The following is a 114,973-nucleotide window of genomic DNA, read 5'->3' as shown; positions in this document are numbered from 1 at the left end:
AAGGAAATCGACGATGTCCAGATCGACTTCAAGAAGCTGGCCGACCCATATGGCCTGCTCAATCCGGGCAAAACGCGCGGCTGGACTGCCGACATGGCTTTGAATGATTAAGTAAGGGGAACCAATATGAAAAAGACACTGGTTGCAGCGTTGGCTGCACTTTCCATGGGCCTTTCCGCACAAATGGCTTATGCGCTCGACAAAGTGACGCTCGGCACCAACTGGCTGGCGCAAGCCGGTCACGGGGGGTTTTATCAGGCTGTGGCCGACGGCACCTATGAGAAGCACGGCCTCGACGTGCAAATTGAAATGGGCGGACCGCAGGTCAACAATCGGCCGATGCTTGCTGCGGGCCGTCTCGACTTCCTGCTGACAGGCAACCTGCTTCTATCGTTCAATAATGTCGCCAACGGCGTGCCGACGACGGTAGTTGCCGCCTTCTACCAGAAGGATCCGCAGGCGTTGATGGCGCATGAAGGGGCATACAAGGACTTCAAGGATCTGGCCAATGCCGAAACGATCCTGATCTCGAAAGATGGTCAGTTCTCGTTCTGGCCATGGCTCGTCAAGGACTTTGGTTTCAAGGACGAACAGTTACGTCCCTATGGCTATAGCCTTGCCCAGTTCCTCAACGACAAGAAAGTCGTGCAACAGGCCTATGCGACCGCCGAACCGATCTACGCTGAAAAGGAAGGCGCGAAGGTTACGACCTATCTTCTCGCAGACTACGGCTACAGCACTTACGGCAACACGATCGAAACCCGTCAGGATCTCATAGAAAAGAACCCTGATCTTGTACAACGCTTCGTCAGCGCTTCTATCGAAGGCTGGACAAACTTCCTCTATGGCGACCGTAGCAAAGCATATGAACTTATTCTGAAAGACAATCCGGACATGAGCAAGGAAACGCTGGATGCGGAACTGGAGCGCATCAAGAGCCTTCAGCTCATCGACAGTGGCGACACGCTTGAAAAGGGCATTGGCGCAATCTCAATGGATCGGGTCAAGGCGTTCTACGAACTCGCCCGCAAGGCAGGAATTGTCAGCGAGGAGGAGCTCGACATGAGCAAGGTCGCGACCAATGCCTTCGTAAACAAGGGCGTGGGGCTCGACATCAAGAAGAAGTTGGGCCAATAAACCCCTCCTCAATCGCGGCAGGTATGGATGAGCAACGGCGACGAGAATGGCTACACCGAACTGACCGGACGGGACAAGGTTCTCGGACGTAGGCGGCGCATTCTTGGCGCAATACGAGCTGCTGCGATTGACGAGTTTGCCGAGAAAGGTCTTGCGGGGGCGTCCACGCAGGGCATTGCGCATCGCGCCGGCCTCACCAAACCTCAACTGCACTACTATATTTCGAGCAAGGAAGAGCTTTACGAGGATATAATTGTTTATATCCTCGAAGACTGGGAAGACATATTCCTCGGAGCCAGCACCGAGGATGATCCCGCAAAGGTGATCCGTCAATATATCCGCGCCAAGCTCGAATACAGCCAGAAAAATCCGAAGGCTTCACGCCTTTTCACCACTGAAATTGCCAATGGCGCACCATATCTGAGCCGCCATTGGAAGAAACATGTATCTGCGACCCATAATGCGGTGAAGCTTATCCAGTCATGGGTGGACGACGGTCGCATCAAGCCGGTCGATCCGCTACTGTTTCAGATGCATATATGGGCCGTTACCCAGCACTACGCCGACTTTGAAGCGCAGGTCCGCAACATGATGGAACTCGGCGAGGACGAACCGCTTGACCTTGAACGGATCGAGAAGGAAGTCTCGGCACTATTCTTGCGAGCTTGCGGACTGGAATAAAGCGCGTACCGAAAACCTTTCAGCGTAGCCCTTCAAGTTCCGCAATGCGGGCGGCGCTGCCTTTTTCTAGCATTCTCGTCATTTCGCGAATGACCGTTTCCGCCAACACAAAGAGCGCTGCTGACGAATCCCAAGCTGATGGTACGGCTGTCCGCCCCGCTAGAACATGCCGGGCCACCCGCGCAATCGGCGAAAGCCACTGGTCGGTAATTAGGATCACCTCAACCCCTCGGGCCCGTGCCTTCTCAGTCAGTTTCAAGAGACTATCCTGATAACGGCGAATATCGAAAACCACGAGAACATCACGCTTTCCCATATCGAGAAGACGGTCACGCCACACGCTCTCTTGCCCGCCCAGATGAAAAACATGCGGGCGAATGACAGTCATATGCGCGGCCATGTACTGTGCGATGGGGTCGGTGAAGCGTCCACCAATCAGATAGATATTTCCTTTCGCATCACTTAGAGTGGACACGGCCTGCCGCAACTGCTTTGCACCCAAATGCCGGAAACTCTCGCGTATATTCTCCAGTGTATGTTCCACCGCCGGATAGGCGGTATCTTGCCCGGTTCCCGGCTGTTTGTTGCGATGGTGCGGTGACTGTAATTGAGCCGCCAGTTCATCCTGCAAGCGGGCTTGAAAATCAGGATAGCTCTGGAACCCGAGCCGGTTAACAAAGCGCAGTATTGTCGGGGAACTGACGCCAGCCAAGCCGGAAAACTCCGCGACGGTTTTCAGGCCCAGCATCGGATAGTTGGCGATCAGCGTCTGTGCGGCACTTCGCTCGCCCGCTGGCATCGTATCGATCCGCTCATTGATCAGTTCTGCAACGCTTGCATGCACCGGCACGACACTTTCTGTTTCCGCAGGCCCTTTTTGAGTTTGGGCGAAATTGTGTTTGACAAATAATCATAGGATGTATCAAATAATTCGCAATAGCGCATAATTGGAAAAAACGTAACATAAGTTACAGCGCGGGGAACCAACGGAATGACGGACGAGCGAGAATATCGCACGGTTTCGTGTGAGCCTGTTTCTGTCTTCAACAAGGATGGGGGGAGTCCCTATCTGTTTGTCTGTGAACATGCATCCAATTTCATTCCCGAGACGTTTGAAGGACTCGGGCTGAATGCCGATGCCTTGCGAGCCCATATTGCCTGGGACCCCGGTGCAGTGGAAGTCGCAAGACATCTCGCCACGTCTCTCGACGCGCCCCTTGTCGAAAGCCAGCTTTCACGACTGTTGATCGATTGCAATCGTCCGCTCGACGCTCACGACCTCATTCCGGAAATCAGCGAGACAACCGTGGTCCCCGGAAACCAAGCTCTCAACCCAATGGAACGTCTGGCGCGTATCGATCTTTCGCATCGTCCGTTCCATACGGCTGTCGAAAACGTAATCGCAGATCGTGCGCGACGCGGACTGCCCTCGTGGGTGGTGACGATCCATTCCTTTACCCCCGTCTACCGCGACATCTGGCGCCCTTGGCAGATCGGGATCATCCACGATGAAGATGAGCGGATTGGTGCACCGCTAATCGCCGCGCTGCGGAAAGATCCCAACCTCAACGTCGGCGTCAACGAACCTTATTCACCTGCCGACCGCGTCTACTACACGCTGGAGCGACACGCCCGCCCGCGCAATGCGCCCTGTGCGATGATCGAACTTCGCAATAATGAGATTACCGATGCTCGGACCCAAACTGAATGGGCCGAAAAGCTCGCCACGATATTGAAGGAGATTGCGACAGCAATTGGTTCTCACAACTCTGAACAGAAAGCCTGAAGGAGCCGGAAATGCCGAAGCTGATCAGACTGTTCGTTAAATCTGTTGATGCAGTGAATTACCATGTCGGGCGCTTTGCGATGTACCTCATCTTCGTGCTCGGCGCCTGCCTTCTTTATTCGACTCTTTCACGTGTTATCTTCGGCGTGCCGGTCAACTGGGTCCTGGAAATGTCCCAGTTTCTGCTCTCAGCCTATTATCTGCTGGGCGGTGCCTATGCCATGCAGCAAGGTGCCCATGTGCGAATGGACCTCTTCTTCGACCGTCTTTCACCGCGCCGGAAAATGATCACCGACATGATCACAATCCTGTTCATCATCTTCTATCTCGGTGTGATGGTCGCCGGCGGCATATCCTCGACCAACTACGCTATCGTTTACAATCAGAAGAACTATACCTCTTGGGCGCCACTTCTCTGGCCGATCAAGCTCATCATGACGGTTGGGATATTTCTGCTGCTCCTCCAATGCGTCTCCAATTTCTTCAAGGACTGGGCCTCCCTGCGTGGAAAGCCGATCAGTACCATCGCGGGTCCTGCCATTGAGGAGGGGCATCACATATGAGCTCAGAATTCATAACGCTCTTCATGTTTGCCACCATGATGGTGCTACTCATGACCGGGCAGCGTGTATTCGGCGTGATCGGCTTTGTCGGCTCGCTCGCCGCACTCCTGCTCTGGGGCAAAGGCTCGTTCGAGCTGCCTTACAATGCCACCTTTGCAGTGTTGAACTGGTATCCGCTTATCACAGTACCGTTCTTTGTCTTCATGGGTTACATGCTCTCGGAATCGGGCATCGCCAGCAATCTCTATCGCATGTTTCACGTGTGGTTTGGCGGGATTCGCGGCGGTTTGGCGCTGGGTACGATTGGCTTGATGGTCATCATTTCCTGCATGAATGGTCTAAGCGTCGCAGGCATGGCAATCGGCGCTACCGTCGCACTGCCCGAATTGCTGAAACGCGGTTACAGCAAGGTCATGGTGACAGGCGTTATTCAGGCTGGCAGCTCGCTCGGCATCCTCATTCCGCCCAGCGTCGTGCTCGTCCTCTACGCGATGATTGCACGGCAACCAGTTTTGCAGCTCTGGCTCGCCGGCATAGGCCCCGGCCTGCTCATGGCCGCACTCTTTGCAATCTACATCTATATACGCTGCCGCATCCGGCCTGAGCTCGGACCGGCTTTACCACAGGAAGAGTTGGACAGGATCACATGGCGCGACCGTTTCGTCGCACTACGCGCCGGCATTCTTCCGCTGGTGGTCTTCGGCGCAATGATGGGCCTGTTCCTCACGGGCGTAACCAGCCTCATCGAAAGCTCAGCCGTCGGCGCCCTACTCGCGACACTTGCCGCACTGTTCACCGGACGTCTCAACAAAACTGTCTGGGAAACCACAACACGGAACAGTCTCACCGTTACCTGCATGTTCCTTTGGATCATTCTGGCAGCGCTCTGCTTTTCGTCGGTCTATGACGGCCTCGGCGCGGTGAAAGCCATTGAAAACGTGTTACTGAACACCTTCGATCTATCGCCATGGACAATCCTGATACTGATGCTGTTCTCGTTCATCATATTGGGCATGTTCCTTGATGACACGGCAATGCTGGTCATCGTGGCGCCGCTCTACATACCATTGGTCAAGAGCCTCGGTTTCAATGCCATCTGGTTTGGCGTGCTCTACACAATCACTTGCCAGATCGCATACATCACGCCGCCGTTCGGGTACAATTTGTTCATGATGCGGGCCTTGGCTCCGAAAGAAGTAACGCTGATAGACATCTATCATTCAATCATTCCGTTCCTGTTTCTGATGGTGTTGACCATCATTATCCTCATGATCTTTCCACAGATCGCGATGTGGTTGCCCAACTGGTATACCGGGCGATGACGATAGTTACGGGAGAATACGCAGAAGCCGGTGACAAGAAGCCCGAAGGGCCAGACCGGAACAAATAAAGGGTGAACTCAAACAAGAGTGGGAGAATGGGCATGAGTGAGAATAGCAAGCTTAACAAACGCGATTTTCTCAAAAAAGCCGGGCTTACAACCGTTGGCGCACTGGGCGCAAGCACACTTGCGACGCCTTACGTCAGGGCGCAGAGCCCGATCAAGTGGCGGCTCCAAACCTATGCGGGCCCTGCACTTGCAGAGCATGTCATCAAACCGTCTATCGACGCTTTCAACAAAGCTGCCAATGGCGACATGGTGATCGAACTCTATACTTCCGACCAGCTCGTGCCACAGGGCGAGCTTTTCCGCGCGGTTCAGTCCGGCACAATCGACGCCGCGCAAAGCGACGACGACTCCATGGCTTCGCCAGTCGACGTAGCCGTCTTTGGGGCTTATTTCCCCTTCGCTTCACGCTACAGCCTTGATGTCCCGGCCCTGTTCAACTGGTATGGGCTCAATGAGATCTGGGAAGAAGCGTATAAGGAAATTCCGGGCGTTACTTGGCTGAGCGCCGGTTCCTGGGACCCTTGCAATTTCGTGACCACCAAACCGATCCGCAGTGTCGCTGACCTGCAGGGACTTCGCGTCTTCACCTTCCCGACTGGCGGGCGTTTCCTGACCAAATTCGGCGTCGTGCCGGTCACGCTGCCATGGGAGGATATTGAAGTTGCAATCCAGACCGGCGAGCTCGATGGCGTTGCATGGTGCGGTGCTACCGAAGCCTATACGGTCGGCTGGGCGGACATCAACAAGTACTATCTGACCAACAACATCAACGGTGCTTGGGCAGGGTCCTATTTCGCAAATACCGAAAAATGGGAAGCCGTGCCGGATCACTTGAAGACCCTGTTCAAGCTGGCGATGGATTCATCGCATTACTACCGCCAGCACTGGTACTGGTGGGGTGAAGCTCACTATCGCACCAACGGCGGGAAGTTGGAACTGACGACTATTCCGGAAGCGGAATGGAAGCAGATTGAGGACGCCGCCGAACAGTTCTGGGATGAGATTGCCGCCAAGAGCGCCCGAAACGCGAAGGTGGTGGAAATACTCAAGAAATACCAGAAGACCATGCGCGATGCAGGCGCACCGTACCGTTACACCTGACGAACGAAGGCGCCGTGCATTCGCGCGGCGCCTCTCATTTCATTCCGAGGGAGCACAGCAAATTAAATGGCCGGACAACTGACATTCGACGCATTGAAAAGGGCAGTAGCGGAGGACGAAATCGACACGGTTCTCGCATGTTTTGTCGACATGCAAGGTCGCCTGATCGGCAAGCGCTTCTACGGACCGTTCTTCGTGGAATCTGGTTACGACGAGACCCACGGCTGCAACTATCTTCTTGCCGACGATATCGATATGGAGCCCGTGCCGGGCTACGAAGCTGCCGGATGGGACAAGGGGTATGGTGATTTTGTCATCAAGCCGGACCTTTCGACCTTGCGTGTCGCCACATGGCTGGAAAAGACCGCCATCGTGCTTTGCGACGTGCTCGACCACCACCACCATCAGGATCTGGCGCATTCCCCGCGTGCTATTCTTAAGAAGCAGCTTGCGCGCCTGCACGAGCGCGGCTATCGCGCGTACTTTGCGTCCGAGCTTGAATTCTATCTGTTCGACGAGACTTACAAGACGGCCCGTGCCAAGCACTGGCAGGGTATGGAAACGGCCTCACCTTACGTGCAGGACTATGTCATCCACCTGACCACCAAGGAGGAGCCAGTTCTACGCGCAATGCGCAACCAGCTTGCAGCAGCCGGCATCCCGGTCGAAAACTCCAAGGGCGAATGGGGTCCGGGGCAGGAAGAGCTGAATGTGCGTTACGCCGAGGCGCTTGAAATGGCAGACCGCCATGTCATCATGAAGAACGCAATGAAGGAAATTGCCGAGGCACACGGCAAATGCATCACCTTCATGGCCAAATATGATTACAGCAAGGCTGGAAGCTCAAGCCACGTGCACAATTCCATCTGGAGCGCCGACGGTAAGGAGCCGCTCTTCTTCGATCCGAAAGCGCCCTATACCATGACGCCCCTCATGCGTTCATGGGTGGCCGGACAGCTCAAATACGCCACTGACTACACCTATTTCCTGGCACCCTATATCAATTCCTACAAGCGCTTTCAGGCCGGCACGTTTGCTCCGACAAAGATCATGTGGAGCCAGGATAATCGCACAGCCGGATTTCGACTTTGCGGGGAAGGCACGAAAGGTATTCGCATCGAATGCCGCATCGGAGGCGCCGACCTTAATCCATATCTGGCTTTTGCAGCGCTGATCGCATCGGGTCTGCGGGGAATAGATGAACAGTTGGAACTTGATGAACCGTTCGTCGGCGATGCCTATAGTGCGGTGAAGCTCAAGGAGATCCCCTATACGTTGCGCGAGGCAGCACAGGCGCTCAAAAACTCCGCGTTCCTCAAAGAGGCTTTCGGGGAAGCTGTCGTCAACCACTACGTCCACACCGCCCATTGGGAACAGATCGAATATGACCGGCGTGTAACCGACTGGGAACTGCATCGCGGGTTCGAGCGCTATTGACCCGCGTGACCGATCCCGAAATGAATAACGCAATGCCAGACTTCAGAGGAAATCGCAGATGAGCGGCACGGCCAAAATCATCTCTCCGATAGACGGCTCGGTTTATGCCGAGCGTCCTTTTTTAAGCGAAGCTGCAGTCGCCTCAGCGGTGGCTGCCGCACGCGATGCGCAATCAGGCTGGGCTCAGTTGAACATCACCGAGCGCGCACGCTATTGCCAAGCCGCATTGGATGCTCTTGCCGGGATGCAGGAAGAGATTGTCCCTGAACTCGCATGGCAGATGGGACGTCCAACGCGCTACGGCGGCGAAAATGGTGGTGTTCAGGAACGCGGTCAATATATGATCGACATCGCCGAAGAAGCGCTGAAACCCTATGTGCCAGCGCAAAAAGATGGCTTCCGCCGGTATGTGAAGCACTTACCGCTTGGCGTTGTTCTGGTGATTGCGCCGTGGAACTATCCATATCTCACGGCTGTCAACACGATCATCCCGGCCCTCATGGCCGGAAACTCTGTAATCCTCAAACATGCAACACAGACGCTTCTGGCAGGCGAACGCTTTGCAAAAGCGTTTGAGATGGCCGGGCTGCCCAAGGGGGTCTTCCAGAACATCGTCCTGGATCATGCATCGACAGAGAAGCTGCTTGCGTCCGGCGCGATCGATCATGTGAATTTCACCGGCTCGGTTGGCGGCGGTCGCGCCATCGAAAAGGCTGCCGCAGGCACCTTCATGACTCTAGGGTTGGAGCTGGGTGGCAAAGACCCGGCCTATGTTTTGCCGGATGTCAATCTGGATCATGCCGTCGCCAATCTGGTCGATGGTGCCTTCTTCAACTCCGGCCAGTGCTGCTGCGGCATTGAGCGTATCTATGTCCACGAATCTGTTTATGACCGCTTCGTCGACGGGTTCATCGACCTGACGAAGCAGTATGTGGTCGGCAATCCGCTGGATAGTTCAACGACGCTCGGACCAATGGCGCAGGCGCGCTTTGCCGATCTCATCCGCGAACAGAAGGCGGAAGCCTTGCGCAAAGGCGCGAAGGCTCACGTCAATATGAGCGTCGAGAACGATCACGCAGGTTCTCCCTACATTGCGCCGGAAGTGCTCACCAATGTCGACCACCAAATGAGCGTCATGCGTGAAGAGAGCTTCGGCCCCATCGTTGGTATCATGAAAGTGCGCAACGATGAGGAAGCCCTCGCCCTGATGAACGACAGTATCTACGGCCTGACGGCTTCGCTCTGGACGGCAGATACGGACCACGCGTCTGATCTCGGGGACCGCATCGAAACGGGCACCGTTTTCATGAATCGCTGCGATTATCTCGATCCCGCACTTGTCTGGACAGGCGTAAAAGACACGGGCAAAGGCGCTGCCCTTTCACCCATCGGCTACGGCAATCTCACGCGCCCGAAATCGTTCCATCTGCGCGAGAAAATCTGATCTGAATTCAGTTTCTGGAAAGCAATCGACATGACTACTTTGACAGCCAAATGGAATTTCCCCACCACAGTGCTTTTTGGCCCAGGCCGTATCAAGGAATTGCCTGCCGTCCTCAAGGCCGCAGGCATTCAGAACCCACTCTTTGTAACCGATCCCGGCTTGGCGAAACTTCCGGTCGTGGCGTCCACCCTCGCTATTCTCGATGAAACCGACCTGAAACATGGGGTTTTCTCCGACGTCAAACCCAACCCAGTCGAAAGCAATCTCTATGCGGGCGTTGAAGTCTTCAAAAGCGGCAAGCATGATGGCGTCATTGCCTTTGGCGGTGGTTCGGCACTGGATCTTGGCAAACTGATAGCCTTTCAGGCGGGGCAGACGCGACCGGTCTGGGATTTTGAAGACATTGGCGATTGGTGGACTCGCGCTGACAGCAAAGCGATTGCGCCAATCATTGCCGTACCCACTACTGCCGGCACCGGATCGGAGGTTGGTCGCGCGGGCGTTTTAACCAACGAAGCAACCCACACCAAGAAAGTCATCTTTCACCCGAAGATGCTGCCGGTAACTGTCATTGCCGATCCTGAGCTTTCTACCGGAATGCCCCCCTTCATCACCGTAGGTACAGGCATGGATGCGCTGGCACACTGCCTTGAGGCCTATTGTGCTCCGGGGTTTCATCCGATGGCTGATGGCATCGCGGTGGAAGGTATCCGTCTGGTTTTTGAGAATCTGCCAAAGGCTTATGCCGATGGCAAGAATATTGAAGCGCGTGCAAACATGATGGCCGCCGCCGCCATGGGGGCAACGGCTTTTCAGAAAGGTCTTGGCGCAATCCATTCACTCTCGCACCCTATCGGCGCCCTCTATGATACCCATCATGGCATGACGAATGCAGTTTTCATGCCTTATGTCCTGCTTCAGAACCGATCGGCTATCGAAAAGCGCATCGAAAGGCTGGCTGACTATCTCGGCATCAAGGGCGGCTTTGATGGATTTCTGGCTGCTGTTATGAAGCTGCGGAGTGATCTAGGTGTCCCCAATACGCTGCCGGAATTTATCAAAGGCCTCGAAATGGACGACGCCCGGAAGGACCTCATCGCCGAAATGGCTATCGTTGATCCGACGGCTGGCGGCAACCCGATTGAACTGACAAAAGAACGCGCGTTGAAGTTGCTAAACGCCGCACTCGAAGGTAAGGTCTGAAACTCTGAATTCGGCCCTGTCAAAGGCAAATAATAAGCATCGCACCACCTATGGCGGGGGGCGATGCATTAGGGAGCAGGTTCTTGGGGAGGAGCCTGCTCCCTTTCCTTTTGCGCATCGTCTCCACCAAAACTCGGTGTAGACAGTCTTAATGCCCGGAGATGCGTGGGAACAAATCGATATTTCAAGCGTTTGTTTTGACCATCTAAAATGGAGAGTCGCACGTGAATATCTTCAAACAGACTTGGGTCGGAGCGTTCGCCGTAATCTTTGGAGCAACGTCCATCACTCCGACAATGGCTGCACCGATGAATCTGGAACGCCCTGTCGTCAACCAGAATGTCGAGCAAGTGCGTGACCATCGCCGCCCGCCTCGTCACTATCATGGCAATAGGCACAATCGGCCAGGACATTGGAACGGACATCGCGGCTACCGGCATTATCGTCACGGCTATCGCCGCCACAGTGATGGATGGTGGTATCCACTCGCAGCGTTCGGTGCAGGTGCGATAATTGGTGGAGCTATAAGCCAGCCTCGTCCTGTCTATCGGGCTCCGAGAATGTCGAATGCACATGTCCAGTGGTGCTATAATCGCTACCGGTCCTATCGGTCCTCAGACAACACATTCCAGCCATACAATGGGCCCCGCAAACAGTGCTATTCACCCTACTACCGCTAAAAGTCGCAAGAGCGCCCTTACAAGGGCGCTTTTTGTAACCGAAAGTTCCACGAACAGAATTTGACGAAGTTTGAGGTCACCGCAGCACGCAAACGCTAGACGCTTTCCCCAAAGAGGAATAAGGAAGCCCGCGTCATATCAATGTCGCGGGCAAAATTTTTTCTTTCCTGGTCTTATGCGGCATGAAAACAGCATTCAGAACGGGTTCTTGGAAGAAATGTGCTCAGACTTTCTCCATAACTGGTTCGGTCCGAAGCCGAAGAAGGTTTATTGACTGCCGCATTGCGCGAGCAGAAGCCACATCAAGGCATAACATCGAGTTTGAAAATGTCGCATACTACCGCCGCAAGCTCCGCATCTCCGAACGCACAACGATTGGCTATGACGGCCCTGATCGTCGGCGGTATCGCTATCGGCAGTTCGCCGATTTTTGTCCGGCTCTCGGAGGTAGGTCCGCTGGCAACTGGATTCTGGCGTCTAGCGCTTGCAGTTCTTCCGCTTCTACTCATGGATAGCCACGAACGACGCAACGAAACGGATGCGGGGCCCCTCACACTATCCGACTGTCTGCGCCTCGCGCTGCCGGGCCTGTTCATCGCTTTCGACCTCGGCGCATGGCACTTGTCGCTGCACATGACATCCGTTGCCAATGCAACGCTGCTTGCCAACATGGCACCAATTTTCGTGACACTGGGTGCCTGGTTGCTTTTCAAATCGCGTGTGAGCACCTCCTTCATGGTCGGCCTTGCCGTCGCTATCATCGGTGTCGTTGTGCTGAAGGGGGGACCAGGCGCGCTGCTCCATTCCCAATCTTCCGGCGATGCGATGGCGCTTCTGGCGGCAGTCTTTTATGCCGGTTACATTCTTTCGGTCGGGCGCTTGCGTAGCCGCTTTTCCACCATGCGCATCATGCTTTGGAGCAGCGCTATTGCCGCTGTCTTTTCACTGCCGATCGCATATTTCATCGAAGGTCAGATACTGCCTGCCACGGTCTATGGCTGGCTTATTCTCGCAGGCCTCGCATGGATAACCCATGCCGCAGGCCAAAGCATGATCGCTTATGCCCTCGCCTATCTTCCGGCATCGTTCTCGTCACTCACTCTGCTTCTGCAACCGGTCGTCGCGGCATTTCTAGCCTGGACTATCCTGTCGGAACCTATCGGCCTATTGCAGGCGCTTGGCGGCATCATCGTGATATCAGGGATTTTGATTGCACGGCGGGCATAAGGCGTGAAAAGCCCCGGTTTCCCGGGGCCTTTTTTAGCTTTTGATTACTCAGCCAGCCATTCCTTGATGCGGTCTGGATGGTCCGCGATATATTTATCGACGGCTTTCTCATAGGATGTTTCCTGCGCATCAAACATCGCAGCTTCAAGCTCGCTGATGGGAATGCTCATCTTGGTCAGCAGCGAAGCAACCTTCGGATTGTCTTCCTTGAAACCCTTGCGTGCAATGGCATCAATGTGTTCCGCACCGCCCAGAGCGCCTTTAGGATCGGCAATGTACCGCAGCTTGTATTTGCCGAACATCCAGTGCGGACTCCACGAGGTTGCCACGAACCAGCCGTCGGAACGGGTGGCGCGGTCTACTGTTGTCAGCATCGCTGCTTCGCTCGAAATATTGAGCTTGTAGTCTAGCCCGTATTCCTTGATTGCTTCCTGCGACAGACGTGTGAGGCCAGCGCCCGGATCGATGCCTTGAATTTCGCCCTTGAGCTTTTCGCGGACTTCCGGCTTTTTCAGATCTTCAATAGAACTGATCTCGCTTTCCGGGATGTAAGCAGGAACAATCCAGCCGAGTTTCGCACCTTCATAGAGCGGGCCGAGGTCTTCGACCTTGTCCTTTACGCGAGCATAGTAGTCTGCGTGCGTTTCCGGCAACCAGGCCATCATCATGGCATCGATATCACCACGGCTTACACCCTGATAAAGCGGGGCCACATCCGTCTGAACCAGCTCCACCTTCTGACCGAGATTGTCTTCGATCAGCTTCTTGGCAAGTTTGGTGACGAATTCGGCATCCGACCAAGGTGCCCAGCCGATTTTCACCGGCTTGCCGTCCTGCGCAAATGCTGCGCCCATGGTCATCGTTCCCGCCACAACTGCCGCCAGACCGAATTTGGTTAGTTTGCCTAACATAGCTTCTCCTTTTCGATTGGTATCAGTTCCCGTTGTTATTCTTGATTATTTTTGCTCGCTTCACGCTTCCTGCTTACGAAAGGAAGAGGCGGATTGGGTATCCGCCGCCTTTCTTAAAGACGCGAGCCTTTTGAAAAACCCGGCTCCTCCCTTGCCGAAGCTCTGGGTGATTCGGTCGAGAATGACCGCCAGAATGACCACTGCAAGGCCACCTTCAAAACCGAGCCCCACATTGAGGCGCTGGATACCGGTCAAAACCGTATTGCCAAGGCCGCCCGCACCGATCATTGACGCGATGACCACCATTGACAGCGACAGCATGATCGTCTGGTTGATACCGGCCATGATCGAGGGCATTGCGTTTGGAAGCTGCACCTTGAACAAGAGCTGTCGCGACGTACACCCGAAGGCGAGCCCTGCTTCCACAAACTCCGCGTGAACCTGACGAATACCGAGGTTGGTCAGACGCACGACAGGAGGCATGGCGAAAATCACCGTCGCAATCGTTCCAGGTACGGCGCCGAGGCCAAAAAACATCGCTGCCGGAATGAGATAGACAAACGCAGGCATCGTCTGCATAAGATCGAGCACCGGGCGCACGATCGAAGCCACCGTGTCGCTACGTGCCATGGCGATGCCGAGCGGAATGCCGATCACAACAGCAATAACCGTTGACGCAAGCACCAGGGAAAGACTTTCCATCGTACCGGTCCACAAACCCATGTGGATGATGAGGCCCAGTGCAAGAGCCGTAAATATCGCGAACTTCCACCCTACGCGCCAAAGTGCCAGCAAGGTAAGAATTGCGACCCCACCTATCGGCGACACCGCGAGAAGAGCGTTTTGAATACCGTCAGTTACAAAACCGATGACTGCTGCGATCGTATCGAGCGCTGGCGTAAAGTGGTCGAGGATGTAATTGACCACAACATCCGCCCATCCACCGACACTGAAATTCAAATCCATGTTCTACCGTCCATTTCCGTAGTTCTTCTGGATTGGACCAATTCTGCCTTCGTCAGGCAAAAGGCCGTTGGCGCACAGGTCTCAGCCTGCGCGTCCAAGCGTTTCAAGCAAGGCCGATTTACTGATAGCACCGACATAACGGTTCTGGCGGTCTGTCACCGGAACTGGCCAAGGACTTTCCGCCACCTGCGTCAGCAACCCAGATAGCGGCGCTTCGGCCTCGATTGCAGAGACACTATCCAGTCTCTCGCCATCCTGCACGACAACCCCCTTTGCGAGGGCATCACGACTGACCATGCCGCGGTAGGTGCGGTCAGCGTCGATCAACACGCCAAACGTTTTTCCGCTGGCATCGAAACGTTCAAGCGCTGTTGCCAACTGTTCAGGCTCAAAGGTGATTAGTTCGTCCTCACGCGCCACATCAGCAGCTTTGAACACGCGGGAAACATCGACATTACGGAAGAAGGAACGGACGTAATCGTTGGCCGGTGCGGACACGATTTCATTTGGCGTCCCCACCTGCACAACCTTACCGTGCTGCATGATGCAGATGCGGTCACCGATGCGCATAGCTTCATCCAGATCATGACTGACGAAAATGATCGTCCGGCTGTGTTCTGCCTGCAGCCGCTTGAGTTCGTCCTGCATCTCGGTGCGGATAAGCGGATCGAGGGCAGAAAAAGCTTCGTCCATCAGAAGAATGGTCGGCTCACTTGCCAAAGCGCGCGCCAGACCAACACGCTGTTTCATTCCGCCCGAAAGCTGGTCCGGCATGCTGTGAGCATAGGGCTCGAGTCCAACGGCTGCGAGAGCCTTCAGGGCCTTCTCGTGACGTTCCGCCTCACTCATTCCGGCCACTTCAAGACCGAAGGACGCATTATTCAGGACTGAACGATTGGGCAGAAGTGCGAAAGATTGGAAAACCATGCTCATGTCGCGACGACGAAGATCGATCAGCTCACGCTTCGTCATTTTGACGATATCGCGGCCATCCACTTCAATGGAACCGGCCGTCGGTTCGATCAGGCGATTGAGCAGACGCAGTAGCGTAGATTTACCCGAGCCAGAGAGGCCCATAATTACGAATACTTCACCTTCGTAGATATCGAAGGTCGCATCATCGACGCCAATCGTTGCGCCAAGTTCACTGTGAATCTGGGTTTTTGACTTACCTGCGCGCAATTCTTGCATTGCACGCTCCGGGTCATCGCCGAAGACTTTAAAAACGCCTTTCAAGCTTATCTTAGTCTCAGCCGGCGACTTCATACTTTCTTCCTTGTATAAAATACCATGCATTAAGTTTAACCCCGCTGTGCTGGCGGACTTAATCTCCTTTTTACAATGACAGAACTTCATTCCATCGCAAAGTGCCCACACGCGATCTGCGTTCCGCTAACGGTCCGCATGGAATGATTATTGATAATTTTCCTGATTCTATATAGGTCATTTCCCGACATGTCCACCCACAGCCGTGATTTCATCGAAACGTTTTGTCCGACAACCGTCCCCTTGAATGATTTTTTGAAGGGTTGTGTGACAAATTCAGGGGGCCGCTCAATAGCGTCAAAAGCAGGATGCAATCGACCAGCCTGACGAAGATAGTAATCCCGCTCCAGTCATTTATCAGAATAGTCTGCGACAAATACGCAATCAGCTGCGACATTGCCCAAACTATTATAGTTCGGGATTTAAATGAGTATAATTACAGAAAAATTGTATGATTATACTGTGTCTGGAGACTATATAGTTTATACATAATCACAGTGCGAATTATTCGACCCGCACCGGGATGGAGCAGTTTCAAAAAGCCCTGATTTTTCAACGATAAGCCATATATCCGACAAAGCCGTTGATCTTCCAGCGGGCCCCGTTACGGCGGCAGAAATAGAGTGTTTGCCAGTTTAGACGATCGACTGTTCCGTCCTTCCTAGCTATCGTTCCATCGAATTTTTTCCGCGCAACAGCGACGTCACCGTTAATATCGATTACACTCAGGTTGGTCGCGCGAAAGATGCCGTCTGCCAGAGATTCCGCGTATTCAACCGCCGCGCTTTCCGCCGCCTGCCGCAGCCATTCGTCGCGATAGCTTGCGAGTGTAGGAAATCCGGCATCCCATTTATCGGGATCGCGATCATTATGCGCATGAATGCCAAGGAACCGTGCTTCATCAAAATCATCGGCCACCAAGGACCAGTCCTGCGATACAAAAGCTTCTATATCGCGCCGCACAAGCATTTCCCAAATCTGCTCGCGATCCTTATCGCCAGCGAACGGATTGACCGCAGCCTTCATGTTATCCTCCGACTATCTTAACTTTCCACGTGCAGCGACCGGCAGGATAACGACGACGTTCTCGCCCGACACAAGATGGACCTCCTCAAAGAGATTGGAGACAACGCAGACATGGTCAGGAATAATCCGCACCCGCTCGCCAACCTTCAGGCTGGCGACGTCGCCAGTCAGCTTGCCGTGCTCCTCACTCAGACCGACTACACGAGCATCGGGACGGCCCATTATTTCGCCAAAATCGCTCAGACCCAGCGTGTCGCTGGACAGTGCCTTGGACCCGGCATCGATTATCGCACGTTCGGAGGTGGGATGGCTGACGACGGTTGAAAGCACGGTAAAGGCACAGTCGTCTGTAGTCGCAGCCCCCTTGTTGACCTGATAACGATCGAAATAGATATAGGTACCGGGACGATATTCGGTGATGACACTGTTACCGGGTTTGTGCCACATGTCAGGCGTGCCGCCGCTCGAAATCGTCTCGCAAGGAAGACCGTTTGCTTCCAGTAGTTCCCGTGCCAAATAAAGCCATTGCTCAGCTTCATCGGGTTTCCCCGCCGCGGGATAGGTCATCAGACCGCCGAAACACAGTCCCGTAGTTTGACCGATAATCTGCGCCAACTCCAATGCTTCGGCTGGCGTCTGCACGCCACAGCGCCCCATGCCTGTGTCGCATTCGACGAGCACTTTCAGCGGGTGCCTTTCATCGGTGAAACGCGCCGCCAATCCGGCGAGGCAAGTTGAATTATCAACAGTCACCGATAGAGTGATGCGTTGATGCAGCGCATGCAACCGGTCGAGCTTCTCCTGGCCTAAAATATTGTAGGGCAGAAAAATGTCCGTCAGTCCGGCATCGGCCATGACCTCCGCCTCGCCGAGCTTCTGGCAAGTGATACCGACTGCTCCCGCTTCCACCTGCATTTTTGCGAACAGCGGGAGTTTATGCGTTTTGATATGCGGTCGCAGCTTAACACCGATTGCATCTGCATGGGCTTGAGCCTTGGCGATGTTTGCTTTCACACGATCAACGTCGATGATGATAGCTGGCGTATCCACCTCGTGGACTGTTTTCGGTCTGGTCATGAGTCAGTCTCCCAGCGGCAAACGCGGATCGTCTATGGTGAGTGTATTAAGGCTATGTTTGATACGACGCAGACTTTCCAAAACCTTCGGTCCACGCGCTTCAGCCGTAGCCGTGGCAATCATATCGAGGATGGCGAGCAGCGCGAAACGTGATGATGTCGGCTTGTAAATATTACCGTCTTCACTGGCCTGGTAAGGAATGAGCAGATCTGTCGCCTTCGCGAGATCGGAGCCAGCAGGTGTGATCGCCACCGTCTGTGCACCATATTGCCGCGCAACCAGCAGGGCCTCCACCACCGAACGCGCGAATCCAGAGACCGAAAAAGCAATCACCGTCGTGTCATGTGTAGTGACGGCCGCATACATACGCTGCAACTGCCCATCCACTTGCGCGCAGACCGGAATACCTAGCCGGAACAAACGGTTCTGCATTTCTGTTGCCAGCATGGACGAGATACCGCCGGACCCGAGACATAGCACAGGGCCACCGGCGGCAAGCCTTTCGGCCACTTTCAGCAATACGCCCATATCAAGTCCGTCGCTGGCCCGCTGGATGGCAGTGATCGCTGCATCTGTCACCGCCGTGGCTATGCGGCTTTCACGCACATCCCGTGCAGGAACTTCCGCCGTCAGATACTGGCCACCAATGGCCAGTGCCTGCGCCAGAAAGAACTTGAAATCGCGCACGCCATCGCAGCCCAGCGCCCGACAAAAACGTGTCACCGTGGGCTCGCTGACTCCGGCCCTGGCCGCAATTTCCGAGATTGCCGCCTTGGATGCGTAATCGGGATCAGCCAAAACGAGTGCAGCCAGCCGCCGGTCGGATTTCGACCCGTCCTGTGCAACGACATGCAGCCGCGTGATGATATCAGCAACCTTGCTCATCGGACGTTCAAAGCGGGAGACCGCTATCCTTGTCGAAAAGATGAATGTATTCGCTCTTTGCAGTTACGGGCACTTGCTCGCCCGGCGCAAGATGCATGCGCTCGCGAAACACAGCTCGTATGGGCTGCCCAGCAATCCGGCCATAAATATGCGTTTCGGGACCTGTCGGCTCGATCACCTCGATGATGAGCTTCAGCCCCTTCCCTTCCGGTGCGACCATAAAATTCTCCGGTCGAATTCCAGCTTCCGCCTGTCGAGTATCGAATGATCCCCCAGAAACGGTGATTTGTTCCCCCTCTCCGGTACGGAATATACCACCCGAAACCGTTCCTGGAATGAAGCTCATGGAGGGAGAACCGATAAAGCTCGCGACAAACTTGTTGGCCGGACGATCATAAAGATCCAAGGGCGCACCGACCTGTTGAATCTTACCCTGATTCATAACCACGATCCGGTCAGCCATTGTCATGGCCTCGATCTGATCGTGGGTGACGTAAATCACCGTCGATTTCAGGCGCTGATGCAACGCCTTAATCTCGGTGCGCATCTGCACACGCAATTGCGCGTCCAGATTTGAAAGCGGTTCATCAAAAAGAAACACCGATGGCTCGCGAACAATGGCCCGTCCCATGGCGACACGCTGACGCTGCCCACCCGAAAGCTGACGCGGATAGCGGTCAAGATAGGAATGGAGGTTGAGGATGGAAGCCGCCCTGTCCACCTTCGCCGCGGTTTCTCCCGACTTCTCGCCGCGAATTCGCGGACCAAATCCAATATTTTCACGCGCCGTCATATGCGGAAACAGCGCATAGGATTGAAACACCATCGCGATATTGCGCTTTTGCGGTGGCAAGTCGTTAGCCCGTTGTCCACCGATCAAAAGATCGCCGCTGGAAATAGGTTCAAGCCCCGCCACCATCCGCAGAAGCGTGGATTTTCCGCAGCCCGAAGGACCGACCAGAACGAGAAATTCCCCGCTTTGAATATCAAGGTCCACACGGTCGAGGACCGTCAGTTGTCCGAAGGTCTTGCTGATCCCGCGCAGTGAAACCTCTTTCATCGATCAGCCTCCTCCGAGAATATCTTCGATGAATGGTCGGCAGCCGGCAGTCAGCCCGGCATCTACCGGAAGGATCGCGCCGGTAATCCCTGATGCGCGGTCAGAAGCCAGGAATGCTACGGCTTCAGCTACCTCGTGGGTATCGACGATACGTCCAAGCGGATAGAAGCGCTGCAAGCGCTCCAGCACGCCCGCATCTTGCGCGATACGATGATCCCATGCAGGCGTTCGTATCGATCCGGGACAGACGACATTCGCGCGCACTCCCTTCCTGCCGAACTCCACTGCTATACCACGTGCAAAGGCGTTGATCCCGGCCTTTGCGGCCGCATAGGCCGGATTGCCGAAATGCGAGAGACCGTTGACCGAGGAAACGAAGACGAAGATGCCACTGCCGCGCTTTGCCATGGCTTGTGCCACAACATTGGAAAATCTGGCAACCGCAGTCAGGTTGAGATCAATCTCAGCGTCGATATTGCTTTGATCCAACCCACCGAAGGTCTCGGCACGTGTCCAGCCAGCATTGTTGATGACGATATCGGGCAGTCCCGATTCCGCTATGATCCGCTTTGCAGCCAGCTCCAACCCCTCACGATCGAGCAGATCGAAGGCATGCTGCGCATGAAAGTCGTCGCCTGTCATTGCCTCCAGTGTCTTATCGCAACCAATCACGCGGGCACCGCGTTCAGAGAAGAGCCTGGCGAGCGCCCTACCCACCCCGCCACCGGCTCCGGTGACCAGCACCGACTTTCCGGCAAATTCGCCTGCTTGCTCCACACTAATCCCCTTCTATGCAGCAGCTTTCTGCATGTGTTTCTTCTTATCAACCTAGAAGGCAAAATGTAAGTTTGCAACAAAACTTTTCGCTTGAAGCTAACAATAAAGCCGATAATGTAGGAAAATAACAAAATATACAGTCATCGCCACAATGCGGTGCAAAACAAGGGAACGGAAAGATGTCTATCAACAAATGGAAGGCCGGTCTTTTGGCCGGATTGAGCATTCTGGCGCTGTCGTCGGTTGCGAATGCGGGCGAAGTGCGCATGACCGTGGCAGAGTACAGCTCCAAGACCGCCCCTTATTTCGAAGAGGTCAAAAAAGCGTTTGAAGCTGCAAACCCTGGTATCACGCTCAATTTCGAAGTTGTGCCATGGGATGTGCTTCTGCAGAAACTGACGACCGACATTTCAGCGGGCACCAATGCAGACCTTTCGATCATCGGCACACGCTGGCTGATCGATTTCGTGCAGCAGGACATCGCTGAACCGCTCGACGGTTACATGAATGACGAGTTCAAGGGTCGCTTCATCGAGACTTTCCTGTCACCGTCAGTCCTTGAGGGCAAGACCTACGGCCTGCCGATCGCAGCCTCCGCCCGTGCCATGTACTACAATAAGGACTTGCTGGCCAAGGCAGGTGTCGAAAACCCGCCCGCAACGTGGGACGAACTGAAAGCCGCGGCCACCAAGATCAAGGCGCTGGGCGGAGAGAATTACGGTTTTGGTCTCCAGGGCAAGGAAATCGAGACAGACGTCTATTACTATTACGGTATGTGGTCCTACGGGACAGAAATCCTCAACAAGGATGGCACCTCGGGCCTTAGCACTTCCGGCGCACTTGAAGCTGCGAAGCTTTATAAGTCGCTGATCGATGATGGCCTGACCCAGCCAGGCGTTACTTCCTATGCACGCGAGGACGTGCAAAACCTGTTCAAGCAGGGCAAGGTTGGCATGATGATTACCGCTCCTTTCCTGTCCAACCAGATCAAGGAAGAAGCGCCCGATCTCAAATATGGCGTTGCAGCCATTCCTGCCGGGCCGACAGGTGCACGAGGTACTTATGGCGTGACTGATTCCGTCATCATGTTCCAGAATTCCAAAAACAAGGAAGAAGCCTGGAAGGTACTCAACTTCCTGTTCCAGACCGAGTGGCGGGCCAAATTCACACAGGGCGAAGGTTTCCTTCCGGTCAACAAGGAAGAAGCAAAGATGGATTATTACGTCAATAATGCCGATCTTGCCGCGTTTACAGCACTTCTGCCGGATGCCCGCTTTGCGCCGATCATTCCGGGCTGGGAAGAAATTGCCGATATCACGTCGAACGCCATGCAGAGCATTTATCTCGGCAAAGGCGAACCCGATGCCATACTAAAAGAAGCTGCCGCGAAGGCGGACGCGATCCTGAAGAAGTGACGCTCCCAGCCTGCCCGGCAGCGTCTCTCGCTCTGCCGGGCTTTTTTCTTTTCCGGGACATTGATAGCCGATGCAAAGCCGCACTCTGCCCTATCTCCTGATCCTACCGAGCCTGCTCCTGGCTGCGGTGGTAATCTTCTGGCCCGTGGTGCATCTCGTTGAAATTGCCAGCCATGACGTGAACCGCTTCGGGCAGCTTAGCGATTTCAATAATGGCGCAAACTTCACTGCGCTTTTCGCAACGCCCGATTTTCTCAACTCACTCTGGCGCACCGCGATCTGGACCGTAGCGGTTGTGGGCGGTGCGCTGATCGTCTCCATTCCGGTCGCTATCATTCTCAACATGGATTTCTACGGCCGCTCTGTAGCGCGCGTCATCGTCATGCTGCCATGGGCAGTTTCTCTTACCATGACAGCCATCGTCTGGCGTTGGGCACTCAACGGCGAAAGCGGAATGCTCAATTCCGCCCTGCGCAATCTCGGCATCATCGACAGCAATATTCAATGGCTGGCCAGTGCGGCTACCGCCTTTCCGATGCAAATACTGGTCGGCATTCTCGTCACCGTGCCCTTCACGACCACGATCTTTCTCGGCGGACTGTCATCCATCCCGGAAGATCTCTACGAAGCATCGTCCCTCGAAGGCGCCAGTCTGTGGCAGCAGTTTCGAGAGATCACCTTTCCGCTGCTCAAACCATTCGTGAATATCGCTATCGTGCTCAATACGATCTATGTCTTCAATTCATTCCCAATCATCTGGGTCATGACACAGGGCGGACCGGCAAACTCCACCGATATTCTCGTGACGCATCTCTACAAGCTCGCTTTCCGCCTCGGAAAGCTGGGGGAGGCCTCCGCCGTATCACTTATCATGCTGGCGATACTCCTGGTCTTCACAGCGATCTATATCCGCCTTGCGATGCGAGGAGAACGTACATGACAGGTTCAAAGCTGAAACGCACGCTCATCGCCTGGGCGGTTCTATCGCCCCTCATCGTGCTGACACTGTTTCCCTTTGCGGTAATGTTTTTCACCGCCGTCAAGCCGCCACAGGAAGTCCTGTCTCCCACATGGTGGCCCAGCAGCTTCCGCTGGCAGAACTTTTCGGAAATGTGGGGTCAAACCAAGTTCGGGCAGGCACTTCTGAACTCGCTTTATGTTTCGGTCATTGCTTCCGTTGGCGCAATCATTGTCTCTATTCCTGCCGCCTATGCGATGTCGCGCTTTCGCTTTGATGGCCATGGCGCATTCCGACAATTCCTGCTTATTTCGCAGATGATCTCGCCCATTGTTCTGGTACTGGGCCTTTTCCGGCTTCTCGCCGCCTATGGACTGATCGAAAGTGTCTCTGCGGTCGGTGCGGTCTACATGGCCTTCAACATCGCCTTTACGGTGTGGATGCTGCAAAGCTATTTCGACACCATCCCACGCGATCTGGAAGAAGCCTCATGGATGGAAGGGGCTGGACGCGGCAAGACACTGATAAAAGTGTTCCTGCCGCTTTGCCTGCCTGCCATTGCCGTCACGGGTATCTTCACCTTCATCAATGCATGGAACGAATTCGTCGTTGCCCTGACGATGTTGCGCAGGCAGGAGAGTTACACCCTGCCCATTCAAGTCTTCTCACTGGTGGCGGGACGCTACACCGTCGAATGGCATTACGTAATGGCGGCGACCTTCCTTGCCACGCTCCCAGTCGCCGTCCTTTTCATCTGGCTCCAGCGCTATCTCATCAAGGGACTGGCCCTTGGAGCCGTCAAATAACCGGAGAAAATGATGTCCAGAAAGCAGGTCTTCGGCGCATCGCATGTGCCTCTTTCCCCCGCTGTCCGCGCAGGCGACACAGTCTATATTTCGGGACAGGTCCCGGTCGGACCTGACGGTCACGTCGTAGAAGGCGGCATCGAAGCTCAAACAAAGCAGGTGCTCGAAAACGTCAAGGCCGTGCTGGCATTGGCCGGAGCCACCATGGACGACGTGGTCAAGACAACTGTCTGGTTGGAGGATGCGCGCGATTTCGGACGGATGAATACTGTTTACGGCACCTATTTTCCAAAGGAGCCTCCGGCGCGCACCACGGTCGAATCCCGCCTGATGATCGATATCAAAATCGAAGTCGAGGCCATCGCCTACGCACCGCAGAAATAAGCACTCCACCTCATCCGCACAGAGTACTTCAATGCGCATTTTCACCGCGTCGCTTGCGACAGAAACCAACACGTTCTCGCCGGTTCCGACAGACAAGGCCTCGTTTGAAATGGCCTTCTATGCCAAACCGGGCAAGCACCCGGAAACGCCAACATTGTGCTCCTCGCCCATCGTGGCATTGCGTAAACGCGCTGCCGCGGAAGGATTGACTATCATCGAAGGCACGGCCACCTGGGCGGAGCCGGGCGGATTGTTGCAGCGACAGGCTTTCGAGGAATTGCGCGATGAAATTCTCGATCAGCTCAAGGCCGCAATGCCCGTCCATGCGGTCGTCCTTGGCCTGCATGGCGCCATGGTCGCCCAAGGCTACGATGATTGCGAAGGCGACCTTCTGGAGCACGTGCGAGCTATTGTCGGACCGGATGTACTCGTCGCAAGCGAGTTCGATCCACATAGCCATCTGACGCCGAAGCGTGTCGAAAACCTCAATATTTTCGCGTCGTTCCTCGAATTTCCTCACACGGATTTTTACGAACGCGGCGAACACGTGGTTGATCTTGCACTCGATGCCCTGAGGGATCGCACCAAGCCGGTCATATCCACCTTCGACTGCCGTATGATCGGTGTGTTCCCTACGAGTAAGGAGCCGATGCGCTCCTTCATCGACCGTATAAAGGCAATGCACGGTAAGGATGGCATTCTGTCCATTTCCGTCATTCATGGCTTCATGGCTGCCGATGTGCCGGAAATGGGAACCCGCATTCTTGTGGTCACCGACAACGATCCGGCAAAGGGTGTAGCACTTGCAGAAAAGCTCGGACGTGAACTGATCGCCATGCGCGAGCAAACCTTGATGACGATGTTTGACACAGATCAAGGCATCGACCGGGCGTTGGCCGCCCATGCGGACAATCCTGCAAAGCCAGCTGTAATCGCAGACGTATGGGACAATCCCGGCGGTGGCGTCGCGGGCGACGGGACCTATATCCTTCGTCGCCTGATCGAGCGCGGCATCGCCAACATCGGCGTTGCTACGATCTGGGACCCTATCGCAGTGACATTCTGTCATGCGGCGGGCGAAGGCGCTGTGATCGATCTGCGTTTCGGCGGCAAATCCGGTCCGCTGGGGGGCGAACCCATCGATGCCCGCGTAATGGTCATGAAAACCCTTACCGAAGGCTGGCAGAGTTTTGGTCCAAGCCGCGTGACACTGGGAGCGTCGGCGGTGGTGCGCATTGAAGGCACCGAGATTGACATTATTCTCAACACCAACCGAACGCAGACATTCGAGCCAAATATCTTTTCAAATGTCGGCGTTGAGCCCATGAAAAAGGATATATTGGTGGTCAAATCCACCAATCATTTCCACGCGGGCTTCGCTCCGATCGCTGCCGAAATCATCTATGTCGCCGCGCCCAGTTCCTATCCGAGCGATCCACGCACAACCAATTATCACAAGCTCAGTCGTGCCATCTGGCCGCGTGTTGAAAACCCGTGGTGAACAAATGAAAAAGCGCGGGAAACCCCGCGCTTTTTTTGAGCATTTCCAGTTTAAATTGAAACAATCGAAATGCTCTGCCTCTTTGTCTTTTACGCATTATCCTACGCAAAACCGCTTCGCGCCTGTGCTGGAGATGCCCTAATGAGCCAGATATGTTGAGATAATCGGCACGTAAGTGACTAGCGCCAGCAGGATGAACAGCGCCAGATACATACTCAATGCCTGGCGGGTGAAATCTCCAACTCTCACCTTCGCGATATTGCAGACCATCAGCATGACCGTCCCGACAGGCGGTGTTAGCGTGCCAATCGACAAATTGATAATCACGATGATACCGAAATGGGCCGGATCGATACCCAGAGCCTTTACCGTCGGCATCAGAAGCGGCACCAGCACGATCATCAGCGCCGTGCCCTCAATCAATGCACCCAGAACCAGCAGGATCACGTTGACTGCCAGCAGGAACACATAAGGATTACTGGTGACGGATGAGATAAGCTGCATGAGTGACTGGCCAGCCTGTTCAAGCGAGAACACCCATGCAAGCGCTGACGATGCCATGATGACCAGCATGACGGACGCGGTCGATTTCGCCGTCTCGATCAACGAATCCACCACATGCGAGATGCGCATTTCGCGATAGATCACGAAACCGATGATCAGAACCAGCGTAACAGCAACTGCACCGGCTTCCGTCGGCGTGAATATGTTCATGCGAATGCCGCCGATGATAGCGAACAGCAACAGGACCGCAGGCCACGCCGAAGCAAGCGTCGAAGCAACCTCGGCGCCGCTCATCCGCCTTTCACGGCTTGGCTTGTAGCCGCGCTTTACTGACGTCGCATAGGCCGCGATCATCAGGATAACGGCGCCCAGAATGCCCGGCAGCACACCCGCCATGAACATCTTGCCGATCGAAACGTCAGCGATCAGGCCATAGATAATGAGTGCAATGCCCGGAGGAATGATCGGCGTGATCAGCGAGCCCGAAGCCGTCACGGCACAGGAAAATGCCTTGTCATAGCCACGCTTGACCATCTCCGGCACCATCATGCGGGTGAGCATGGCACTGTCGGCCAGATTGGAAGCGCTGACGCCACCCATCAGGGTCGAAACCATGATGTTGGTGAGTGCCATGCCGCCGCGCATGCGCCCAACCAGAATTTCCGCAACCTTGATCAGACGTTCTGCAATGCCGGTATGCGACATTACCGTGCCAAGCATGATAAAGAACGGAATGGCGAGCAGCGACGTGTTCTGTGCCGGACTGATAAAGCGCTGCACGGCAATCGCTATCGGCATCTGGTTAAAGAAGATGAAATAGGTGAAGACCGCAATAAGGATGGCTACATAAAGGCGCATATTGAGCGCGATCAGCGCCAACATGATGAGAACGATGGTCATCAGGTTCATGCCTTGCCCCCCGCAAAAGCGGCACGCAAGGACTTGAATGCTGCTGCAAACATATAAAAAGCGATGATAATGAAGCCGACGGGCACTGCGATATCGATCCAGTAATAAGAAACCCGCAGCACGTCGGTGACTTTAAACTGAGTGGCAACCGAGAGCTTGTAACCGGCATAGGAAACGTAAAGCAGGAAGAGCCCCGACAGGGTAGAGACGATGGCATTTACAACGTCGCGCACCTTTTCCGACAACATGTCCACAAGCATAGGAATGGCAAGATGCTGGTTGCTGCGTTCTGCGGCAACGCTGCCGAGCATCACGATCCAGATCATCAACAGACCGGCCATTTCTTCGGTCCATTGCAATGGCTGCTGCATCCAGTAGCGCATGACAACGGCGATGTTGAACATCGCAAGCAGGATGAACAGCGGCAGTACAGCCAACCATTCGATCAGTTTTTCAAACAGTTTCATCGGATTGAATTCCACGAGCGAACCATGTCGCAGCAAAGCCGCGACATGGTGATATCCGAATAAGGATGGATCAGTTCAGTTCGGCTTTGATCTTCTCATAAAGACCAGGCGACCATTCCGGGAACTGGGTGTAGACCTTTTCAGCAAGCGCCTTGAAAGGAGCACGGTCGACATCAATGACCTCGACACCGGCTTCCTTCATCTTTTCGATCATTTCATTGTCTTTTTCGATCGTCAGCTTCTGGCTGTAAAGGCCCGCATCATAGGCAGACTCGTGAATCATCTTGAGCTGGTCTTCCGGCAGCGTGGAGAAAAAGGCTTCGCCACCGACGATAAGAGCCACATTGGTCAGATAGCCAACCTTACTCAGATACTTGGCCTCCTCCTGGAACTTCTGGCCGTAGAGCACCGAAATCGGGTTCTCCACGCCATCGATCACGCCCTGCGCCAGCGCCGGAAAGGTTTCGCCCAGCGGCATCGGGGTGGGCGTCGCGCCCATGGCTTCAAAGGTCTTGATCTGCATGACATTGTTCGGCACGCGGATCTTCATACCCTTCAGGTCTTCCGGGGTGCGGACAGGCTTCTTGGAAATGATCTGGCGAATACCGTAAAGATAGTTCGGCATCACGATGTGAATGCCTTTCTTCTTCAACTCTTCGCTTTTCTCTTTGAACCAAGGGCCGTCATAGACCTTGAAAAGCTGTGTCGGATCGTCGGTGAGGAAAGGACCGTACAGTACGCCAAGGTCAGGCTCATACTCTGCCAGGAACCCAACGTCGGAAATCGTCACAACATTGAGGCCCATCATGGCCTGCTCGGTCACATCCTTCTTGGAGCCAAGCTGCGAGCTTGGATAGAGCTCAAGCGTGATTTCGCCATTGCTGCGCTTTGCAAGATCATCTTTCCAGTAATGCATAACCTGATCGAAAGGTTCGCCTGGGTTGTTTTCATAGGCAACCTTGATCGTCACATTGGCAGCGTATGCAGCCACACTTCCAGCCAGCAACATGCCAGCGGCGATCATGCCGGTAACGAGTTTCTTCATCACTATCCTCCCCTATAGGGTCATTCAACAATTGGCCTTGTGGCCGGTTTCCTCCAGGAGCGCCCGATGCCTTCCTTCCCGGCATCGGACATTTGCTTCGATTTCAGTCGCGTTCGATGATGATCTTCAAAACATTGCGGTCGCCGTCCCAGTAGGGAAGTGCCGCTTCGGCTTCATCGAACGGAAATATCTTTGAGATCAGCTTGTCGGCATCCGTCCCAAGCTTTTCCAGATGCGCGATGACTGCCTCGAAATCCGCGAACGTTGCATTGCGCGATCCCATGATGTCGAGTTCCTTCAGGTTGAAGAACTGCGTCTGATAGGTGACTGGCGCTTTGGAATAGCCGACATAAACCACCCGACCGGCAAAGCCGGCAAGATCGATGGCCTGCGTGAACGTGATCGGCAGGCCAACTGCTTCAAATGCGATATCCACACCATCGTCGTTGGTCAGTTCCTGAACCTTTGCGACGACATCCTCACCGCCCGGCAAAGCATGCGTTGCGCCAAACTGTAGTGCCAGCTCGCGCTTTTCAGCACTCGGATCAATGGCGATGACCTGGGCGCCGCGGGCGAGCGCGCCGATAAGAACACCCATGCCGATCATGCCGCAACCGAGAACCGCAACCGTGTCACCGGCCTGAACGCGCCCGCGCTCAACGGCATGGAAGCCAACCGAAAGTGGCTCCACCAGCGCCAGATGACGAGGTGCCAGCGTATCGTTGAGGATCAGCTTTTCGGCCGGCAGCACGATCTGATCGGCCAGACCGCCATTTTGTTGCACGCCAAGCGTCTTGTTATAACGGCACGCATTGAGCCGGCCTTTGCGGCACGACGAGCATTCACCGCAATTCGTATAAGGCAGCACGATGACCCGCTTGCCCTTGGCGTAGACACCGCTGACGCCCTCTCCGGCTTCCATGATCTCGCCGCCGATTTCATGCCCAGGAATACGCGGCAGCTGCACCAGCGGATTAAGCCCTTTGAAAGTGTTCAGATCGCTACCGCAAAGACCCACATGGCGAACCCGCACACGGACTTGTCCGGCCAGCAATGGCGCTTCGTCGATTTCTGCAAAACGTGTGACGTTTTCGCTCTCGATACGCAGAGCTTTGACCATCGTATTATTCCTGTCAGTGGGTCATTAGGGAGGGGGGTCAAGTTACGGCGCCGACCTGCCAAGGTACAAATTCGTTGTCGCCATAGTCGTAGACTTCGCTCAGCGTCTTCTCGCCAGATGCGACCGCGATTATGTGCTCGAAGATGCGAGTACCTGACTGCTCGATGGTCTCATCGCCGGTGACGATGCCACCGCAATTGATGTCCATGTCTTCCTTCATGTGCTCGTACATTTCGGAATTCGTGGCGATCTTGATACAGGGCGAAGGCTTGAAGCCGGAAACCGAACCGCGACCTGTAGTGAAGCAGATGACATTGCAGCCGCCAGCGACCTGTCCGGTCACAGCGACGGGATCGTACCCCGGCGTATCCATGAACACGAAGCCGGGTTCAGTCACGGTTTCAGCGAATTCATAGACGGCCTTGAGCGGCATGGAGCCACCCTTGGCAACCGCACCGAGCGACTTTTCCAGAATGGTGGTCAGCCCGCCAAGCTTGTTACCATGCGACGGATTGTTGTTGAGCTCATCGCCATTGCGCGCGGTGTAATCACGCCACCAGTCGATACGCTGCAACAGCTTTTCCGCCACCGCAGGCGTTACTGCGCGACGCGTCAGAAGATGTTCGGCACCATAGATTTCCGGCGTCTCCGACAGGACGGTCGTGCCGCCATTGCGCACAATAAGGTCCGAGGCATAGCCCAATGCCGGATTGGCCGAGATGCCGGAATAACCGTCCGATCCGCCGCATTCCAGCGCCACTTTCAGCTTCGACAAAGGCTGTTTGGTGCGTACCGCAGAATTGACCAGCGGCAGCATTTCCTTGATCTCGGCAATCGCATGATCGATCGTCTTGCGCGTGCCGCCATGCTGCTGGATCGTCATGGTGCGCAGGCGCGAGCCTTCCTCCATGCGATAATGTTCGAGGATCGGCGCGATCTGGTTGGTCTCGCAGCCAAGCCCAATCAGCAATATGCCGCCGAAATTCGGATGCTTGGCATAGCCCTGAATAGTGCGGGTCAGCAGGCGATAGCCTTCCGATTTGGTATTGAGCGCGCAACCGCTGCCGTGTGTCAGAGCCACGACGCCGTCGACATTGTCAAAACCATCGAGACCGCCCATGCGGTTGAAATAATCGGCGATGTAACGCGACACCGTAGCCGAGCAATTGACTGACGAAATCACGCCGATGAAATTGCGTGTGCCTACACCGCCAGCGCCCCGGTCATAACCCATGAAATGACGGCGTTCGGCCTCCGGCAGCATACCGCGTTCATCAATATCAATGGAGAACTGATGCTCATGTTCGGAGGGCAGCATGGCGAGATTCTGCAAATGCACATGCTCGCCCTGCGCAATATCCTTCGTCGCAACGCCGATCACCTGACCGTATTTCAGGACTTCTTTGCCTTCTGGAATGTCGCGAATGGCGACCTTATGCCCACGCCCGATAAGTTCACGAGCCACGATCCCGTGCAAGCCGATCGGCGCACCAGCGCGAACCGAAATGCGTGCCACCGCGACATCGTCCGACGGATGCAGCAGAATAACCGGCGCAACTGCCGTAGCAACGGCTTCATTCATGTGTCTGACCTCACTCCCAAATCGTCCCGGTCAATCAGTCGCGGGGCTCATTATCCATCCAACGCTGCTTGGATCGATCCAGATGCGTTCGCATCGCAGCCTGCGCCTGAAGCGGGTCCCTTGCTTCCAGCGCCGCATAGATGGCTTCGTGCTCAGCCAATGCCAGAGCCCATGTCGCGTTGTCCTCGAAGCGCGTTCTGATATGCGATGTCAGCGGACTATGCCGCTCGTCGAAAAGATCGCGCACGATGCGTGCCAATACGGAGTTGCCCGATTGCTCGGCGATGAGCAGATGAAACTGCCTGTCGAGTTCAATCGCCTTGTTACCGGCATCGACATTCACCTTCATCGCGTCAATCGTTGCACGCAATTCGGCCAACCGTTCGGGCGTCATGCGAGCACAGGCCGTCACGACTACGCTCCCTTCGACCATTTCGCGCGCCTGCATGATTTCAAGCGGGCTCTCGCCGATGGAAGCACCATGCGAAAACGATCGCTTTTCCGACTCTGCCGTGACGTAGATGCCAGAACCCATGCGAATTTCGACGTTACCCGCAATTTCCAGCGCAATCAGCGCCTCGCGTAGCGAAGGCCGCGACACGCCAAGCTGCTGTGCCAGCTCACGTTCGGCTGGCAACCTGCTGCCAGCAGGAAACTGACCCTCCTGGATGAGACTTCTCACCCGGTCTGCGATCTGCTGATAAAGCCTGCGGGGTTCGGCAGTTGTCGTAAAGTCGCTCATTGTGCTCCCAAATTCGCTTCTCCTCGAATTGGCCTTACCATATTTCCGACCGAAAAGAAGCGCAATATGCTTGAAGCCCCAAGAAATTGCGGCAAATTGCACATTTCCACATCTGAAGCCCAACCAATCTCCCGATAGAGATTCCTACTGGCTTGACCAATTTGGCGTGCATCGCTTAGGTAAAACCAACGCTTAATGGGAGAAGATCATGCACGAGAAGCCAGCGATCCTGCAGTTCGGCACGAGCCGATTTCTGTTGGCTCATGCCGATTTCTTTGTTTCGGAAGCACTGTTGAAAGGCAAAGCCGTCGGGACAATTGCCGTCGTGCAGACGACTTCAAACCCGCAAAGCAGCCAGCGTATTGCGGCTTTGAACGACAGCCGCAGCTATCCCGTAAGGATTCGTGGACTTGTCGACGGTAAGCCGTCCGAGACTGAACATCAGGCGAAAGGCGTTGTCGCTGCCTATTCCGCACATCACGACTGGGTGGCGATTCTCGACCTTGGCACCAGCGTTGATGTGATCCTTTCCAATACCGGCGACAAGGGCTATGAACTCGACCCGAGTGATGACAATTCGCTTCTTGTTAATCCGAGTGCTTTGCCAAAGAGTTTCCCGGCAAAACTTCTGGTGCTTCTGCATCATCGGTGGCAGCGAAATCCAGATGCCTCACTGTCGTTATTTCCCTGCGAACTGATCTCGCGCAATGGCGACAAACTGCGCGCGATCCTCATCGGTCTCGCAAATGACTGGAAGCTGCCGGACAGCTTCCTGCGATGGCTCGAAACGCGCTGCGTCTTCGCCAACAGCCTTGTGGACCGCATCGTTTCCGAACCTATCGAGCCAATCGGCGCTATCGCCGAACCCTACGCGCTCTGGGCAATTGAGAAAGCGGATGGCCTGACACTCCCTTGCGAACACGACGATATCGTCGTCACCGACGATCTTGCGCGCTACGAGCATCTGAAACTCTATCTGCTCAATCTCGGCCATACATTCATCGCCGAACAATGGCTGAAGCGCGACCGCTCGAAGGACGAGATCGTGCTGGAAGCCATGCAGGACGAGACGATCCGGCGTGAACTGGAAGCGGTATGGCGTGAGGAAGTTCTGCCGGTTTTTGCTGCGGACGGCATCGGCGAACAGGCCAAAGCCTATGTGGACTCGGTCCGAGAGCGATTTCTCAATCCGTTTCTCAAACACCGCGTTGCGGACATCGCTTCCAACCATGAGGAAAAGAAGCAGCGTCGCTTCGCGCCGGTCATCGCCCGCGCGTCGGAACTCGGCCTCGATCTTGAGCAGCGTCGCCTGAAGGCGGCTGTCGGCTGAGCCACTCGTTCAGCTCGACTTCAGCGCGTTCCAGCGCGCTGTAGTTCAGTAGTTTGCGCAAAAGCGCAACCGTCACGGCACGAGCCCGGAGGTTGAAACGCCCTTCCTCCGGCTCACCTTTTTCCTGGTAAACGCCAAGTTTTTCATAAAGTTGCTGCAATCGGTTCTGGACGCTCCTCAGCGACAGATTGCGGCGGCGCGCAATAACACGGTCCGTCAGGCCCAACGCTATATCGACCAGAATTTCGTATTCACTTTCGCTGAAACCGCTGGCATGACCAAGGCTCTTTTGCTGCAGGCCACGCACTTCGCGATCGATCACGCACTGCGCCTCAACGAAAATGCTGCGCAACGCCAGCCTTAGCTTGTCATCGGAAGCCGATTTCAACACATAGCCGTAAGCGGCCCCTTCCGGCACGATGCGCGACACGCCGCGCACATAGGCCTCGTCAGCATAGTTGGACCAGAACAGGATACGCGTCTCGGGATTTTCCTTCCAGATGGTGCGCGCGGCCTCGATGCCGTTGCGACCGTTCATCTGTAAATCCATGACAACATGGGCAGCGCGATGCTGGCGTGCCAGTTTCTCACCTGCCGAGCCATTCTCTGCTTCCAGCACCTCACGGCATTCGGGCAGTGCCGCACGCACAGCCTCGCTGAGATAGGCACGGTGCAATGGATCATCTTCCACGATCAGAACATGCATTTTACCCTCCTGCCTCCCGGCACACCTCTGCTGGCAGATGGATCGTCACGCTCGTACCGCCACCGTCCCCATATTTCCTGATAGCGAAACTTGCGGAAATCAATCGCGCGCGCGTGCGCATATTGTCAATTCCATGCCCGACACCCTGCCCGCTACCGGGCCTTTGCATGTGCCGGTCCATGCCAATGCCATTGTCCGCGACTTCCACGTGCAGGCGACCGCTCTTGTTGCGAAACGTGACACGCAGACAGCTTGCATGGGCGTGACGGATCGCATTGTTGATCGCTTCCTGCACGATGCGGAAGAGTGAAGTGGCAACGGTTTCCTCAAGCTGATCAGCCATGCCCTCACTGTGGTCGTCCAGCGTCCATTCGATGGATGAGCCGCTATCACGCACCGAACGATCAAGATGGTTTTCCGTCGCCTGCACAAAGCCGAAAAGCTGTAGAATAGATGGTTTTGCTTCCTCAATAATTTGCCTGAGGTCGTGCATACAATGCTGGAGCCCGCGAAACAGTGGTTCAAGCTGTTCGCCGGAGAGGTCCGGCGCATGGGTGAGCCGTTCGACATGCCGCGCCAATCGTGTCAGATCAGCCAGTGTCTGATCGTGCAGATCCATGCCTATGCGATGGCGCTCCGTCTCCAGAGCTTCAGTCAGTTTCAGGGCGCCAAGGCGCAAGCCTTCCTCGCGGGCCCGCGCTTCCGTTTCCACAATTGCGGAGCGCTTAGCCTGCTCGGCAGCACGGATCGCAAAAAAGTATGGGGTCAGCAGATCTGCAATGGACTGCGCATTTTCCACGTCCCGCGTGGTATAGCAGGCCGGTGAGAGACTGGAACAACTGAGTGCGCCGATAATATCGCCCTGCGCCTTCAAGGGCACGTGCAGACGCCCTTTCAAATCATGTTCAATGATCGGGCTGGAGAACGACCCTTCAAAGTGAAACCGCTGATCGGTGCGTGCATCGTCGGTCAAAAGGTAATCGACCTCGCCGGAGAGCACCGTGCGGATGGGGCTGCCCGACAAAAGGGCGGGGGGATTACGGCTCCAGGCCGTCGATATACCGCTCTCATAGGCGATATGAAATTTACCATCCAGCATCTTGATGCACACGTCCAGATGGTCATAAGGCACAATATGCTTGATCTCCGCCGCCACCGCTTGAATGATGGAATCGAAGTCAAGCTGTCCCGCCAGCAATCTGGAAATATTCAGATAGTGGTCGAGCAACCTTTGAGGCGCGAGTTCGGCCAAGCGTTTCTCCTCCAGAACGCAAATTGCTCATGAAGCTCTATAATACGCAGTGATATTGCCAGCATGTCTTGCGGGTTCCCGCAATTTTGCTGCAGGAACCCGCAAGACAGTTGCTTCAATCGGCCTTCACAGAAGGCTCCTCTTCTTTCATCCTCGCTTCACCAGAAAATTGCCCGCAAGACAAGAGCGTAAAATCGCGTCTGGCGAGGACTGGTGCCGTTGAGGAGCGGCGGTGCGGGAGGATCGCATCATAATCAATTCAGACGATTCGAAGTGCCGGGGGCGCTGTGGATCGCATACTGGCAACCGGGAGGAATGAATGAAACTCGCAAAAATGCTTTTCGCATCCGTCGCACTGGCAGGCGTTCTCGTCGCAGGCAGCGCATTGGCCGACACGTCGTCGAAGAAGATCGCATTCTCCAACAATTATGCTGGCAATTCATGGCGTCAAGCCATGCTGCAAAGCTGGGACAAAATCACCAAAGAAGCTGTGAAGGCCGGTGTGGTCGCTGCGGCCGACCCGTTCACCACGGCTGAAAACCAGGCCACCGAACAGGCAGCGCAGATCCAGAACATGATCCTGCAAGGCTATGACGCCATCGTTGTTAATGCGGCCTCGCCGACCGCGCTGAATGGCGCGATCAAGGAAGCCTGCGATGCTGGCATCGTGGTTGTTTCCTTCGACGGCATCGTAACCGAGCCCTGCGCATGGCGCATCGCGGTCGACTTCAAGGCGATGGGCGAAAGCCAGATCGACTATCTGGCAAAACGCTTGCCCGATGGCGGTAACCTGCTTGAAATTCGCGGCCTTGCCGGTGTTTCGGTCGATGACAATATTCATGCCGGCATCGAAGAAGGCGTGAAGAAGCATCCGAAGTTCAAGATCGTCGGGTCCGTTAATGGCGACTGGGCGGCAGACGTCGCGCAGCGTGCCGTCGCTGGCATCCTCCCAAGCTTACCGAAAATCGACGCGGTCGTGACGCAGGGCGGCGACGGCTATGGTGCTGCACAGGCTTTCGCCGCCGCCAAACGCGAGACCCCAATCATCATCATGGGTAACCGTGAAGACGAACTGCAGTGGTGGAAGAGCCAAAAAGACGCCAATGGCTATGAAACCATGTCAGTTTCTATTGCACCCGGCGTATCCACACTTGCTTTTTGGGTTGCCCAGCAAATTCTCGACGGTAAGGACGTGAAAAAGGACCTCGTGGTTCCTTTCCTCAGCGTCAGCCAGGAATCGCTCGACAAGGACCTTGCCAACACCCAGAAGGGTGGCGTCGCCAATGTCGAATATTCGCTGGAAGACGCACAGAAGGTCATCGACGCCGCCAAGTAAACCGGCCCTCCACATAATCGAGCGATTGGGGCGGGTTTCGTTCCCGCCCTTTTCCATCGCCTATTCTTCAGCATTTCCAGCAATCAGTTGAGCGTATGACAGAAGCAGCAGAGAAACGGGAGGTCGTCGCCGCGCGCAATATCCGCGTGCAGTTCGGTGCGGTGAAAGCACTGGATGGCGCCGAGCTCGTGATCCGCGAAGGTGAATGCGTGGGACTTGTTGGCCACAACGGCGCGGGCAAATCCACTATCGTCAATGTCATCAATGGCGGACTTTCGCCACACGAAGGCAGCGTTTCCTATCATGAGGAAGCAGGACATGGCGTAGCAATGGCACGCAAGCATGGTGTGCGTTGCGTCTTTCAGGAATTGTCGCTGTTCCCGAACCTGACCATTGCCGAAAATGTCCGCATCATGCAACGCGATCTGACTGGCGCGGGCTGGCGCGGCAAGGCCATCGAACTTATTTCCAGGAAGCTCGACGAGATTTTCCCGGGGCACAAGATCGACAGCAGCGCTACCATTGAAGAGCTTTCTATTGCCGAGCGGCAGATGGTCGAAATCGCGATCAACTTCACCGCGCCCGGTGTTACTCCGAAACTTGTCATTCTCGACGAGCCGACCTCATCGCTAGATTCAGGCATTGCCGCGCAACTGATGGCCTATGTCCGCCGTTTTGTCGGCACGGGCGGCGCTGTTATCCTGATTTCGCATATGCTGGGCGAAATTCTCTCAACCGCGGACCGTATCGTGGTGATGAAGGACGGAAAGGTGGTCGCCAATCGCGCCGCCAGCGATTTCACGAATCGCAGCCTCGTCGAAGCCATGGGCAGCGTAGAGCGCGAAAAAACCCCGCGCCGCATCGCTAAGACCGATGCGTCCGGCTCACCCGTTCTGTCCTTCGCGAAACGCGCCACCGACGTAAAGCCGTTTGAAGCGTTCAAGGGCGAAGTCATCGGCCTCGCTGGTCTGGCCGGACACGGACAAACCAAAATGCTGGTCGATCTTTACTATGCACGGCGGCCAAACTGGTTTCCGGCACGCAATTGCGAAATCGCTTTCGTTGCTGGCGACCGCAGCCTCAACGGCACTTTCCCGCTGTGGAGCATCCTGCACAATCTCACCATCGGCTCGCTGGACCGGCTTTCATCGCTGAAACTGGTCGACCAAAAGCGGGAAGACGCCCTCGGCAGCGAGTGGAAAGACCGCATCCAAATACGTACACCGGATATGGGCAACCGCATCCTGTCGCTGTCAGGCGGCAACCAACAGAAAGTGCTTTTCGCCCGCGCACTGGCAACCAGCGCCAACACGATTTTGATGGACGATCCGATGCGCGGCGTCGATGTCGGCACCAAGCAGGAAGTCTATGAAATCCTGCGCCATGAGGCCGAGAACGGCCGCACATTCGTCTGGTACTCCACCGAAATGGACGAAATCGAACTTTGCGACCGTGTCTATGTTTTCCGCGACGGCGCTATCGTTGCAGAACTGACCGGCGAAGACATTACGGAAAAGAACGTGCTTGCTGCATCATTTGAGGGAGGTCACGAATAATGCGCCTTTCCTCTTCCTCCATCCGCCTGCTGACACCGGTTTTCTCGCTGGTTCTGCTGCTTGCCGCCGTATTCTACATACAGCCGCGCGCCATGAGCTATACCGGGCTGAACCTGCTGTTCAATCTGGCTGTCCCCATTGCGCTAGCGACCATCGCTCAAATGCTCATCATGGCGGTCAACGATCTCGATCTTTCGATGGGCACCTTCGTGAGTTTCGTGGTCTGTGTTGCCGCAACCTATCTCAACACCACACCTGTCATCGGAGTATTGATCCTGGTGGCGGCCATTGCAGCTTATGCTGCGCTTGGCGCGCTGATCCACCTGCGTAATTTGCCCTCAATTGTCGTCACGCTTGGCATGAGCTTCGTCTGGGGCGGGTTTGCCGTTCTGCTACTGCCCTCGCCCGGCGGACAGGCACCGGACTGGGCACGCTGGGTCATGACCGCCAAGCCGTCTTTCTTGCCGATGGCCATTGTTGCCAGTATCCTGATCGCTGTCGTCACGCATTTCATCGTCATGCGCTCGACCTTCGGCGTGCTAATGCGTGGTGCAGGCGGTAACAGCCGCTCCATCGAGCGCGCTGGCTGGTCTGTCACCATGATCCGGGCTGGAACCTATGCGCTGGCTGCCTTCTTCGCGGTACTGGCGGGGATTGCTCTGGTCGGACTTACCACATCGGCCGACGCCAATATCGCACTGCGATACACGCTTCTGTCCATCGCAGGCGTTATTCTCGGCGGCGGTGAGTTTGTCGGCGGGCGCGTATCGCCTATCGGAGCCGTTATCGGCGCACTGACCTTGACGCTTGCCGGGTCCTTCCTCTCCTTCATGCGCATTTCTCCAGACTGGCAGATCGGCGCGCAAGGCGGCATTCTCATCGTGGTGCTGGCATTGCGCCTCTTCCTCAACCGCCTCGAAAAGAGGGAGAAAAAGCAATGAGCGGTCTCGCTATCCTTACCAACCGCCCGTGGATATGGTCGTTCATCGCCACTGCCGTCGTCTGGATCATGACCATCCTCTTTACCGGAGGTGCTGGCGCACATGGGCTCTCGCACGCGGCTTTCACTTTCGCGTCCTTTTCGGTTATTGTCGGCCTCGGGCAGATGTTCGTGATCACGCTCGGACCAGGCAACATCGACTTGTCTGTACCCGCCAATATGACGCTTGCCGCAACACTGGCGCTCAAGCTCATGGATACGCAGGACGGCATGGTGCTGGCAGGGCTAAGCGTTGCCATTTTGATCGGTCTTGGAATTGGTATCTGTAATTATACGCTGATCAAGCTTCTGCGCATTCCACCAATCATCGCCACCTTGTCGATGAGCTTTCTTATTCAGTCCACCGCTATCTGGAGCAATCGCGGGCTGCGCGTAAAGCCGCCGGAAAGCCTTGCGCAATTCACAACGTCCTCCACGCTCGGCATCCCGAACGTCGCCATCGTGGCCCTGATCCTGTCGGTCATCGGTTGGGTGCTTCTGAAAAAGAGCATTTATGGACGCTGGATTTCGGCAATCGGCCAGAACCCGTTCGCTGCGCGTATGGCGGGCGTTCCGGTCGATGGTACGCGCTTCGTCACCTATCTGCTCTGTGCAGTGCTCGCTTCGCTTTGCGGCTTCCTGCTTGCCTGCTTTTCAGGCGGAGCGGCCCTGAACATGGGCACTGAATATCTTTTAATGTCTATTGCCGTTGTCATCATCGGCGGTACGGCGGTTGCGGGCGGCGATTCCAATATCCCTGGTATTTGGGGTGCAGCCCTCTTCATGTTCCTCATAGTTTCGATGCTTAACACCTACGGTTTCGGCGCCGGTGTCCGTCTTGTCCTGACTGGTCTCACCATCATTGCGGTGATTATCCTTGCTAGTGGCCGTCGGACTGAACGATAGTTTTTCCGGAGTGACTTTCCTTGCTAAAGACTGTTTCGATTTACGAAATCCACGACGAACGCTTCAAGCAGATGATTGTGCCAAGTGCTGATCTGGATGAGCTTTACAGCGACTGTCGCTGGGCGGAAGGCCCGGTCTGGTTCGGTGACCAGAACTGCCTGCTATGGAGCGACATTCCGAACCAGCGCATTCTGCGCTGGGTTCCAGATGGTGGCGTTTCAGTATTCCGCAACCCATCCAATTTTTCCAATGGCAACACGCGCGACCGTAAGGGACGCCTCGTCACCTGCGAGCATGGAGGTCGTCGCGTCACCCGAACGGAGCCAGATGGCAGCGTTACAGTGCTGGCGGACAGCTATCAAGGCAGAAAGCTCAATGCACCCAACGACGTAATCGTGCGCTCGGATGGAACTGTTTGGTTCACCGATCCAACCTATGGCATCATGGCCGATTATGAAGGTTACAAGGCCGACCCGGAACAGCCTACGCGCAATGTCTATCGCCTCGACCCGAAGACCGGCGAAATCGAAGCTGTTGTCACCGACTTCCACCAGCCGAACGGGCTTGCTTTCTCGCCGGACGAAACCAGGCTCTATGTCGCCGACAGCGCCTACAGCCACGATGAGGCCGCCCCGCGTCACATCCGTGTCTTTGACATTGTGGACGGTGGCAAGCGGGTTACCGGCGGCGCTGTGTTCTGCACCATCGACGATGGCCTGCCGGATGGCTTCCGTTTCGATACGGACGGCAACCTGTGGACCAGCGCTGGCGACGGTGTGCACTGCTTTTCACCGGACGGCACCCTTCTCGGGAAGATCAAAACGCCGCAAACGGTCGCCAATGTTACTTTCGGCGGGCCACGCCGCAACCGCTTGTTCATCGCCGCGACGAAGTCGCTCTATGCCGTCTATCTCACCGTAACCGGCGCTCAATATCCTTGATAAAGCAACGGCGGCTTCTCAAAACGAAAAGCCGCCGCTCATTATAAGTATATTAATTCATTGAAAAAAATGCATTCGCCACACGCTGCATTCATGCAAGCATGCCAATAATGTTTCTTTATTCAAAACGGATATTTCCGGCTTATAACCGGAAAGACCCGCATATCAGGGCCGTGAATGACGGAACAAATCAAATTATGATCTCTTCAGTCCTTCAGCCGCGCACTCACCCAAAAAGGCCCCAGCCTTTCAAATGAGCACATTGCCCCGATGCGCTGAGGTTTTATAATCCAACCGTCAACAGAACGGAAACAGTTTGTCAACAAATCCGATAAAATTACTGTGAGCTAAAAGTGAAAAGCTACATTATTTCATTATTTTACGTCAATTTTCACAGTATTTATATTAGATTTTCCTTTTATACTTTCCTATTTATTTCCCGCTTATTAAATGGTAATCATCAAACACAACGAAGCTTTCTGGATAATCCATCATGCTGAATGCCTGAGCTCCAGAGAGCTGCGGCTGGGTGCTTGGTAGCGGATGTGACAACCGTTGATACCCTGATACTCCACATCGACTTCGACGCCAAAAACCTCGGCAATGCGCTCTGCTCTTAACACCTCGCGCGGTGTGCCAAGCGCAACGAGACTGCCCTTATCCATCACAGCAATACGGTCACAAAACATTGCGGCATGGTTCAGGTCGTGCAAGGCGGCCACGACCGTCAGATTCTGGCGACTGACAAGATCGAGTAGCCCTATCTGATGCCCGATATCGAGATGATTGGTCGGCTCGTCCAGCAGCAGTATTCGCGGCTCCTGAGCGAGAGCGCGTGCTATATGCAAACGTTGCCGTTCACCACCAGACAGCGTGTGCCAAAATCGATCGGCCAGATGAGCCATGTCGACATTAACCAGCGCCTGGTCAACAATGGCTTCATCCTTCGCCGACCATGGAGATAGCGCGCCGAGATAGGGCGTCCGCCCGAGTTCAACCGCCTGACGCGCTGTAATGCGTTCTGTCGTACCTGCCTGCTGCTCGACCAGCGCCATTTGCCGAGCGATCTCGCGACGGTTGAAGCTGTCAATGGGCGCGCCACATAGATTGATTTTGCCAACACGGCATCGTCGAACACCGGAAAGCAGCGAGATAAAACTGGTTTTCCCCGATCCGTTCGGCCCAATGATGCCAAGAAACTCGCCTTCTGTCACATCCAGCGAAACATTGCGCAAAATTTCGACATTGCCTGCCGACCAGCCGACATTGCGTGCTGAAAGGATCACGACGACGCCCTCCTTTGTCCGAGCAGCAGGGCGAAGGCGGGCGCACCGAACAAAGCCGTAATGACACCAATCGGAAGAACCTGCCCCGGAATAATGATGCGTGACAGAATATCGGCAACGATCATGAAGATTGCGCCAATAAGTGCTGCCGCAGGCAACAGCCTGCCATGCCTGACCCCGACCACCATTCGGGCCGCGTGAGGGATAACAAGACCGATAAAGCCGATTGAACCGACGATGGAAACCATGACCGCTGTCATCATGGCGCTAACACCGATCAGCACCGCATAAACACGGCGTACCGGTATGCCGAGCGAAGCTGCCGATTCCGTTCCGAAGGTAAATGCATCAAGCGCACGGGCATGCCACAAACAGATGGCGAGTCCGATCAGGCAGGCAGGCAGAGCGAGAGCGACATCCGGCCACCGCACGCCGGAAAGATTACCCAAAAGCCAGAACATAATGCCGCGTGCCTGCTCTGCATTTGCGGCTTTGGTGACGATAAACGACGTCAGCGCATTAAAAAGCTGCGAACCGGCAATGCCGGCAAGAATAATCGCGCTGCTGCCCCGCCCTGCCCGCAACGCCAGCAAGGACACGAGGCCGAATGCAACAATGGCACCGATGAATGCGCCCAGCGAAAGCGTCAGCACACCCGCGCCAATGCCGAGAATGGCAACGCCGACGGCCCCGGTCGACGCACCAGCGGAAATGCCCAGAATATAAGGATCGGCAAGCGAGTTTCGGAGCAGCGACTGCAAGACAACACCGGATATAGCGAGCGATGCGCCGCAACATGCCGCGATGACCGCACGGCTGAGGCGGTAGCTCCAGACGATCCCTTCATCGATTGGCTCGAGCGCATACCCGGCATTCCACACCCGGTTGGCAACGGTCTTTGCGACCACATCAAGCGGTATTGCCGTTTCGCCTATCGCAGCTCCAAGCCAAAGAGCTAGAAGAAGCAGAACGAACGAAAAGGCCAGGAAGAACACGCCGGAGCGTGCCCTGCCCTTGTGTTTGAAGCTGATCGTCGCTGCTCGCACCGTCACTTGTTCAGGTCCGATGCGGCAATGTCGGCGGCCAACGTCTCGATGCCTTCAATCACGCGAAGCGAAGTGCTCATCGACTGCGCATCCATGTCGAAAACATGCTTTCTCTTGACTGCCGGCATCAATTTCGTGACAGCGTCGTTTTCGAGGAACTCGTGCTTGATGGCAATGTCGTCAGCCGGGTAACGACGGCGATCCAGCTTTGCAGCAACAATCATCGAAGGATTCGACTTCGCGATCGTTTCCCATCCGACTGTTGGCCATTCTTCCTTGCTGTCGATCACATTCTTGATGCCCAGTGCTGAAAGAATATAGGCGGGCGCACCAAACTTGCCTGCGACATAAGGATCGGCGTCGACCTGCGTGCTTGAAAACCAGACGACAGCGGAAAGCTTGCCGTCGGCAGAGCCAACCTTTTCACGCGCGGCCGCTTCGCGCGCCTTCAGTTCAGCGACGAGTTTTTCACCCCGGTCCTGCACGTTGAAGATTTCTGCCAGTTCAGTGATTTCCTGATAGACTATATCCATCTTGAATGCTGCCGTGCGAACACCGTCACCACCGCCGGAATTATCCTTGCCAACACAATCGGAAGGCGATGTGTAGGCGGGTATGCCCAGTTCCTCGAACTGTTCAGGCTTTGCCACGATGCCGGTCGGGCCGACATGCCACTGGAAATCCGCTGTCACGATATCAGGCTTTTCCGCCAGAACACTTTCAAAGCTCGGATCGTTATCGGCGAGCCGCTTCACCTTGGCGTTCACCGCTTCAAAGCCTTTGAGGACAGGGCCGAACCAAACCGCCGTGCCGACCACCTTATTACCCAGGCCGAGACTATAGAGAATTTCCGCGCTGCTCTGGCCAACCGCAACTGCGCGGCCTGGCGCCTGCTTGAAGGTGACGTCGCGACCGCAATTTTTTAGCGTCAGTGGATATTGCGTTTCCGCTGCATGTGCGGCCAGCCCGCCAGCGAAAAATGCAACCGCACAGAAGGCCGCGCGAAACGGCATCTTGCCGAAAGTAATCATGGATTTCCCCGATGTAATGAGCGCTTCCAGCAAAGGCGAGAACCCGTTTTGCGCTCGAAATGCGTGAGAAGAAACGGAAGAAGCGGTCAAACTCAACCGCCCAACCGTGAAACAAGCCCTGTCAGACAGTGAGGAAAATCCGACACCAGAAACGGGCAGGCATATCCGGGGACATGTCAAAATCATAAGATGACGATGGGAGAATGCGTCTTGCGACGCGGGAATCTGTCATAACCGGCTCCTGCTCCGGGCATCCCCGCCCGTGACAATGGACAACACTAGACGGCAGGTCTCCTGGCTCACGAATGTCTGCTGTTCATCTGCCTTCCCGCGCTTCTCCGGCACAGTGGCATGACGCTTTGAACGTCACGAGGATGAACGGCAATCCGCTTACAGTTGCGGGGGCAGCCACGGTCTTGGCCCCTTTTCGGGTCGTCCTCACCGTGTTCCCTATTAATCCCCTTCACTCTCGGTCGGGGAACCGTCGTTACACTATTACGTCCGCGCAGCGCCACCGTCAAGCGTCTTACGCTCTGCTTAGGCCTGCAATTTCGAGCGATTCGAAAGCCCAAAGATGAAATTGCGGCCAAACTATAGTCGCATGATCTGGCCTATTGATTTTGTTTTCGCTAATCTCCATGTAGTTCATTCCCGCTAGAGGAGCGGGACTTTGGGGAGGTCCGCCGGAAGGCGGCATATATGCTATCTGGGAGGACATATGCGTAGATTTATTCTGGCCCTGACGTCGGTAGCGGCGTTGGCTATGGCAGGCTCTGCTTCCGCAGAAGATTACAAGGTGCTGGCGCCTGCTGCTCCGGGCGGCGGCTGGGACCAGACGGCGCGCACGATGCAGAGCGTGCTTCAGGACGAAAAGATTTCCGGCAGTGTGCAGGTCATCAACGTCCCCGGAGCTGGCGGCACCATCGGCCTCGCGCAGTTTGTGAACCAGAACAAGGGCGACCCAAGCCAACTCATCGTCGGCGGTTATGTCATGGTCGGCGCTATCCTGACCAACAAATCACCTGTCACACTCGACGCCATCACGCCGATTGCACGCCTCACCGGTGAATACGAAGCCATTGTCGTACCCGCGTCTTCCGACATTCAGAATCTTGGCGATCTTGCCGCAAAACTGAAGGCTGATCCGGGCTCCGTGTCGTGGGGCGGCGGTTCGGCTGGTGGCACTGATCACATCACCGCTGGCCTTTTTGCCAAGGCGGCAGGTGTTGACCCGACCAAGGTCAATTACATTGCCTTCTCTGGCGGCGGTGAAGCACTGGCGGCCATTCTCGGGAATCAGGTGACCGTCGGCATTTCCGGCTACGGCGAATTTGAAGCCCAGATCAAGGCCGGTACGCTGCGTGTCATCGGCTTTTCAAGCGACGAGCGCGTTGAAGGCATTGATGCACCGACCTTCAAGGAAAGCGGTATGGACGTTTCGATCCAGAACTGGCGCATGGTCGGTGCGGCTCCTGGCATTACAGCCGAACAGGAAGCTGCAATCAATGCCGATATCGAGAAGATGGTGAAGTCCGAAGCCTGGCAGAAGGCTCTGAAAGACAAGGGCTGGGCGAATACCTATCTCGCAGGTCCGGCGTTCAAGGAGCAACTCGCCAAGGACATCGCTGCGACTGAGACAATCCTCAAGGAAATCGGCCTCGTCAAATGACAGGATCAGAACCGCAGGAAGAACGCCGCCCCGAAAGGGCGGCGCCCGATTTCGCCGCTCTTATCATCGCCCTCGTTCTTGCTGCAGTCGCCATCGCCATTGCCTGGTCGACAACCTACGGCAACGACGTGACCAGCTATTCGCCGGTCGGCCCGAAAACCGTTCCTTATGTCATTGCAGGCGGATTGTTCGGCCTTGCTGTCTGGACCGTATTCGAGGCGCTTCGCGGTGATTTTCCCGAGCGAGAGCATCAGGAAATTGCCCCTATGGCCTGGATCATCGGCGGTCTGGCCATCCAGATGCTGACGATGAAGACCGTCGGTTTTTCCTTGTCCACCGGCCTGCTTTTCGCAGCAACCGCACGTGGCTTCGGCTATCGCAAATTCTGGATCAGTGTACCCGTCGGCATCGTCTTCGCCTTCGTGATCTGGTTCATCTTTGCGCGCGGCCTGCAGCTATCGCTGCCGTCCGGCTGGCTCGAACAATTCGTTTAGCGACGGAGCGCTTTCATGGATACTGTTGCACTTCTCGCCAACGGACTTCTGGTGGCGCTTGAACCATCGAACCTTCTTTATGCGCTGATCGGCGTTACGCTCGGCACAGCCGTCGGCGTATTACCCGGTATTGGTCCGGCGCTCACCGTCGCGCTCCTTCTGCCCGTTACCTACAAGCTGGACCCTTCCGGCTCACTCATCATGTTCGCCGGCATTTATTACGGCGGCATGTATGGCGGCTCGACCACATCGATCCTGCTGAATACGCCGGGAGAAAGCGCCTCTATCGTCACGGCGTTGGAAGGCAACAAGATGGCCCGGGCCGGACGCGGCGGACCCGCGCTGGCAACAGCGGCCATCGGCTCGTTCGTTGCGGGTCTGATTGCCACTCTGGCGCTTGCCTTCGTCGCACCATGGGTCGTCAAGTTCGCCTTGTCCTTTGGGCCTTCCGAATATTTCGCGCTTATGCTTCTGGCTTTCATGACGGTCTCGGCCGCATTCGGTGATTCCACGCTACGCGGCCTGACATCCCTCTTCATCGGATTGGCCCTCGGCCTGATCGGCATCGACCAGCTGACCGGTCAGGCCCGTCTCGTCATGGGGACCCCGAACCTGCTGGACGGCATCAATGTCACGACACTTGCGGTCGCGCTGTTCGCCATCGGTGAAACCCTTGCGGTCGTGTCGAAAAAGCTTCGGCCAGAAGATGAAGTCATTGCCGTCAAGGGTTCCGTCTGGATGACCAGAAACGACTGGAAACGCTCGTGGATGCCGTGGCTGCGTGGCACTGCCATCGGTTTTCCAATCGGAGCCATGCCAGCGGGCGGCGCTGATGTGTCGAGCTTCCTGTCCTATTCGGCGGAACGGCAGTTCTCGAAACATCCGGAAGAATTCGGCAAGGGTGCCATAGAGGGCGTTGCCGGACCAGAAGCGGCCAACAATGCTTCCGCCGCTGGAACTCTTGTCCCGCTTCTGACACTCGGCCTGCCAACTACGGCGACGGCTGCAATCATGCTCGCCGGTTTCCAGCAGTTCGGCCTGCAGCCCGGTCCTCTCCTGTTCGTGACCAACGCCACGCTGGTTTGGGGTCTGGTGGCGAGCCTTCTCGTCGCCAACCTGATGTTGCTGGTTCTCAACCTGCCGCTGATCGGCCTGTGGGTAAAGATGCTTACCATTCCGCGCCACTGGCTTTATGCAGGTATTCTGGTTTTCGCAACGCTTGGAACAATCGGCGCGAATGCTTCCACCTCCATGCTGTTCGGCCTGCCGGTTTCATTTGAACTCGGCCTGCTTCTGGCATTCGGTATGCTGGGCTATGTGCTGCGGCGCTTCTCGTATCCCATCGCACCGGTTGTCGTCGGCCTGATCCTCGGACCAATGGCCGAAAAAAGCTTGCGTCAAGCATTGCAGATCAGCCAAGGCAACCCGATGGCTCTGGTACATTCCTGGGTATCGATTGTGCTTATCGCGCTGGCGATCGCCGCAGTCGTCGTGCCCATGATCATGCGCCAGCGGGGCAAGGGCGAGCTGCTAAGCCAAATGGCGACGGACGAAGACTAAAAAAAGCCCCGGAAATCCGGGGCTTTTTACTCAGATACACATACACTTACTTAACTGCTCAACCCTGAATGCGACGAAACTGATCGACGTCAATACCAAGCGTCTCAAGGTCCTGAGCAGTCGGCTTCCGACCAGCACGCACAGCAGCAGACGCACGAACAGCGCTACCGAATTGCGCGAATGCACGACCGAAACGATTATTGAAGCGGGTAAACATCTTTCTCTCCATCACGGACACAATGTGGTCCGTAGCCATGAGATGGGGAGCGTTCCGACAATTTAGAAGATAGGCATTTGCATGCAAGCCATGCAGTTTCGACATGCTCATTTCAATCAATCTTGATTGCGATCAATGCCGTCCACTCACCGACTTGCGAAGCTCCTTTTAACCAACAAAAGGAGTTGCAGAATGTCGAACACCCCCCACACACTTGGAGAAGAGTTTCCCGGCCAGCTCGACGCGATTCATGCCCTGAAAGCAAAGGATGCCCATTTTGCTCGCATTCTGGAAGAATATGATTCCATCAATGATCGCATCCACCGCGCTGAGACGAAGATTGCCCCGGTGAGCCAGGAAGAAGAAACGAACCTGCGCAAGCAGCGCCTCACTTTGAAGGACGGCATTGCTGAGGCGCTTGCCAAAGCCTGATGTGCTGTTGTGACAGTGTCACAGGCCAGACAACAGCTCATGAGGCTTGATCCTCTACCTTGCTGTTGTCTGGGCCAACCGAGTTTTCCATCCTGCCCACCACGATCAGAACCATGACTGCGATGAACGTGGCGAGGACCGCAATATGCCAAAGGCCCAGCCCACTGGCGAGACCCACCGATGCCGCGAGCCACATACCTGCGCCGGTTGTGATGCCGGTTATTTTCCCGCGTGCGAAAATGATGAACCCCGCCGCCAGAAACGCGACGCCACTTGTAATCGCCTCCACGAGTCGCGAAGGGTCCATCCGTATATTTTGATCGTTGAATACCGGCACGTTGACCAGTTCCAGCGAGACAATCGTAAAGGTAGCCGAGGCGAGACAGACCAGCATATGAGTCTTCAGCCCTGCCGGTCGCCTGCGCCATTCCCGCTCTAGACCGATGATAAAGCCAAGCAGTGTTGCAAGCAGCATTCGCGCCAGAACCACCGGTAAACTGATTACATTGTCGTGTGTAAATTCACCCCAGAATTGTTCCATGTCCAATAACGGAAACCAAGCAGTTTGGTTCCGAAAGCGGCGACCCTCAACAATGGTCCAGACGCCAGATCAAACATCAAAATATTATTCTAATACTTGAAATACTTCCCCCGTTATATTAACAACAAATACGCAAGATCGATTGAGTTTAATTTGGAAATGTGTATATTTAAAATTAAATTAGATATGATCAAGAAGTAATAATATGAAATGGGTCAACCCAATTGCGGTTTATATTTACGACACCTTTTACAGCATCCGACAGACATCCGATGCCGAACAATTTTTCTTGCGCCACTGGATAATATTCCGACCAGAGCATCGTGATAAGCTCATCATGGCCTGCCTGATGAGTTGGGATGGAAATGCAGCGCTGACGGCAAAGGCGCGCCGAATATTCGTCGATGCAGCTAGGGCTGCGGGTATATTGGTTTGCGCCGAGGAGCGTCGACCTATGCTCACGACACCCCAGCAGGCCGGGCCTGCTTACCTCGCGCGCCCCTTTTCCCTTTATCGACAAGATATCATTGAGGTGGATCATTGCGCCGAAGCTGGAGGCACTGCTTCCGTTGTGGCGGCTGGCAAGGAATTCTCGCCATCGGGAGTATTTTCTTCTGGAGAAATGACGGCGCCGTAGATTTCGACCAGCACCCAGACGGCGAGAGCCGCCGCAATACTAACTAGCAACACCATGAGAACGGGCTTACCTTCGCGCCCTTGCCTTGCCTCAGTCGGGTTGACCTGTTTCATGGATCAATTCCTCCGTTGGTTTCGGCGACATCAAACTTGCCGCTATAGACCTAATGGCAGGACAGGCTATTGGTTCCAATTAAACCATCAAACGCTGATCGCATTCCGGCAGTTCGCGTTAAACTGTTGTTTTATATAAACCTGTCAAAAACAGCGAGCCAGAGGGCTTATCGCTGATCTAAAACCGCAACAATTATATAAGGGACAATGGTACGGTCGGTTGGAGTTGAACCAACGACCTCAGGAGCCACAATCCTGCGCTCTAACCAACTGAGCTACGACCGCGTACCTTTGTGTCGGCTGCGTGACGCCTTAGCATCGCCGACAGGGGGTCACATACGGAGAATCGATCCATATTGCAAGTGATTATAGCTCTCTTTTGTGAGAAATTCCCAATTGCGGGAACCTATATCAAATCCCGCTGTTAGCAGTCACATGCTGGTAACCATTATAGGCGATCAGCTGTGCACAACCTGGATATTGGTCCGAGCCGGTAAAATTGCCTTTCCCGCATTAACTAATGAAACAGAAAATGCGGCCCATACCCAACGGCAATGTGGACCCGCGCCCCCAAGAGGCTTATTAACAGGGTGTTAACAAGCACTGCGGGCGGTCGAAAGAACAGGTAAGGACAGGTATGTCAGGATCATACCCCTTCATCGATATTGCCGCGCTGGATTCTATCCGCGAAGGCTTTGCAAAGGGCAATGCGCTGCTCGTGCTGGCGCACGACCTTTCGGAAGTGCTTTGGGTGAACGGCCCCGGCGCGAAGCTTTTTGGTTTCGATCGTGTGGAAGACATGATTGGCGGCGGTCTTGATTTGCCCATAGCCACACGCCGACAGATCGCTTCGTCTAACATCAATGCAGATGGCGAGACCCGAACCGTTGCGGTTCGCCTGGGTGGCGGATTGCGTTCCGATCTTACCCGTTTCAGCGTTTCGCAAATTACCCTTCCCGATGGCGTGTCTGGACTACTGCTGGCTGTCGATAGCAAAGACGCAGAAGCTGACGCCATCATTTCCGGTTTGAGCGATGACAGCACGCATATTGCGCTGATTGACGCCAACAGCCGAGTGATTGCCGCCAGCCCGCGTTTTGCTGCGCTCGACATTTCCTCAACCACGCTGGAAGACCTTGTCATCGAAGCCGCAGACGCGACCGACCGTATCGTCAAGCGCCGTATCCGCGCCGGAAAACATTCCGTACCGGGCGCGATTGCGCGACTGACCGATATACCGCCCATGCATCTTCTCTGCATTATCGGCGATGCTCCCGTCGCCCCAGTGGAAGCGCCCGTTCCTCTGGAAGGTAAAGCCGAAGAAATTCTGGAAGAGGTGCTTCCTGAGCCTGTTGTAAGTAAAAACACTGAAAATGCTTCCACCGATCAGTCGAAGCCCCGCAGCTTTGTGTTCGATCAGGACGCCCCGCCTGCGCGCTTTATCTGGAAAGTGGGACCGGACGGAACAATCAGTGAAATATCCCCGGACCTTGCCGCGACGATAGGACCGAATGCGGCCGATGTTGTCGGCCGCCGCTTCACTGATGTTGCCAATGTTTTCGGCTTCGACCCGGATGGCAGCATTGCGGCCCTGCTCGACAAGCGGGACACATGGTCGGGCAAACGCTTGATGTGGCCGGTAGAGGGCACGGATTTGCGCGTGCCTGTCGAGCTTGCCGCATTGCCCGTCTATTCCCGCGATCGGGAGTTTACCGGCTTTCGCGGCTTTGGCGTCGTACGCCCCGCAGATGCTGAAAAGGACCCGGAAGAGATCGGGCTAGTGCTTGCAGGCGGCATTCCGCAGGCGCGCAAGCCTATCACCGAAACCGTTGAAACGGCAGCGCCTGTCGAAGACGACGATGTTCTGGCGCTGGGCGAAGAAGTCGCCAATGACGATCGCCCTGTAGCAACGCTGCCCAAACCGCCGCTGGACATCGCGCCGACACCGGGCCGACGTGAATCCGACAAGGTCATAAGCTTGCTGAATGCCTGCGCACAGGAGAAAGTGGCTGCGGATCAAGCGCGCATACTAAAAGAACGGGAGCGCGAAGAGCGCCCGGAAGGCGGGCTGACCAAGACCGAGCGCAATGCATTTCGCGAAATTGCCGACCGTCTGCGCAAGCAGGGGCTTGCCAGTTCGCGCGCCGAAGTCGAAATGGCTTCCCCATCGGAAGAAACCGTTGCCGACAGCCCGCAGCCGGTCGAGAACACAGACGCGAAAGCGCTGCTCATCGACGAGGTTCCTACGGATGAGATCTCTCTTCCGACATCCGGGAAGGTCTATGCGGATGAAACCGCCCTGCTGGCCAATCTTCCTGTTCCGGTGATCATTCATTCCGGCGATAAGGTTCATTACGTCAATCAGGCCCTGCTCGATCTCACCGGCTATGAATCGCTCGACGACATTCGCGATGCAGGTGGCGTCGACGTGCTGTTCAACAGTGAAAGCGACGATGGCGAAACGCGACAGGGCATGGTGCTGCGCCGTGCCAACGGCAGCGAAGAACCTGTCGATGCGCATCTCAATGCTATTTCCTGGCGCGGCGGCCGCGCGCTCATGTTGAGCCTGATGCCGGTAGCTGCTGCACCGGCACCCATTGAAACTGTTGCCGCCCCGGCTGAAATGCCGGTCGCTATCAATACGGACGACGAGAAGCAGGCGCTTGCGGATCATGTCGAAGAACTGAAGACCATTCTCGACACGGCAACGGACGGTGTGGTCCTGATCGACCCGGAAGGCCGCATCCGCTCGATGAACCATTCTGCTTCCGCGCTTTTCGGCTATGAACGTGACGAAACCGAAGGCAAGTTCTTCTCGATGCTGTTTGCAATCGAAAGCCAGCGCGCCGCGATGGACTATCTGCATGGCCTTTCCGGCAACGGCGTTCTGAGTGTTCTCAATGACGGGCGCGAGGTAATCGGTCGCGAAGCCAAGGGCGGGTTCATTCCGCTTTTCATGACCATCGGCAAACTGCCGCATACGCGCGGGTTCTGTGCCGTTCTGCGTGACATCACCCAATGGAAACGCACTGAGGAAGAACTGACCAATGCACGCAAGGAAGCGGAACGCGCTTCGAGCCAGAAGACCGAGTTTCTGGCGCGCATCAGCCACGAAATCCGCACACCGCTCAATGCCATCATCGGCTTTTCCGAATTGATGGCCGACGAAAAATTCGGCCCGGTCGGCAATGACCGCTACCGGGATTACCTGCGCGACATCAATCGTTCCGGCAATCACGTTCTTGCGCTCGTCAACGACCTGCTCGACATTTCAAAGATAGAAGCGGGCGCTCTCGACATGCAGTTTGAAGCGGTCTCGCTCAACGATGCCATTGCCGAAGCCATCGCGCTGATGCAGCCGCAGGCCAATCGCGAGCGCGTCATCATCCGTTCGAGCTTCCAGTCCAGCCTGCCCGACATCGTCGCCGATACGCGTTCTATCAAGCAGGTAGCTCTGAACCTTCTGTCCAACGCCGTGCGTTTTACTGCGCCGGGCGGTCAGGTGATCGTATCGACAAGCTATGAAATGAACGGCGATGTCGTGATGCGGGTGCGCGACACCGGCATCGGAATGACCAAATCCGAGGTTGAGCAAGCTCTGAAGCCATTTCGCCAGGTCAATGCGCTGGATCGCCGTAAGGCAGAGACAGCGAGGGGCTGGCGCGGCGAAGGCACCGGATTGGGCCTCCCTCTGACAAAAGCCATGGTGGAAGCCAATCGGGCACAATTCGCAATCGATTCCACTCCCGGACAAGGAACCGTGGTCGAAATCGCCTTCCCGCCAACCCGTGTTCTGGCTGACTGACCGCTGCCTTCAAAAGCTGAAACCTCCCCTCGCGGGAGGTTTCATGCTTTTGCCCAAGAAAAAAGCGCCGGACGAACCGGCGCTATAAGAATCTCAGAGACAAAAGGACACGAAAGCAATTCACAGTGGAGCGCCGGAAACGGCAGCTCAATCATCACTCAGTGTTGCAATCCTTATCGCGTGAAGCCGGTTAACGGTACCTTAAATCCTTCTTTCAGAATTTACACATTGGTAGCGACTGTAAAATCAGGGTTAATTTCCGTGCAGCAATTGATTAACCATAGGAAAGAAGCAGCGTTGGTGATTTGATTCCTTCTTCTGCCACCGCAGATGATAAGTCATACATTCAGCATCTTTGCTTTGACAGATTGCTGGTTTACAGCTTGGTAAAACTCATTGATTGGATGGTTGATGCGCTGGCCCCGATTTACGCGCCTCATAATTGCGCTCGTCATTCTATGCGCCGCGGCTGCAGCAACCTTGCTGGCCGTGGTGCCTTTTATCGTCTCCACTGATGCCATCCGTATTCGTGTTGCACAGGAAATCAGCGCCTGGACCGGCTATAGTGTCGAGCTCAGGCAAGCCCCTCGCCTGAAAGTATTCCCTGTTTTGCGCGCATCCCTGAACGGCGTGACGCTCAGCAAGCTCACGGAACAAGGCCAGAAGCCGCTCATGAGTGCGGACCGTATTGATGTCGAGCTTTCCCCGCTTGATGCTATCATGGGGCATATTTCGTTTTCCGAAACGCAGATCGTTCGTCCGCATGTAAATATCGACGGCCCGGTTTCCAATTTCTCGCAACTCCTTGATGCCATCGCTAATTCCAATGGGCGGCTCGGCACTGCGATCCGCGCGCAACGTGCCTTGCAAAAAAGCGGTTCCGGTGACAATGCGCAGGCTGCACAGCAGACTTCGCAGCCCTTTGGTCGCGTCGTGGTTCGCGATGGAACGATCGCGTTCAACCGTGCAGAGAGCAAGCCGGAAAACGCCAACGACGAACAGATAACCAATGTCAACGCAACGCTGGAATGGCCGCGCACATCAAGCACCGCAACCCTGAAGGGCAGCGCCAAGTGGCGTGACGAGACCTCCCAGTTCAGCCTGACCGCAGCCCAGGCTCTGCCGCTTCTGGCTGGCGATACATCGGACGTGACAGCAAGCCTGACTGCCAATCCGCTAAGTCTAACCTTTCAGGGCAAGGCGAATATTTCCAAGGACCGCTTTTTTGAAGGCGATCTGACCGCCAAGACCCCGTCACTCAGCGGAGCGGTACGTTGGTTGAGCCTTCCTCCCATCGCTGGCAGCGCTGAAATCGGTGCTTTCTCTCTGGATGCCACCATCACCGCGACGCCGAAGCGGCTGAAATTCGCAGATGTTGAAATGACCGCCAGCGACAGCCCGGCGAAGGGTGTGATCGAGATCGGCCTGGAACAGGAACAACCGGCGGTAACCGGCACGCTGGCTTTCGACAAACTTGATCTTCGCCGCCTGTTTTCGGCCTTCATTCCGCTGCCTGACAGCGGCGCGCGTCCGCCAAACGAGCGTAACAATCCCGACCGCGATGTGGTCGATACAAGCTTTATCGACCGGGCGGAGGTCGATCTTCGCCTTTCCGCGCAAAATGCCACAGCCGGCCCTGTGACAATGACGGGCGTGGCCGCTGCGGTTCAGATTCGGGGCGGGCGTGCCATTTTCGATATCGGCGACGCCAAAGCTTTCAACGGCATCGTGCAAGCCAACGTGCAGATTGTGCGCGACTTGAAGAGTGCCAGCGGCGAACTGCGTTTCAATGCCTCGGATATAGACAGTTCGCAGTTCTTCACTGCTCTTGGCTTCGACAAGCCTTTTGTCAGCGGCAAGGGCAATGTCTCCCTGTTCATGAAAGGCCCGGCCCATCGATGGTCCAACCTTTTGACGAGCGCGCAAGGTAATGTTGCCGTCCAGCTCAACAACGGCCAGATGCAGGGCTTTGCTGTACAGGATTTTCTAGCCAAAGCGCAGAGCCAGCGCTTTTTCGCTCTGGAGCGAAAGGAGAATGTTGCGCTTGCCTTCAATCGTCTGGATGTGAAAGCCAATCTGTCCGACGGGGTTGCGACGCTGGAAAATGCGCGCCTCGACACATCCGACGGCACGTTGACACTGGCCGGGATCGTGCCTTTTGTAGATCGCAGTCTGGCGCTGAGCGGCCAAGTCGTATTCCCCAGCAGCCAGCCGCAACAGCAGCAGGACAGCAGTACGGACGGTCAGAGCGACCAACAACAAGCCGAAAATCCGCCCGCCAAGCCGCCGCTCAATTTCTTCGTCGGCGGCTCATGGGATCGCCCGTTTATTTCGCCATCTTCAATGGGAACGGCGCAGTAACCGTCGTTTTTCATTATCCCATACGGAAGGCCGCTTGTTCGTCGCGGCGCCGCTGCACTTCACGGCGCTTGTTGATGACCGAGGCGATGATGACACCGACCGTTACCAGCGCGATCAGGATTGTACAAATCGCATTGATTTCCGGCGTCACACCAAGACGCACCTGGCTGTAGATTTTCATAGGTAGCGTGGTTGCGCCCGGACCAGAGGTGAAACTTGCGATAACCAGATCGTCGAGCGACAGGGTGAATGCAAGCATCCAGCCGGAAACCACGGCGGGCAGGATCACCGGCAGAGTGACTTTCATAAAGGTTGTAACCGGCGGCGCGCCAAGATCCATCGCGGCTTCTTCCAGCGAACGATCAAAGCTCACCAGGCGCGACTGCACGACAACCGCCACGAAACACATTGAGAAGGTGATGTGTGCGAGCGTCACCGTCCAGAAGCCTCGGTCGAAATTCATCGCTACGAAGAGCAGAAGCAGCGACAGGCCGGTGATGACATCCGGCATGACAAGCGGTGCATAGACCATACCCGAAAATAGGATGCGCCCACGAAAGCGGGTATAGCGCGTCAGCGCAAGTGCGGCGAGGGTGCCCAGAACCGTCGCAATCGTTGCAGACAGAAGGCCCACGCGGACCGTCACCCACGCCGCATCCATCAAGGCCTGATTATGAAACAGCTCGACATACCATTTGGTCGAGAACCCGGCCCAGACAGTGACGAGACGAGATTCGTTGAACGAATAGATGACCAACAGCACGATGGGCAGATAGAGGAAGGCAAAGCCCAGAGCCACCGATGCGATATTGAAACGGGACCAGTTGTTTTGCATCCTATTTCCCCTTTTCCTGGGCCCGTGCCTGCACCTGCTGGAAGATAACGATTGGAACGATCAGCAGGACCAAGAGCACCACGGCCACCGCGGACGAGACCGGCCAGTCGCGATTGGAGAAGAACTCGCTCCAGATCGTCTTGCCGATCATGAGTGTCTGCGAACCACCGAGAAGGTCTGGGATGACGAATTCGCCCACCGCCGGAATGAACACGAGGAAGCAACCAGCCAGCACACCGGCCAGCGACAACGGGAAGGTAATCTTCCAGAAAGCGGCGAAGGGTGTGCATCCCAGATCCTGCGCCGCTTCGATGAGCGAATAATCCATCTTTTCCAGCGAGGAATAGATCGGCAGCACCATGAATGGCAGATATGAGTAGACGATACCGATGAAGATCGCCGTATCGGTGTTGAGAATGTTGAGCGGCGTATCGATAATATTGAGCCACATCAAAAACTGGTTGAGCAGACCTTCCGGCTTCAGAATCCCAATCCACGCATAGACGCGGATAAGGAACGAGGTCCAGAACGGCAGGATCACCAGCATCAGCAATGTCGGGCGGATGGTGGTCGGCGCGCGCGCAATGCCATAGGCCATCGGATAGGCCACCAGCAAGGTCAGGAGTGTGGAGATCGCAGCAATACGGACACTCGAAAGATAGGCCTTGTAGTAAAGCGGATCATCAAGCAGCCACAGATAATTGTCGAAGGAGAGCTGTTTGATCTTCTCCCATGTCGCCGCAAATCCCTGCGCCAGGTCGAATGTCGGTATATAGGCCGGGATAGCCATCGCGACTTCTGACAGCGAGATTTTGAAGACGATGAAAAACGGGACAAGAAAGAATACCAGCAGCCAGAGATAAGGCACTGCGATGACAAGACGGCTGGCGATGGAAGCGATCAGCTTCTGCATGGACTTGCCCTCCTCAGGCGGTCAGCACCAGACCGGCATCGGTATCGAAAGAGACCCAGACGCGTTCGTCATAGGTCAGCGGATTTTCGGTCCTGCGCACGGCGTTAAGGCTGGCGGCCTTGATCGTGCGGCCATTTTCGAGCCGCACGTGGAACACCGTCATGTCCCCGAAATAGGCGATATCCCAAAGCTCGCCTTCCACCGCATTCACCGAAGCATCATCCGGCTTTTCCCGTGTGATCCTCGTCTTTTCAGGACGCACCGCATACCAGACCTTCTGGCCTGGATTGAGTTCTTCGCGGGTTTCGGTCTGGATGTGAAAACCGAATTTCTCCGTTGCAATTTCGGCCTCGCCGTTGGCGGCTTTCACCACCTCGCCCTCAATGATGTTCACATTGCCGATAAAGTCCGCCACGAATTTGGAGCGCGGTGCCTCATAGACTTCCGCCGGCGTGGCCACTTGTTTGATGCGGCCCTTGTCCATCACCGCAATGCGGTCGGACATGGTCATGGCTTCTTCCTGATCGTGGGTGACGACCATGAAAGTCATGCCAAGCTTAACCTGCAAATCCATCAGTTCAAACTGGGTTTCCTCGCGCAGCTTCTTGTCGAGCGCGCCGAGTGGTTCATCGAGAAGCAGCACTTTCGGGCGCTTGGCAACGGAGCGGGCGAGCGCCACGCGCTGGCGCTGGCCGCCGGAAAGCTGGTGCGGCTTGCGCTTGCCATATTGCTCCAGCTTCACGAGCTTGAGCATTTCAGCGACGCGGGCGTCTATTTCCGATTTTGCCATGCCATCCTGCTTGAGGCCGAAGGCGATGTTGTTCTCAACCGTCATATGCGGAAACAGCGCATAGGACTGGAACATCATGTTGACCGGGCGCTTATAGGGCGGAATGCCGCGCATATCCTGACCGTCGAGCGTGATACGGCCCGATGTAGGTTCCTCGAAGCCTGCCAGCATGCGCATCAGCGTGGTCTTGCCACAGCCTGAAGCACCGAGCAGCGAGAAGAACTCGCGATTGAAAACATTAAGCGACAGATCATCGACGGCGGTGAAGTCGCCGAATATCTTCGTCACGTTCTCAAAAGAAATGAAGGGCTTGGCCGCCGGGTCGTTCCAAGGCGCAAACTTGCGGCGAAAACTGCCAAAAGATTCCATTCCGTACCCCTATCCAATCTACCCGGAACTAACAGCCTGCCTCAAAGCAAGACCGCTCTCGATAATTATGTAGCGTAACAATACGCAGAGCGGCCCTCCGTCTACACAGCGGGCCGCTCTTCACGATGTCAGGCGGGACATATCGGTCCCATCCTACTGTTTCAGCTCTTACTGGCCGGTGACAATCTTGGTCCAGGCGCGGGTTACCACGCGCTGGGTCTTGGTGTCGTAAGGCGTCGGTACGAACAGCTTCTTCATGACGTCTTCGGTCGGATAGATTTCCGGATCGTCAAGAATTTCCTTGTCGATGAACTCCTGCGAAGCCTTGTTGCCATTGGCATAGAAGACGTAGTTCGAAGCCTTGGCGGCTACTTCCGGGCGCATCATGTAGTTCATGAACTCGAGCGCTTCCGGCACATGCTTGGCGTCTGCCGGGATGGCCATCTGGTCGAACCAGATCAACGCACCTTCCTTCGGGATCGAATAGCCGATCTCAACGCCCTGATTTGCCTTTTCGGCGCGATCGCGCGCCTGGAAGATATCGCCCGAATACCCAACCGCCATGCAGATATCGCCATTGGCCAGCGCATTGATATATTCCGACGAGTGGAACTTGCGGATGTTCGGGCGGATCTTGAGATAAAGATCCTGCGCCTTCTGCAAATCGTCCGGTGATGGCGAATTCGGGTCCAGACCCAGATAGTTCAGTGCCGGACGCAGCATTTCACTGGCGGAATCGAGCAGATAGATGCCGCAATCCTTAAGCTTGGCCGACTTTTCTGGGTCAAACAGCACATCCCACGAGTCGATGGTGTCGGTGCCCAGGGCTTCCTTGATCTTGGCCTTGTTGTAGCCGATGCCGGTCGTGCCCCACATGTAATTGACGGAATACTCGTTGCCCGGATCATAGGTGGCAACGCGGTTTGAAATTTCGTCCCACATGTTCTTGAGGTTCGGTAGCTTGTCTTTGTCGAGTTTCAGGAACACGCCTGCTGGAATCTGGCGGCCAAGGAATTCGCCCGATGGCACCACCAGATCATAGCCGCTGCCACCGGCCAGAAGCTTGGTCTCCAGAATTTCATTGGAGTCATAGACGTCATAGACAACCTTGATCCCGGTTTCCTTGGTGAAATCCGTGAGAATGGAATCGTCGATATAATCTGACCAGTTATAGATATTGACCACCCGCTCCTGCGCATTCGCGGAGAATGTGGCAGCCGCTACAAAGCCCGTCACGACGGTCGTCGCCAGAAGGAAGGATTTGATCCCCATCATATGCTCCAATCTGCACAATAAATTCCGGTGCAGGTTCAGGGTGGATATACTGTTTCTTTATTGCACTTTTTTAGATTGCACGGCATTCGTCAACAGGGTCCTGACGGGACGAACATAAAAATTCCATCTGCGAGGCTCCTCGAGGGCGAGGAGATTTTGGTTATGCCTGACAAACAACAGCTTACTACTGGAAATCGAAGGCAGAAAGCCCAGCCACCATCTCGTCCAGCCCGAGCGGACGAGTCAGCGGCGGCTCGGCGCGGGTGATACAGCCCTGTCGTTCACACAGGCGACAGGCCGGGCCGATCTCCGTATTGCCCGCTTTTGTCAGTGCAGCGCCATAGATCGTGTCAGCCCCCGAATCCAACGCGCATCCAAGCAGCAGCGCCGTCCTGCGCGGGCGCTCACTGAATGCACCTTGCGGCCCCTCCAGCGTGCGCGAAATTGTCAGATACGCCGCTCCACCCGGCAATTCCACAGGCTCGACCAGCACTTGCCCCGCCTGCGCAAAGGCCGCATAGACTGGCAGCTTCGGGCATTGCCCGCTGAAGCGGACCGGAAACCCTTCCGCACCGGCAATCCGCAGGCGGTTGCCTGCGTGATCGATTTCCATCACGAAGAAAGGTAGCGCACTTGCCCCCTGCCGTTGCAGAGTGGTCAGTCGGTTTGCTGCCTGCTGGAACGAAACCCCGAAGCGCGTGCGCAGCACATCGACATCATAACGGGCTCGCACGGCTGCATCGCGAAACTGGCGATAAGGCATCATCAGGGCCTGCGCCGCATAGCGCGCCAATTCAAACCGGGCGATGCGCTTCGCCTCACCCGATGACAGTTTCAAGCCTTCCGTCTCCGCGCCTATTACCACCTGCATGCGGATCAGCGCCGCCTCCATGACAATCTCTTGCAACTGATCGAATGGCGACAGACGTTCGGAAATGAAAAGCCGCTGCGAATGCCGGTCATAACGCCTGCGCCAGTTTGGCATTGTGGCGACCGGCAGCGTGCGCACCGTAATGCCATGCTCGCGCCGCAGCCAATCCTTCAACACGCTCGACAAATCGCCGTCCGGTTTAAGCAGAGTGTAAAAGCTCTCCGCTTCTTCCTCAATGCGCGGATAGTGATTAGGCCGCCGCGCCATCACATCGCGCACTTCATCCAGCGGCAAGCGCGTCGCCGAAAGCTCCGCCCCGCTTCCCTCATGTGACAGCAATTGCGACAAATCGGACAGGCGCTGCTGTTGCTCGCGATAGGCACGGTAAAGCTTGATAATGCCAACGGCAGCATTCGGCGCCGCCTCACCGATTTCGACCAGTTCCTGATCGCCCGGTAACTCACCGCTCAGAAGCGGATCGGAAAACACTTCCTTAAGACCAGTGATCGTGGAGCCGCTTTCAGCCTGAAGAGTGTCGAGGTCGAGCTTGTATACACTCGCAAGTTTCAACAGAAGCTGCACCGTCAGTGGGCGTTGATTGCGCTCGATCAGGTTCAGATAAGATGGCGAAATGCCAAGCGCCTCTGCCATGGCCGTTTGGGTCAAGCCTTGCTCGTTGCGGATGCGCCGGATGCGTGGCCCTGCAAATATCTTGCGTTCACTCATTGGTTCCCCCTCTGTCCGCAACGACGTTTTGACAGTTCATGACAAAATAGCCGCAAAATCCCATCTTGACAAGATTTACAAATTTACATCGCCCATCAGTCAAAAACCCGACAGCGTTACCTCAATTAATCGGCCGCTTTGTCGGTTTTTCTGGCGACAAGCCAAACACGATTGTAAATCTGGTCACAGAAAGAGTGCAGACAGACCGCTCTTCCCGAACCAGTTTAAAGTGTGAGGAGATACCGAAATGACAGATTTTTACAGCCTTATTCCTTCGGCACCAAAGGGTCGTTTTGACGGCATCCAGCGTGCACATACGGCCGAAGACGTGAAAAGGCTGCGCGGTTCGGTAGAGATCAAGTACTCGCTGGCCGAAATGGGCGCGAACCGTCTCTGGAAGCTGATCCATGAGGAGGACTTCGTCAATGCGCTCGGCGCGCTTTCCGGCAATCAGGCCATGCAGATGGTTCGCGCCGGCCTGAAGGCGATCTACCTCTCCGGCTGGCAGGTTGCAGCAGATGCAAACACGGCTTCCGCCATGTATCCAGACCAGTCGCTCTATCCGGCGAATGCCGCCCCTGAACTGGCCAAGCGCATCAACAAGACCTTGCAGCGCGCCGACCAGATCGAAACCGCCGAAGGCAAGGGACTTTCGGTCGACACCTGGTTCGCGCCCATCGTTGCCGATGCGGAAGCAGGCTTCGGCGGTCCGCTGAACGCTTTTGAGATCATGAAGGCCTTCATCGAGGCTGGTGCCGCAGGTGTTCACTACGAGGACCAGCTCGCTTCGGAAAAGAAGTGCGGGCACCTTGGCGGCAAGGTTCTGATCCCGACAGCAGCGCATATTCGCAACCTCAACGCGGCACGCCTGGCTGCGGACGTCATGGGAACGGCAACGCTGGTTATCGCCCGCACGGATGCGGAAGCCGCCAAGCTTCTGACCTCGGACATTGACGAACGCGACCAGCCCTTCGTTGATTATGATGCTGGCCGCACGGCTGAAGGCTTCTATCAGGTGAAGAACGGCATTGAACCATGCATCGCCCGTGCGATTGCATATGCGCCCTATTGCGATCTGATCTGGATGGAAACATCCAAGCCCGATCTCGAACAGGCCCGCCGTTTCGCGGAAGCCGTGCACAAGGCGCATCCGGGCAAGAAGCTGGCCTATAACTGCTCGCCGTCGTTCAATTGGAAGAAGAACCTCGACGACGCCACGATTGCCAAGTTCCAGCGCGAGCTGGGCGCGATGGGCTACAAGTTCCAGTTCATCACGCTGGCCGGTTTCCACCAGCTCAACTACGGTATGTTCGAACTGGCACGCGGTTACAAAGATCGGCAGATGGCAGCCTATTCCGAACTGCAGCAGGCGGAGTTTGCAGCCGAAGCCAATGGCTACACCGCGACCAAGCATCAGCGAGAAGTCGGCACCGGTTATTTCGATGCCGTGTCGCTCGCAATCACCGGCGGCCAGTCTTCGACCACCGCCATGAAGGAATCGACAGAAACAGCACAGTTCAGACCGGCTGCTGAATAGCCGTCGCAAGTCAAGTAAAGGAGGAACAGTCCCATGAATTCGCCAGCACGCGTCAAGGAAAGAGCAGAAGAACAATCTTCAAGCATGACCACGGATCAGCAGACCGTTATCCGTATGCTCGCCAACGATCTGCATCGCCTCAACTACACCGTCATGAAGGCGGTCGAGGCAGGCGTTTCCGTGGAACTGGTTCGCTCCGCCCGGCATCATGGCGGCGATGGCAACTGGGGCGATCTACTGATCCCAGTCATCGTCACCCACGACAAATGATGATGCTCCCGACTATCGCCGTCGCCGCCATGTTCCTTCATTTCGTGTGCCTTCGGCAGCACGGGAACGGCGACGGCAACTGGGGCGATCTACTGATCCCGGTTATCGTCACCCACGACAAATGATGATGCTCCCGACTATCGCCGTCGCCGCCATGCTCACACACTTCGCTTTTTGGCAGCGACACAATGTCCAAACCGGCAGTGCCCATTAAATTCGATGAAACGGGCTTGATCTACTACTCGCTTTATGGTCGGATTTCCTCAACTGACCTCCCCCGGCTGGCGTTGCCAGTCGGGGCTTTTTTTTACATCAGTAGATAATCGACCGACTGCGGAAGGTCCGGCAGGACTTTCTTACCTAGTGCTTCCCGCAAATTGATTTCGATCGTGTCGGCTATGGCACCGATGGGCAGATCGTTCGACAGCATTCCGAACGGTATGAAGAAGAGTTTCCACAAAGGCGGGCGCTGGCGAACGATCAATACAAATAGGTCCGACGAAGATTGGCGAGGGAAGCCTATACGCCTTCTTGCGACGCACGACCATAAACGCCCTGTATTTTCTTACCGTATGACAAAATGTAAAATTACTATACACTAAAAATAAGTATTAATTATAATAAATTTCTTCTTAATAGTATAATTTTATTTATTCTCAAAGGTGAGACATGTCAATTCAGTCCTTGATAGACAATATTGCCGCAAATGCCAATATAAATCCTGGAACAGCCGAACAGACAGTTGGTATATTGCTGTCCGTCATCCAGCATGAAGCTCCAATTATAGCACCACAAATATTCAACATAATTCCCGGAGCCTCTGCACTGGCACATGCCAATGATGTTCTCATCCCTGAAAATCATCAAGCAAATGGCCTCCTCGGAACGGTCTCCAATGTCGCCGGAAATTTCGCGGGCGAGAGAATAGGCGCACTAGTCTGTGGTTTGGCAGCATTGAAGTCGACCGGCATGAGCGTGGATCAGGCCAATCAGGCCTTCCTGACAGTCATCCGCCATGTGAGGCAAAGGGATCGCGACCTTGTGCGAAAGCTTTTTGCTTTTGTCCCTGCACTGAAAAGCCACTTCAATATTCCACCTGCTGAATCTTGACCAAAAATTCACCGAACCCCAACAAATCCGCGGCTCATGCATTGACGTCGGTACATCATTAATGGTCCCTGCATCCTGATCCGATGCACGCGCCTTCGGATCGCTTGTAAACGGTTGGTCGTGGAAGCTAGAGCGCTTTGCCCACCGACTGCGGTTTGAACCGCCCCTTGCGGGGGCAAGGAATACGGAATTTTTTATGTCTATTCAGTCTCTCGTCGACAGTATCGCAACAAAAATCAATATTGATCCGCAACTTGCCGAAAAGCTCGCGGGCTCGGTGTTTTCTGTGGTGCAACACAGTGCACCTGAAATCGGCAACAAGATTTTCGCACTCCTGCCGGATGCGCAGCAGCTCGCCACCGCTCACGATGTGCTTGCCTCGAACACCGGCGGCATCATGGGCGCATTGTCAGGCCTGATGGATAATGTGGCTGGCGAAAAGATGAGCGCACTTTTGAAAGCCGCCGCCATGCTTCGTTCCAGTGGCCTCTCCAGCGATCAGATCACCGAAGCAGGCGGGCAGGTGATCAACTATGTGCGCGATCATGACCCGAAACTGGTCGACCAGCTGGTGGCGAGCGTGCCTGCTCTCAAGGGCCATTTTGGCCTCTGATGTATCGATTTTCTTTTGTGTGCGCTTTCTGCGACGGCGCACACAAAAGCTTGCCGGACCCATTTGTCATTGACGCCAGTCGCAGCTATCATGCCGTTATCGAAATCATTTTCTGGTGATGGATGTCTGCTGATACGACGGAAAAGAAGGTTACGCGCGCCCCGCGTCGCCGTACGCCTGCCTATGTCAAATCTCTTCGCGGTGTGAAGAACTGGAAGCAGGCAACCGAATGGCTGGCCTGGCGGGACATCGAAGACATCGAGTGCATAACCCCCGATCAGGCTGGGGTTGCCCGCGGCAAGATGATGCCGTCGAAGAAGTTCACCTCCAATACCTCGCTGGCTTTGCCTTCCGCCGTCTTCATGACGACGATTTCCGGTGATTACCCGGAAGACGGTTACGGCTTTCACTACCCAGAAGATGACGGCGACCTTAAGCTGATGCCGGACCTCTCGACCCTTTCGGCTGTGCCATGGGAATCCGACCCGACAGCACAGGTTATCTGCGATCTCGTCTATCATGACGGGCGCGCCGTTGAGTTCACACCGCGCAACGTGCTGCGCAATGTCGTTGCCGCCTACAATAAGCGCGGCCTCAAGCCGGTTGTCGCGCCGGAAATCGAGTTCTATCTGGTCCGCAAGAACCCCGATCCCGATTATCCACTGACACCGCCGGTCGGCCGTTCGGGCCGCGCCATTGGCGGCGGTCAGGGTTATTCAATCGCGGGCGTCAACGAATTCGATGAACTGATCGACGACATCTATCATTTCTCCGAAGGTCAGGGGCTGGAGATCGACACGCTGATCCACGAAGAAGGCGCCGGTCAGCTTGAAATCAACCTGCGCCATGGCGACCCGGTAGAACTCGCCGACCAGGTGTTCATGTTCAAGCGCACCATCCGCGAGGCGGCTCTCAAGCACGACATGTATGCCACCTTCATGGCCAAACCCATTCAGGGCCAGCCCGGATCGGCAATGCATATCCACCAGTCCATCGTGGACAAGAAGACGGGACGCAACATCTTCACCAATGAGGATGGCAGCGAAAGCGAGGCTTTCCGCCACTTCATCGGCGGCATGCAGCGTCATGTGCCGAATGCGCTCGTCATGTTTGCACCTTATGTGAACTCCTACCGTCGTTTGACGCCGGATGCGTCCGCGCCTGTCAATGTCAAATGGGGCTACGACAACCGTACCACCGCTTTCCGTGTGCCGCGCTCTGAACCCAATGGGCGCCGCGTTGAAAACCGCATCCCGTCCTCCGACGCCAATCCCTATCTTGCGTTGGCGGCTTCGCTCGCCTGCGGCTTGATCGGCCTCGTGAACAAAATCCAACCGGAGCAGCCTGCGACCACGAGCGTCAACACAAAGGAAATCGAGCTGCCCCGCGGCCTGATCGACGCGGTGGAGTTGTTTGAGGAAGACACGGAACTACGCAATCTGTTCGGCAGTTCCTTCGTGACGACCTACGCTGCCATCAAACGCGCCGAGTTCGAAACCTTCATGGAAGTCATCAGCCCTTGGGAACGCGAGTTCCTGCTGCTTAACGTCTGACTGGTTCCACATGTCATACCTAAGTCCAATTTCACCCGGCTATTCATGGTACGAGGCGACTGTGCCCGACCGACCGCAATATCCCGAGATGGATGGATCGCGGCAAGCGGATGTCGTCGTCATTGGCGGCGGGTATACGGGGCTTTCGGCTGCCTATCATCTGGCAAGACAGGGTGTGGATGTAACACTCATCGACGGGGCGCGGTTCGGCGATGGGGCGTCAGGGCGCAATGGTGGCCAGTTCGGTACCGGCCAGCGCACATGGGCCGAAGACCTCGAAGCGGAATATGGCTATGAGCGTGCCAAGGCCCTGTTCGAGGTGGCGGAAGAAGCCAAGGCTTATCTTCTGGCCTTTGCCGAAGAGCACAAGATCGACATGGAATATGTGCCAGGCCATATTTCAGTCGTGCACAAGCCGCGCTACCTGAAGTCGTATGAACGCCATGTTGAGCGGATGGCGAACCGGTTCAACTATTCGCATCTGCGTCTGCTCGACCGCGCTGAGACGGCAAGCCTGCTTGGCTCTGAACGCTATTTTGGCGGCGTCTATGATGCAGGCACCGGCCATATTCATCCGCTGAAATTGCTTGTCGGAACCGCAAAAGCGGCCCATGCGGCAGGCGCAAATCTCTTTGAAGATACCAAAGCCAGCAAAATCAGCACCGCAAGCGGGCAGGTCGAAGTCCAGACCAGCCGCGGAACCATCGTCGCGAAAAACGCCTTCATCGCCGTCAATGCCTATGGCGGACGGTTGGAGCCCGTCAGCGCATCGCATGTCATGCCGATCCGTTCGTTCATCGGAGCGACAGTGCCGCTTGGCGACGATAGCCCGGTTATTCCCGGCGGTGAATCCATTGACGATTCCCGCTTCGTGGTGCGTTATTTCCGGCGCTCGAAGGACGGCAGGCTTCTGTTCGGCGGGCGTGAAGCCTATACGGCCGACAATCCGCGCGATATCAGCACCCATATCCGCCGCCAGATCGCCGAGATCTATCCGGCGCTGGACAAAGTCGAAATCACCCATGCCTGGGGCGGTTCAGTCGGCATCACCATGCCCCGCCAGCCCTTCGTGCGCGAAGTGATGCCCGGTGTGATTTCCGCGGGCGGCTATTCCGGTCATGGTGTCATGCTGGCCAACTATATGGGTAAGCTCTATGCGGAAACCGTTGCCGGCAATCGCGACCGATTGAAACTGTTTGAAGAGCTGCGCATTCCCACCTTCCCCGGCGGTCGCACCTTCCGCTCGCCGCTACTGTTCCTAGCCCTGTCGTGGTATGCATTGATGGACAGGATTTAGAGAACGTCTCCCGAAAGGGCGAACCGGCTTTGGGAGACATGCTCAAAAACAAATAGTTAGAGCGGTGCCCCAAGCCGCTTTTTCGACAAAGGCGACTGCCGCGAAACCTGCTTCACAAGAAAAAGACGGGACACCCTTCGGCACCCCGTCTTTCTTATCATCGCCGGTATTACACATTACTTTACGTTACACTTTCGCCCGTGTTCGCTACCAGACGCTGATAAGTTTCCTCAACTACATCGCGCAGCGGAAGAATACCGCTCATACACAACAAGGCATGCATATGCTGGCGAGCACCTTCATAGCCCACAAGCGGCGCAAAGGGCTGCATTATTGTATCGGCTTCGTTTGGATATAGTTCCTGATACTCGGTAAAGTTGGTGAAGCTCTTATAGCTGTCGCCACGCATCAGATAGGTTTCGACGGCAGCCCCTTCAGCCAGCACCGCTTCGTGCGTGTCGAGAACGATATTGCAATAGTCGATGGCCTGATCCATCGATACGCGCGCTATGCTCTGGCCATTGACCAAATCCTTCGCGCGGATCAGTACGCCATCGATAAGCAGCGCGTGGTTGGGCGAAAGATAAAGGTCACGCTGCGGGGTTTTGCTGTCGATAGCAAAGCGTTTGACGCGGATTGGCATCACGCTTTCGTTCCATGCCACGCCGTCTTTTCTGTAGCTTTGCCAGCCAATCCATTTGACTGGACGGGTTTCCCCCCGGGCCGTGACCACAAGATCGCCGACGGACAACGTCTCCACCTCGACCGGCCCCATCGGCGTTTCAATCAGTGTGCCTTTCAACAGGCAATTGGAGCCGGAATCGCCCCCATGGTTATCCCACCACTTAGTACCAAGGGCCTGCGACGGACGTGACGACACCGTTGAAACAAATACACCCAATGCCGCGACCTTGGCGGCAGTGGCGGCTGCAAGTCCCAGAAAGTGCCGCCGCGCTCGACTGCGCGGTGAATGCGCATTTTTTCCTAAAGACATGTATCCCTCCGCTCTTCTCGTTACGGCACCGGCCTGAAAATCAGCGTGGATTTCTAGCAAAGCACGATGCGCAGCTTCAAAATCTGAAGCGTCGTTCCGTGTTGCCCGGATCAGCGGCGCTTCGATACTTTGCCCCAAGTTAACGCCTCTGATCTTAACTGATACCAACCCCGAAAAACTTCCGGCAATCAGGCCAATAGTCTCCTCTAATAGGCGTAAGCGCTACTCTGAAAGGTGAGTTTTTCTGCCCTTGAAAAGGCGCTGTCAGCGGCTTTCCTGCTGATCGAGGTTAAACACAGACCTTGAAAGTATGAATTGATTTGCACTCCAAAATAGTATACCCACCTATTCTAAAAGAGAGGCTGAAGCCATGAGCACGCATCAACATGCAGAGCATTCCGGACGTCATTCAATCTCCGGGCATGACCATGTCTTTCTGGGAGAAAACCACCAGCGCAATGAAAAGCGGACCTGGATCGTAATCGCCATCACGGCGACGATGATGGTCATCGAGATTACCGCCGGAAACCTCTACGGCTCCATGGCACTCACTGCCGATGGCTGGCACATGTCCACACATGCGGCGGCGATGCTGATTGCGGCTTTCGCCTATCTGTATGCGCGCAAACACGTGCACAATTCGCGTTTTACATTCGGCACAGGAAAGCTTGGCGATCTTGCAGGCTTTGCCAGTGCTATTGTTCTGGCGCTTATAGCGCTGCTTATCGGCTGGGAGAGCTTCTGGCGCATCACCTCTCCGGTGAAGATCAATTTTCAAGAAGCCATTCTGGTTGCGGTGATTGGGCTTATCGTCAACCTCGTCTGCGCCTGGCTCCTCAGGGACGACCATTCCCACCATCACGGCCATCATCATGACCATAGCCATGGCGATGATCATGCAGGTGTGCATGATCAGAATTTACGTGCAGCATATATACACGTGCTCGCCGATGCCCTGACATCGGTGCTTGCCATTGCAGCACTTCTGATGGGAGGCCTTTATGGCTGGCTCTGGCTCGATCCGGCAATCGGCATAGTCGGTGCGCTGGTGATCGCAAACTGGTCATGGGGATTGATAAAGGACACTGGCTCCACCCTGCTCGATTATCTGCCGGAGGATGAGGACCTGCCGGGAGAGATAGCAGAGATCATCAGCCGCGAGGGTGGGGAAATCGTCGATCTGCATGTCTGGCAACTCGGGCCGGGGCATCACGGCGCCATCGTTTCGATCTTTGCGGAACAGCCGCAGGCGCCCTCCTATTACCGGAACAAGCTTGCAGTAATCCATGATTTGTCGCATGTGACGGTGGAGGTGGAAGCGCGCACCGCCTGAGAATTGCAACATTGCCATGAAGGACCAGGGCTCTCATGACCCATACCATCCGCGAAAAGCAGAAGCTCATCAATCGCGTCCGCCGCATTCGCGGCCAGCTTGATGGCGTGGAGCGGATGCTTGAGGAAGAGAAGGGCTGCGCGGAGGTCATGCAGGTGATCGCGGGTGTCCGCGGAGCGGTCAACGGCTTAATGGCGGAAGTGATCGAAGACCATATCCTGATGCACGTGGCTGATGGGGCGCTGCCACAAAAGGAGCGCGACGAAGGTGCGGGGGAACTCGTGGACGTGGTTCGCGCCTACCTGAAATAAACCGCGTGTTGACATTCAACACGAGCAGGAATAGCTAAGCCGCATGAACAAAGCGCTCATCAGCACCCAGTTTTATTACGCCCCGCTCATATAGCGGCGGGTTTGCTTTGTCATAGTTCAACCGCTGCATTGCCAGCGGTTGAGTTTCACGGACAGCACCTCTGGCCATGCGGCCCTAAAGAGGTCAGTCCATGTCTCGCGATAACAATCAGCATATCAAAATTGGTATTATCGGCTTTGGTGCATTCGGGCAGCTTATCGCCCGTCACCTGAACCCTTACTTCCAGTTATATGCCTACGATTGTGCTGCGGCCCCTCAAAAGACACGGATACATGGCGTCACCCTGACCTCAATGGAAAAGGCCGCTCTCTGCGAGATCGTTATCCTGGCAACGCCGGTCGCAACTCTTGATCGTGTGGTGGAAATGATCGCGCCGCATCTAATCCCCGGTGCTCTTGTTCTTGATGTCGGCTCCGTCAAGGTCGGGCCTGCCGATATCATGCGGTGTGGTCTGCCGGCTCATGTGGATATTGTCGCCACACATCCCCTCTTCGGTCCACAAAGTGCACGCGACGGCATCACCGGTCTGAAAATCGCCGTTTGTTCTGTGCGCGGCAGACGGTTCCACCGCGTTGCAGCCTTCCTGAAAAAGCACCTTGCGCTCGATGTCATAGTCACCACACCGGAAGACCATGACCGTGAGGCGGCAATGGTACAGGGCCTCACGCATCTGATCGCCAAGGTTCTGGTACAGATGGAACCCCTTCCCGCCCGCATGACAACGAAAAGCTTCGACCTTTTGATGCGGGCGGTCAGCATGGTTCGCCACGACGCGCCGGAAGTGTTTCAGGCCATCGAACATGCCAATCCCTATGCCCTACAGGTGCGCCAGCGCTTCTTCGAGCTGGCAGATCGGGTCAACGAGGAACTGAAACGCGCCCAACCAGTGGCGGCCAGAGAGAAGGCTGCATAAACCCCACCCTTCGGCGAACGCTATAGAGGCATTTCGGAGGTTTGCTTGACCGTCTGGCTTGGCACATCGGTCTTCAGGTTCTGAACGCCCCTAATCCGGCTCAGATATTCAGACTGGAAGCGGCGGTAATCCTCGATATCCGCCGCAACCACCCGGATCATCGCATCATAATCACCGAGCATGAAATAGCATTCGAGCACCTGCGGGAGCTTCAGTATCTCCTTGGCGAAGGTCTGAAGTGTTTCCTCATCTTGTTGGTCCAGCCGGATGCGGGTGAAGAAAGTCAGCCCCTTGCCGACCTTGGCCGGGTTCAGCACCGCGACATAGCGGTCTATCACGCCGGCTTCTTCCAGAAGCTTCACCCGCCGTAGGCATGGCGAGGGCGAGAGACCGACCTCGCGCGCGAGGTCATTGTTGGCGATACGGCCGTCGCGCTGCAGAACACGCAGAATCCGTTTGTCTATCTCATCCAGCTTCATTGGCTCTCGATTCCATTTATGCCAATCTTATTGGCATTGAATGCCAAATATTGGCGCAAATAGGCTTAATTCGCAACCAAATTGCTTGAGAGATTGGCTACAGTCGCCAAACTTCTCAAGCAGACATGCAAGAGACCGAGAACCTGAATCACAAAGCTGCAAAGCAAACAGATAGAGCCTATTCGCTCTAGCGAGAATTTTATGGATATTTCACAGGCCTATGCGCCTCAAAAAAGCAGATCCGGACGAAGCTCGGAATTTCGTCGCGGGGCCGCTGCCGGTCTGCCGGTTCTGCTTGGCATTATTCCCTATGCGCTGGTTCTGGGCGCGCAGGCCGCACAAAAGGGCCTCAGCGTCATTGAAGTCCCCATGATGACCGGGCTGAATTTTGCGGGCGGATCGGAATTCGCAGCCATCCAGCTCTGGACCTCGCCACCGCACATTCTCCTGATTGTTGCAATCACCTTTCTGGTCAACAGCCGCCACCTGCTGATGGGCGCCGCTCTGGCGCCGTTCATCCGCCATCTGCCCAAGCGCAAGGCTTTTGCAAGCCTGTTTCTCATGTGCGATGAAAGTTGGGCGCTCGGCCTTGCCGATGCAAAGCGCCGGCAGTCAAAAGGCGTCAATCCAGCGCTGAGCCTCACCTTCTATGCCGGTGTGGCCATTCCTTTCTATCTCGCCTGGGTTGTCTTCACCACGCTGGGCGCGGCCTTCGGCCCGATGATGGGCGACCTGCGCCCCTATGGCTTCGACATGGCTTTCCCGGCGGTGTTTCTGGTTTTGCTGGCAGGCATGTGGAAAGGTTTCGCCGCGGCGCGCCCCTGGCTGGTCAGTCTTGTGGTGGCTGCCTTGACCTATCTCATCGTTCCTGGCGCCTGGTATGTCGCAGCCGGTGCCTTGTCCGGTCTCGTTGCAGCTTATCTGCTGGCAGGTGAAGAATGATCGATCCATTAGCCGTTCTGACCATCGTTTTGATGGCAAGCGTCACCTATCTCACCCGCATCGGCGGCTATGTGCTGCTGCGCAACCGTACGCTAAGCAAGCGTGCGACGGCGGTGATGGAAGCAGCGCCCGGCTGTGTCCTGATCTCGGTCATCGCGCCCGATTTCGTTTCGGACAAGCCTGCGGACTTGATCGCCCTTGCAATTACGATCTTCGCCGCAACGCGCTTTTCCATGCTGCCAACCGTGCTGATCGGCATTGGCGCGGCTGGCATCTGCCGCTACCTGATCGGGTGAAGCATGTCTCTCGAAAGCGGAAGCGGCATCGTTCAATGCAAATGCTTGAGCTTGTCGGGATTGCGCACCACATAGATCCCGGCAATTTTGCCGTTGTCTATATCGAGCGCCGTCGTCTGGATTTCTCCGTCCGCCTCACGCGTAATGAAGCCAGGCAAACCGTTGATATAGACCATGCGGATAAGCTCCGACTGCTTGCCCGCATAATATGCGGCCAGTTTTTGGTGGATCGACATCACATCGTCGAATCCCAGCACCGGCCTTGGGAATGCCGGTCGCTTGCCGCCGCCATCTGCCTGCATATGTACATCCGCCGCGAGCATGGCACCGAGCTTCTTCATATCGCCGCTGCGTGATGCAGTGAAAAAGGCCTGCGCCAGTTCCAGTCCGCGCTGCTTGTCGACCTGAAAACGCGGGCGCTCCTCGCGCACATGCTTGCGTGCCCGTGCAGCGAGCTGGCGGCAGGCCGCAGTGTCACGCTGGATCGTCTTGGCTATCTCGTCGAAATCTAGCCCGAAAACATCGTGCAGCAGGAATGCGGCGCGTTCCAGCGGCGAAAGACGCTCCAGCGCGAGCATGAGCGGCAGGGTGACGTCGTCATCCGTTTCCTCTTCGACAACCGGATCGGGTATCCACGGCCCGAAATAAGTCTCGCGCTGATTGCGCCCGGATTTCAGAAAATCGAGGCACAGACGGGTCACGGTGCGCCGCAGAAAGGCTTCCGGTTCGCGCACCTCACTGCGGTCGGCGTTCATCCATCGGATGAACGCCTCCTGCACCATATCCTCGGCATCCGCGACCGAGCCCAACATGCGATAGGCAACACGGATCAGTTTCGGGCGCAGCGGATCGAAGCTTTCGGCAGCATCACCTTGCGAGGATATGTCAGCCATCAGACGCCCGCCTTTACTGCGGGCTTCTTCGCTTCCGGTTCGAACCAAAGGCCAAAACCAACCGCCAGGCGGTTCCAGCCATTGATGATGTTGATCATCAGCGTAAGGTTCACTTGCTCCTCCTCGGTGAATTGCGCCTGCATGGCGGTGCGGGCCTCTTCCAGATCGTGGCCTTGCGACAGACGGGTCAGCGCCTCGACCCATCCCAGGGCGGCGCGTTCGCGATCAGAGTAACACGGTGCTTCGCGCCATGCCGACAACAAATAGATGCGTTGTTCGGTCTCGCCAAGAGAGCGCGCTTCAAGCGTATGCATATTGATGCAATTGGCGCAGGCGTTGATCTGTGAGGAGCGGATTTTGACAAGCTCGATCAGGCTGGCTTCCAAACTGGATGCGATCGTCATCGAGGCATTCATCCAGGGTTTCATCGTGGCAGGGGCAACATCGAACGGATTGAGCAGAGGGGTCATGGTATCGTTCCTTTCGGTTCAAGGGGTTCGATAGTCATGACGAGACAGCAATGTCGAATGTGACATTCGGCACAATTTTTTTCCGCCTTCTGGCTTGCACGATAAAGCGTGCCGCACTTGAGTATCTATGCAGCTGGGTTCAGAGCGCTGTATTAAAAGATCGAGGCTGTCTTGCCTGTCATCTAGGCTCAGTCCAGCTCGCTCAGTATCCATTCCCTGAACGCGCGGACCTTGGGCGTGTTGCGACGGGACTTGGGATAGACGAGCCAATAAGCGCGCCCGTCAGTGCCAAGAATATCGAAAGGCTGGATAAGCTGGCCGGTGGCGATCTCGATCTGATGGAAGGCAGGCGTGAGAATGCCCACACCCTGCCCCGCAACAGTCGCCCGCCCTTCGATATGCTGTGCGCCCAGCCGGTTCTGGGTGTTGCCCTGCAATTGCGGATTTTCGATCCCGGCTGTTTTGAACCAGATTTGCCACCAAGGATCGCTTGCGTCGATTATCTTTAGCCGCAGCAGATCGGCAGGTTCCTTTACCCCACCGATTGTAGCGGCAAGAGCCGGACTCAGCATCGGCGTGAACCTCGCCTTGATGAGCTCATGGGCTTCCAGGCCTGGCCATTTACCGAAGCCGCTTCTGATCGCAATGTCAACATTGGTCGTCGCGAAGTCGATCAAGCTGTCGGACGTATCGAGTCGGACTGCGAGTGACGGATGCCGCATCTGGAACGAGCCAAGCCGATGCGCCAGCCAATTGGCGGCAAAAGTTGCAAGAACGCTGATCGACAGCGTGCCCTCTGCATCCTCGCGCAGGCTGGCAAAGGCATTGCGCATCGTCTCGAACGCCTCCGTGATCGCAGGCGCAAGCTGCTTGCCGAGTTCGGTCAGTTCCACCTGGCGCGGCATGCGCAGAAACAAGGGCGCGCCCACACGCTCCTCCAACATCTTGACCTGATAGCTGACCGCAGCCTGCGTCATGCCCAATTCCTCCGCCGCGCGGGTGAAACTTGCATGGCGGGCGGCGGATTCAAAAACGCGAATAGCCGATAAAGGGGGAAGCGGTGTCGTCATTATGCATAAGTCCTCCTTATGCATACTAATCGAAGTTCAATTGGAAAACAAAGGTTTTCAGGCGCATACCTATAGGCACAATTTAACGAGTAGCTGCCTCCCACAGCCGCTGTATCTGAATAGGTGAGATCATGAAAAACCTCGGTTCTGCCTGCGCAACCGCCACAGCACCCACGATGAACCACAGAACGGAAAAGGGCTGGAGGGCACTGTTTTCCCGTCTGTTCTCCCGCAAGTCCACCCATATCGTCATTACCGAACATTCGCCGGAATACCTCCTGCGGGATATCGGTATCGGTGACGGGCGTACGCAATACTATTCACGAGACGGCCATAAGCTGCCCGAATGGCGGTGACTTTGTCACGCGCTGATGACAGCAAAGCCACGCGCTTTGAGACCGCGTCGGTCCTCGCGGAGATTGCTGACGAGACGGCTGCGGCTTCCGTCCAGATGCGCACTCATCAACGCCGTCGCCCTGTCGGTGTTTCCTTCGCGCACCGCGTCGAGAATGGCGCGGTGTTCGCCCCATGCACGCGCGAGCGCCGCCTCGTCACGCACCTCCAGCCAGCGCGCCCGTGAGAGACGCTGCATAGCATCGCGCACGCCGCGACTGAGAAATTCGTTACCAGACAGTCGCGCCAGTTCAATATGAAAATCCATACCGATACGGTGCCACTCCTCGCGTGAGGTATCCGCATCGCAGCTTTCCAGCATCGCTAAAATCAGCTCCACGCCGCTGCGATCCTCCAGCGCGCATGTTAGCTTTAACGCCGCAATTTCCAGTGCTTCACGATAGACGCCGATCTGCTCGATTTCGCTGAGGTTGATCGGTGAGACCGTCCAGCCACGCCCTTCGCGGCAGATCAGCCCTTCCGCTTCCAGCCGCAAAAGCGCTGCTCGGATCGGCGTGCGCGAGGCTTCAAACTGCGCCTCGATCCAGCGCTCGGTCAAACGTTCGCCCGGCCCCAGTTCCAGACCGAGGATCATGTCGCGAAGCTGCGTTTCAACCTGCCTCATCTGTGACATTGGCATAATTCTCCACTTTCGATCGGCACTGCAATTGACAAGCCTCATCAACAGGCGCATTCATGCATACCGTTTTGGTATCCCAAAATGGAATACATTGCAATCGCGAGAAATGTCATGAGCACCGCCCAAGCCGCTGCAAGCGAAACTGCCGCAGTCAGCCCGGAAAATGTGATCGTCGAAGAAAACCACGAGCGCTACTGGAAGCAGAACCTGCTGATCTGCCTCATCGGCTCTTTTACGACGCTCATTGCCATGTCGCTTCTTCTGCCATTTCTGCCGCTTTACGTGGAACAATTGGGCGTCACCGATCATGCGGCCATTGTGCAATGGTCGGGCATCGCTTACGGCGCGACCTTTCTTGCCGCTGCCTTCGTCGCGCCGCTGTGGGGCAAGCTCGGCGACCGATACGGGCGCAAGCTGATGCTGATCCGCGCCAGCCTCGGCATGGCCATCGCCATGTCTCTGATCGGCATGGTGACAAGCGTCTGGCAACTGGTGGCGTTACGCCTGTTCGTGGGCATCGCGGGCGGCTATTCGTCCGGCTCGATGATCCTTGTCGCCACACAGACGCCAAAGGAAAAGACCGGCTGGGCGCTGGGCGCGCTTTCGGCCGGCATCATGGCGGGCAATCTGGCAGGCCCATTGCTCGGCGGCGCCTTGCCGCCACTGATCGGCATCCGCGCAACCTTCTGGCTGGCTGGCGGTGTGATTTTCCTCACATTTCTGGCCACGACCTTCCTGATCCGTGAAGAACGCAAGCCGCCCAAGCCGACCAAGGAGCAGAAGGCGGAATCCATATGGGCTGCGATCCCCGACAGAAAGCCGGTCATCGCCATGCTGGTGACGGGCATGCTGCTCCTTTTCGCCAACATGTCGATCGAGCCGATCATTACGGTCTACGTAATCCAGTTGATGGACGATCAGACGAAAGTGACTCTGATTTCCGGCGTGGTGATGGCTGCTGCGGCGCTCGGCAGCATTATGTCATCCTCGCGGCTGGGCCGCCTTGCCGACCGCATCGGCCATACGCGCGTCATCATCGGGGCGCTGTCCGTGGCTGCACTGCTTTTGATCCCGCAGGCTTTCGTGACGGAAGCCTGGCAGTTGATCGGCCTGCGTTTTCTGATGGGCCTGGCGCTGGGCGGATTGTTGCCCTGCATCACCAGCGTCATCCGGCACAATGTGCCCGACCACGTGGCGGGCGGCGTTCTGGGTTATTCTGTCTCGGCTCAATATATCGGACAGGTTGCGGGCCCCGTCGCTGGCGGCTTTGTAGGCGGTCACTTCGGCATGCGCTCCGTGTTTCTCGGCACATGCCTGATCATGGCTCTCGGCGCATTTTATAACTGGACCGTCCTGCGCAAGAACCCGTAATTTCTGTCATATCCCGAATCCTAGGCCCCACGGCAGACCACAATGACAGCATATATCTTCGCGCCTTTTGAAGCACTTGCCGAAAGGTTACTGCCCCACGCGCTCGAACATGGCGAGGACGGATCGCACGATCTGTCCCATCTTGCCCGCGTCTGGAAAAACGCCGCTGCGATCCAGCGCCTGGAAGGTGGTGACGCCGAAGTACTTTGCGCCGCAGCACTGCTGCATGACTGCGTGAGCGTCGAGAAGAACTCGCCCGACCGAAACCGTGCTTCGCGTCTGGCGGCGGAAAAGGCGACCACGCTACTGCGCAATCTTGGCTGGGATGAAGTACGCATCGGCCTTGTCGCCCATGCCATCGAAGCGCACAGTTTTTCGGCCAATATCGAACCTGTCACGACAGAAGCGAAGATATTGCAGGATGCCGACCGGCTCGATGCAATCGGAGTAATCGGCGCAGCCCGGTGTTTCTACATTGCTGGCCGGATGGGCAGCGCGCTTTACGACTGGCGCGACCCGCAGGCCGACAATCGCCCGCTGGACGACAAGCGTTTCGCGCTCGATCATTTCCGCACCAAACTGTTTGGCCTCACCTCCGGCTTCAAAACGAAGACCGGAAAGCTTATGGCCACTGAGAGGCACAGGCGGCTGGAAGCCATTTTTGATGACTTCCTTGCCGAAGCAGATGGTTAAATTGAGTAGCCGCCGTCAATATTAAGCGCCGTCCCCGTCACCATGGAAGCGGCATCCGAGGCCAGCCAGAGCGCGGCTTCAGCCACATCTTCCGGCGTCGAAAACCGATCAAGAGGAATGGTAGCCTTAAGCGCTGCACGTGCCTCCGGCGTATCTTCCGCCAGAAACAGTTTCAGTGCCTCACTGTCGCTTTCAGCCGGGCAGATACAGTTCACCCGGATATTCTTGTCCGCAAGCTCAAGTGCCATCGCCTTGGTTGCGCTGATGATCCATCCCTTGGATGCGCTGTACCAGACAAGGCCCTTGCGCGGACGCAATGCGGTCGCCGAGGCCGTATTGATGATAACGCCTCCGCCCTGATGTTCCATGATCGGCACGACGATCTGTGTCGAGTAATAAAGTGCCTTCATATTCACGGACGCGATCAAATCGAAATTATGCTCGTCCACGTCCGTCAGTGGCATATTGCGATGGGTGAAACCGGCATTGTTGACCATAATGTCGATGCGGCCAAACGCTTCAAAGGCCGTGCGCGCCACGCGCTCGATATCGTCCTTTCGCGAAACATCCACCTGCACGGACAGGGCGTTCACGCCGATATCGGCAAGCTCGTCCTCAACACGCTTTACGTTCACATCGGCGAGGATAACCTTTGCGCCTTCGGCTGCAAATCGGCGCGCCATGCCTGATCCGAAGCCCGAACCGGCACCAGTGATGATTGCGACCTTATCCTGCAGCCTCTTCATGTCATTCTCCTTTTGAGCATTTCCAGTAAAGTGCAATCACTTGAATCCAGATTATTTGTTTCAATATGGCGTTAAGAGCCTGAACCAAAATGAACATGTCATGTATGCACAACCCGTTAATCCGTCAATTATGGCAGTGCACCTTCAATTTCGCGCGATAACGGCATCACGACGGTTGAATTTAAATCGATTAGATAATAGACAAGACCTGCGTGAAAATAGCATGCTTCCCCCAAGCACACTGATTTGCGCAATAAGAGAAGAGAGCGATATATGACCAGCCAGACAATTCCGGTAGAGCCCTTCGACTGCATCGTGTTCGGTGGTTCGGGCGATCTTGCCGAACGCAAGCTCATTCCGGCGCTATATCAGCGTCAGCGTGCAGGCCAGCTCACCGACCCGACGCGCATCATCGGCGCATCGCGCAGCGTCATGACTGATGACGAATATCGGCAGTTCGCACGAGATGCCATTCATGAACATGTGAAGGCTACGGAAGTTGACGAGAAGGAAATCGAAAAGTTTCTCGCCCGCCTCAGCTATGTAGCTGTCGACGCCAAGTCCGATGAGGGCTGGGATGCGCTCAAGACTCTGATCGGCAAGAAGCCGGAAAAGATTCGCGCTTTCTATCTCGCTGTCGGCCCGACGCTCTTCGGCGATATCGCCACGCGCCTGAAGACCCATGGCCTGATCACCCGTGATACGCGCATCATCGTGGAAAAGCCGATCGGTCGCGATCTCGAAACCGCCATGGCGCTTAATGATACGCTGGGCAGCGTTTTCCGCGAAGATCAGATTTTCCGCATCGACCATTATCTCGGCAAGGAAACCGTCCAGAACCTGATGGCGCTGCGTTTTGCCAACGCGCTTTATGAACCTCTGTGGAATTCCGCCCATATCGACCATGTGCAGATCACCGTTGCAGAAGCCGTCGGCCTGGAAGGGCGCGCGGGCTATTACGACAAGGCGGGCGCCCTGCGTGACATGGTGCAGAACCATATTCTCCAGCTTCTTTGCCTCGTTGCGATGGAGCCGCCGTCGTCAATCGAAGCGGACGCCGTCCATGACGAAAAGGTCAAAGTTCTCCGCTCACTGAAGCCGATTACCGCTCTCAATGTAGAGGACATGACAGTACGCGGCCAGTATCGCGCCGGTGCTTCCGCAGGCGGTCCGGTGCGCGGCTATCTGGAAGATCTGGAAAGCGAAAGCAGCAATACCGAAACCTTCGTGGCGCTGAAGGCTGAAATCGCCAACTGGCGTTGGGCTGGTGTGCCGTTTTATCTGCGCACCGGCAAACGGCTCGCCACGCGCGTTTCGGAAATTGTTGTTACTTTCAAACCGATCCCGCATTCCATCTTCGGCGAAAGCGCTGGCAAGGTGATGGCCAATCAGCTCGTCATCCGGTTACAGCCGGACGAAGGCGTTAAGCAGTGGCTTATGATCAAGGACCCAGGCCCCGGCGGCATGCGCCTGCGTCACGTGCCGCTGGATATGAGCTTCGCCCAGTCGTTCAGCGAGCGTAATCCTGATGCCTATGAACGCCTCATCATGGATGTCGTTCGCGGTAACCAGACTCTGTTCATGCGGCGTGACGAAGTCGAGGCAGCATGGCGCTGGGTCGATCCGATCCTTCAGGGATGGGAGTTGAACAGCCAGCCGGTGCAAGGCTACACAGCGGGAACATGGGGCCCATCGTCCTCCATCGCGCTCATCGAGCGTGACGGACGCACATGGCACGAAAGCCTGTGACACTGGAGCCGAGCGTTTCAGTTACTGCTTTGGAAAGGAACGGAATGAGCATTGAACGGCACGATTTTGCCAGCGGAACGGAACTGGCGCAGGCACTGTCGGAAGCCATTGCGAACAAGCTGAATGCCGCCATTGCTGAACGGGGGCAGGCGACGCTTGCCGTATCCGGTGGCACCACGCCGCTGAGGCTTTTTGAAGTGCTTTCCCGCAAGATGATTGACTGGAACCTCGTTACGATCACCCTTGTGGATGAGCGTTTCGTTCCCGTCGAAAGCGACCGGTCCAACGAAAAGCTGGTGCGTGAGCATCTTTTGCGCGATCATGCGGGTGTGGCCAAGTTCGTCGGCCTTTACAACCCGGCGGCAACGGTCGAAACAGCGGCGCTTGCTGCTGCCAGCCGCATCGATGCGTTGCGTCGTCCTTTTGACGTGGTGGTGCTCGGCATGGGTAATGACGGTCATACCGCTTCCTTCTTTCCGGGCGCCGACCGGCTCGATCAGGCGATCAACCCGGAGACAAAGGCGCTCGTACTGCCGATCCATGCCGAGGGCGCTGGCGAAAAACGCCTGACCCTGACCCTTCCCATCGTTGCCGAAGCCGATATGCTGGTGCTGCATATCGAAGGCGCTGCCAAGCAGGCAACGCTGGAAAAAGCGCTGTCCGGTGACGACGAGAATGAAATGCCCGTGCGGGCTGTCTTCCATCATGCGCGCACACCGATCCAGCTCTACTGGACGAGTTAAATTCAATTCAAGCCAGATTGGCACAGGTGATACCCATGCCCACCGAGACGGCACATAAACGCATTCAGGAAATCACCGCGCGCATTCGCGAACGGTCCAAGCCAACGCGCGAAGCCTATCTTGGCCGTGTGCGGGAAGCTTCGTCCAACAAGCCCAAGCGCGCCGTTTTGGGCTGTGCCAATCTCGCGCATGGTTTCGCTGCATGTGGCCCGCACGACAAGGCGGCTCTGATTGGTGACGAAATTCCCAACCTTGGCATCATCACTGCCTATAACGACATGCTGTCGGCGCACCAGCCATTTGAAACCTTCCCGCAGCTCATAAAGCAGGCCGCGCGCGAAGCGGGTGGCGTGGCGCAGGTGGCGGGCGGTGTGCCTGCCATGTGCGATGGCGTCACGCAGGGTTTTGCGGGCATGGAACTGTCGCTGTTCTCCCGCGAAGTGATCGCTATGGCAACCGCCGTCGGTCTGTCGCACGATATGTTCGATGCGGCAGTCTATCTTGGCGTCTGCGACAAGATTGTGCCTGGCCTTATCATCGGTGCGCTGACCTTCGGCCACCTGCCCGCCGTGTTCGTACCTGCCGGGCCGATGACCAGCGGCCTGCCCAACGACGAAAAGGCCAAGACCCGCCAGCTTTATGCCGAAGGCAAGGTCGGGCGTGCCGAACTTCTGGAATCGGAATCGAAGTCCTATCACGGTCCCGGCACCTGCACTTTCTACGGCACGGCCAATTCCAACCAGATGCTTATGGAAATCATGGGCCTGCATCTGCCGGGCGCGTCCTTCATCAATCCGGGCACGCCGCTGCGCGACGCCTTGACCCGCGAAGCCGCCAAGCGCGCGCTGGCGATCACCGCCTGCGGCAACGAATATACGCCGGTCGGCGAAATGCTGGACGAGCGATCCTTCGTCAATGGCGTCATTGGCCTCAATGCCACCGGGGGCTCCACCAACCACACCATCCATCTCATCGCCATGGCGGCTGCCGCCGGCATCAAGCTGACATGGCACGATATTTCGGAAATTTCGGATGCGGTGCCACTGCTGGCCCGCGTCTATCCCAACGGCCTTGCGGATGTGAACCACTTCCACGCTGCTGGCGGCATGGGCTTCCTCATCCGCGAATTGCTCGATGGCGGCATTCTGCATGAGGATGTGCGCACTGTATGGGGCGAAGGCCTGCGTCCTTATGCCATCGAACCGAAGCTTGGCGCCGACGGCAATGTCGTGCGTGAGCCGGTGCCGGAAAAAAGCGGCGACGAAAAGGTTCTGGCCAAGATTCATGCGCCATTCCAGCCAACCGGCGGCCTCAAGGTTCTGACCGGCAATATCGGCAATGCGATCATCAAGGTTTCCGCCGTGAAGCCGGAGCGCCAGATCATTGAGGCCCCCGCCAAGGTTTTCAACGATCAGGCGCAAATGCAGGCCGCGTTCAAGGCTGGCGAGCTGACCGGCGATTTTATCGCCGTGGTGCGCTATCAGGGCCCGAAAGCCAATGGCATGCCGGAGTTGCATAAGCTGATGACGGTTCTGGGCATACTGCAGGATCGTGGCCAGCGCGTCGCTCTCGTCACCGACGGTCGTCTGTCCGGTGCGTCGGGCAAGGTTCCGTCTGCCATCCACGTCACGCCGGAAGCGCTTGATGGTGGCGTCATCGGAAAAATCCGCGACGGCGATTTCATTCGTCTGGATGCCGTGAACGGCACTCTGGAAGTTCTGGTCAATGTGGCCTTGCTGAATGATCGCGGCGAAGACCGTCCCGATCTTTCCGGCAACGAGCATGGCATGGGGCGTGAATTGTTCCGTGCTTTCCGCCAGATTGCTGGACGGGCCGACGAAGGCGCCTCAGTGTTCTGAAAACACACGAAAGAAATTAAGGCAAAGCAGCGATTTCGGCTGTTTTGCCTCTCAAACCATAAAAACCTGTATGAAACTGCACGAAAAACGCAGTTCAATTGTGTCAAAAAACTGGCTTTTTCACGCCAGCAGTGCGGCAAGCCGAAGTAAGCGTATTCGCCATCAGCATTGCGATGGTCATCGGACCGACACCGCCCGGAACCGGCGTGATCGCTCCGGCAACTTTTTCCGCTTCCACGAAATCGACATCGCCGACCAGTCGCGTCTTGCCTTCGCCGCGTTCCGGTGCCGGAATGCGATTGATACCAACGTCGATTACTGTCGCACCCGGCTTGACCCAATCACCCTTGACCATCCGCGGACGCCCGACCGCCGCCACCAGAATATCCGCCATGCGGGCAATTGCGGGCAGGTCTTTCGTGCGGCTGTGCGCAACCGTAACCGTGGCGTTGGCAGCGAGCAGAAGATTGAACATCGGCTTGCCAACAATGTTGGAGCGCCCAATTACAACGGCATTAAGCCCTGAAAGATCGCGACCATGGACACGGTCGATCATAATCATTGCACCCGCTGGCGTACAAGGGACGAAGGCCGTTTCAAGTTCACCGGTGCCAAGCTTGCCGACATTGATAAAGTGAAAGCCGTCCACATCCTTGTCAGGTGAAATGGTCTGGATTACCCGGCCCGAGTCAATATGCTTCGGTAGCGGCAACTGCACCAGAATGCCGTGAATTGCTGGATCGTTGTTCAAGCCCTCTATCAGGTCGAGAAGCTCCTGCTCCGAGGCCATTTCCGGCAGATCGTGCTGAACGGAGTGAAAGCCGCATTCCTTGGCCTTCTTGCTTTTGGAAGCGACATAGACCTGGCTTGCCGGGTCTTCGCCGACAATAACCACCGCGATACCAGGCACAACGCCAGTTGCAGCCACGAGCTTTTCTGTCTCGCGCTTCACCGTGGAAACCACATCCTCGGCGAGCTTCTTGCCATCAATCAATTGAGCCATAGCGAGCGCTCCGTTCTTTTGTGATATCGAACTTGAAGTGTCTGGGAGATACACGACATCTTTTTCGTACACATGCCCATAAGCGTCATGAGGCCCGATGACAATTGGCGAATGCGCGACAATGCAGGATTTTATGAAGTTTCAGAACGCAAAGCTCTGCCCGTACAGGCTACGGCTTCGCAATACGGGACGAGCGCACGTCATCAATGGCGCGACCGAGGGCGGTATTTTCCATGGTGCGGACGGCACCTTCATTCTCGGCTTCCCATCGCGCATTGGCTTCGCGGATAACAGCAGCCAGCCGGGTTTCGCCATAGGGTTCCAGAACATCTTCCGGCTCGGCTTCATTCTTGACCAACGGACGGGGCTTGCGACTGGCCAGCATCATTGAAAAAAGACCAACTACAAAACCGCCCAACAATCCGAGCGCGATAATCATCTGCGGGAGAGGATTGCGTGAGTTCGGTTCGGCGATGGCAGGCGTAACCACCCGCACTGTGGCAGCAGCCCCTGCCGAAGCAGGTTCGCCCCGTGCCGCGCGCATCTGCAAATCCTCGAACAGTGCCCGCTTTGCCGCGGCATCGCGTTCCAGCATCTGCAGGCGGGCTCTGTCTTCCTCCGTAGCAGGCGTTGAACCGAAACCGGCAATGGCGGCCGCAGCCTTTTGCTCTCGTTCGACCGCATTCTTAAGATCGGCTTGTAACAGGCTACGTTGGCTGGAAATCTCCTTGTCGATCTCCGCCTCAATCTGGTTCGCTTCCGCCCCCTGCCCTGCGGCGCGATAACGCTCTACCAGGGAACCCAACGCGCCAGACCGCATAGCTTCAGGAACGCCATTCCTGGCTAGGCTCTCGGCGGTCGCACCGTTCAGGCTATTGGCCTCCGCTGCGATGCGCGCTGTCTCGGCCTTGCTGTCAGCGAATTCGCGCTGAAGCGCGACTTTGTTATCGTCATCGCCAAAATCCCGGCTGAGACGAAAAGCTGTTGCCGCCTGCCGTGCCGCTTCGGCATCGGCCTCCAGACTTTGCAGGCGCGCCGGAAGATCGCCTGACCCATTCAACTCCGCACTGCCTTGCAGATGGTCGCGAAACGCGCGTGCAACGGCATTGGCCAAAAGTGCCGCCGTTTCCGGCCTGTCAGCCGTGGCCTCGACATTCACCGTACCGCTGTCAAGCGCCTGCGTGAAATCGAGACGCTGGCGCAGCAATTGCGCACCCGACATTTTTTGGTGCCCGATCAAGTCCGGGGATTGCTGCTCTTCGGGCAGCAATCGGGTCAAGCGAGAGCGCAATTCCTCCAGAAATGAGGGAGCGCCAAGATCGGCTTGACGCTCGATGCGCGCTATCTGTGCGGCGCGCTTGAGAACTGCATTCGAGGCAATTTCGCTGCGTCGCTCCGGCGGAAAAACCTGCAAGGATGCCGTTGCCCGATATTGGGATGGCTCCAGAAGAGCATATGTGGTTCCAATAATGCCGCCCAGCAACGTGAAACCGGCCAACAGCCCCCATCGACGCCTGCGGCGCGGTAGTCCTACCGGCTTTTCGAGTTTCGGGACGGAGGTCAATGCGGATGGTTCCGGCGCGGATGGTTCCTCGGTCGAGGCGCCAAGATTGGCTTGCAGCGCCTCCCGCACGGCATTCATCCGGCCCTGCATATCGGTCTTCGGATCAATAGGCTCGCCCGTTTCGGCGGCTAATAAATCCCGTTTACGGCGGAGCAACTCCTCGCGGCGCCTCTGATGCGCGCGCTCTTCGTCATTGTATTCGGTCGTTTGAACGGATGGCGCATGCTTGAGGAATTCCGGCGCATAAGCCAGAAGTGGGCGTGCCACCACACGTCTCCTCTCTCCGTCCCGTTCCACCATTGCTCCGTCCCGCATTCCTATCTGACTGGATCAGATCGGCGCTCTAACTATTGATTTTAAAGCCCATCTTTTCCGAAAGCCGTTTCACACTTCGCTAGATGCACTCTAATCCAGATTAGTATTCATCATGGCAAACAAACCGTTAAAATTGCAATTATATCTATTGATTCATGTAGATAAATCAGGAGACCACCATGAGCGCAGAAACGGAATACCCGATTGATCCGGTCCGGCTTGGCGGCATAATCCAGTTTATCCAGCATGCAGAGCGGCTGAAAAGTACTTTACGTTCGGGCCATACTTCTCAGGGCCGACCGGAAAGCACAGCCGAACATAGCTGGCGGCTATGCCTTCTCGTTACGCTGTTGGATCGTGAGTTGGGCGACTGCGACCGGCTGAAACTCATAAAGATGTGCATCATCCATGATTTGGGCGAGGCTATTTCCGGCGATGTGCCTGCCATCTATCAATCTACCGACGATGGGCGAGCCGAGCGCGAGAAAGCTGACCTCATGACGCTTTGCGCTCCGCTGCCGGACGATCTACGCGCGGAAATTATGGAGCTTTGGACGGATTACAGCGAAGGCAACTCGCGAGAAGCGATTTTTGCCAAGGGCTTCGACAAGCTCGAAACCATGATGCAGCATAATATTGGTCTCAACCCGCCGGATTTCGATTATGCGTTCAATCTCGACTACGGTGTGAAGCAGACGTCACGCCATCCTCTGCTACGCCAGTTTCGCGAAATCGTGGACGCCGAAACCCGACGCAATGCAGAAAAGCGGTCGTAGAGCGGTTTCACTTCCGTGAGACATGCGGCGGTCAGCTCAGGGTCGCGAAGTGGCGCAGTGTGAAGGTAATCTGGTAAATCAGCGCAACAACAGAGAAAACCGCATGATAGCGCCGGTTCCCCCAGAACGCCGCGATCAGACTGAACAGGATGAAACAGGCGACTTGAATCGGGTACTCGATCCCATAGACCCGATAATGATCGGCTCCTTTCAGTAACGTATCAATGAAATCCGCCACATAAACCAACGCCAGAATGCCGAAAAACCACTTGCGCCGGGAGATGAAATAATCGCGATAACCGGTGTATTCCTCCATACTGTCAGGGAAGAGCAACGTGCTGAGCAGGAAATACAGACCGGCATAGAAAATCACAAAGAGATATTTCTCGAACGTCCACAGCGGAATGGTTCGCAAGCTAAACTCGAACCACCAGAAATGAATGACAGAAAGCAGGATGAAGCCACCCCAAGCCAGATGGACCGGATAAATTTTCTGCTTGCCGGGATGCTGGATAAAGCGCGCCAATCCAGTCAAAAGGCGTGAAACGCAGAGGCCCAGGATCATGCCTATTATGATGCGGACGTGGCCGAAGGCTTCAGTTGGCGGCACACCCGTTGTCAAGGCCGGATCCATTCTTCCCTCCGAAGCGTCGCTAAACCTTGTTTTATATTGATCGACATACTTTGCGCGATCAATGACTTAAGTTCAGAATCCAGTGGACACGCCGCATATAGTTGCGAAGTGTAATGGGGTGCGGCTATACCATCGCAGGCCATGTCCAAATGAAATTTAAAGGTGGAACAATTAATATGCATGACACGGTAGTTCTGGTCGGTTGCGGCAATATGGGGTTCGCCATGCTGAAAGGCTGGCTCGATAGCGGTCTTCTCAAGGCGCATGACGTATATGTCGTGGAGCCAACCGAGGTGCTTCGCGATCGCGCTGCTGGCTCTGGCGTCTATGCCTTTGAAAATGCTGAATCTCTCCCCGCCAATCTGAAGCCGCGCATGGTTCTCGTGGCCGTCAAACCGCAGGTCATGACACAGGTTCTGCCGGCCTATAAGCGCTTTGCACCGGCTGCCACTTTCGTCAGCGTTGCCGCTGGTATTCCAGTCACCCTTTTTGAAAGCCAGCTCGGTCACGATGCAGCCGTGCTTCGCTGCATGCCTAACACGCCGGCTGCCATCGGCAAGGGGATGCTCGTCACCTACAAGAACGCCAATGTGACCGATGAAAGTGAAGCCTTCATTGCACGTCTGCTTGAAACATCCGGCAAGGTCGCAAGTGTGGATGATGAATCACTGATGGACGCCGTAACCGCCGTCTCAGGTTCAGGACCGGCCTATGTGTTCCACTTCATCGAGGCACTGACCGATGCTGGCGTGACAGCCGGACTGCCGAAGGAAACGGCCGCACTGCTGGCAATGCAGACGGTGATGGGCGCTGGCGCTTTGGCCGATGCCAGCACGGACACGCCGTCAAAGCTACGCGAACAGGTAACAAGCCCGAACGGCACCACTGCTGCCGCGCTTGAGGTTCTGATGGGCGGCGATCGCCTCAAGACGCTTGTTGGAGAAGCCGTGGAAGCTGCCCGCAAGCGTTCGGTGGAACTAGGTAAGGCTTAAACAAACAATCGCGGCACCGCTTGGATCAACGCTCTAGTGACAGGCGCTTGCGGTGCCGCCAGCAGTTCCCGCGTCGGACGGCATTCCACAATCTGCCCGCGGTCCATCACGGCAATCCGGTCAGCCATCTGTGCCGCAACTGCCAGGTCATGCGTGATGAAAAGATAGGCCGTCTGTTCGGCGTTCTGCATGTCACGCAACAATTTGAGAATGGCGCCTCTGACCGTAACGTCAAGCGCCGAAACCGCTTCGTCCAGCACGATAAGCGACGGATTGGTTGCAAGCGCACGCGCAATCGCGACGCGCTGGCGCTGTCCGCCCGAAATCTCATGAACGCCGCGCCGCGCCAACGCCTGATCAAGCACGACCGTTTGCAGAAGACTGGCGACATCGCGCTTGAGACCGTGGATGCGCAGCGGCTCGCGCAGAAGATCGTAGACGCTGGCGCGCGGGTTAAAGGCGGACAGCGGGTCCTGAAATACCATCTGCATACGTGCGCGCTGCCTGCGGAGATCGGCGCCTTCTAGTGCCAGCCAATCCTCGCCTTCAAAGTGGATTGTACCGCTTACAAGCGGGTGAAGCCGCAGCAGTGCCCGCGCCAGCGTGGACTTGCCGCTGCCTGACGGACCGACCAGCGCCAGTGTCTCGCCCTGCTGTACCTCAAGGCTGATGCTGTCGAGCGCAATAGCGTCGCCATAGCGTACTGTAAGTCCATCGGCCTTCAGGAGCGGTTCAGCCATGGGCCGCCTCCAGCACTGGCACGGCAGCAATCAGCGCTTTGGTGTACACCGTTTGCGGGTTGGAGATAATATTTTGTGCCGAACCGTATTCCACCAGCTCGCCCCGCCGGAAAACACCAATACGGTCGGCCAGACCCGATGCCAAGGCGATGTCGTGGGTGATGAAGATCAGCGTCATGGCATCTACATGCACCAGTTCTCGCAGGAGAGAGACAATCTCCTTTTGCACGATGGTGTCGAGCGCGCTTGTCGGCTCGTCCGCAATCACTAGGCGCGGACCCGCGGCAATGGCGAGCGCAATCGCGATGCGCTGTTTCTGCCCGCCGGAAAACTGATGCGGATAGCGCGAAAAACTTGCTTCAGCTTGGGGAATGTGAACCCGCTGCAAAAGGCTGACTGCCTTGGCTTTTGCAGCCGCTCTGTCAATTTTCGCGTGAGCGCGGATCGTCTCGACGAGTTGCGCCCCAACCGTCATCAACGGATCGAAGCTCGACGCAGGGTCCTGAAACACGAAGCCAATGTCGCGTCCCGGCTTCAGCCTGTCCTCCGACCATTCCATATTGCCGGAAATACGTGCATTGCCCGGCAGAAGCGAAGCCAGCGCCAATGCCAGCGTGCTTTTGCCCGAACCGCTTTCGCCAATGATTGCCAACGTTTCGCCGAGCCGGACGTCAATATTGATAGTATCCAACGCCGTTTCGCGGCCATAGCGTACGGAAAACTGCTCCAGCCTGACGATCTCTTTCATGACTGAACCTCGCGCCGGGACAAGGCGTTGGTCAGCCCTTCTCCCGCCAGGTAGACGCCGACAACCGTCAGGGCCAGCGCCAGTCCCGGCATTATTGACAGCCAAGGTGCAGAGCGCAGGACCGTACGCCCCTCGGCGATCATGCCGCCCCAGGTGACGCGGTTCGGATCGCCCAGCCCCAGAAAGGACAGAGCCGCTTCAATCAATATGGCGGAAGCGACGATCACCGGCACCAGTGCCAGAACTGGCGGCAGGGCGTTGGGCAAAATCTGGCGAAATGCAATTTCCATCGGATGCATGCCAATGACGCGGGCCGAAGCGACATAGTCGCTTTCGCGAATTGTGAGCACCTGTCCACGTGTGAGACGCGCAGCCTGCGTCCAGCTTGAAAGCGCGATTGCAGCAATCAGCACCGGCAACGACGGCCCGGCGATGCTGACCAGCGCCAACGCCAGCAGAAAGCCCGGCACGGTTTGGAAGGCTTCCGTAATCCGCATCAGGATTTCATCAATGATACCGCCCGCAAAACCGGCCAGCGTTCCGACAGTGCTGCCGAAAATAATCGCGGCCAAGGAAGCGGCCAGCCCCACAGCAAGCGATGTGCGTGCGCCATAGAAAAGCTCCGCCATAACATCGCGGCCAAGCCGGTCTGTTCCGAAAATAAAGTCCATATTTTCAAAAGGTTGCAGCAGCGGTGCTGAGACAATGCTTAATGGATCGCCGGGAAAGAGGAGAGGTGCCATAAGTGCTGCGAGCACAAGCAGGGCCAGCAGGATTGTGCCCGTTACACCTTCACCCGTTCTGAAATAACGTTTCGAGTGACTCATGCCCCGCCGCCTCCGGTCGCGATACGCGGATCGAGCCATAGATAGATCAGGTCGATAAGGAAATTGACCACGATCACCATGACGGCGCTCACCAGAATGACGCCGAGCAGAAGTGGTGTATCACGGCTTGCAACGGCCTCTTGCGCAAGCCGCCCCAGCCCCGGCACGGCGAAGACGCTTTCGATCACCACGCTGCCGCCAAGCATGGATGCCGCCTGCAAGCCCAGCACCGTGACGACTGGCAGAAGTGCGTTGCGCGCCACGTGACGGAGGACAATGCGCGGATACGAAATGCCCCTCGCCCGCAAGGCGCGCACGAAATCCATGCGCCATATCTCAGCCATAGCGGCACGCATCACCCGCAGGTACAGCGCCAGATAGATCACCGCCAGCGAGATGACCGGCAGCACCAGATGCACCGCAATGTCTCCCGCCCGCGCCAGTCCATACTTGCCGGAGGCGATCGTTTCGATACCGCTCGACGGCAACCAGCGCAGCCGGATCGAAAACAGGATGACCAGCACAAGTGCCAGCCAGAAACCGGGAATCGCATAGAGAACCAAGGATGCAACGGAAAGAAAACGGTCGCGATAGCTTCCGGGCTTCGCTCCTGCCACGATGCCGAGGAGCGCTCCCACGGCAAAAGACAGAGCGGTCGCCGCCCCCATCAAGAAAAGCGTGTTGGGCAGGCGCTCCAGGATAACGTCGAGAATGGGCCGGTTGAAACTGACGGACCAGCCGAGATTACCCTGCGCAAGTGCTGCCAAGTAGGCGCCAAGCCGATGCCAGACTGACTGATCCAGCCCCCAGCGCGCCCGCATTTCGGCAATCGTTGCCGCATCGCCGCCAAATGTCACGGCATAAGCGTCGACCGCATCGCCCGGTGCACTGTCTGCCAAGAAAAAGCAGCCGACAATGACAATCAGCAGCACGATTATGCTGCCGACCAATCGTTTGCGGAAGAGGGCCAGAATCTGTTTCACGGCGGCAGGATACAATCAACCCGGTTGCTTCGTCACTGTTTGAGCCACGTATCAGCCCAGTTGGAAACAGCCCAGCGCGGATTGTTGGAAACATTCTTCACACGGTCGCTGGCGACGGTGATGAAACCCCATTCTGCGACATTGATGAGCGGCAAATCCGCCTCCACCATCTGCTGAAACTGGTGATAGAGCGCCGTGCGCTTTTTCTCATCAATCTCGCGTGCGGCTCTGGCGATCAGCGCGTCGAGTTCAGCATTGGCATAGCCGCCCTGATTGGAGAACGGCACGCCTGCAGGGATGCCGCTTTCCACGAGAATGGTGGTTGAGATGGCCGGATCGCCGCGATAGACCGTGGGCGCGATGGCCAGATCGAAATCATGGTCGGTATAAACCGCCTTCTGATGCGCGGCGGAGTCATTATTGACGATGCGCGCATCGATGCCGATGGCGGCAAGCGCCTGCCGCAGATAATCGCCGAACTGTTTCGTTTCGTTGAAATAGGGCGCGGGAAGAAGCTTGAGCGTGAAGCGCATGCCGTCCTTGCCCTGCTTATAGCCAGCCTCGTCCAGAAGCCCATTCGCCTTCGCGACGTCGAACGGATAGGACGGCACGTCGTCGGTGTAAAACTGGTTGTCATAACGCGGTACGGGACCGGTCGAGGACTTGGCATAGCCGAGGAAAATCGTCTTCACCACGAAATCGCGGTCGATGGCATGGGCGATTGCCTGCCGAACTTTCAAATCGGCCAGCTCTTTACGGTGGTGGTTGATCTCCACCACGAGCTGATAGGTCAGCGCTTCATAGCCTTTGGAGATGACCGTGAGGCCCGGAACCTTCGAGATACGGTCCAGATCGGCGAGCGGTACGGCGGAAAAAGCGGCCAGATCGATCTCTTCCGCCTCCAGCGCGCCCGCTGCAGCAGCACGATCCGGCAGCACACGATAGACGATCTCATCTAGATAAGGCTCACCCTCGCCCCAATAAGCGTCGTTGCGCGTCAGTCGGTAATATTCGCCAGTCTTGTGTTCGGCATATTTGAACGGACCGGTTCCGACGAGTTTTTCATTGGCCGGATTGGCCATGATGTCGGTTCCGGCAAAGACATGCTTCGGCAACACGGCGGTCAGGGCGGGCAAGGCATTGCGGATAAGCTGGAACGGCGTCGGCTCGGAGAAATGGAAGATGGCGGTAAGGTCATCCGGCGTTTCAACCTTCTGCAACGCCTTGAACACGACACGTCCCAGGTTTTGCAGCGGTTTCCAGACTTCCATAGCCGAAAAGGCCACATCCGCCGCTGTGAAAGGCGTGCCGTCATGCCATTTGACGCCTTCGCGCAGGTGGAACGTCGCCGTCAGCCCGTCGGTCGAACCTTCCCAGCTCGTGGCAAGCCGTGGCGCGAGACCATTTTCATCTTCGAAAGACGCTTCCGCCAGAGGCTCGACCACCTTGCTTGCGACGAAGAAAACGCCATTGGACGCAACGATGGCCGGGTTCAGATTGCGCGGCTCTGAATCTGCGGCCACGACCAGCCGCCCACCTTTCTGCGCCTCACCAGCCGCATCCGACCGTTGCGGCCAGACGACGACAGCGGCCAAAGCGGTCGACCCCGCCAGAAAAGCCCTACGCGACAGAACCAGTTGAGCCATATCCATTGCCCCGCAATCACATTTTCATTTGATGACTTTTTATACCAGTCGCCTGCAAATGACAGGAGCAAAACCTGTCACCCGAACAATAAATATCGAAAAACACTTCGCTTTCCGGCATATTTAACCGTCAAGTAAAAATAATATTTCAACAGCTTGCTAGCTTATTATTGCAGTATTTCAACCTATATGTTTGAATTATTTTTCCGATAAAAGCTTATTTAAAGAAAATCCCCTCTTGCCAAACATGCCTCCTTCCGTAGATCATAGTTAATTATGTGTTGTCGTATTTCGTGAGCTTCCATTTCGACGCGGCACACATAGACCACTGAAGAGCAATTCAAAGCTCTTGTTTGAATGCATTTGTTCGCCCCAATTCACTCACCTGGCGGCAAGTGTCCTTAATTATTTCACCGCGCATCTTTCCGAAAACCGTTTCACACTTTTCGGGATGCGCTCCAAAGCTGAACCAATAGGAAGAGAGGAAACAGAAATGTCTAGTTTGCTGCCCCCGCTTCATGACGGCCACGCACCGATCTATCTGCATCACGCATTCCAGAATGCAGTCAACGCCTATGAAGATTGGGCTTTGGAAGAGAGCGAACCGTCCGTTCAAGTCAACGGCAAGATCACACGGATCAGCGTCGTCTTCCGTCGCTTGTGGAACTGCACCGATATGGTGCCGCGCCACACCCTGGAAGCACTGAGGGATATCGTCCCGTCTGGCTTCATTCATACTGAAAACTGGAAGGAAACGCCCACATTCGCGGAAGCTGCCCGCATCATGCGTGCCGCTCTGGAAGGGCGCAAGGCACGACAGCTCCCGGTCGTGTGCTGATTTTCTGAAACCCATAAAGGAAACGGGCGGTTTTCCCGCCCGTTTTTCATTCAACGCTGCCCCCTCGACAGGCTCAGGATGAGGCTCGATAAATCTGGATGAGGGAAGTTGAGCCTATACAGCCACCCGTATTCTAAACAACGGGATCAAGCTTGCGGAAGCGCACGCGCGCACTGCGTTCGATAGCGGCAACCGTCAGTTCATCAAGCGTCCAGCGGTCACGCAGCATCTGGAGAAACTCCAGTTCCTCCTGCTCGACATGCAGATCGGCAGCGGCAACTTCCACAGCCATCGCATAAGCCGTATCGTAGAGGCGTTCCGGCAAGGCTTCGTGGGCCAGGTCGAGGATTTTTTCAAGTCCGTCCTCGTCCGCAAGAAGCGCATAGCAATCATTGGCAAGCTGCGGCAGACGCGCGGTATCGAAACCACGGAAAACCGGCAGGCGCGTCACCACATTGCCGATGGATTCCAGCTCAGCATCGGTCATGGTGGTGTCGGCTGCAGACGTCGTCACCATGATGTAGACGAGTGCATCCTGCGGGCTGATCTTTTTCATCGCATACTCCTGCGCAACACGACCGGAATCATTTCAGCGGTCCAAATTGGTTTGAAAGTTAGGAAGCTGCATCCCGTTGCGCAAGGAAATTCGGTTGCAACCGTTGACGGACAGTAGTTGCCGGGCCATAGAGCAATAGCGCCTTCCATGCGCGCAAGTTTTCAATGAGTAAAAACTCTTCACAGGATTAAACCATGACCTCGCACCGCCTTCCCGAAATCACGCTGACCCCGGAACTGACCGCGGCGGCTGCGGAAGCGAAAGCATGGCCTTTTGAAGAGGCGAAGAAAATCCTCAAGCGCTATGCAAAGACCGGCCTGCCCGATACGGTGATCTTCGAGACCGGCTACGGCCCTTCCGGCCTGCCGCATATCGGCACGTTCGGCGAAGTGGCGCGCACCTCGATGGTGCGTCATGCTTTCCGCATTTTGACCGAAGACAAGGTCAAGACACGCCTGATCTGCTTTTCCGACGACCTCGACGGCATGCGCAAGATCCCCGACAATGTCCCTGATAAGGCGGCCCTTGAGCCCTATCTGCAAATGCCGCTTTCTGCTGTCCCGAACCCGTTCGGCGGCGATTACAAGAGCTTTGCGGATCACAACAACGCCATGCTGTGCCGCTTTCTCGACACGTTCGGCTTCGACTATGAATTCGCCAGCGCGACAGACTATTACAAGTCCGGTAAGTTTGACGCTGTACTGCTCAAGGCTGTCGAGCGCTACGAAGATATCATGAAGGTGATGTTACCGACGCTCGGCGAAGAGCGTCAGGCCACCTACAGCCCGTTCCTGCCCATCTCACCCAAGTCTGGCCGCGTGCTTTACGTGCCGATGAAAAGCGTGGATGCCAAGGCAGGTACCATCACGTTCGACGACGAGGACGGCGTTGAAACCACCCTCTCCGTCACGGGCGGCAAAGTGAAACTTCAATGGAAGCCAGACTTCGGCATGCGCTGGGCTGCGCTCGGCGTCGATTTCGAAATGTTCGGCAAGGACCACCAGACGAATGCGGGCGTATATGACCGCATTTGCGAAATCCTCGGCGGCCGGGCGCCGGAACATTTTGTCTACGAACTGTTCCTCGACCAGCTTGGCCAGAAGATTTCCAAGTCCAAGGGCAACGGCATTTCCATTGATGAGTGGCTGGCCTACGCGCCGACCGAAAGTCTTGCGCTTTATAATTTCCAGAAGCCGAAGACCGCCAAGCGGCTTTACTTCGATGTGATCCCGAAGGCGGTGGACGAGTATTTCACTTACCTCTCCGCCTACGAACGTCAGGAATGGAAGGACCGGTTGAACAATCCGGTCTGGCACATTCATTACGGCAACCCGCCGAAGGTGAACCTCCCGGTTACATTCGCGCTGATGCTCAATCTTGTCAGCGCATCGAACGCCGAAAATCCTGCTGTCCTGTGGGGCTTTATCTCACGCCACGTGCCGGGCGTCACGCCGGAAAACAATCCAGAGCTCGACGCGCTCGTCGGTTATGCGATCCGTTACTTCAACGATTTCGTAAAGCCGACCAAGAAGTTCCGGGCGCCGGACGACGTGGAGTGCGCCGCGCTCGTAGCACTGGATGCGAAGCTCGCAACATTGCCTGCTGTGACCGATGGCAACGAGATTCAGAATGCCATTCTCGACGTTGCCCGCGCCATTGAGCGTTATCAGGATCATACCAAGAAAAGCCCGGAAGGCGGCCCGGGTGTCTCGGTTTCCTTCTTCCAGATGCTCTATGAAGTGCTGATCGGCCAGGAACGCGGACCGCGCTTTGGTTCCTTTGTCGCGCTTTACGGCATCGACGAAACCCGCGCGCTGATCAAAAAGGCGCTGGCTGGCGAACTGGCGTAGACATCAAGATAATCTCTAACTCAGACCAAATGAGTTCAAACAATAAGGGCGGCTTGAGCCGCCCGTTCAGTTTTGCGCTGCCCCCATCCTCACGTGTGGAGCAAAGCTTAGCATGATCCTGAGCATGTCGAAGGATCGAAGGACGAAGGTTCAAAAAGCTCAAGCCCACCCCTTCAACACGGGGCGTCACACCGGCTTGAACAGGGCTTAGTTGCTGTCCAGATCAGGTTGGATCGTCTGATCTAGGTATTTTTTAATCGCATAATCCGACGCGAAACCGCTACGCAGTTTTGCTGGAAATGCACCCAATTCATCTCGCTCTATTGTGCTGCGGGCGGGGGCGGAAAATCACTTTGCGGCGCCGGATCTGGTGCCAGCGGCGAAGGATTATCCATCATATTGCCGGTATCGGGCTCGGGATTAGGCAGCGAGGTATCGGGTTTATCGCCGAAAATTCCGAGACGCGCCTCCACGGCCTTGCGGCCCGCTTCGTCATAGGCACCGCCCGGAACGGCCTTCGCCCATCCATTGGCGACGAGCCATGCGGCAGCATCTTCATTGCCCAGCGTACATTCAGTTGCGACCGCAGCACCGCTGTCGTTTTCTGGCAGACGGCACATGACGGCACGGGAGCGCAGCCATTGCCGGAACGCAGTGCGCGCCTGCATACCACATGGCCAGCGCTCCCCGGAAGCCGTCTGGCATGTCTGCTCCACGGGCAAGATTTCAATACCCTGTAGTTCGATTATACGGCCCTGGCTTTCTAACCGTCCTGCGGCTACCGCGACGGGTCGTTGCAAAAGCTGCATCTGTCCACCCGCATCGACTGGCGCGGCCGGTGCCGGCGGCTCTGGTGGTTTGGGCGTGGATGCAAGACCGAGGTCGCTCAGCGGAGGACGCGGCGCCTCGCGTTCTATGCCGTTATCATGCACCTGATCGTCGACCTTGCCGTTCTCTTTCCACGCAGGCGGCTGCCCTTCAACAGGTGCGGTTTGCCCCGGCTGCGAACTAACCTCCGGTGCATTGCCCGTTTCGGGCGACGTTTCCGGCTCGTTATAGTCGAACTGTTCGACGACGATGTTGTTGCCTGTACCGGAGCCAACTTTCATCTGCGTATCGCCCGAAGCCATGACCACCACCGGTCGATCCAGCGCGCCGTAGAACGGCGCTACGAAAGCTGCGACCAGCACTGCGCCGGTTATGCCAGCCAGACCGCCGAATACAGCGCGTGCATGGCTTTTATCCTGCGATTGCGCCATTATTGGCTTGCCCACAAAATGCGAGCGACCCATTCGATATCCTTGGACTCGAAAATACGGTTCGGATGCTCGGGATTGAGCGAATGAAGCTCAATGGTTCGCGGCGTCTGACGATGCAGGATCTTGGCCATCACTTCTCCGTCTTTCGTTCGCACCACCACCCGATCACCCCGGCGAATGGCGGTATTGGGTGCAACAATCAGCGTATCGCCATCACGATAAAGGGGCAACATCGAGTCGCCCGAAACCTCCAGTGCATACACACCTTCCCCCGACCCGGTGGGAAACTCCACGATGTCCCAGCCTTGGCCCGCCGGAAAACCGGCGTCGTCGAAATAACCGCCCGCCCCCGCTTCGGCCATGCCGAGCAGAGGGATCGACTGCATGTCCTGCGTATATTCGCCGAATTGTGGCGCGCGGGTTTCTCCATCGATGAGCCGCGTGAATTCATCGAAGGTCGAGCCCGTTGCTTCCATCACCTTTGCGAGCGATTCCGTTGACGGCCAGCGAGCCCGCCCGTCAGAAGCATAGCGCTTCGATTTGTTAAAGGTCGTCGGGTCAAGCCCTGCCCGACGCGCCAGCCCGGACGCACTCAGGGAATGACGTTCAGCCAGAGCATCGATGGCCGCCCACACGCTCTCGTGAGAAAACATAGTCATGATCCGCCACGTAGGTTCCAACATATATTCCCGAACTGCACCCATCAGGAAAGATATGCTTCAAAGGATTTTAAACCTAATTTTCCGTCCCATCTTTGCCCACAACCTATCAAAAGGGCAGGAATTACGCAAGATGGATGAAACACAGGGAAAATTTTCTTATCTGAACCCCAGCAATGCATGGCGCTAATCATGGGAGGCGGAATGCGCAAACAAAAAACGCGGCATGAAACATGCCGCGCCTGATGATTTTGCGAAGGGACAGCTTACGCTGCCTTCTTCGTTTCCGTCTTGTACGGATTAAAGCGCTGATAGAAGCTTTCGCCGTTCTCAGCCATGTCGAGCAGAAGTTTCGGCGACTTGAACTGTTGGCCGTATTTCCTCTGCAAGTCCTTGGCAAGATTGACGAATTTCTTCGCGCCCATGCCATCGATATAGGAAAGCGTACCGCCCGTATAAGGCGCGAAACCGAAAGCGAGGATGGAACCGACATCAGCTTCACGCGGATCCGTGACAATGCCTTCTTCCATCACGCGGGCAGCTTCCAGAGCGATGGTGACGAGAAAGCGTTCCTTCAGCTCCTTCACATTGATCTTGTCCGGATTCTGCTGCGGATAAAGATCCTTGAGGCCCGGCCACAGATGCTTCTTGGCTGGCTTGGCCGGATACTCATAGAAGCCCTTGCCGTTCTTGCGGCCCTTGCGGTCAAACTCGTTGACAAGACGATCCACCAGTTCCACATGGCGCGGATCGACAGCCTTTTCACCAAGATCAGCAAGCGTTGCCTTGAGAATCTTCTGCGACAAGTCGATAGCGGTTTCGTCGTTAAGCGCGAGCGGACCGACCGGCATACCGGCCATGCGGGCGGCATTTTCGATCATTGCAGCAGGCACACCTTCAACGAGCATGTTGTAGGCTTCCGACATATAGCGCAACACGCAGCGATTGACATAGAAGCCACGCGTGTCGTTGACGACAATCGGCGTCTTCTTGATTGCACGAACGTAATCGAGCGCGACGGCCAGAGCCTTTTCGGACGTCTTCTTGCCAAGGATCACTTCCACCAGCATCATTTTGTCGACAGGCGAGAAGAAGTGAATGCCGATGAAATTTTTCGGGCGCTTGGAGACTTTCGCAAGACCGCTGATCGGCAAGGTCGAAGTATTGGAGGCGAAGATTGCAGACGACTTCAGCACTTCCTCCGCTTTTTCAGTCGCCACACGCTTGACTTCGCGGTCCTCAAACACGGCTTCGATCACCAGATCGGCGCCATCGAGCAAAGCGTAGTCAGGCGTTGCCGTAATCAGCGACAGGAGCTTTTCCTTATCCGCTTCCGTGGCGCGGCCCTTCTGCATTTCCTTGGTGATGAGGTCCGCCGTATGGGCCTTGCCCTTGTCGGCTGACTCCTGATCACGATCAATTAGCACAACCGGAATGCCAGCCTTGGCCGTCACATAGGCAATGCCTGCGCCCATGAAACCCGCGCCAATCACACCGATCTTCTTGAACTTGGTCGGCTTTTCATCCGCCGGACGACGCGCGCCCTTGTTCAACTCCTGCAACGACACAAACAGCGAGCGGATCATCATACCCGCTTCGGTCGTCTGGAGGATTTCGGTAAAATAGCGCTGCTCGATCTTCAGGCCGGTATCGAATGGGACCAGTAGGCCTTCATAAACCGACTTCAGGATAGCAAGTGCTGCCGGATAATTGCCGGAAGTTTCACGACGCAGAATGGCCGTTGCGGCAGGCCAAAGGTTCGCACCCGCAGCCGAATAGATCGCGCCACCCGGAAGCTTGAAACCCTTTTCATCCCATGGCTGAACTGGCTTGAGACCGCCCTTGATGAGCTTCTTTGCGGTTTCAACCAGCTTCTTGGCCGGAGCAATCTCGGTGACGAGGCCCATGGCCTTGGCGCGCTGTGCGGTCAGGCTCGAACCCGTCGTCATCATCTGAAGCGCGTCCTGCTGGTTGGCAAGGCGCGGAACGCGCTGCGTACCGCCAGCGCCCGGAAACAGGCCAACCTTGACTTCCGGCAGAGCCATCTTCACGCCCGGCGCATCAGATGCCACACGGGCATGGCAGGCGAGCGACATTTCAAAAGCGCCGCCCATGCAGGTACCATTGATGGCCGAAACCCAGGGCTTGCCGCAGGTTTCAAGCTTGCGGAAAAGGCCGCTCATCTTGCCGACATTGTCGAACAGGGTCTGGACCGCACCTTCCGGGTCCTTGGACTTCTGCTTCTGGAATTCCTTGAACATGCCTTCCAGCATGGTCAGGTCGGCACCGCCCGAAAAGCTCTCCTTACCGGACGTGATAACAACACCCTTGATCTTGTCGTCGGCAGCCACTGCATCGATGATGGCGTTCAGTTCCTGCATCGCCTCGACGGTGAAGACATTCATCGACTTTTCAGGCATGTCCCAGGTAACAAGGGCAATGCCGTCGGCGTCGGTTTCAACTTTGAAATTTACATAAGCCATTCGTAAAAACCTCCTCGCCTTATACGCGCTCGATGACCGTCGCCGTGCCCATACCGGCACCGATGCACAGGGTCACCAGCGCGGTGTTGAGATCGCGACGCTCCAGTTCGTCCAGCACCGTACCGAGGATCATCGCACCGGTGGCACCAAGCGGATGGCCCATGGCAATAGCGCCGCCATTGACGTTCATCTTGTCGTGCGAAATATCGAAGGCCTGCATGTAACGCAGAACAACCGCCGCGAAGGCTTCGTTCAGCTCGAACAGGTCGATGTCCGAGATTTTCATCTTCGCTTGCTTGAGAAGCTTTTCCGTCACATCGACAGGACCGGTCAGCATGAGCGCCGGCTCGGAACCGATATTCGCAAAAGCACGAATGCGCGCACGCGGCTTGATGTCAAACGCCTTGCCAGCCTTCCTGGAACCAACCAGAACGCCCGCCGCACCATCGACAATGCCCGACGAGTTGCCGGCATGATGGACGTGATTGACGGTTTCGATCTCTGGATGCGCCTGAATGCCGACAGCATTAAAGCCGCCCATTTCGCCCGGCATCACAAAAGATGGGTTGAGCTGACCCAGTGCCTGCATGTCGGTCGTCGGGCGCATATGTTCATCATGATCGAGAATGGTCAGGCCATTCTGGTCCTTGATCGAAATGACCGAATTCTTGAAATAGCCCTTTTCCCACGACTTGGCGGCGCGCTTCTGGCTTTCGACAGCATAGGCATCGACATCGTCGCGGCTGAAGCCGTATTTCGTGGCAATCAGATCGGCGGAAACACCCTGCGGCATGAAATAGCCGGGGAAGCCGACCGAAGGGTCCATGTACCAGGCTCCGCCCGACATGCCCATGCCGACACGCGACATGCTTTCCACGCCGCCCGCAATCACCAGATCGTCTGAACCGAAGGCGACCTTGGCCGCCGCCAGATTGACCGCATCAAGACCCGAAGCACAGAAACGCGAAATCTGGATGCCCGGCGCCTTGAAGTCGTAACCGGCTTCAAAAGCGGCGGAACGCGGAATGACCGCACCAGCTTCGCCGACCGGATCGACGCAGCCGAAAATAATGTCATCGACCTTGGCGGTGTCGATGCCGTTGCGGTCGCGCAGCGATTCCAGAACCTTCGCGCCCAAGCGAACGGCGGGCACTTCGTGCAGGCTGCCATCCTTCTTGCCACGCCCGCGCGGCGTGCGCACGTGATCGTAAATATAAGCCTCAGCCATGTTTACTCCTTCCCGCTAAATTCGAAACTTAGAGCATGTCCCCCAAAAGCAGGAACCGGTTTTGGGATAAAGACATACGAAAAAACAAAGGCATAGAGCGGTTACAGCGACTTCATTTTAACTGGAACCGCTCCAGTTCAATCCCTAACTCAGAACGTGTCCGCGTTCAGCGCCATCATCGAATCCGCACCCGACTGGATGCGTGCGAGATGTGCTGCGCTTTCCGGCATGATCCGCTCGAAATAATAGCGTGCGGTGACAAGCTTGGCCTCGAAGAAAGCCTTGTTTCCTTCACCCTTGCCAAGCTTCTCTTCTGCGATCTTCGCCATACGCGCCCACATGAAGCCGAGCGCCACCAGGCCAAAGAGATGCATATAGTCGTTGGAGGCTGCACCGGCATTGTCGGGCTTGGCCATCGCATTCTGCATCAGCCACATGGTGGCTGCCTGAAGATCGTTGAGACCCTTCTTTAGATGCTTGGTGAAGAAGGACAGCTTTTCGTTCTCACGATTGGCTTCGCAGAATTCGCCAACTTCCTTGAAGAAAGCCGTGACTGCGCGACCGCCATTCAACGCCAGCTTGCGACCGACGAGATCAAGCGCCTGAATGCCGTTTGCACCTTCATAGATCATGGCGATGCGCGCATCACGCACATACTGGCTCATGCCGTGTTCTTCGATATAGCCATGGCCGCCAAAGACCTGTTGGGCCATGACGGCATGTTCAAAGCCCTTGTCGGTCAGAACACCTTTTAGCACAGGCGTCAAAAGACCAACCAAATCGTCAGCCGCCTGACGTTCCGCTTCATCACCGGAACGATGTGCAATATCGGAATTAAGCGCGGTCCAGAGGATAAGGGCGCGGCCTGCTTCGTTGAAAGCGCGGATGTTCATGAGGTTGCGCCGGATATCCGGATGCACGATGATCGGATCGGCCTTCTTGTCCGGTTCCGCAGCTCCAGAAAGCGCACGCCCCTGAATGCGTTCACGCGCATAGATGGCAGCATTCTGGTAGGCGGTTTCGGCAATCGAAAGCCCCTGCAAGGCAACGCCGAGACGCGCTTCGTTCATCATGGTGAACATGGCGCGCAGCCCCTTATGCGCCTCGCCAATCAGATAACCCTTTGCCTCGTCATAGTTCATGACGCAGGTGGCATTGCCGTGAATGCCCATCTTTTCTTCGATGGAACCGCAGGAAACGCCATTACGCTCGCCCGGATTGCCGTTTTCATCAAGAATGAACTTCGGCACGATAAACAGCGAAATACCCTTCACACCTTCCGGCGCACCGTCGATACGGGCCAGCACCAGATGGATGATGTTATCGGACATATCGTGTTCGCCAGCAGAGATGAAAATCTTCTGGCCGGAAATCTTGTAGCTGCCGTCTTCCTGTGGCGTGGCGCTGGTGCGCAGCAGACCCAAATCCGTACCGCAATGCGGTTCGGTCAGGTTCATCGTGCCGGTCCATGTGCCTTCCACCATCTTCGGCAGATAGGTGTCCTTCTGCTCGTCGGTGCCGTGGGTCAGGATCGCGGCAATCGCACCCTGTGTCAGGCCAGGATACATGGTGAGCGCCATATTGGCCGACGACATATATTCGCCGACAGCCGTATGCAAGAGATAGGGAAGCCCCTGTCCGCCATATTGCTCCGGCACGGCCAGACCCAGCCAACCACCTTCGCGATACAGATCATAAGCCTGTTTATAGCCCTTCGGCGTCGTCACCGAGCCATCCGAATGGCGCTTGCAGCCTTCGCGATCGGCAGTCTGGTTGACCGGGAACAATGTGCCTTCGGCGAGCTTGGCGCCTTCAGACAGGATTGCCTCGACCACATCGGGCGACGCATCGGCAAAGCCCGGCAGGTTGTTGTAGCGCTGATAATTAAGAACGTCGTTGAGAACGAAATTCGTATCCTCAACTGGCGCGCGATAGCTCGGCATAGAAGTCCTCCAAATTCACCACCTGAGCCGTTCCGCGATGGCTGGAACGAGCCCGTAACCGCGTTTCATGCCTGCATGCCACATTATAGCTAAACGTTGTGACAGCGCGCACGTTGCAGCAAAAAGGGATGATTTTCTGCGAAAACAGCCTTTTTGCCGCCTTTTTTGACTGAGCGTATCGCAGAATCCGCACCCACTCAGTCAATTCTGGACCGAAGCTAACCTACTTTGACGTTTCCGTAAACGTCAAAAATTACACAAGTTCGTGCAGGACACGAATGGACTTGCTGTAAACACCGACCCGGTCTGCCCCCTGCGCCTTGTATGGGCATTTCGTTGCGTTTTATTTGTACGGTTCTGGAGCTGATCGAATAATAGCGAAGCTAAGCCGCCTCCCAGCACAGACTGCACGCCATTTTTGGATAGATGCTCAATGGTGTATTGGGCAACGGGTTTGGCCGACTAACTTCATATACTGGAAGGGATCTGTTGCAAAATTTCGGTAGGGCAAAGCGTGGCTAACCGCTGGGCGCAACTATGCTGCAAGCGCTGTGAATTGTTGTTTGAGTGAAAGCGGTGCGGTTGATGCGAAATTGCCTTGCAGCTTTCGCATCATGTGAACGAGCTCTATATCTGCGAGCGTGATGCTGGCGGCGGCTTCTGACTTGAAGCCGAGCATGGATCGTATCCGTCGTTTGATGCGGCGATGATCCTGTTCGATGGTGATGTTCTTGTATTTACGGGAGCGGATGGCGCGCGACCTTCCACCCTCTCTCACCCGGCTCTCGGTATCACACTGCATGATGGCCATTCGATTAGTCTGGCTGCCGTCAATTGTAATCTTCTCTGGCCTGCCATGTCGGGGCAGCGCCTTGCGGATAAAGCGTTTGGCAGCTTTCAGGTCCCGGTTTTTGTTGAACAGGAACTCGACGGTATCGCCGCTGCAGTCGATGGCACCATACAGATAAAGCCATTCGCCTTTGACCCGCACATTTCGCCTCGGTAGCATAGCTCAGATGACAGATAGACCAGATATGGCCATGAGTTCCAAGACCCACGATCTCATCAAAGGCCAGATCGGGGTCGGTGGCGGTGATCAGATAGTCGCAATCAAGACCCATCGTTCAACTCGATCCGATTCTTATCTGGATGAACACGCTTTGCCCCTTGCGACCTGAACCCGATCTCCAGCCGCTTGAAGATCGATTCGAGATCGACAGTGATCTCCTCCGGATTACGCCAACCGACAAAATAGATTGCACCCGGTCAACTTCATTCACCGGGTTCTGTGAACTGCGGCAGTCGAATTGGGGAAGCCAGCATTGCTGCCGTGTCACGCCGATTACATCGGTGTGCCTCAACAGACTTGCATCGGCTCAGCCTTCTCTGATTTGTACGTACCCGGAGGCACTTGACCCACGTCAAAGTAACCCGCTTTCAAGGCAAGTTAGTCTGGTCCATGGATTTCACTACGTCGCGAGCGCTCATGCTCAAAAAATGGAGGTGTTTATGGAACCCGTATCCATCAAGGCGGACACTCTGCCGTTCGGATCGCATGCCCTCCCGGTAGCGGCGGTTGCCGACCATTTTGATGTGGATCTGACAGTTGGCCTGACGCAGGAGGAGGCAGACCGGCGGCTTGACCTTTTTGGGTCGAACAAAGTTGTTGCGCGCAAGCCCGTCACCGACTTGGCTCTGATATTGCGACAGTTTGCCAGTTCAGTTGTGGCCTTGCTCGTGACCGCGATGGTGCTCTCGCTCGTATATGCGGAATGGAAACAGGCTGCGGCAATTGCCGCCGTACTCGTAGTCAATGCGGCCATAGGCTATTGCATGGAGCGACAGGCCCTGCGTTCGATGGAAGCGCTGAGGCAACTCGTGACACGCAACGTGCGCGTGCGAAGGGATGGCAAATCGCGTCAGGTTTCCGCCGACGTGCTTGTACCCGGTGACGTAGTGGTTCTCGACGCCGGCGATGTCGTACCGGCCGATATGCGGTGCGCAAGCAGTTCAGCATTAAGCGTTGACGAGTCTGCACTCACTGGTGAATCCCTCCCGGTAGACAAAGGTGTTGATGCCAATCCCGAATTGGCTGCGCTCGCCGATCGGAGCGCCATGCTGTTCAGAGGCACGCATGTCGTGCGGGGTAGCGGAGTGGCCATCGTTACCGGTACAGGACAGGCCACCGAAATCGGACGTATCGCCGATCTTATCGAGGGGGCTGAGAGTGGCGAATCCCCACTGGAGAGACAACTGGCGCTCCTCTCCCGCCATCTGATCTTGCTCACACTCGTGCTTGCCGCCGTAGTGGCTGCGGCCGGTGTCTATTCAGGGAAGCCTATCTTCCTGATGGTGGAAACGGCGATAGCGCTCGCCGTAGCGGCGATCCCGGAAGGTCTGCCTATCGTTGCCACACTGACACTTGCGCGTGGCGTGCTGCGAATGGCAGCAAACAACGCAATCCTAGAGAACCTGGCAGCAGTGGAGACACTTGGTTCCACGACGCTCATCCTTACCGACAAGACGGGTACTCTGACCGAGAACCGGATGGAGGTTGAGAGGGTCTTAACCCCTTCGGGCGAGTTCACGATTGATCACTCGCGCGCCATTTTTCTGAAAGACGAGAAGCCGATCGATCCCGCCAACGATCAGGGGTTGCTGCGCGCACTTCTGATTGGGGTGCTCTGCTCGAACGCAGAATATGAGCGCCATGGCGCTTCTGGCACAGGAGACCCGATGGAAGTGGCACTCCTGCGTGCTGGCGGTTTTGCAGGCCTCCATCGCAGCGAGCAGCTCGACGACTATCCAGAAGTCGCTGAAGAACCGTTCGACACGGCGACAAAGATAATGGCGACTGTACACCGCCACCACGATGGCCACTTGGCCGCCGTCAAAGGTGCGCCGGAAGAAGTGCTGGCGTCAGCTGATCGGATCGGTATCGAGGCGGAGACGCTGGATGACACTACACGGGCAGTATGGTTCGCTCGTGCCGAGCGTCTGGCGGCCGATGGCTTGCGTGTGCTCGCGGTCGCCATTGATCCTGTAGCAGAGCTGAACAAACCAGTTGCTCGGGGTCTCTCCTTTCTCGGTCTTGTGGCCTTCCGCGATCCTCCACGGCTCGATATCGCGGAAGCTGTGGCTGCCTTGCGCAGCGCTGGTATCCGCGTCGTGATGGCGACCGGCGATCATCCCGGCACAGCGCTCAGCATCGCCCGTGCTGTCGGCATTTCAGGACCCGATGCAGTTGTGACAGTCGGGACAGAACTGCCGCAGCTTGAGGAAACATCGGAAGTCGGACGTGATAAGAAAGTCACCCGGAACGTCTTTGCGCGCGTAACTCCAGAGCAGAAACTCAATCTGATCGACCGGTTTCAGCGCCAAGGCCAGGTGGTCGCCATGATCGGCGATGGTGTTAATGATGCGCCAGCGCTGGCCAAAGCCGATATCGGCGTCGCCATGGGCCGCAGAGGTACCGACGTGGCGCGCGAGGCAGCCGACATGGTGCTGCTCGATGATGCTTTCACCACCATTGTCCACGCGGTTCGCGAGGGGCGGATCATTTTCGACAACATTCGTCGCTTCTCGATCTACCTGCTCTCCTGCAATCTCGCTGAGATACTCGTGATCGGGCTTGCCATATTGGCCGGCCTGCCTTTGCCAATGACGCCGCTACAGATATTATTCCTCAATCTGGTGACCGACGTCTTCCCGGCCTTCGCGCTCGCCACCGGTAAAGGAGAAGGAGACGTTCTGGCCCGTCCGCCACGTCCGCCGAAAGAGCCTATGCTTTCGGCCGCACAGTGGCGTAGAGTCGTTGGCTATGGTCTGTCGATTGCGGTGAGCACGTTGATCGCGCTCATCGTCGCGACTAAGGGTTTCAGTTTTGAAGCGCAGAACGCGACGACGATCTCCTTCCTCACCATCGCGTTTGCCCAGCTCTGGCACGTCTTCAACATGCATGACGGCCACAGTGCCAGATGGCGGAATGCAGTGGTGTTAAATCGCCTCGTCTGGTATGCGCTCCTGCTCTGTCTTGGCCTCATACTTGCTGCCGTGACGTTGCCTGTCGTTGCTTCTGCGCTGCAAATCGTACCTATCGGGACTAAAGGATGGGCGTTAGCGATCGGATGCAGCCTGCTGCCGCTGATTGGGGGGCAGGCATGGCTGATAAGTGAGCGCATTTGGATGGAACGCAAATCGTTCAAGAATGACAACACAAGCGCTTGCAAACCAATGAAAGAACAGTAAGGCCAACACCGACAAGCGGATGTCTCATGTGATATCAGCCTGCGGCATACCACACAGCATGTTACCGGCCGCGATCAGAACCGCCCAAACACGATCAACCGATCCGGGAAATAGAACGTCAAAAAATCGAGACGCAGAGCGCTTTTCGCGAGTTACACTTTTGCAGTCGGCATCGCCTATACTGCGCGTTTCGTTGAAAAGGTAAATCCGAACTGCGTCTCCCATTTAGATTGCTGTTATCCCTGAGTAGCCACCTCAGGCTTGCCAACAGTGTTCAATGAGAAAGCAGAACTGGAAGTCTGACCTGAGTGAATATCCCCCTCGTGGCGCCACCAAGAATGAAGTCGCGAATACGGGAATGACCGAAGCCTCCCATCGCCAGAATCTGTGCCCCTTCGGTCAAGGCAGTGTCCTGCAACGCCTCGTCAATGGATCTTTCGCCCAGTGTGATTGTGATAGGCTTGGCGCGGACCCCCCTATTTTCCAGCGCGGAAGCCAGAGTTCCAGCAAGATTTGACCCATTCAGTGGCTTTTCGTCCTGAACCGTCAGCACTGAGATGCAGCCGCCTTCAGCTAACAGTGCCAGAGCATCGCCGAGCGCGCGTGCAGCGACCCGGCCTCCGTCCCAGGCTATAGCGATATGCTCAAGGGCAGCAGGACGGGCGGACGGCGGCACCAGGATGGTCGGTCGGCCTGAGCCGAACACAACAGCCTGAGCCAAATCTTGAGCAACGACTGTCTCCCCTGACCATGGAAGCAACGCAAGGTCGAAATATCGTGCTTGTTCGGCAGCGGCGTCCAGCACACCGCCGAGTACAGCTGTTCTAGTCGTACAGTAAACATCAAGCCCCTTTCCTGCATGCTCTTGAACCAGGGCATGCAGACGATGGCATTCGGCTTTGCTCTTCTGCTCGACCGCACGGACCAAACCCGGGACGTCGACAAAAAAATCGCCCAACCCCGAGGACATATAAGGAATATCAACCGCGAACGTCGAGACGTGAAGTGTGCCTCCAAGCACAGCTGCGTAACTCGTAGCGGCCAGCACCGCCCCATCCGCAACAACCTCGGGATAGGTGGCTATAGGCATATAGGCATTACGCGTGTACATCGTTAGAACCTCGACTTTTCCCAATTGCTCGGAACGCCCAAGACCATACTTGCTCCGCGACCGAAAAAACCTCGCACTTCATCTTTGCACAAAAGTCTTGAATCAGACTTGATCACAGTCAATCCCTAGCAGATAAACTGATTATCGTGTGCCGTACATTACGGTCGGCGCTTCTCAGCGCGACACCATTGCGCACCAAAGAACATGCATGCAACGGAGCAAGTTCGGATTCCTTGGTTTAAAGCTGACCTACACTGCCGCCGGCGACAAGGTATTAAAGGCGAGGCACATACAGAGATAAATGGCGATTCCAAGCGTCACTTCGCGCAGTAGAAGAGCCCAGGATTTGATGCAGGGCATTGGACTATGGCTCTGAACTTGCCCCAAATTTTATATAGTTTCGAGTTTGCTCCAGCGGCTGAATCTGACCCTTTAAAAAAGCGGACGTTCTTAGGTTAGAGCATTCGGCTCAGGATCTCGCGTGGAGCAGCCGGCTGCACACTGGTGCACGGAACATTGTTCCATTGCAGTAACTTCGAGCAGGAATACGGTGTTTTTCGATATAAAGCATGAACTAAGTCGGTAAGCCGCTGATTAGGCTTTGCCAGAGCATTATTGCGCCCAAAGCGGCTCTGGATGACAGGGAGGACAGGTCTTGCACATCTTCGGCCTTGATCTACGTCAAAGTCATATTTCTCAGTTTTGTTAAGTTCATCATTGCCTCGCACAGTCACCGAGTCCCTATGGCGGGGTAGGTCGAGGCTTCTGCTTTCCAGTGCGGAGCCTCGACCGCATTGAGCAGTCTTGTTCTCAACCACCGTTAACTGCGCAAAAAAATCACGGTAAAATTTTGATCCACATCAAAGCTATTCACGCGGACTCTGCTAAAACTCCCTTGTTCCGTAGTACGAAACCGAATGGCGCCGTCGGACGGGACAGGTCGAGGTGTAGGCACCATGGTGTAGCGCCTCGACCACTTTTGGTAATAATGAGTTACATATTAGCGAACGATGTTCATTGATCGAGATGGTTCACCAAGGTTGCTCGTGCCCAAGCGGAGTAACTTGCTGGAGTACATATCTCCAAGCTTATTTCTGCGGGAAACGCCCGACTCCCATTTCGTTTCTAACGAAATGGCTGCCGGAGTAATCTACTCTTTCAAAACTTTGTCATAGATACAGAGCAGCTCTGTCGGGATTGTGCTACGCCGGACTGGTTGTATCGTTTCATGCGGTTCATTACGATGCAGATGACGTGGACAGGAGATCACAAACTGGAATGGAGTGACTTCCAAATTAACGCTCTCTTCGCGACAGAGAAAATTGGACGGTCTCTATCTTATTCATATAATGATGCCGCAAGTCACCTTCCAGAGTGGATCCGATTAACCCTTTACTGAGGGAGCTTATCGTTGGTAACTTTGAAGTTTCTGGGTGGAGCGGGGACTGTTACCGGTTCTAAATTTCTGCTGACATTCGAACACAACAACCTTCTTGTTGACTGCGGGCTTTTCCAAGGGGTGAAGAATCTTCGCGAGCTTAACTGGACCAGGCTTCCCCTTTCCGCAGACGCGATTGATGCGGTGGTTCTTACGCATGCGCATCTGGATCATAGTGGGTATCTGCCCAAGCTCGTTCATGACGGATTTCGTGGCAAAATCTATTCGACACCCGCTACCCGGGACGTTGCAGAGTTAATATTAAAAGATAGCGCCCATCTGCAGGAAAAAGATGCCGAGTTTCTTAATCAGCATTCTCTTTCAAAACACAAGCCCGCCCTTCCCCTTTATACCGTGCAAGACGCGGTCAGGGCGTTACAACACTTTTCCAGGGTTGAGTTTAATCAAACTGCTCTGCTTAACCACGGTGCGCGAGTTCATTTTCGCTATGCGGGCCATATCCTCGGCGCAGCAAACGTGCAAATTGACTGGGGCGGCAAGAAGATAGTGTTTTCGGGAGATATCGGTCGATATAATGATCCAATAATGCGAGACCCGGAGACACCTCCAGATGCTGATTACGTAATTATTGAATCCACTTACGGTGATCGTCGTCACCCCGAAACCGATGCTACTGATGCACTGGGTGATGTAGCAGAAAGAACATTGAAACGTGGAGGTACGTTAATTGTACCGGCTTTTGCTGTAGGGCGAGCCCAAGAAATACTCTACCATCTATGGAAATTGAAAGAAAGCGGACGACTTGCCGGTATACCGATCTATCTTGACAGCCCCATGGCTATTGATGCGACAGAGTTGATGAGCGCCCATATTTCCGATCATCGGTTGTCCCCGCAGGCTTGCCGCAGAGCTTTTAGCATCGCACGCTATACTAACGATGTAGACAGTTCGAAAGCTATTACAGCCAGTTCTCTTCCAAAGATTGTTATCTCCGCATCTGGAATGGCAACGGGAGGACGAGTTCTTCATCATTTGAAGTCTTTCGGGCCCGACCCCAGAAATACTATTTTACTCGCGGGCTTCCAGGCTGCGGGAACGCGGGGCCAGTCACTAAGAGACGGCGGCAGAGAATTGAAGATTTTCGGCTCCTGGATCCCTATCAATGCTGAGGTTGTTTCTTTGGAAATGCTATCGGCGCACGCGGATGCATCTGAGTTGATACGGTGGCTATCTGGTTTTAAAAGAGCGCCAAAGGGAATATTTATCGTACATGGGGAGCCTGAAGCATCTGACGCCTTGCGCGTTAGGATCGAACGACAGCTCGGTTGGACAAGCCTGGTTCCGCGTCAGGACCAGGAGTTCACGCTATAAACGTAATAGCTTCAACTCGGGTTCCAGTGCCCTGGAATGGAGACAATTGTCCTCTTCGAACGTCTCGGTCTTGCTATAGAGATTAGTGCAATCGTCGGCATGACGACATTTGCACTTGGTGTATTGGTCGTGATTGGTAGCCAGACCTTTGCTGTCGCCGGCGGCGTCACTTTGGTCGCACTGCTTGCAAGCCGACATGCTCTGCATACGTTCATGCGGACTTTAACATGGGAAGAGTTACGATCGGGAATTATCTTTCTTGCCATGATATTTGTGATCTTACTGATCATTCCTGCCCAAAGGCTTATATCCTTTGGAGGATTATCGCTTTCCGACATCTGGGCATTAGTGGCGATTTTAACCGAAGTATCTTTTACGGGGTACCTGGCACTCAGAACATTCGGTGAGAAGATGGGACAAATATTGGCCGGCGGCTTGGGTGGGATTATTTCATCTCAAGCTGACAAATTCCCGCCGCAGCAAACAGTTATCGTCCTGCAATGATCTTGTGGCCGGAGCACTTGCGTGCCAATAGCATATCCTGCTGGAAACCTCGATACTGACGGGATTTCTTTCGTTTCCGTCAGCTATACGGCGGGCGCCGGTTCTAGTCACCGCGGCATGGATTCTGACAACTGGATCCTTTTTCAGTGCCAGAAGAATCCACAATGAACCCAAATTTCCTACCGCGCGCAGTCGTTTTCAACAAAATGAAATCACGCTGTTATTGTGAGCTGAACAGCACTACCAAGACAACTGGAGCCTGATCTGGCCGCACAAGTTATTGGCGTTGCAGTACTAACAAATACGGTTTCCAGATGTAGTTTCAGCGTTGTAATGGGATCAAGAAGCTTCAGCCGGTATTTCTCACTATTCAGTTAACCGCGCTGTTCATTGGAATTTTCATATATTTCATCTTGTCGTGACAGCGTATCACCCCGTATCCAAATTCACCGGGTCAAGGGGGATGGGTTAATTGCGTTCAACTCTTTAGAAGCTTCTTTCTAACGAGCAATAAAGTGGCGTCATCAGGATATGGTTCAACCGAAAACCCCTGCTCCCGTTCCAGTTCAATCGCTTCATGGTTTTCTCGGCTTTCGATTGCTTCCAGTATCTTCACCCCTTGAGCTTCAGCATAACGTGCAATGTGTCTTAGAAGTTCCCAGGCAACTCCTTTGCCTTTAAAATCGGCTCGAACAGAGATTGCCACCTCACCGCGCTCAAATCGGGGATCGCATGCCAGCATGGCTGTTGCAATGACGTTATTATTGTCGGGGAGAACAGCCAAAAATGTCCGACATCAGGGCCTTTGAGACAAAACTGGTTTAATTAAGAAGAGAGGATTTTCGGCTCATCATAGCTTTATCAAAGGACGCAAAGATGAGACAGAAACCCGTTCCCCAAACGTCTTCTGCGGAGAGGACGATCAAAGATATC

General features: G+C 55.8%; 106 protein-coding genes, 1 tRNA gene, 2 pseudogenes and 1 riboswitch (1 of these 110 cut by a window edge). Of the genes and pseudogenes, 55 read left to right on the top strand and 54 right to left on the bottom strand.

What is annotated here, in order from left to right; all coding sequences use genetic code 11:
• The 3 genes in view from FJQ48_RS04420 to FJQ48_RS04410 are tightly spaced (at most 27 nt apart) and all read left to right on the top strand, a layout consistent with a single transcriptional unit that may run on beyond the window.
• On the top strand, nt 1–111 hold the end of the coding sequence (locus FJQ48_RS04420; RefSeq protein WP_139973997.1) for an FAD-binding oxidoreductase. It extends 1,269 nt beyond the left edge of the window; only the last 111 of its 1,380 coding nucleotides appear in the window; the start codon falls outside the window, past its left edge; its stop codon occupies nt 109–111.
• 15 nt (nt 112–126) lie between these two features.
• Nucleotides 127–1,137, top strand: coding sequence for an ABC transporter substrate-binding protein (locus FJQ48_RS04415; RefSeq protein ID WP_139973996.1), 1,011 nt, complete (start codon nt 127–129; stop codon nt 1,135–1,137).
• Between the two features lie 27 nt (nt 1,138–1,164).
• Nucleotides 1,165–1,818, top strand: a complete 654-nt coding sequence (locus tag FJQ48_RS04410) for a TetR family transcriptional regulator C-terminal domain-containing protein (RefSeq protein WP_139973995.1) — start codon at nt 1,165–1,167, stop codon at nt 1,816–1,818.
• A gap of 19 nt (nt 1,819–1,837) precedes the next feature.
• On the opposite strand, the gene FJQ48_RS04405 is transcribed toward FJQ48_RS04410, so the two are convergent.
• Nucleotides 1,838–2,617, bottom strand: a complete 780-nt coding sequence (locus FJQ48_RS04405; RefSeq protein ID WP_247870297.1) for a MurR/RpiR family transcriptional regulator — start codon at nt 2,615–2,617, stop codon at nt 1,838–1,840.
• 192 nt (nt 2,618–2,809) lie between these two features.
• Here FJQ48_RS04405 and FJQ48_RS04400 point away from each other — a divergent pair, with 192 nt between their 5' ends.
• From FJQ48_RS04400 to FJQ48_RS04360, 9 genes are all read left to right on the top strand, one after another.
• Nucleotides 2,810–3,604 (top strand): N-formylglutamate amidohydrolase, encoded by a 795-nt coding sequence (locus FJQ48_RS04400; RefSeq protein WP_139973994.1) that lies wholly within the window; start codon nt 2,810–2,812, stop codon nt 3,602–3,604.
• A gap of 11 nt (nt 3,605–3,615) precedes the next feature.
• A complete protein-coding gene (locus FJQ48_RS04395; RefSeq protein ID WP_139973993.1) occupies nt 3,616–4,167 on the top strand; it encodes a TRAP transporter small permease subunit in 552 nt (183 codons plus the stop codon).
• Nucleotides 4,164–5,489, top strand: a complete 1,326-nt coding sequence (locus FJQ48_RS04390) for a TRAP transporter large permease subunit (protein WP_139973992.1) — start codon at nt 4,164–4,166, stop codon at nt 5,487–5,489. Before FJQ48_RS04395 ends, FJQ48_RS04390 begins: the two co-directional genes overlap by 4 nt.
• A 101-nt stretch (nt 5,490–5,590) precedes the next feature.
• Nucleotides 5,591–6,658 (top strand): TRAP transporter substrate-binding protein, encoded by a 1,068-nt coding sequence (locus tag FJQ48_RS04385; RefSeq protein ID WP_139973991.1) that lies wholly within the window; start codon nt 5,591–5,593, stop codon nt 6,656–6,658.
• A 66-nt stretch (nt 6,659–6,724) separates the two neighbouring features.
• Nucleotides 6,725–8,095, top strand: coding sequence for a glutamine synthetase family protein (locus FJQ48_RS04380; RefSeq protein ID WP_139973990.1), 1,371 nt, complete (start codon nt 6,725–6,727; stop codon nt 8,093–8,095).
• A gap of 58 nt (nt 8,096–8,153) precedes the next feature.
• The gene (locus FJQ48_RS04375; protein WP_139973989.1) at nt 8,154–9,539 is read left to right on the top strand and encodes an aldehyde dehydrogenase family protein; all 1,386 of its coding nucleotides are present in this window, start codon (nt 8,154–8,156) and stop codon (nt 9,537–9,539) included.
• Nucleotides 9,540–9,569: 30 nt separating this feature from the next.
• The gene (locus FJQ48_RS04370; RefSeq protein ID WP_139973988.1) at nt 9,570–10,742 is read left to right on the top strand and encodes an iron-containing alcohol dehydrogenase; all 1,173 of its coding nucleotides are present in this window, start codon (nt 9,570–9,572) and stop codon (nt 10,740–10,742) included.
• A gap of 224 nt (nt 10,743–10,966) precedes the next feature.
• Nucleotides 10,967–11,422: a BA14K family protein gene (locus FJQ48_RS04365; protein WP_139973987.1), complete on the top strand. Its 456-nt coding sequence runs from the start codon at nt 10,967–10,969 to the stop codon at nt 11,420–11,422.
• Nucleotides 11,423–11,749: 327 nt separating this feature from the next.
• Complete coding sequence (locus FJQ48_RS04360) at nt 11,750–12,649, top strand: DMT family transporter (RefSeq protein ID WP_139973986.1); 900 nt, start codon at nt 11,750–11,752, stop codon at nt 12,647–12,649.
• 44 nt (nt 12,650–12,693) lie between these two features.
• On the opposite strand, the gene FJQ48_RS04355 is transcribed toward FJQ48_RS04360, so the two are convergent.
• From FJQ48_RS04355 to FJQ48_RS04315, 8 genes are all read right to left on the bottom strand, one after another.
• On the bottom strand, nt 12,694–13,560 hold the full coding sequence (locus FJQ48_RS04355; protein WP_139973985.1) for a glycine betaine ABC transporter substrate-binding protein: 867 nt from the start codon (nt 13,558–13,560) through the stop codon (nt 12,694–12,696).
• A gap of 60 nt (nt 13,561–13,620) precedes the next feature.
• On the bottom strand, nt 13,621–14,526 hold the full coding sequence (locus FJQ48_RS04350; RefSeq protein ID WP_139973984.1) for a proline/glycine betaine ABC transporter permease: 906 nt from the start codon (nt 14,524–14,526) through the stop codon (nt 13,621–13,623).
• An 81-nt stretch (nt 14,527–14,607) separates the two neighbouring features.
• Nucleotides 14,608–15,792 carry a glycine betaine/L-proline ABC transporter ATP-binding protein ProV gene (gene proV / locus FJQ48_RS04345; RefSeq protein ID WP_139973983.1) on the bottom strand — a complete coding sequence of 395 codons (1,185 nt, stop codon included), beginning with the start codon at nt 15,790–15,792 and terminating at the stop codon, nt 14,608–14,610.
• Between the two features lie 552 nt (nt 15,793–16,344).
• Entirely contained in the window at nt 16,345–16,818 is a 474-nt protein-coding gene (locus FJQ48_RS04335; protein WP_139973982.1) for a hypothetical protein, read from the bottom strand.
• Nucleotides 16,819–16,830: 12 nt separating this feature from the next.
• The gene (locus tag FJQ48_RS04330; RefSeq protein WP_139973981.1) at nt 16,831–17,895 is read right to left on the bottom strand and encodes a D-TA family PLP-dependent enzyme; all 1,065 of its coding nucleotides are present in this window, start codon (nt 17,893–17,895) and stop codon (nt 16,831–16,833) included.
• 3 nt (nt 17,896–17,898) lie between these two features.
• Nucleotides 17,899–18,780, bottom strand: coding sequence for a MurR/RpiR family transcriptional regulator (locus FJQ48_RS04325; RefSeq protein WP_139973980.1), 882 nt, complete (start codon nt 18,778–18,780; stop codon nt 17,899–17,901).
• Between the two features lie 7 nt (nt 18,781–18,787).
• A complete protein-coding gene (ugpC, locus tag FJQ48_RS04320; RefSeq protein WP_139973979.1) occupies nt 18,788–19,840 on the bottom strand; it encodes a sn-glycerol-3-phosphate ABC transporter ATP-binding protein UgpC in 1,053 nt (350 codons plus the stop codon).
• A gap of 3 nt (nt 19,841–19,843) precedes the next feature.
• A complete protein-coding gene (locus FJQ48_RS04315) occupies nt 19,844–20,617 on the bottom strand; it encodes an SDR family oxidoreductase (protein WP_139973978.1) in 774 nt (257 codons plus the stop codon).
• A 179-nt stretch (nt 20,618–20,796) separates the two neighbouring features.
• On the opposite strand from FJQ48_RS04315, the gene FJQ48_RS04310 reads away from it, so the two are divergent.
• From FJQ48_RS04310 to FJQ48_RS04290, 5 genes are all read left to right on the top strand, one after another.
• Complete coding sequence (locus tag FJQ48_RS04310; RefSeq protein ID WP_139973977.1) at nt 20,797–22,032, top strand: sugar ABC transporter substrate-binding protein; 1,236 nt, start codon at nt 20,797–20,799, stop codon at nt 22,030–22,032.
• 70 nt (nt 22,033–22,102) lie between these two features.
• Nucleotides 22,103–22,972, top strand: coding sequence for a sugar ABC transporter permease (locus FJQ48_RS04305; protein WP_139973976.1), 870 nt, complete (start codon nt 22,103–22,105; stop codon nt 22,970–22,972).
• Entirely contained in the window at nt 22,969–23,796 is an 828-nt protein-coding gene (locus FJQ48_RS04300) for a carbohydrate ABC transporter permease (RefSeq protein WP_139973975.1), read from the top strand. The genes FJQ48_RS04305 and FJQ48_RS04300 overlap by 4 nt, the downstream gene beginning before the upstream one ends.
• A 12-nt stretch (nt 23,797–23,808) precedes the next feature.
• Nucleotides 23,809–24,180 carry a RidA family protein gene (locus FJQ48_RS04295; protein ID WP_139973974.1) on the top strand — a complete coding sequence of 124 codons (372 nt, stop codon included), beginning with the start codon at nt 23,809–23,811 and terminating at the stop codon, nt 24,178–24,180.
• A gap of 31 nt (nt 24,181–24,211) precedes the next feature.
• Nucleotides 24,212–25,681 (top strand): M81 family metallopeptidase, encoded by a 1,470-nt coding sequence (locus tag FJQ48_RS04290; protein WP_139973973.1) that lies wholly within the window; start codon nt 24,212–24,214, stop codon nt 25,679–25,681.
• 138 nt (nt 25,682–25,819) lie between these two features.
• Here the strand turns inward: FJQ48_RS04290 and FJQ48_RS04285 are convergent, their stop codons facing one another.
• From FJQ48_RS04285 to FJQ48_RS04260, 6 genes are all read right to left on the bottom strand, one after another.
• Nucleotides 25,820–27,094, bottom strand: a complete 1,275-nt coding sequence (locus FJQ48_RS04285) for a TRAP transporter large permease (protein ID WP_139973972.1) — start codon at nt 27,092–27,094, stop codon at nt 25,820–25,822.
• A complete protein-coding gene (locus tag FJQ48_RS04280; RefSeq protein WP_180350115.1) occupies nt 27,091–27,561 on the bottom strand; it encodes a TRAP transporter small permease in 471 nt (156 codons plus the stop codon). Before FJQ48_RS04280 ends, FJQ48_RS04285 begins: the two co-directional genes overlap by 4 nt.
• A 70-nt stretch (nt 27,562–27,631) precedes the next feature.
• Nucleotides 27,632–28,606 carry a C4-dicarboxylate TRAP transporter substrate-binding protein gene (locus tag FJQ48_RS04275; RefSeq protein WP_139973970.1) on the bottom strand — a complete coding sequence of 325 codons (975 nt, stop codon included), beginning with the start codon at nt 28,604–28,606 and terminating at the stop codon, nt 27,632–27,634.
• A 103-nt stretch (nt 28,607–28,709) separates the two neighbouring features.
• Entirely contained in the window at nt 28,710–29,726 is a 1,017-nt protein-coding gene (locus FJQ48_RS04270; protein ID WP_139973969.1) for a zinc-binding alcohol dehydrogenase family protein, read from the bottom strand.
• A 37-nt stretch (nt 29,727–29,763) separates the two neighbouring features.
• On the bottom strand, nt 29,764–31,308 hold the full coding sequence (locus FJQ48_RS04265; RefSeq protein WP_139973968.1) for an altronate dehydratase family protein: 1,545 nt from the start codon (nt 31,306–31,308) through the stop codon (nt 29,764–29,766).
• 34 nt (nt 31,309–31,342) lie between these two features.
• Nucleotides 31,343–32,050, bottom strand: coding sequence for a FadR/GntR family transcriptional regulator (locus FJQ48_RS04260; protein WP_139973967.1), 708 nt, complete (start codon nt 32,048–32,050; stop codon nt 31,343–31,345).
• 208 nt (nt 32,051–32,258) lie between these two features.
• Here FJQ48_RS04260 and FJQ48_RS04255 point away from each other — a divergent pair, with 208 nt between their 5' ends.
• Complete coding sequence (locus FJQ48_RS04255) at nt 32,259–33,380, top strand: mannitol dehydrogenase family protein (RefSeq protein ID WP_139973966.1); 1,122 nt, start codon at nt 32,259–32,261, stop codon at nt 33,378–33,380.
• Here FJQ48_RS04255 and FJQ48_RS04250 read toward each other — a convergent pair.
• Nucleotides 33,313–34,086 (bottom strand): response regulator transcription factor, encoded by a 774-nt coding sequence (locus FJQ48_RS04250; protein ID WP_139973965.1) that lies wholly within the window; start codon nt 34,084–34,086, stop codon nt 33,313–33,315. The two genes, FJQ48_RS04255 and FJQ48_RS04250, sit on opposite strands and share 68 nt — an antisense overlap.
• A gap of 1 nt (nt 34,087) precedes the next feature.
• The gene (locus FJQ48_RS04245; RefSeq protein ID WP_139973964.1) at nt 34,088–35,338 is read right to left on the bottom strand and encodes a GAF domain-containing sensor histidine kinase; all 1,251 of its coding nucleotides are present in this window, start codon (nt 35,336–35,338) and stop codon (nt 34,088–34,090) included.
• A 319-nt stretch (nt 35,339–35,657) separates the two neighbouring features.
• On the opposite strand from FJQ48_RS04245, the gene FJQ48_RS04240 reads away from it, so the two are divergent.
• The 5 genes from FJQ48_RS04240 to FJQ48_RS04220 all read left to right on the top strand — a co-directional run bounded on the left by FJQ48_RS04240 (nt 35,658) and on the right by FJQ48_RS04220 (nt 41,056).
• Nucleotides 35,658–36,674 carry an ABC transporter substrate-binding protein gene (locus FJQ48_RS04240; RefSeq protein ID WP_139973963.1) on the top strand — a complete coding sequence of 339 codons (1,017 nt, stop codon included), beginning with the start codon at nt 35,658–35,660 and terminating at the stop codon, nt 36,672–36,674.
• Nucleotides 36,675–36,769: 95 nt separating this feature from the next.
• Nucleotides 36,770–38,230, top strand: coding sequence for a sugar ABC transporter ATP-binding protein (locus tag FJQ48_RS04235; protein ID WP_139973962.1), 1,461 nt, complete (start codon nt 36,770–36,772; stop codon nt 38,228–38,230).
• Nucleotides 38,230–39,171, top strand: a complete 942-nt coding sequence (locus tag FJQ48_RS04230) for an ABC transporter permease (protein WP_139973961.1) — start codon at nt 38,230–38,232, stop codon at nt 39,169–39,171. Before FJQ48_RS04235 ends, FJQ48_RS04230 begins: the two co-directional genes overlap by 1 nt.
• A complete protein-coding gene (locus FJQ48_RS04225) occupies nt 39,168–40,115 on the top strand; it encodes an ABC transporter permease (protein ID WP_139973960.1) in 948 nt (315 codons plus the stop codon). The genes FJQ48_RS04230 and FJQ48_RS04225 overlap by 4 nt, the downstream gene beginning before the upstream one ends.
• Nucleotides 40,116–40,186: 71 nt before the next feature.
• Nucleotides 40,187–41,056 carry an SMP-30/gluconolactonase/LRE family protein gene (locus FJQ48_RS04220; protein WP_139974062.1) on the top strand — a complete coding sequence of 290 codons (870 nt, stop codon included), beginning with the start codon at nt 40,187–40,189 and terminating at the stop codon, nt 41,054–41,056.
• A 491-nt stretch (nt 41,057–41,547) separates the two neighbouring features.
• Here FJQ48_RS04220 and FJQ48_RS04215 read toward each other — a convergent pair whose 3' ends face one another.
• The 3 genes from FJQ48_RS04215 to FJQ48_RS04205 are packed head-to-tail and all read right to left on the bottom strand — an operon-like array spanning nt 41,548 to nt 44,419.
• Nucleotides 41,548–42,342, bottom strand: coding sequence for an ABC transporter ATP-binding protein (locus FJQ48_RS04215; protein ID WP_139973959.1), 795 nt, complete (start codon nt 42,340–42,342; stop codon nt 41,548–41,550).
• Complete coding sequence (locus FJQ48_RS04210) at nt 42,339–43,394, bottom strand: iron ABC transporter permease (RefSeq protein WP_139973958.1); 1,056 nt, start codon at nt 43,392–43,394, stop codon at nt 42,339–42,341. Before FJQ48_RS04210 ends, FJQ48_RS04215 begins: the two co-directional genes overlap by 4 nt.
• On the bottom strand, nt 43,391–44,419 hold the full coding sequence (locus tag FJQ48_RS04205) for an ABC transporter substrate-binding protein (protein WP_139973957.1): 1,029 nt from the start codon (nt 44,417–44,419) through the stop codon (nt 43,391–43,393). Before FJQ48_RS04205 ends, FJQ48_RS04210 begins: the two co-directional genes overlap by 4 nt.
• A 266-nt stretch (nt 44,420–44,685) precedes the next feature.
• Nucleotides 44,686–44,920, bottom strand: a riboswitch (cobalamin riboswitch).
• Nucleotides 44,921–45,137: 217 nt separating this feature from the next.
• On the opposite strand from FJQ48_RS04205, the gene FJQ48_RS04200 reads away from it, so the two are divergent.
• Genes FJQ48_RS04200 through FJQ48_RS04190 form a run of 3 tightly spaced genes read left to right on the top strand, consistent with a single transcriptional unit; the run spans nt 45,138 to nt 48,142 of the window.
• Nucleotides 45,138–46,088: a tripartite tricarboxylate transporter substrate binding protein gene (locus FJQ48_RS04200; protein WP_139973956.1), complete on the top strand. Its 951-nt coding sequence runs from the start codon at nt 45,138–45,140 to the stop codon at nt 46,086–46,088.
• Nucleotides 46,085–46,582 carry a tripartite tricarboxylate transporter TctB family protein gene (locus FJQ48_RS04195; RefSeq protein ID WP_139973955.1) on the top strand — a complete coding sequence of 166 codons (498 nt, stop codon included), beginning with the start codon at nt 46,085–46,087 and terminating at the stop codon, nt 46,580–46,582. The genes FJQ48_RS04200 and FJQ48_RS04195 overlap by 4 nt, the downstream gene beginning before the upstream one ends.
• 15 nt (nt 46,583–46,597) lie before the next feature.
• Nucleotides 46,598–48,142 (top strand): tripartite tricarboxylate transporter permease, encoded by a 1,545-nt coding sequence (locus FJQ48_RS04190; protein ID WP_139973954.1) that lies wholly within the window; start codon nt 46,598–46,600, stop codon nt 48,140–48,142.
• Between the two features lie 58 nt (nt 48,143–48,200).
• On the opposite strand, the gene FJQ48_RS22295 is transcribed toward FJQ48_RS04190, so the two are convergent.
• Nucleotides 48,201–48,359: a hypothetical protein gene (locus tag FJQ48_RS22295; RefSeq protein ID WP_180350113.1), complete on the bottom strand. Its 159-nt coding sequence runs from the start codon at nt 48,357–48,359 to the stop codon at nt 48,201–48,203.
• Between the two features lie 192 nt (nt 48,360–48,551).
• Here FJQ48_RS22295 and FJQ48_RS04185 point away from each other — a divergent pair, with 192 nt between their 5' ends.
• The gene (locus tag FJQ48_RS04185) at nt 48,552–48,791 is read left to right on the top strand and encodes a YdcH family protein (RefSeq protein ID WP_139973953.1); all 240 of its coding nucleotides are present in this window, start codon (nt 48,552–48,554) and stop codon (nt 48,789–48,791) included.
• A gap of 37 nt (nt 48,792–48,828) precedes the next feature.
• Here FJQ48_RS04185 and FJQ48_RS04180 read toward each other — a convergent pair whose 3' ends face one another.
• The 3 genes from FJQ48_RS04180 to FJQ48_RS04165 all read right to left on the bottom strand — a co-directional run bounded on the left by FJQ48_RS04180 (nt 48,829) and on the right by FJQ48_RS04165 (nt 50,367).
• Complete coding sequence (locus FJQ48_RS04180) at nt 48,829–49,332, bottom strand: MgtC/SapB family protein (protein ID WP_139973952.1); 504 nt, start codon at nt 49,330–49,332, stop codon at nt 48,829–48,831.
• 537 nt (nt 49,333–49,869) lie between these two features.
• Nucleotides 49,870–50,082, bottom strand: a complete 213-nt coding sequence (locus FJQ48_RS04170) for a hypothetical protein (protein WP_139973950.1) — start codon at nt 50,080–50,082, stop codon at nt 49,870–49,872.
• Nucleotides 50,083–50,290: 208 nt separating this feature from the next.
• A tRNA-His gene (locus FJQ48_RS04165) sits at nt 50,291–50,367 on the bottom strand.
• 352 nt (nt 50,368–50,719) lie between these two features.
• On the opposite strand from FJQ48_RS04165, the gene pdhS reads away from it, so the two are divergent.
• Together pdhS and FJQ48_RS04155 are read left to right on the top strand one after the other, a co-directional pair.
• On the top strand, nt 50,720–53,887 hold the full coding sequence (gene pdhS, locus FJQ48_RS04160) for a cell-division control histidine kinase PdhS (RefSeq protein ID WP_139973949.1): 3,168 nt from the start codon (nt 50,720–50,722) through the stop codon (nt 53,885–53,887).
• Between the two features lie 411 nt (nt 53,888–54,298).
• Nucleotides 54,299–56,248 carry an AsmA family protein gene (locus tag FJQ48_RS04155; protein WP_139973948.1) on the top strand — a complete coding sequence of 650 codons (1,950 nt, stop codon included), beginning with the start codon at nt 54,299–54,301 and terminating at the stop codon, nt 56,246–56,248.
• A 13-nt stretch (nt 56,249–56,261) separates the two neighbouring features.
• Here the strand turns inward: FJQ48_RS04155 and FJQ48_RS04150 are convergent, their stop codons facing one another.
• From FJQ48_RS04150 to FJQ48_RS04130, 5 genes are all read right to left on the bottom strand, one after another.
• Nucleotides 56,262–57,083 (bottom strand): ABC transporter permease, encoded by an 822-nt coding sequence (locus tag FJQ48_RS04150; protein ID WP_139973947.1) that lies wholly within the window; start codon nt 57,081–57,083, stop codon nt 56,262–56,264.
• Between the two features lies 1 nt (nt 57,084).
• Nucleotides 57,085–57,996, bottom strand: coding sequence for an ABC transporter permease subunit (locus tag FJQ48_RS04145; protein WP_139973946.1), 912 nt, complete (start codon nt 57,994–57,996; stop codon nt 57,085–57,087).
• 13 nt (nt 57,997–58,009) lie between these two features.
• Nucleotides 58,010–59,155, bottom strand: a complete 1,146-nt coding sequence (locus FJQ48_RS04140; RefSeq protein ID WP_139973945.1) for an ABC transporter ATP-binding protein — start codon at nt 59,153–59,155, stop codon at nt 58,010–58,012.
• A gap of 168 nt (nt 59,156–59,323) precedes the next feature.
• A complete protein-coding gene (locus FJQ48_RS04135) occupies nt 59,324–60,427 on the bottom strand; it encodes a polyamine ABC transporter substrate-binding protein (RefSeq protein WP_139973944.1) in 1,104 nt (367 codons plus the stop codon).
• Between the two features lie 187 nt (nt 60,428–60,614).
• Nucleotides 60,615–62,027, bottom strand: a complete 1,413-nt coding sequence (locus FJQ48_RS04130; protein WP_139973943.1) for a short-chain fatty acyl-CoA regulator family protein — start codon at nt 62,025–62,027, stop codon at nt 60,615–60,617.
• Between the two features lie 247 nt (nt 62,028–62,274).
• Between FJQ48_RS04130 and aceA the strand changes: the two genes are divergently transcribed.
• From aceA to FJQ48_RS22825, 3 genes are read left to right on the top strand one after another with little or no spacing between them, the layout of a single operon-like run.
• Entirely contained in the window at nt 62,275–63,564 is a 1,290-nt protein-coding gene (aceA, locus tag FJQ48_RS04125) for an isocitrate lyase (protein WP_139973942.1), read from the top strand.
• A 33-nt stretch (nt 63,565–63,597) separates the two neighbouring features.
• Complete coding sequence (locus FJQ48_RS04120; RefSeq protein ID WP_010659117.1) at nt 63,598–63,834, top strand: hypothetical protein; 237 nt, start codon at nt 63,598–63,600, stop codon at nt 63,832–63,834.
• Nucleotides 63,834–63,959 (top strand): hypothetical protein, encoded by a 126-nt coding sequence (locus tag FJQ48_RS22825; RefSeq protein ID WP_273793470.1) that lies wholly within the window; start codon nt 63,834–63,836, stop codon nt 63,957–63,959. The genes FJQ48_RS04120 and FJQ48_RS22825 overlap by 1 nt, the downstream gene beginning before the upstream one ends.
• Nucleotides 63,960–64,141: 182 nt before the next feature.
• Here the strand turns inward: FJQ48_RS22825 and FJQ48_RS04115 are convergent.
• A pseudogene (locus tag FJQ48_RS04115) lies at nt 64,142–64,273 on the bottom strand (bestrophin); the annotation flags it as partial.
• 245 nt (nt 64,274–64,518) lie between these two features.
• Here FJQ48_RS04115 and FJQ48_RS04110 point away from each other — a divergent pair.
• The 4 genes from FJQ48_RS04110 (at nt 64,519) to FJQ48_RS04095 (ending at nt 68,407) form a co-directional block, all read left to right on the top strand.
• Entirely contained in the window at nt 64,519–64,944 is a 426-nt protein-coding gene (locus tag FJQ48_RS04110) for a hypothetical protein (protein ID WP_247870294.1), read from the top strand.
• Between the two features lie 196 nt (nt 64,945–65,140).
• Nucleotides 65,141–65,557 (top strand): DUF2267 domain-containing protein, encoded by a 417-nt coding sequence (locus FJQ48_RS04105; protein ID WP_139973940.1) that lies wholly within the window; start codon nt 65,141–65,143, stop codon nt 65,555–65,557.
• A 122-nt stretch (nt 65,558–65,679) separates the two neighbouring features.
• Complete coding sequence (locus tag FJQ48_RS04100; RefSeq protein ID WP_139973939.1) at nt 65,680–67,110, top strand: glutamine synthetase family protein; 1,431 nt, start codon at nt 65,680–65,682, stop codon at nt 67,108–67,110.
• A gap of 10 nt (nt 67,111–67,120) precedes the next feature.
• Nucleotides 67,121–68,407 (top strand): FAD-binding oxidoreductase, encoded by a 1,287-nt coding sequence (locus FJQ48_RS04095; RefSeq protein WP_139973938.1) that lies wholly within the window; start codon nt 67,121–67,123, stop codon nt 68,405–68,407.
• A 181-nt stretch (nt 68,408–68,588) separates the two neighbouring features.
• Here the strand turns inward: FJQ48_RS04095 and FJQ48_RS04090 are convergent, their stop codons facing one another.
• A complete protein-coding gene (locus FJQ48_RS04090; RefSeq protein ID WP_139973937.1) occupies nt 68,589–69,401 on the bottom strand; it encodes a Hint domain-containing protein in 813 nt (270 codons plus the stop codon).
• 370 nt (nt 69,402–69,771) lie between these two features.
• Between FJQ48_RS04090 and dmeF the strand changes: the two genes are divergently transcribed.
• The 3 genes from dmeF to FJQ48_RS04075 all read left to right on the top strand — a co-directional run bounded on the left by dmeF (nt 69,772) and on the right by FJQ48_RS04075 (nt 72,019).
• Complete coding sequence (dmeF, locus tag FJQ48_RS04085) at nt 69,772–70,734, top strand: CDF family Co(II)/Ni(II) efflux transporter DmeF (RefSeq protein ID WP_139973936.1); 963 nt, start codon at nt 69,772–69,774, stop codon at nt 70,732–70,734.
• A gap of 35 nt (nt 70,735–70,769) precedes the next feature.
• Nucleotides 70,770–71,045: a metal/formaldehyde-sensitive transcriptional repressor gene (locus tag FJQ48_RS04080; RefSeq protein WP_139973935.1), complete on the top strand. Its 276-nt coding sequence runs from the start codon at nt 70,770–70,772 to the stop codon at nt 71,043–71,045.
• A 191-nt stretch (nt 71,046–71,236) separates the two neighbouring features.
• The gene (locus tag FJQ48_RS04075) at nt 71,237–72,019 is read left to right on the top strand and encodes a prephenate dehydrogenase (protein ID WP_139973934.1); all 783 of its coding nucleotides are present in this window, start codon (nt 71,237–71,239) and stop codon (nt 72,017–72,019) included.
• Nucleotides 72,020–72,039: 20 nt separating this feature from the next.
• On the opposite strand, the gene FJQ48_RS04070 is transcribed toward FJQ48_RS04075, so the two are convergent.
• On the bottom strand, nt 72,040–72,498 hold the full coding sequence (locus FJQ48_RS04070; RefSeq protein ID WP_139973933.1) for an Lrp/AsnC family transcriptional regulator: 459 nt from the start codon (nt 72,496–72,498) through the stop codon (nt 72,040–72,042).
• Between the two features lie 201 nt (nt 72,499–72,699).
• On the opposite strand from FJQ48_RS04070, the gene FJQ48_RS04065 reads away from it, so the two are divergent.
• Entirely contained in the window at nt 72,700–73,440 is a 741-nt protein-coding gene (locus FJQ48_RS04065) for an AzlC family ABC transporter permease (protein WP_139973932.1), read from the top strand.
• Nucleotides 73,437–73,736: an AzlD family protein gene (locus FJQ48_RS04060; RefSeq protein ID WP_139973931.1), complete on the top strand. Its 300-nt coding sequence runs from the start codon at nt 73,437–73,439 to the stop codon at nt 73,734–73,736. Before FJQ48_RS04065 ends, FJQ48_RS04060 begins: the two co-directional genes overlap by 4 nt.
• Nucleotides 73,737–73,768: 32 nt before the next feature.
• Here FJQ48_RS04060 and FJQ48_RS04055 read toward each other — a convergent pair whose 3' ends face one another.
• The 3 genes from FJQ48_RS04055 to gcvA form a co-directional block, all read right to left on the bottom strand.
• Nucleotides 73,769–74,629 carry a sigma-70 family RNA polymerase sigma factor gene (locus FJQ48_RS04055; RefSeq protein ID WP_139973930.1) on the bottom strand — a complete coding sequence of 287 codons (861 nt, stop codon included), beginning with the start codon at nt 74,627–74,629 and terminating at the stop codon, nt 73,769–73,771.
• The gene (locus tag FJQ48_RS04050; protein WP_139973929.1) at nt 74,629–75,099 is read right to left on the bottom strand and encodes a carboxymuconolactone decarboxylase family protein; all 471 of its coding nucleotides are present in this window, start codon (nt 75,097–75,099) and stop codon (nt 74,629–74,631) included. The genes FJQ48_RS04055 and FJQ48_RS04050 overlap by 1 nt, the downstream gene beginning before the upstream one ends.
• Nucleotides 75,100–75,287: 188 nt before the next feature.
• Nucleotides 75,288–76,169, bottom strand: a complete 882-nt coding sequence (gene gcvA, locus FJQ48_RS04045; protein ID WP_139973928.1) for a transcriptional regulator GcvA — start codon at nt 76,167–76,169, stop codon at nt 75,288–75,290.
• Between the two features lie 131 nt (nt 76,170–76,300).
• Between gcvA and FJQ48_RS04040 the strand changes: the two genes are divergently transcribed.
• The gene (locus tag FJQ48_RS04040) at nt 76,301–76,525 is read left to right on the top strand and encodes a hypothetical protein (RefSeq protein WP_139973927.1); all 225 of its coding nucleotides are present in this window, start codon (nt 76,301–76,303) and stop codon (nt 76,523–76,525) included.
• A 5-nt stretch (nt 76,526–76,530) separates the two neighbouring features.
• Here the strand turns inward: FJQ48_RS04040 and FJQ48_RS04035 are convergent, their stop codons facing one another.
• The gene (locus FJQ48_RS04035) at nt 76,531–77,196 is read right to left on the bottom strand and encodes a GntR family transcriptional regulator (protein ID WP_139973926.1); all 666 of its coding nucleotides are present in this window, start codon (nt 77,194–77,196) and stop codon (nt 76,531–76,533) included.
• Between the two features lie 117 nt (nt 77,197–77,313).
• On the opposite strand from FJQ48_RS04035, the gene FJQ48_RS04030 reads away from it, so the two are divergent.
• Both FJQ48_RS04030 and FJQ48_RS04025 read left to right on the top strand, forming a co-directional pair.
• Nucleotides 77,314–78,573, top strand: a complete 1,260-nt coding sequence (locus tag FJQ48_RS04030; RefSeq protein WP_139973925.1) for a multidrug efflux MFS transporter — start codon at nt 77,314–77,316, stop codon at nt 78,571–78,573.
• Nucleotides 78,574–78,615: 42 nt separating this feature from the next.
• Complete coding sequence (locus FJQ48_RS04025; protein ID WP_139973924.1) at nt 78,616–79,266, top strand: HD domain-containing protein; 651 nt, start codon at nt 78,616–78,618, stop codon at nt 79,264–79,266.
• On the opposite strand, the gene FJQ48_RS04020 is transcribed toward FJQ48_RS04025, so the two are convergent.
• Complete coding sequence (locus FJQ48_RS04020; RefSeq protein WP_139973923.1) at nt 79,263–80,012, bottom strand: SDR family oxidoreductase; 750 nt, start codon at nt 80,010–80,012, stop codon at nt 79,263–79,265. The two genes, FJQ48_RS04025 and FJQ48_RS04020, sit on opposite strands and share 4 nt — an antisense overlap.
• Nucleotides 80,013–80,285: 273 nt before the next feature.
• Between FJQ48_RS04020 and zwf the strand changes: the two genes are divergently transcribed.
• From zwf to edd, 3 genes are read left to right on the top strand one after another with little or no spacing between them, the layout of a single operon-like run.
• Complete coding sequence (gene zwf / locus FJQ48_RS04015; protein WP_139973922.1) at nt 80,286–81,761, top strand: glucose-6-phosphate dehydrogenase; 1,476 nt, start codon at nt 80,286–80,288, stop codon at nt 81,759–81,761.
• A gap of 44 nt (nt 81,762–81,805) precedes the next feature.
• A complete protein-coding gene (gene pgl / locus FJQ48_RS04010) occupies nt 81,806–82,504 on the top strand; it encodes a 6-phosphogluconolactonase (protein ID WP_139973921.1) in 699 nt (232 codons plus the stop codon).
• 35 nt (nt 82,505–82,539) lie between these two features.
• Nucleotides 82,540–84,363 carry a phosphogluconate dehydratase gene (gene edd, locus FJQ48_RS04005; protein WP_139973920.1) on the top strand — a complete coding sequence of 608 codons (1,824 nt, stop codon included), beginning with the start codon at nt 82,540–82,542 and terminating at the stop codon, nt 84,361–84,363.
• A 103-nt stretch (nt 84,364–84,466) separates the two neighbouring features.
• On the opposite strand, the gene folD is transcribed toward edd, so the two are convergent.
• The gene (gene folD, locus FJQ48_RS04000) at nt 84,467–85,366 is read right to left on the bottom strand and encodes a bifunctional methylenetetrahydrofolate dehydrogenase/methenyltetrahydrofolate cyclohydrolase FolD (protein ID WP_139973919.1); all 900 of its coding nucleotides are present in this window, start codon (nt 85,364–85,366) and stop codon (nt 84,467–84,469) included.
• Between the two features lie 169 nt (nt 85,367–85,535).
• Nucleotides 85,536–87,197 carry a GNVR domain-containing protein gene (locus FJQ48_RS03995; protein WP_247870293.1) on the bottom strand — a complete coding sequence of 554 codons (1,662 nt, stop codon included), beginning with the start codon at nt 87,195–87,197 and terminating at the stop codon, nt 85,536–85,538.
• 227 nt (nt 87,198–87,424) lie between these two features.
• On the opposite strand from FJQ48_RS03995, the gene FJQ48_RS03990 reads away from it, so the two are divergent.
• On the top strand, nt 87,425–88,021 hold the full coding sequence (locus FJQ48_RS03990) for an HD domain-containing protein (RefSeq protein WP_139973917.1): 597 nt from the start codon (nt 87,425–87,427) through the stop codon (nt 88,019–88,021).
• A 31-nt stretch (nt 88,022–88,052) separates the two neighbouring features.
• On the opposite strand, the gene FJQ48_RS03985 is transcribed toward FJQ48_RS03990, so the two are convergent.
• Nucleotides 88,053–88,655: a hypothetical protein gene (locus FJQ48_RS03985; protein ID WP_139973916.1), complete on the bottom strand. Its 603-nt coding sequence runs from the start codon at nt 88,653–88,655 to the stop codon at nt 88,053–88,055.
• A 176-nt stretch (nt 88,656–88,831) separates the two neighbouring features.
• Between FJQ48_RS03985 and proC the strand changes: the two genes are divergently transcribed.
• Entirely contained in the window at nt 88,832–89,647 is an 816-nt protein-coding gene (gene proC / locus FJQ48_RS03980) for a pyrroline-5-carboxylate reductase (RefSeq protein ID WP_139973915.1), read from the top strand.
• On the opposite strand, the gene FJQ48_RS03975 is transcribed toward proC, so the two are convergent.
• The 5 genes from FJQ48_RS03975 to FJQ48_RS03955 are packed head-to-tail and all read right to left on the bottom strand — an operon-like array spanning nt 89,644 to nt 94,591.
• Complete coding sequence (locus FJQ48_RS03975; protein WP_139973914.1) at nt 89,644–90,387, bottom strand: ATP-binding cassette domain-containing protein; 744 nt, start codon at nt 90,385–90,387, stop codon at nt 89,644–89,646. The genes proC and FJQ48_RS03975 overlap by 4 nt on opposite strands.
• On the bottom strand, nt 90,380–91,135 hold the full coding sequence (locus FJQ48_RS03970) for an ABC transporter ATP-binding protein (protein WP_139973913.1): 756 nt from the start codon (nt 91,133–91,135) through the stop codon (nt 90,380–90,382). The genes FJQ48_RS03975 and FJQ48_RS03970 overlap by 8 nt, the downstream gene beginning before the upstream one ends.
• The gene (locus FJQ48_RS03965) at nt 91,132–91,962 is read right to left on the bottom strand and encodes an ABC transporter permease (RefSeq protein WP_139973912.1); all 831 of its coding nucleotides are present in this window, start codon (nt 91,960–91,962) and stop codon (nt 91,132–91,134) included. The genes FJQ48_RS03970 and FJQ48_RS03965 overlap by 4 nt, the downstream gene beginning before the upstream one ends.
• Entirely contained in the window at nt 91,959–92,960 is a 1,002-nt protein-coding gene (locus tag FJQ48_RS03960) for an ABC transporter permease (protein WP_139973911.1), read from the bottom strand. The genes FJQ48_RS03965 and FJQ48_RS03960 overlap by 4 nt, the downstream gene beginning before the upstream one ends.
• Nucleotides 92,961–92,977: 17 nt before the next feature.
• On the bottom strand, nt 92,978–94,591 hold the full coding sequence (locus FJQ48_RS03955; protein WP_139973910.1) for an ABC transporter substrate-binding protein: 1,614 nt from the start codon (nt 94,589–94,591) through the stop codon (nt 92,978–92,980).
• Nucleotides 94,592–95,084: 493 nt separating this feature from the next.
• Between FJQ48_RS03955 and FJQ48_RS03950 the strand changes: the two genes are divergently transcribed.
• Nucleotides 95,085–95,429 carry a hypothetical protein gene (locus FJQ48_RS03950; RefSeq protein ID WP_139973909.1) on the top strand — a complete coding sequence of 115 codons (345 nt, stop codon included), beginning with the start codon at nt 95,085–95,087 and terminating at the stop codon, nt 95,427–95,429.
• A 133-nt stretch (nt 95,430–95,562) separates the two neighbouring features.
• Here FJQ48_RS03950 and FJQ48_RS03945 read toward each other — a convergent pair whose 3' ends face one another.
• Complete coding sequence (locus FJQ48_RS03945; protein WP_139973908.1) at nt 95,563–95,985, bottom strand: tellurite resistance TerB family protein; 423 nt, start codon at nt 95,983–95,985, stop codon at nt 95,563–95,565.
• Between the two features lie 194 nt (nt 95,986–96,179).
• Between FJQ48_RS03945 and FJQ48_RS03940 the strand changes: the two genes are divergently transcribed.
• Nucleotides 96,180–97,835, top strand: a complete 1,656-nt coding sequence (locus tag FJQ48_RS03940) for a lysine--tRNA ligase (RefSeq protein ID WP_139973907.1) — start codon at nt 96,180–96,182, stop codon at nt 97,833–97,835.
• 320 nt (nt 97,836–98,155) lie between these two features.
• Here the strand turns inward: FJQ48_RS03940 and FJQ48_RS03935 are convergent, their stop codons facing one another.
• The 6 genes and pseudogenes from FJQ48_RS03935 to FJQ48_RS03910 all read right to left on the bottom strand — a co-directional run.
• Nucleotides 98,156–99,094 (bottom strand): thermonuclease family protein, encoded by a 939-nt coding sequence (locus FJQ48_RS03935; protein ID WP_139974061.1) that lies wholly within the window; start codon nt 99,092–99,094, stop codon nt 98,156–98,158.
• Nucleotides 99,094–99,747, bottom strand: a complete 654-nt coding sequence (locus FJQ48_RS03930) for a helix-turn-helix transcriptional regulator (RefSeq protein WP_139974060.1) — start codon at nt 99,745–99,747, stop codon at nt 99,094–99,096. Before FJQ48_RS03930 ends, FJQ48_RS03935 begins: the two co-directional genes overlap by 1 nt.
• A gap of 272 nt (nt 99,748–100,019) precedes the next feature.
• Nucleotides 100,020–102,236 (bottom strand): 3-hydroxyacyl-CoA dehydrogenase NAD-binding domain-containing protein, encoded by a 2,217-nt coding sequence (locus tag FJQ48_RS03925; protein WP_139973906.1) that lies wholly within the window; start codon nt 102,234–102,236, stop codon nt 100,020–100,022.
• A 19-nt stretch (nt 102,237–102,255) separates the two neighbouring features.
• On the bottom strand, nt 102,256–103,464 hold the full coding sequence (locus tag FJQ48_RS03920) for an acetyl-CoA C-acetyltransferase (RefSeq protein WP_139973905.1): 1,209 nt from the start codon (nt 103,462–103,464) through the stop codon (nt 102,256–102,258).
• A 149-nt stretch (nt 103,465–103,613) separates the two neighbouring features.
• Nucleotides 103,614–105,407, bottom strand: coding sequence for an acyl-CoA dehydrogenase C-terminal domain-containing protein (locus tag FJQ48_RS03915; protein WP_139973904.1), 1,794 nt, complete (start codon nt 105,405–105,407; stop codon nt 103,614–103,616).
• A gap of 535 nt (nt 105,408–105,942) precedes the next feature.
• A pseudogene (locus tag FJQ48_RS03910) lies at nt 105,943–106,398 on the bottom strand (DDE-type integrase/transposase/recombinase); the annotation flags it as partial.
• Between the two features lie 25 nt (nt 106,399–106,423).
• On the opposite strand from FJQ48_RS03910, the gene FJQ48_RS22290 reads away from it, so the two are divergent.
• Both FJQ48_RS22290 and FJQ48_RS03905 read left to right on the top strand, forming a co-directional pair.
• Nucleotides 106,424–106,585 carry a hypothetical protein gene (locus tag FJQ48_RS22290; RefSeq protein WP_180350111.1) on the top strand — a complete coding sequence of 54 codons (162 nt, stop codon included), beginning with the start codon at nt 106,424–106,426 and terminating at the stop codon, nt 106,583–106,585.
• A gap of 331 nt (nt 106,586–106,916) precedes the next feature.
• On the top strand, nt 106,917–109,655 hold the full coding sequence (locus FJQ48_RS03905; RefSeq protein WP_139973903.1) for a cation-transporting P-type ATPase: 2,739 nt from the start codon (nt 106,917–106,919) through the stop codon (nt 109,653–109,655).
• Between the two features lie 274 nt (nt 109,656–109,929).
• Here the strand turns inward: FJQ48_RS03905 and FJQ48_RS03900 are convergent, their stop codons facing one another.
• Nucleotides 109,930–110,766 carry a universal stress protein gene (locus FJQ48_RS03900; protein ID WP_139973902.1) on the bottom strand — a complete coding sequence of 279 codons (837 nt, stop codon included), beginning with the start codon at nt 110,764–110,766 and terminating at the stop codon, nt 109,930–109,932.
• 1,411 nt (nt 110,767–112,177) lie between these two features.
• Between FJQ48_RS03900 and FJQ48_RS03895 the strand changes: the two genes are divergently transcribed.
• Entirely contained in the window at nt 112,178–113,536 is a 1,359-nt protein-coding gene (locus tag FJQ48_RS03895; RefSeq protein ID WP_139973901.1) for an MBL fold metallo-hydrolase, read from the top strand.
• Between the two features lie 36 nt (nt 113,537–113,572).
• Complete coding sequence (locus tag FJQ48_RS03890; RefSeq protein ID WP_139973900.1) at nt 113,573–114,040, top strand: MgtC/SapB family protein; 468 nt, start codon at nt 113,573–113,575, stop codon at nt 114,038–114,040.
• 478 nt (nt 114,041–114,518) lie between these two features.
• Here the strand turns inward: FJQ48_RS03890 and FJQ48_RS03885 are convergent, their stop codons facing one another.
• Nucleotides 114,519–114,824, bottom strand: a complete 306-nt coding sequence (locus FJQ48_RS03885; RefSeq protein ID WP_139973899.1) for a GNAT family N-acetyltransferase — start codon at nt 114,822–114,824, stop codon at nt 114,519–114,521.
• Between the last annotated feature and the right edge of the window lie 149 nt (nt 114,825–114,973).

Source organism: Ochrobactrum sp. CGA5 (assembly GCF_006345815.1).
Taxonomy (GTDB): domain Bacteria; phylum Pseudomonadota; class Alphaproteobacteria; order Rhizobiales; family Rhizobiaceae; genus Brucella.
The sequence above is the reverse complement of the archived record's forward strand: the minus strand, read 5'-3'. Positions and strand labels throughout refer to the sequence as shown.

Coding starts and splice junctions, on each gene's coding strand:
- FJQ48_RS04415 (WP_139973996.1), top strand. CDS start 127: ATGAAAAAGACACTGGTTGCAGCGTTGGCTGCACTTTCCATGGGCCTT.
- FJQ48_RS04410 (WP_139973995.1), top strand. CDS start 1,165: ATGAGCAACGGCGACGAGAATGGCTACACCGAACTGACCGGACGGGAC.
- FJQ48_RS04405 (WP_247870297.1), bottom strand. CDS start 2,617: ATGCCAGCGGGCGAGCGAAGTGCCGCACAGACGCTGATCGCCAACTAT.
- FJQ48_RS04400 (WP_139973994.1), top strand. CDS start 2,810: ATGACGGACGAGCGAGAATATCGCACGGTTTCGTGTGAGCCTGTTTCT.
- FJQ48_RS04395 (WP_139973993.1), top strand. CDS start 3,616: ATGCCGAAGCTGATCAGACTGTTCGTTAAATCTGTTGATGCAGTGAAT.
- FJQ48_RS04390 (WP_139973992.1), top strand. CDS start 4,164: ATGAGCTCAGAATTCATAACGCTCTTCATGTTTGCCACCATGATGGTG.
- FJQ48_RS04385 (WP_139973991.1), top strand. CDS start 5,591: ATGAGTGAGAATAGCAAGCTTAACAAACGCGATTTTCTCAAAAAAGCC.
- FJQ48_RS04380 (WP_139973990.1), top strand. CDS start 6,725: ATGGCCGGACAACTGACATTCGACGCATTGAAAAGGGCAGTAGCGGAG.
- FJQ48_RS04375 (WP_139973989.1), top strand. CDS start 8,154: ATGAGCGGCACGGCCAAAATCATCTCTCCGATAGACGGCTCGGTTTAT.
- FJQ48_RS04370 (WP_139973988.1), top strand. CDS start 9,570: ATGACTACTTTGACAGCCAAATGGAATTTCCCCACCACAGTGCTTTTT.
- FJQ48_RS04360 (WP_139973986.1), top strand. CDS start 11,750: ATGTCGCATACTACCGCCGCAAGCTCCGCATCTCCGAACGCACAACGA.
- FJQ48_RS04355 (WP_139973985.1), bottom strand. CDS start 13,560: ATGTTAGGCAAACTAACCAAATTCGGTCTGGCGGCAGTTGTGGCGGGA.
- FJQ48_RS04350 (WP_139973984.1), bottom strand. CDS start 14,526: ATGGATTTGAATTTCAGTGTCGGTGGATGGGCGGATGTTGTGGTCAAT.
- proV (WP_139973983.1), bottom strand. CDS start 15,792: ATGAAGTCGCCGGCTGAGACTAAGATAAGCTTGAAAGGCGTTTTTAAA.
- FJQ48_RS04335 (WP_139973982.1), bottom strand. CDS start 16,818: ATGAAGGCTGCGGTCAATCCGTTCGCTGGCGATAAGGATCGCGAGCAG.
- FJQ48_RS04330 (WP_139973981.1), bottom strand. CDS start 17,895: ATGACCAGACCGAAAACAGTCCACGAGGTGGATACGCCAGCTATCATC.
- FJQ48_RS04325 (WP_139973980.1), bottom strand. CDS start 18,780: ATGAGCAAGGTTGCTGATATCATCACGCGGCTGCATGTCGTTGCACAG.
- ugpC (WP_139973979.1), bottom strand. CDS start 19,840: ATGAAAGAGGTTTCACTGCGCGGGATCAGCAAGACCTTCGGACAACTG.
- FJQ48_RS04310 (WP_139973977.1), top strand. CDS start 20,797: ATGTCTATCAACAAATGGAAGGCCGGTCTTTTGGCCGGATTGAGCATT.
- FJQ48_RS04305 (WP_139973976.1), top strand. CDS start 22,103: ATGCAAAGCCGCACTCTGCCCTATCTCCTGATCCTACCGAGCCTGCTC.
- FJQ48_RS04300 (WP_139973975.1), top strand. CDS start 22,969: ATGACAGGTTCAAAGCTGAAACGCACGCTCATCGCCTGGGCGGTTCTA.
- FJQ48_RS04295 (WP_139973974.1), top strand. CDS start 23,809: ATGTCCAGAAAGCAGGTCTTCGGCGCATCGCATGTGCCTCTTTCCCCC.
- FJQ48_RS04290 (WP_139973973.1), top strand. CDS start 24,212: ATGCGCATTTTCACCGCGTCGCTTGCGACAGAAACCAACACGTTCTCG.
- FJQ48_RS04285 (WP_139973972.1), bottom strand. CDS start 27,094: ATGAACCTGATGACCATCGTTCTCATCATGTTGGCGCTGATCGCGCTC.
- FJQ48_RS04280 (WP_180350115.1), bottom strand. CDS start 27,561: ATGAAACTGTTTGAAAAACTGATCGAATGGTTGGCTGTACTGCCGCTG.
- FJQ48_RS04275 (WP_139973970.1), bottom strand. CDS start 28,606: ATGAAGAAACTCGTTACCGGCATGATCGCCGCTGGCATGTTGCTGGCT.
- FJQ48_RS04270 (WP_139973969.1), bottom strand. CDS start 29,726: ATGGTCAAAGCTCTGCGTATCGAGAGCGAAAACGTCACACGTTTTGCA.
- FJQ48_RS04265 (WP_139973968.1), bottom strand. CDS start 31,308: ATGAATGAAGCCGTTGCTACGGCAGTTGCGCCGGTTATTCTGCTGCAT.
- FJQ48_RS04260 (WP_139973967.1), bottom strand. CDS start 32,050: ATGAGCGACTTTACGACAACTGCCGAACCCCGCAGGCTTTATCAGCAG.
- FJQ48_RS04255 (WP_139973966.1), top strand. CDS start 32,259: ATGCACGAGAAGCCAGCGATCCTGCAGTTCGGCACGAGCCGATTTCTG.
- FJQ48_RS04250 (WP_139973965.1), bottom strand. CDS start 34,086: ATGCATGTTCTGATCGTGGAAGATGATCCATTGCACCGTGCCTATCTC.
- FJQ48_RS04240 (WP_139973963.1), top strand. CDS start 35,658: ATGAAACTCGCAAAAATGCTTTTCGCATCCGTCGCACTGGCAGGCGTT.
- FJQ48_RS04235 (WP_139973962.1), top strand. CDS start 36,770: ATGACAGAAGCAGCAGAGAAACGGGAGGTCGTCGCCGCGCGCAATATC.
- FJQ48_RS04230 (WP_139973961.1), top strand. CDS start 38,230: ATGCGCCTTTCCTCTTCCTCCATCCGCCTGCTGACACCGGTTTTCTCG.
- FJQ48_RS04225 (WP_139973960.1), top strand. CDS start 39,168: ATGAGCGGTCTCGCTATCCTTACCAACCGCCCGTGGATATGGTCGTTC.
- FJQ48_RS04220 (WP_139974062.1), top strand. CDS start 40,187: ATGATTGTGCCAAGTGCTGATCTGGATGAGCTTTACAGCGACTGTCGC.
- FJQ48_RS04205 (WP_139973957.1), bottom strand. CDS start 44,419: ATGATTACTTTCGGCAAGATGCCGTTTCGCGCGGCCTTCTGTGCGGTT.
- FJQ48_RS04200 (WP_139973956.1), top strand. CDS start 45,138: ATGCGTAGATTTATTCTGGCCCTGACGTCGGTAGCGGCGTTGGCTATG.
- FJQ48_RS04195 (WP_139973955.1), top strand. CDS start 46,085: ATGACAGGATCAGAACCGCAGGAAGAACGCCGCCCCGAAAGGGCGGCG.
- FJQ48_RS04190 (WP_139973954.1), top strand. CDS start 46,598: ATGGATACTGTTGCACTTCTCGCCAACGGACTTCTGGTGGCGCTTGAA.
- FJQ48_RS22295 (WP_180350113.1), bottom strand. CDS start 48,359: ATGTTTACCCGCTTCAATAATCGTTTCGGTCGTGCATTCGCGCAATTC.
- FJQ48_RS04185 (WP_139973953.1), top strand. CDS start 48,552: ATGTCGAACACCCCCCACACACTTGGAGAAGAGTTTCCCGGCCAGCTC.
- FJQ48_RS04180 (WP_139973952.1), bottom strand. CDS start 49,332: ATGGAACAATTCTGGGGTGAATTTACACACGACAATGTAATCAGTTTA.
- FJQ48_RS04170 (WP_139973950.1), bottom strand. CDS start 50,082: ATGAAACAGGTCAACCCGACTGAGGCAAGGCAAGGGCGCGAAGGTAAG.
- pdhS (WP_139973949.1), top strand. CDS start 50,720: ATGTCAGGATCATACCCCTTCATCGATATTGCCGCGCTGGATTCTATC.
- FJQ48_RS04155 (WP_139973948.1), top strand. CDS start 54,299: ATGCGCTGGCCCCGATTTACGCGCCTCATAATTGCGCTCGTCATTCTA.
- FJQ48_RS04150 (WP_139973947.1), bottom strand. CDS start 57,083: ATGCAAAACAACTGGTCCCGTTTCAATATCGCATCGGTGGCTCTGGGC.
- FJQ48_RS04145 (WP_139973946.1), bottom strand. CDS start 57,996: ATGCAGAAGCTGATCGCTTCCATCGCCAGCCGTCTTGTCATCGCAGTG.
- FJQ48_RS04140 (WP_139973945.1), bottom strand. CDS start 59,155: ATGGAATCTTTTGGCAGTTTTCGCCGCAAGTTTGCGCCTTGGAACGAC.
- FJQ48_RS04135 (WP_139973944.1), bottom strand. CDS start 60,427: ATGGGGATCAAATCCTTCCTTCTGGCGACGACCGTCGTGACGGGCTTT.
- FJQ48_RS04130 (WP_139973943.1), bottom strand. CDS start 62,027: ATGAGTGAACGCAAGATATTTGCAGGGCCACGCATCCGGCGCATCCGC.
- aceA (WP_139973942.1), top strand. CDS start 62,275: ATGACAGATTTTTACAGCCTTATTCCTTCGGCACCAAAGGGTCGTTTT.
- FJQ48_RS04120 (WP_010659117.1), top strand. CDS start 63,598: ATGAATTCGCCAGCACGCGTCAAGGAAAGAGCAGAAGAACAATCTTCA.
- FJQ48_RS22825 (WP_273793470.1), top strand. CDS start 63,834: ATGATGCTCCCGACTATCGCCGTCGCCGCCATGTTCCTTCATTTCGTG.
- FJQ48_RS04105 (WP_139973940.1), top strand. CDS start 65,141: ATGTCTATTCAGTCTCTCGTCGACAGTATCGCAACAAAAATCAATATT.
- FJQ48_RS04100 (WP_139973939.1), top strand. CDS start 65,680: ATGTCTGCTGATACGACGGAAAAGAAGGTTACGCGCGCCCCGCGTCGC.
- FJQ48_RS04095 (WP_139973938.1), top strand. CDS start 67,121: ATGTCATACCTAAGTCCAATTTCACCCGGCTATTCATGGTACGAGGCG.
- FJQ48_RS04090 (WP_139973937.1), bottom strand. CDS start 69,401: ATGTCTTTAGGAAAAAATGCGCATTCACCGCGCAGTCGAGCGCGGCGG.
- dmeF (WP_139973936.1), top strand. CDS start 69,772: ATGAGCACGCATCAACATGCAGAGCATTCCGGACGTCATTCAATCTCC.
- FJQ48_RS04080 (WP_139973935.1), top strand. CDS start 70,770: ATGACCCATACCATCCGCGAAAAGCAGAAGCTCATCAATCGCGTCCGC.
- FJQ48_RS04075 (WP_139973934.1), top strand. CDS start 71,237: ATGTCTCGCGATAACAATCAGCATATCAAAATTGGTATTATCGGCTTT.
- FJQ48_RS04070 (WP_139973933.1), bottom strand. CDS start 72,498: ATGAAGCTGGATGAGATAGACAAACGGATTCTGCGTGTTCTGCAGCGC.
- FJQ48_RS04065 (WP_139973932.1), top strand. CDS start 72,700: ATGGATATTTCACAGGCCTATGCGCCTCAAAAAAGCAGATCCGGACGA.
- FJQ48_RS04060 (WP_139973931.1), top strand. CDS start 73,437: ATGATCGATCCATTAGCCGTTCTGACCATCGTTTTGATGGCAAGCGTC.
- FJQ48_RS04055 (WP_139973930.1), bottom strand. CDS start 74,629: ATGGCTGACATATCCTCGCAAGGTGATGCTGCCGAAAGCTTCGATCCG.
- FJQ48_RS04050 (WP_139973929.1), bottom strand. CDS start 75,099: ATGACCCCTCTGCTCAATCCGTTCGATGTTGCCCCTGCCACGATGAAA.
- gcvA (WP_139973928.1), bottom strand. CDS start 76,169: ATGACGACACCGCTTCCCCCTTTATCGGCTATTCGCGTTTTTGAATCC.
- FJQ48_RS04040 (WP_139973927.1), top strand. CDS start 76,301: ATGAAAAACCTCGGTTCTGCCTGCGCAACCGCCACAGCACCCACGATG.
- FJQ48_RS04035 (WP_139973926.1), bottom strand. CDS start 77,196: ATGTCACAGATGAGGCAGGTTGAAACGCAGCTTCGCGACATGATCCTC.
- FJQ48_RS04030 (WP_139973925.1), top strand. CDS start 77,314: ATGAGCACCGCCCAAGCCGCTGCAAGCGAAACTGCCGCAGTCAGCCCG.
- FJQ48_RS04025 (WP_139973924.1), top strand. CDS start 78,616: ATGACAGCATATATCTTCGCGCCTTTTGAAGCACTTGCCGAAAGGTTA.
- FJQ48_RS04020 (WP_139973923.1), bottom strand. CDS start 80,012: ATGAAGAGGCTGCAGGATAAGGTCGCAATCATCACTGGTGCCGGTTCG.
- zwf (WP_139973922.1), top strand. CDS start 80,286: ATGACCAGCCAGACAATTCCGGTAGAGCCCTTCGACTGCATCGTGTTC.
- pgl (WP_139973921.1), top strand. CDS start 81,806: ATGAGCATTGAACGGCACGATTTTGCCAGCGGAACGGAACTGGCGCAG.
- edd (WP_139973920.1), top strand. CDS start 82,540: ATGCCCACCGAGACGGCACATAAACGCATTCAGGAAATCACCGCGCGC.
- folD (WP_139973919.1), bottom strand. CDS start 85,366: ATGGCTCAATTGATTGATGGCAAGAAGCTCGCCGAGGATGTGGTTTCC.
- FJQ48_RS03990 (WP_139973917.1), top strand. CDS start 87,425: ATGAGCGCAGAAACGGAATACCCGATTGATCCGGTCCGGCTTGGCGGC.
- FJQ48_RS03985 (WP_139973916.1), bottom strand. CDS start 88,655: ATGGATCCGGCCTTGACAACGGGTGTGCCGCCAACTGAAGCCTTCGGC.
- proC (WP_139973915.1), top strand. CDS start 88,832: ATGCATGACACGGTAGTTCTGGTCGGTTGCGGCAATATGGGGTTCGCC.
- FJQ48_RS03975 (WP_139973914.1), bottom strand. CDS start 90,387: ATGGCTGAACCGCTCCTGAAGGCCGATGGACTTACAGTACGCTATGGC.
- FJQ48_RS03970 (WP_139973913.1), bottom strand. CDS start 91,135: ATGAAAGAGATCGTCAGGCTGGAGCAGTTTTCCGTACGCTATGGCCGC.
- FJQ48_RS03965 (WP_139973912.1), bottom strand. CDS start 91,962: ATGAGTCACTCGAAACGTTATTTCAGAACGGGTGAAGGTGTAACGGGC.
- FJQ48_RS03955 (WP_139973910.1), bottom strand. CDS start 94,591: ATGGCTCAACTGGTTCTGTCGCGTAGGGCTTTTCTGGCGGGGTCGACC.
- FJQ48_RS03950 (WP_139973909.1), top strand. CDS start 95,085: ATGTCTAGTTTGCTGCCCCCGCTTCATGACGGCCACGCACCGATCTAT.
- FJQ48_RS03945 (WP_139973908.1), bottom strand. CDS start 95,985: ATGAAAAAGATCAGCCCGCAGGATGCACTCGTCTACATCATGGTGACG.
- FJQ48_RS03940 (WP_139973907.1), top strand. CDS start 96,180: ATGACCTCGCACCGCCTTCCCGAAATCACGCTGACCCCGGAACTGACC.
- FJQ48_RS03935 (WP_139974061.1), bottom strand. CDS start 99,094: ATGGCGCAATCGCAGGATAAAAGCCATGCACGCGCTGTATTCGGCGGT.
- FJQ48_RS03930 (WP_139974060.1), bottom strand. CDS start 99,747: ATGTTTTCTCACGAGAGCGTGTGGGCGGCCATCGATGCTCTGGCTGAA.
- FJQ48_RS03925 (WP_139973906.1), bottom strand. CDS start 102,236: ATGGCTTATGTAAATTTCAAAGTTGAAACCGACGCCGACGGCATTGCC.
- FJQ48_RS03920 (WP_139973905.1), bottom strand. CDS start 103,464: ATGGCTGAGGCTTATATTTACGATCACGTGCGCACGCCGCGCGGGCGT.
- FJQ48_RS03915 (WP_139973904.1), bottom strand. CDS start 105,407: ATGCCGAGCTATCGCGCGCCAGTTGAGGATACGAATTTCGTTCTCAAC.
- FJQ48_RS22290 (WP_180350111.1), top strand. CDS start 106,424: ATGACAGATAGACCAGATATGGCCATGAGTTCCAAGACCCACGATCTC.
- FJQ48_RS03905 (WP_139973903.1), top strand. CDS start 106,917: ATGGAACCCGTATCCATCAAGGCGGACACTCTGCCGTTCGGATCGCAT.
- FJQ48_RS03900 (WP_139973902.1), bottom strand. CDS start 110,766: ATGTACACGCGTAATGCCTATATGCCTATAGCCACCTATCCCGAGGTT.
- FJQ48_RS03890 (WP_139973900.1), top strand. CDS start 113,573: ATGGAGACAATTGTCCTCTTCGAACGTCTCGGTCTTGCTATAGAGATT.